Below are 115,343 nucleotides of genomic sequence, written 5' to 3'. Positions count from 1 at the left end.
CAGTAAAAATGTTACTGCAGAAGATTTCGAAAACCTCTCAACACATTTAGAAAGAATATACCCTATTACGTCAAACGGCGCTATTGACTCGGAAGATGCTTTTCTAAAACCTTTATTTAAAACGGTATTAGATAATACCAAAGAGATAGCTGTGGAAGAGGCAAAAGCAGAAATTAAAATTGTGGAATTTAGTAGTAAAACTGCAATTGAAAAGTCAAAAGAGATTCAAGCCAAATATGAAACATTACTTAAATTCTTCGATAGTGTGAAGGATTCTTTAAGTAAAGAAGAAAAGAAGGAGTACCTAGATAAGATATTTAACCAAAAAGAATAGATTTCGATATTAAAATGTATTTCAAACAACTTTTATGTTATAAGAACTTAAGTGAAAACAAGGATTTTTATTGAGCTTCTATTGAATCATTTTTCAGATTTTCCAAATTTAAAAGTAATGGAATACTGTTTTGTAAAACCCGCAGAGTGGGGGAGGTGAAAGCGTATGGAATGAAAAACTCGACAATTGTCCTTTTGATAAAATAAATTTCCATAACCGCTTCTTTGAGTTCCATAAAATGAAAAGCAGAACTTTTAATCCGCCAGTACCATAACGGTGCGTTTGGGCGGGTGGTGCTGGTCAAGTGGCTGAGAAATGGGGAATTAACCGGCTTTCTTCCGTTTTGGTATACTTTATAACTCTTCAAGAATGGATTTTCCGCTTGACCTATCTCCAGAAGTCCATTTCCAACGTTCATGAAGTCTTATTTTTCCGTTTTTGTTCAATTTAGGTGTCGAATGACAGATTCCAGTCATTAGTTCCCCCTTTAGGTTGACTTGGTGATAGCGCATATTGATAGATCCATTTTTGTCCACCAATCCGATTAAATGGCCTTTTACGATATTTCCACCCTTGTATTCAGATGTTACAATATTGCCACTTTGCTTATATGTAAATATGGTTTTTTCGGTCGTATCTGCATTTGCTGAGCTTTCCACTACTCTAAACCGTTTGTTGTGATAGTTCATTGATTTTGCTGATAATAATCCAAAACATGTTTAGGAATTTCCATTTGCTGGGGTAGACCCTTGTCAGCAATCGGGTATTCAGCTATTTGCTTTAAAGGTACCAAACCAGCCCAAACATCTAAATCGTAATCTGCTGGTTCGTCCGCAACACCAACATCCCTTATTTTTGCTGATGCCGTTTCAATAGTCATTTCTACCACTAAGGTTCTGTCCAATTCTTCTTGGTCCATTGGCCTAATGCCATCCCAACGTCCTTTCATCATTTGTTCCATTACACAGAACAGCGCTGCTTCCTTTTCCTTTGTATCTTCAAGTTTTCTTGTTGAACCAAATAGCGTTGCGGAACGATAATTTACGGAATGGTGCAACCCAGATCGTGCCAGAACCAAAGCATCTAAATGTGTAACCGTTAGGCTCATTTCTTTGGCCTCCAATAATGCCAGCAACATTCTGTTGGCTTGGGAACCGTGTAAATAAATTTTGTTGCCTTTTCTTCCATACCCCATGGGTAATGAAATTGCCTTGTTTTTGTACATGTAACTTACATAGCCTATAAAACCAGCATCCAAAATGGCGTTTATATTTTCAACATCATAAGTTGCTCTGTTATGACCGCGTTTTACCCTGTTTAATTTAGATTTTGGATATTCTTTCATGTTTATAACTCCTTTGACAAAACGGCATTTTCATAACCCTTACCGTTGACTAGATAATTTAATTCTCCAACGTTCTTAAATTCATTTCTATGATAGAATCTGATAGCCCTATTGTTTTTTATGTAAACCGAAAGCCACATCGTATCCAATTGCAGGGCTCTGGCTTTCTTTTCAATAAAATTTAGAAAGTGTTGTCCAATTTTTAAGGGGATGAAATCATTCAAAATATAGATTCTTTCCAATCGACAATTGTTTGGCGAGACCACATTTTTGTGAAATGCGTTTACTACCAATTTGGCATACCCAACGGGTAGATCATTAACATAAATGATATAGTATAGATTTTTCGGATTGTTGATTTCCTGTTTGGTTTTTTCGACTGAAAAAGCTTCATCGAGATAAGCCGACAAGTCGTTTTTATTATCAATAAAATGACCGTGTGATTCAGCGTATGTTACTCTTCCCAAAAGGGCCAATATGTCAAGATCTGCCTCGTTAGCTGTTTTTATGTTGATCATTGCTGTTTTTTTATTTGTAATCTTCTTAAGTGAAAGCCGTGCAAAAACACTGCTATGGTGCACCCTATAATTATTGGCGCGGCACTAATTAATAAACCATAAATTATGTAGCCTATGTTTGCTATCAGTGAAATCAAACGCAGCTTGTATTCGCCCTTTGTGGACATTGAATACAGATTAATTACCAACGCTACGTAACCAATGGTATCAATTATAATTGGACTCATCTTTTTTCTGGAGGAATGCTTTTATATTGCGCTATGGTCATCCTGACTTTTTCTAAATTCTTTGGTTTAAATATGGGTTTGGTTGAAGCAGGATATTTCTCAATTGCTTTTTGTGGCCTTATGGGGCGTGGAACAAAATTTCCCGAACAACTTGGACATACATTTTCAAATATTTCCATAGCACAGGTGTTACAATAGGTGCATTCAAAGGAGCAAATCATTGCCTCTGTTGAGGTGTTTGGTAACTCTTTGTTGCAGTGCTCGCAATTGGGTCTTATTTCTAACATGCTATATATTCATTAATGGTCGTGATCCATATTAATGGTCTCAAAAAGTATGTAAACATCAAAGTCGTCCGAAAGGTCATAGAAGTAATGGCCAACGCCTCGTTTCACCCACATAATGGAACCTGGCTTAACATCGATTACGGTATTGTTCATTTTAAATTTTGCGCTGCCATTTACTACATAATTGATTTCATCAAAACTGTGCGTAAGCGTGTTATCCCCATTTAGTGATTTTGGCAACATATAGAGACCTGCAACCATTGTTGAAGTTTCTATGAATGAATTCCATACATTTTCTGATGCATCCCTTTCAGCTTCAATTTCCGCTTTCGAAAATTTCCCTGTTTTGTTTTTATGATTTGTTTTGGTCGATTTACTTGTCCAGAGCATCATTTTTAGGTCCCCTGAAAATTCAATGGTATCATCAGCTTTTAAAAACACCACATCTCCTGCTTTTAAATCCATGGTTTTAGATTTTACCGTTGCTGTACCCATCCCCTCAACAATAAATAACATACGATCGTAGGTGGAGGCTTTTAGGGTAGAGGCACTTTTGGTGACGTATGTTTCACCACTTATGGTTGGCGTATCTACATAAACCCCTGTCTCATTTAATGAAAGCATATCCAATTCATAAATCTTCCACTTCTCCTCATTTTGTGAATAGGATGAAAATGCTGTTAAAAGAAGGCACAGCACATAAAATAGATGTTTTGATTCGTACTGATTGTTCATGATTTTTAAGGTCATATTTTAGTGTCTTTATGATATTATAGCTCGAAAGTACTATATTAGTGGACTGCCATAATCGTCCAGAATGGATATAACTAATAGTCCAGATGTTTCCATTTAAAACAAGTATTCAATTCGATAGAAAAAGCAATCAGGCACTGTACCTTCAATTGTCCAATCAAATTATTCAATTGATCAAAAGCCAAAAGTTGGCGCCCAATACCAAACTTCCTGGAAGCAGAACATTGGCAGAGCAGTTAAACGTGCACAGGAAAACAATAGTGGCTTGTTATGATGAGTTATTGCTTCAGGGTTGGATCGAGAGTATTCCCAAAAAAGGAACTTATGTACATCGTAATTTACCAGTGTTACATCAACAAAAATTAAATGATGATGAAGTATCTGGTGTAATTAATAATGCTGATTTTTCTTTTTATAAGAGTAGTATCCTACCAAAAATACCCACCGAAAAGCGGGATGACTTTATGTACTTGAATGATGGTATTTCGGATACCAGATTAACTCCCATTGATGAAATTGCACGGACGTACAGAAGTGTTTCATCCAAAAAAAGTATATACGAACATTTGTCCTATGGTTCTACCTATGGTAATGAGACCCTACGAAATGTGTTGATGGAATATTTGAATTCAACCAGGGGGCTGAACATTACCAAGGAAAATGTACTGATTACCCGTGGCAGCCAAATGGGCATTTGGTTGTCAGCGAAACTATTGCTTCAAAAAGAAGATGTTATAGTGGTCGGTAATACCAATTATGTTTCCGCTGATTTTACCTTTTTAAACCAGCAAGCAAAATTGGAACGCGTTTCGGTAGATAAAAATGGACTTGTAACCGACGACATTGAAAAACTATGTAAGCGACACCAAATTAAAGCGGTATATGTGACCTCCCATCATCACCATCCAACAACAGTAACGCTTTCTGCAAAAAGAAGAATCCACCTTTTAAACCTTGCACAGCACTATAATTTTGCGATTATTGAAGATGATTACGATTATGATTTTAATTACAATCATGCTCCAATTCTACCATTGGCAAGTCACGACACCAACGGAAACGTAATTTACATTGGTTCTGTTTGTAAAACGGTCGCTCCAGTGTTCAGGGTTGGGTATTTAATTGCTTCAAAAGAGTTTGTGGATGAAGCTGCAAAATTAAGAGGTTATGTGGACAGGCAGGGTGATGCACTTTTAGAATTGACCTTCGCGAGCTTTATAAAGTCTGGCGATTTGGACAGACACATTCGTAAAGTGATGAAAATTTACCAGCAACGACGTGATCTGTTCTGTAAACTTTTAAACGATGAATTCGATGGTATTTTTCAGTTTGAAACACCAAAAGGTGGAATGGCGGTTTGGATAAAGTTGCATCCGGATTACTCTTGGGATACCATTTCCGAAGCGGCAAGAAAACACAGGCTGGAAATTGGAGATTGGCGGCAGTATGATGCAGCCAAATTAGGGCACAATGCAATTAGAATTGGTTTTGCCACGTATAACGAGGAAGAAATTCATGAATTGATAAAGAGGTTAAAGCATGCAATTAAGAGTACGCTATAAAAAAGTAAAGAATCCCTTTAGGGTTCAAGGGCATCAATTTATAAACAAAAGTTATGCGAGTAAATACGGTTTCTGCCGAACCTAGCGAATCCTTCGAAGCTTGAAAAGCGAAGAAGGAGGGTAGGGAGGTGTTTTTATGGCTTCGCCAAACCTTTTAATTTTTCAAAAACAACCACCTTGTACATAGCGCTAACAGGAATCTTTTTATCCTCAAGCAATAAATGGGTTCGGGTAGCTTTTGTAATCCTTTCCAAATTGACAATATAGGATTTATGCGTACGATGAAAATTTTCTGGTAATAAGGTAGTGATGTTAATGAGTGTATCTGAGATAAGATACATTCTGGCATCCGTAAAAATTTTCAAATAATTCCCAAAACTTTGAATGTAGCGAATTGATTTCAACGGAAGGGCAATCGGTAAACCATCATGCTTTATCCGAAGTTCTTCTTGTTTCTTATTCGGTTTAGGTTCTGCTATGGTCGAAGTTGAAACTTTGTTTATGGCTTGTAAAAAGCGTTCAAGTTTTATAGGTTTCAATAAGTAATCGACCACCCCAAAGTCATAGCTTTCCAAGGCATACTCGGAATATGCCGTTGTTAAAATCACTTTAGGGGATTGTATCATGGAACGTAAAATTCCCATGCCATTGAGCTCCGGCATTTCAATATCCAAAAAAACCAGGTCGATTTTATGTTGCTGAATAAAATTCACGAACTCGATTGGGTTCCCGGTACTTAGGACCAACTCAAAGTTGTTTATTTTGGAACAATACTCTTCCAGCACTTCCCGTGCTAATTGTTCATCATCAACAATGGCAATTTTCATCATTCCTACTATTCGGTTATGTCAATGGTTAAATTTACATGATATGCCGCCTCCATATCACTGATCTTTAATTCATGGGCATTCGGATATAATAAATTCAGTCGCCGCTGCACATTTTCTAGTCCCGTTCCCATTCTTGTCGGTTGGGTTACTGCATTGTGTTTTGAATTTACAACATGAACATGAAGCCTGGAATTTTTAATGGAAACATTCACATCAATGGTACTCTGTGCATTGGTGGCTTGGGCCCCATGTTTAACCGCGTTTTCAACAAACGGTATGAGTAGCATGGGCGCTATTTTATAATTTGACGATTCCCCTTCAATCAAAAATTCAATGGCACACCGTTTGCTCAACCGTTTTTCCTCCAGCAATAAATAATTCTCTATAAACTCCAACTCTTCCTTCAGCGAAACAAAGTCCTTTTTAGCACTTTCCAATTGATATCTCATTAATTCCGAAAGTTGCATCACAACCTCGGGAGTTTCTGTGGATTGCTGCCTGGAAAGGGCATAAATGCTATTCAATGAATTGAATAAAAAGTGAGGGTTTACCTGTTCCTTTAGGTAGTTCAATTCCAGTTCTCTTTGCAACTTTTCTTTTTCTTCCTTTTGTCTTTGCATGAGTGCACTTCTCCTTAAAAAGAAAGCGGCCATACCAGTACCTGTGGTGTAAATAAGAAAAGAAGACATTTTAGTGATACCTATCCAGTTGAATTTTGGATATATTTTAATACTCACTCCAAGAAATATGGCTCCAATAAGTAGGAATCCGTATAAAACATATTTTTTCTTATCAAAAAGATATGGGATAAGGATAAAATGATTTATCCATATCACGGTCATAATACTTATAGTATAACTAAGTCCCCATAAATAAAAGGAATAAAGCGAGTCATATTTATCTATGAGCATCCATCCACCCAATAGCTCAAGGATGAGCACCAATACAAAGGCACCCAGGTTAATGAGGATGGTATTCTTCAAAGACTTTTGTAGCATGAACTCTTCCAGTTGAGGACAAAAGTACCACGTTCAAACACAAACCTTCATAATTTCTTGTAAAACGCATATATCAATGATGAAGTGATTTCATCATTTAATCGCTTGGCTTATCCTGTTTCCAATTTCCGGCAGGGTTTATACGGTAGTTTTATCGTTCAGAAATAACAAATAAAACAATGAAAAGCATAACCAAAGGGCTACTCGCACTTCTTCTTTTACTAACAAACCATGCGTTTACACAAGGAAATAGCGCAAAAGAAATCACAACCACCCTAACAGGGTCTTCGTTAGAATTACCCCAAGTTCGGGTAGTGCCTATTAAAGACACAAAAACAGAACGAAACTATGAACTTTATATAGAGGTACCAGAAGATTATGCTGAGAACCCTGGTAAAAAGTATCCTGTCCTGTATTATACAGATGCCGTGTGGCATCTCGAAATGCTGTCTGGTGCTACGGAATACATCTTGGAAGACATTATTTTGGTTGGAATTTCCTGGCAATTGGATATCAATGAAGACCTAATAAAGGAAAGGGGAGCCCATGTGAGCAGGTTTCGTGATTACTCCATGAGCAAACACAGCGATCCTGAAATTCAAAACAAATATCAATTTGGCCAAGCCAATGAGCATCTGGATTTTATTCGCAATGATGTCATTTCCTATGTTGATGAAACCTACCGCACCGACCCAAACAGCCGCACCTATTTTGGATACTCACTCAGTGGTGAGTTTGGAGCCTATATACTACTAAGTCAACCTGATACCTTCAACAATTACATTATCGGTAGCCCAACGGTAAGAGGTGAACTGGATTACTTAAAGGAACTCAACACCAAGTTTGGGCCCTATGAGTCATCCAATAAAAACTCGAGTCTGAATGCCAATGTTTTTATTGCATATGGCTCCTTAGAAGAAGAATCGGTGGTGGAACCTATCGATGCGTTCGTTAAGCTATTAAACGAAAGAAGGGATGGCGGTTTGTCCGTCTATAAAGAAGTAATTGATGGAGACCATGGTACAGCATTCCCTATGACGGCGGTTCGCAGTATTGCCTGGTTGTCATCTCCAATGAATCATATTTCAAGGGATAGCAAGGAGATTTCATTCTGGTCCATTCCGCACCTAAATAACCCCTATATCACCCAAGCTCCGGAAGATAGGGAAGATGGTATAGCGGTAGGGGAGTTGGACATTGCTGAAGCTGATAAAAATGCAATCCTAGAAGTATCCCAGGAGATTTTTAAGGGTACCTATGGGAATTACGATGCATTGCTTATTTCACACAAGAACAAACTGGTCTATGAATCCTATTACAAAAAGGGGCGGGTCAATTTGCCGCACGGGCAGGCCTCAGCGGTAAAAGGGTATACCAGTTTGGTGTTGGGAAGGGCCATTGAGCTGGGATATTTAAGCATGGATGATCTAGACAAACCTTTGATCCATTTCTTGAAAGACCTAGACCCTAAAAAATTCACAGCAGGAGCTGATAAAATCACCCTTCATAAAGCATTGACCATGCAGGGGGGATTGACCATCGACGAAGAGAAATGGAAAGAAGTTGAAAACGATTCCGTTCGTTTGAAAGGGCAGGGGCTGGTGCAGACACTTCTGGAACGTAGCGCGCCCATTACCAAGGAGACCCAGACCTATTTATATGGCAATTTTAACCCCATGATGGTCATGACCGTTATTGACGCTGTGGTGCCTGGAACAGCGGAGAACTTTATAAAGGAAGAATTTCTCGACAAACTCGGTATTACCAATTACCAATGGTCCAATCATGCCAGTGGTTTGCCACAAGCGGGATGGCAGGCCCGAATTATGCCTCGTGACATGCTCAAGTTTGGACAATTAGTGCAAAACAGGGGTAAATTGAATGGGGAGCAGTTTATTTCTGCAGCCTATCTAGAAAAAGCAACCAGTGGAATTGTAAGGCCAGCCATAGATTGGATGCCCAAGAATTACCGTTATGGATATTTTTGGTACTATACCCCAGTACAGGTTGGGAACAAAAGCTATGACATGACCTTGGCTTGGGGAGGTGGTGGACAGCGTGTTATCGTGGTAGAAGAATTGGATTTGACCATGGTCATTTCAGGTTTTGACAGGGATGATGACAAAATTATGAAGCCCATTTTTGAAACCGTTGTACCGGCATTTGCCAAAAATTAAACTGTTTTTTTAGGACCTAGAGCATAGCAAGATTTTAACGATCTCAGACCTGTTCTGAGGTTGTTTTTTTATTAGAGCTTTTCAACCAAAAGCAATTTACGCCCCCTGATTGCCCTTTTCGGAAGTTAAATACACCTTTGTTACTGCTTCTTTAAGCTCCATAAGCACATGGCAAACGTTTTGCCGCTCCAAATCTGAAAAAGTATCCATAGGAACAAAGTGCAACATAAAAATGGTCTTGCTCAAACTTTGGATCAGCGAAAGCAGATCGCCCTCATGGCAATCTACAAGGTAGGCGAGTAGGGGGGATAGGTCAAGTTTTTGGGAGCTCATGGTTTGTATTTTGGATTAAACCTAAAGAAGTTAGGGATTTAATAAAAACTTACGTATATATAAGTTAGGTAAAAATATATTTAAGTTAAACTTATGGTATTTGTGTTGAAAATGCAAGTTGTTCTTACTTAAATTGTAGGTATAGTTATATTTTAAGGGCTTGAAATTATATATTGTGTTTTCTAAGAAAGGTAATGGCAGATAGAATTAATAGAATAAAAGAAGTGTTGGTTATTCAAGGAAAGTCGCAAGTATGGCTTGCTGAACAATTGGGTAAAAGCACCACCGCTATCACGGCAATCTGTACCAACAGGTCCCAACCTCATCTCAAAGACCTAAAACGTATGGCCCAAATCCTCGATGTGGATATACGGGAGCTTTTGGTGTCGACGAAAGGGTAACGCCATTTTCATCGGCCTCAACGGAAAAGATAACACTTAAAGGGCAACCATTGTGGAAATTTTTAGCAACCTCAGAAAACACATCCCTTATTGGATTCTGGTGATGTCCAGCTATGGCATTTTCAGGTATTATGGTTTTGCTGACAGTCTTCAAATGCCAAAACCCAATGTATCAGAATTACCCCTTCCTTTTGCCCAAATTTTGGGGATTTTTGCACTGCTTGGATTTGGTTTGGGCGTTTTTTATGCCTGTGTCGATTTTTTCTTTGAAAAATATGTATCAAAAAGGTTGGGGATTGGAATCAGGCAGTTTTTAAGGGTTTTATCCTATTTCTTATCCACGGTGTTCATCATCTCCATGGTAACCTTTGTGGCTTCCAATATACTAGACCTTGGGATTGATATTTACTTTGGATGGTGGGTTCGGGAAAAGCAATTCTGGGCCATAATGTACTACATTGTTTTGTGTTCCTTCGTCCTCTATTTTATCAGCTCCACTACTGAGCGATTCGGAAAGGGAAAGTACTTAAAAATGCTCTTTGGCAGGTATCGGTTTCCTAAAGAGGAAAGGGTGATTTTCATGTTTTTGGATTTAAAGGATTCCACGACAATAGCAGAAAGCTTGGGTCATTACAAATACAGTGAACTATTGCAGGAATGTTTCTTTGATTTGAATGAGTTGGTTCTCCAGTACGATGCGCAGATCTATCAATATGTAGGTGACGAAGCGGTGGTGTATTGGTCCTATGAAAAGGGTTTGGAGAATAATAATTGTGTAAGCCTATTTTTTGCTTTTGAAAATTTGCGAAAAGAAAAAAAAGAAAGCTACCTGAAAAAATATGGAATTCACCCCGCATTTAAGGCGGGAATCCACGGGGGTAAATTAATAGCTGTAGAAGTTGGACACGTTAAGAGAGAACTTGCCTACCATGGTGATGTGATCAATACAACCGCACGGATTCAGGCCGAATGCAATAAACAAAATGAATCCCTGCTCATTTCTGAAGAGCTGCTAATGGCTATGCACAAGGAATTTAGACCCGAATCCAAGTTTGTTGGTAATATTCTTTTGAAAGGCAAGAAACAAGGAGTCAATATACACTCAATTGATGGTTAGTATTGATTGGAAAATCTGGAGTTGGAATGGATGCACGCGGCAATTAAACATAATGACTGATTATAGATACATTTAAAATCAAATAAAACGCCACCGCGCCATCCTTCTTGATTTTAGCCTTAGCCACTGGCTAAACCTAAAATACAAAATGTACTATAATTATGATTATGTAAAATGGGATTCAATGTAACTAACGTTCATATTGTATTTTCCCCTACCAGATTCTTTTATATAAAACTTTACATTTAATTATCTTAAATCAAAATAATGTAATTGTAAAGTGCACATACTTAGAATTAAACTTTCCTCAGGAAAATATAAACCAGTTCTTATTTCTGATGGAATTCCAATATACCTTTCTTTTAAGTATAGTGTCTTAAAATTAAAGACCAGATCATACAAAACTCAATACAATCATCTCCACTCAATTAAAATTGTATTTGAATATTATCATCAGCTAGAAGTTGATTTTCCAAAAGAAGTATTAGCTAATGATTTTAATAAAGTATGGGACAGCTTAGACAATCTTATAGATTGGGTCTATTACTATAAGTCCAGGAAGAAAAATAGCGAAAAACCAATTATTTCAAATTTAACTTTCAACTCTCACCTTTCAAGAATAAAAGAGTTCGTAACCTGGTGTTTTCTTAATTACTCCTTGGAAAACAAGAAAATAACGATAAGAAAGATAAATGGTTTATTCAACTCACATAAAATTAGAATTGGTCCCTCTAGTACTTATAAGAGTATTTCTAATAAAGATATATCATCGATACTGAACCTGATAGATTCCAATAATGAAACCAATCCCTTTATTAAAAGAAACAGAATAAGGAACTATGTGATTTTTTTAATAATGATGGACACAGGCTTAAGAATGAGCGAGTTACTTAAGTTAACAACCGATGATATTATAAGAGATGAACAAAAAACATATCTAAGAATTCTAAACCGTAATGACGATATAGAAGACTCAAGAATATCTCAGCCAAGACTTAAGAATCTACATAGTCAGAGGATCATTGGTATTGGTTCCAAAACCTATCAAATCCTTGACCAGTACATACTTTACACTAGAAAAAGGAGTCGAAGTCATCGATATCTTTTTACTTCTGACAGGAAGGGTTCTCCCCTTTCCAAAAGTACTGTCTCGTCCATATTCAGTGTCATCTCTCAAAAGACTGACATCCAGCTAACTCCACATATGTTACGACATAATTTTGCAGAGAGAATGCTAAAGTATCTTATTGAAACAAGAGGAATAGATATGGAAAGAGCTAAAGATGAACTCCAACTGATTTGTGGTTGGTCACTAAACTCAAGAATGCCCATCCTATATTCTAGAAACTACATTTCCAAACTCGCAAATAACCATAATATTGAACGGTTAAAAAATGAAGAATCAAACCAAAATCCCTGACAGAATTTCAATTACATCTGTAGCAGATAATTTGAGTTATGATGTGCTAACCGGAACTGACTCATGGGAGTTATTTTATGGTGGGAGTTCATACTTGTTACAATGGGAAAGCTATAATTTTCACGATGAACTGGAGAAAATTTTGAAATTATTCATAATTCACCGTATCTATAATAAGTCAATAATTACTGTTATAAATGGAGATTTTAGATTTATAAAACATCTTGATCAAGCTAATCTTACTTTTCCTTTCTTAGTAACTGAGATTTTTGGATTTTTTCAAAAGACAAATAGCCACGTTACAGTTTCTGTATTCAAAACCTTTTACAGCTGGTGTTGTGATAAGTCTTTTTCTGGTTTTATTAGAAGAATCTTGCTAGAAATCAAGGAATTCAAAAATAAACAAAGGGACCCCTACTCTAGCGTTTTTTTAAGTCAAGAATACATCAGTGAAACAGAAATGGCCACGATTTATGAAAGGATTATTGCTTTAAACCATTTCAACACTTATGAACAGCTCAGGAACAATATCATTTTGTCTTTAGCCTATGAATTGGGCCCTCGTAGATCTCAATTTTATCCGTTGAATGTTGGGGATTTCATAGTTCATAGTAGTGTCGCGGATAAGGTAAAATATTACTCTTTGAATTTACCTATGTCTAAAAAAAGAAAGTCCTTGACTATTGAGAAAAGACTGCGTTCTCTAAGTAAAAGCCTTGGACAGAAAATAGAAAGATTAATAAGTTTTCATAATGAATATATAGAATTCGGAGACCCATTATTTGTTGATACTTCTGGTGAGAGACTTAAGGCACAGATGTACACAGATATCGTCAAAAGAGAATTGAAAACCATAGGTATTCGCGCATCGTTAACCGATTTTAGGCATCATCTGGCCCAAACCCTTGCAAATCAAGGAGCTTCAGCAGAAGTAATAGCTGAAATCATTGGACATAATTCAACCATTCCAGCAAGAGCTTATATAACTGCTACGCCAAGAATAGCAGACATTAAGAGCGAAGCCTTGGGAAAAAGCAAAAGATACCAGGAAATAATGCAGATGATGAATACAGGGGAAATTGTTGATAAGAACACCATATCAAAAGAACGATGGGTAAAAGGCATTGTTGGGAATCAATATATTGGAGGAATTGGTTCATGTGGTCTTCCGTCAAATACAGTATGTCCCAAAAACCCTGTCTATGCCTGTTATACTTGCATCAAATTTCATCCATTTGTGGATGGTAGGCATGTAGAAGTTAAAGAAAGTCTTCAAAAACAAGTTCAATATCATATCGATGTATCAGAAGCGGGTAACGATATTGAGCACAACCGGCCAATTTTACAGCTGGAAAAGACAATAGGTGCTGTAAAAAAAGTAATAGAAAAAATAAAAGAGGAAAATGGATGTAAACCAACAACTTGAGACTTTCATCAATACCGAGAGAAAAATCTTTAATTCCTTAAATACTAAAATTGATTGGGATTCTGAAAGATGGGATGTCGAAGATTGGCTATTTCATCGTGGAAAAGATAAATATCTAGTGTTCAATGCTGCTCTGAGGATTAGTGGAAAGATACCTAACTCTCTAAACCTTCCAAAAAAGGGACAACTCCCCCACCCTTATATTGATTTTGTAAAGGCATTGGTAGTCTACTTTAGAAGAACCAAAGGAATTGGTTATATGGCACTAAGAAATTGTGTTATTGAATGTAGACGTCTGTATATCATCCTTTACAATAGAAAAGAACGGTCTCCAGCTCAATTGACTAGGTGGCACTTTGAAGAAACTATATTATTGCTTAAAGCAATTGGTTATAAAAACCTATTCGATGCCGCAACTTGCCTTAAAACAATTGCAGACCTTATCGATTTAAAAAAGTTTACCCCCTCACCTATTGATTTTAATCATGGTATTAAGTCAGGCAACAGATATTATCATTATGATTCAATAAAATCGACTGATATTAATGAGCGCACCGGTAACGATAAATTACCAAGCTTCGAGGCACTCAAGGCATATGCTGTCTGCACCAATAATCCTATTGACGACAACGAAGAAATTCTGTTGAGAACCATAGATTTATTAATTGCCATGGGGCTTAGGGGAAATGAAGTCACATTTATCCCTTATGATTGTTGGACCGAGGAACCTCTGATGGATAAAAAAGGTAAGAAAGTAAGAGATTTACATGGTAATCTTCTTGTCAATGTCGGGATTCGATACTATGCAGAGAAACAGTTCCAACCTAGAATTCATTGGCTGGCCAATCAAGACATTCCACTAGCAAAACGAGCCGTTAACAGACTAAAAGTATTAACTGCTGAAGCCAGGGAGGTTTTATTATGGCAAGAAGCTAATCCCTGTAAAATCTGGAAGTATGACAAACAGGAGTTAATTTCTGATGTCCAAATGAAGACCTTTTTAGGATTTAATCGAATTATTTACTTGCAAGGGTATCTTAGAAGGCATGGGGTCACACCAGTAAAAACAGATAAAAGTTACTTTGAATACCGTTCCGAAAAAAGTCGGGATGTATTTTACTCTAAAATATATCGAGCAGGTGATGTTGAAGACTTTCTTCTTAGTATAAAGCCCGATTCGATAAACCTAAAAAGTGAAGATGGGCATATAGTATTAAAAACTAGTGAAATACTGCCACTTCGTTTCCAAGGCTCATTTAGATTTAAGAGAAAAGCAAATACTTTCAAAGTCTTTGTTGAATCAATTCCTCTTCAAAAAATTAATGGTGCCTTAGGATCTATCCCTGGAGCTGAATCAATTTTTGAACGGCGCAATTTAACTGAAGCTGATGGGTCAAAAATCAAGATGACCAGTCACCAACCCAGACACTGGAGAAACACGCTTTATGAATTGGCTGGTATGAGCAATGTTCAACAGGCTTTAGCAATGGGCAGACAAAACCTGACTCAAAACAAGTCTTATCAACATACAACAACCAAGGAAAAAACAAAACTCCACCAAGACTTTCTAGGATTTGATTCGGTAAAGGATAAAGTAACTTTTTTGAGAGACGGTGTTCGAAATAAAAGTATTCTTGGGGAAATAACAGAAACATATCACCATTTAAAAGCTAAACATGGATTAGAAACCGCTGACACCTTTTTGAACACTCATGGATTGGCTATACATTTAACACCTTTTGGTGGCTGTACACACGATTTTAGCCAGTCTCCTTGTAAAAAACACCTCCAATGTTGGAACGGATGCGGTCATTTGCATAGAACCAACGCTCCAGGAGAGACAGAGCGTATAAAAGAGCAGCTTAGAAGTAGTGAATCTATTCTGAAGAAAATGAAATCTGATTCCACAAAACCTTATGGACAAGATGTTTGGGTCAAGGATTTGGAAATGAAAATTAAGAACCTCAAAAAGGCTTTAAAACTCAACCCCTCCTCCACTCCAATACAATTATTTCCTGATGGTAAAGAAATCACAAAACCAATATCTAAACGAAGAAATAGCTCAGTCTAATACAATGAAAAATCTAAGAGGTGAAGAACTGGATAAGCGCTTAAAAGAAGAGTTACAAAAAATGATTGAAACAGGATATGTCTTAGCCCCTATCTCGAGAGCAACTCTACAGCGCAGGTTAGGCCTAAAAAGTAGAGGAACATTGGCCTTAGGGCATCGGGCAGAAATGATTCAAGCTGCAAGAAGAAAACAGCTCAATAATGCTGGGGTTAGTGAAGAAACCAAAAAACGAAAAAGCCTTAGGGAACAAAATGAAGAATTGAAGGAAATTATCAAATCCTTAGAAAAGGAAAGAGATGGACTAATTGAAAAAATAGGTCAACTAATCAATGGTATACAGCTCAGAGGGTACGACATCGAAGATTTAATGGTCGAAATACTTGGATAATTAAATCATTGCGACTTTTTGTCCTACTTTTTTTGTTATATGCTTCGGATTTTTAGATAACAATTATTCAAATATTGAATTTAAAATCTCTCGATCATATGGACTTATTCCGAAATCACCTGAAACAATATCATCCCCATAACTATTCCAGATAGTTTCAAAACTTGTCCCAATTGAATTCTCAGTCCACTCTGCTTCTGTAAATTGCATCACGGGGCCGTCATGTATTTCACAGTGATTCGAAGAAACGATTAAACCATCTTCATCATATTGCTGCATTTCTTGAAATAATTGCTTGGTAAAGTCATGTGCGATTTTATCATTATCGAATACTTTTCCTAGTGGAACTTGACTCGCCCCAACTAAAAGCTTTGGAGTCAATCCATGAAAATATCTCGCAAATTTACCTTCGCGATAGGCTATTAGTATATCGACCCAATCGTTCATATCTGTATATTGTTGTTAATTTAATGTTCCCTATATGTTTATCTTAAGCCTACATAAGAAATTGAAACGGCTTATAGTCTACAATTTGGTATACGCAGGTTTCGCAATCATCGTTTTATTGAGCTTTACTAACGGTTGGAATATTAAAAGTGGGCAATGTCGAGGACATCTTTGTCTGGTTGAAATGTAAGTTGCAACAAGCTACTGTCTCCTATTTTACTGCTGGCAAGCCTATTTTAAATACGTTATTACCTACTGGATATTAAGCTAGATCAAATACTTCAAGTGCTGTATAACCATTACTAGGAACAGATTTCAGAGCATTATACCAAGGTACGGTGTCGGCATCAATTATACCTATACATCCTTTTGTCCCAATATAATCTCCACCATCAGGATGAATGCCTAGCTCCGTTCTATGAGTTGAAAATTGTGGAGTTATAAGTTGAAACCAACATCTAAACAAAGAATCACAAAAAGCTGAGTCGCCAGTACTTTTGTCTATCAAACCATTTCTTTTAACATGATAAAGCCCTGCCGGAAGTTCTTTATTACCATACGGCCCGGATATTGCTCCAGATCTCAGTTTTTTTTCATTCCATGATAGTGTTCCATACGCTTTGTTATCTTCTCTTCTCTCAATTACGAATTTAATTGCCATTTTATTTTATTGAATTATTTAAATGTTTAACTCCTTCATTAAATTTCTTTGATTCAGTTAAGAATAGTTTTTTTGGTTTCTTGTAAGGGAATAGCAAACCATTCAAACCGTTTTGCGGATAAGTATTTGAATTTAACCGAATTGTATACTTAGTTCCAGTGCTGTCTGTATTGTAAATCATTTTCAATATTGGTGTTTTTACCTCGGCTATTCCATGTAAAGCAGACCATTCAACAGGCCAAGACAAAATTTCAAACCAAGCATTATATAAATTAGTTGGTAGTTTATCCTTGGCAATGGTTTTTATATTGTGCGCTAATTCCAATGAATTTTCGCAAGACAATTTTGAAGGTTTGAATGGTAGAACTGATATGCCCAAATTGGTCCAAAAAGGATTTAATAAGTTGTTATTAATTTGAACTTCTTTTGAAATGGTATCATCTGTTTCTGAAAGCAAGTACATCCAAGTATAGTCAACTAATTTGCTCTCACTGTATTTCGAATAAACTTCAAACCCGTTGACTGAATTTTGCGTCAGCTTTAATGCATCTGGTAAATGTTCTTTGGATTTGATGAGTTCAATGACATTTCCCCTTTTTCCTATTATCACCACTCTTTTATCTGCCGAAAAATCCTTGCCGCATATAGCTTCTACAGTTGATGGTGAAGAATTTAGATGCTCGCAGAATAAGTCTAATTCCAAGATCTTTTTTTTAAACTCATATACGTTATTAATGTCAATATACCTGACCTGAACGGTTATTAGTTCAAATACCTCTTCACTTAAAAGAAGGTTCTCTATAGCAATTCGTAATTGACTTATAATGGGATGCCATAGCGTTTCCAATTCATTGCTGACCCAAGTAATCCTTTGAAATTCATGCAATTCATAATCTAGCTTATCGATAATCAATGTTCTAAATTTTCTATTATTTCATTTAATCGTTTGTTTTTACCCTCAGTCCAAAGCTTCAATAATTCCTTTTCAATATATTTCCTTTGGTTAGATAGTGAAAAAGGTGTTTTGCCTTCTTTAATTAATTCCATCTCAATTGTTTCGAATAGAGCTTTAAACAGTGCGCAGTTTTCACTTTTATTTCGCCAATCACCTTTTGAAGCTGTTCCAGGGCATTGACCTTTACAAAACATGAAAAACCTGCAATCTTTACATCCGCCATATTTGTCAGGGGTATAATAAAGAGAAATGTATCGTTCATATCCTACTTGATCTGGTTTTTGAAAATTTATTCCTTCTTTATCAGTGTTTCCGCAGTTGTTAAAACGACCTTGTCCATCAATTCCAGTTACGGCCTCAGTTGTATATGGATCACAAGCACTCCATACACAATCTGAATTCTCATCATTTCCTAATAGTAATTCACGTATATTATCAAAAAAATCAAATCTTAAATTTGTCAATGTTCTTTCAAACATCCTGTATTCAATAAATGCATTAATGTTTTCTTGACTATTAAATGCATGATGATATAAGGGGGCACTGTAGTCGACTTCAAGAACATGAATTCTTGCTGATTGAAGACCTAATTCATCTAATGATCTTAACCAATTAAACATTTTCGGTAGTCGATTTTTGGTACTATTGCACTTAGTAATCTGAAAATTAAGAGATGTTGGTACTTTATGAATAAGCAGCTTTTTTAAATTTTCAGTTGATTTTTTAGTGCTTTCCCTAGTTTTAGAAAGTGTTCTGTTCCATCTAACATCATTCAATTCTTCAGGGCCATCTACTGAAACAGTTACATGAACATTATACCTTTTAAAAAGCTCAATGTGATTATCATTGCACAAGGATCCATTTGTCAGAATTTGATTTTTTCCATATTTATCATAACCAAATTTGAATAGCTCTTCTAAATCTTCTGTTTTTATTAATAAGGGTTCACCTCCCCACAAAATAAATGGTTCATCTAAAGCATCTATTCTCTGTATGGTTTCTTGAAGGTTATAATTGGAACTGCCATTACCACTATCCCTTAAAGGGTTTTGATAACAATATTGACAGGCGATGTTACACTTTGTTCCTAATAATCTTAATTCAATCATTTTTTACCACTTGACATAAGGACTCTTGATGTATGGGCTTTTGATATATGGGCTTTTGATGTATGGGCCTTTGATGTATGGAAAACGAATATCAATGTCCGGAGTTTTAAAGCCTATTTTTTTCAGTATTTCCTTCGCTACATTCTCAGGAACTTTAAGTACATTTACTAAAACATCACCAACTTTGCCAGCCTCATAGCCTATATTTTTAAGTGTATTTGAAATTATTTCACTCGAATAAGAAAGTCCAGATAAAACTTCTCCAATTATCTCTGCCGAGCTTCCTAGGACATTTTTCAGAACCTTAGCAATTTCTTCTACTGATGCCTCCATTTTTTTTAATACCTCAGCGATTTGTTTTTCGCTGTAATCATAAACCAACTTTAGAGTTCTAGCTATTTCCTCAACTGAACTACCAACACCCTTTAGTATTTCAGCAACAACTTGTCCAGATAATCCAAGAACATCTTTTAAAGCTTCCGCTATTTCCTCTGTTAAATATCCTGCCTGTTCTAAGGCTTTTGCCAGTTCTTCTTTAGATGCCTCGTAACCTTTATTTAATGCTTCTGCTACTTCTTTGGCTTGATACCCAACTTTACGCATTAACTCAGCACCTTTTTCCAGGGTTTCTTCAAATTCTTTATTTAAGGCCCTTCCAATTTCTTCTAATTTCTCTCCTACAAATTCAATAGCATCTTCAATTGTTGCAGTTAACCAAGCCAGAGCATTTTCTGCTAATTCTCTGATAACCTTCTCCTTGATGAAATGCTCAAGTTCCTGTACTATTTTATTGAGGTCTCTGATTGCTAAGGTTAAAGTGCCCAAGTCAAAATGGACACCAATAAAATCAAAAGATAGACTCATTGAACAACTGAGTTCTTCGTTGTTAAACTTTGCATTAAACGCTCCTTTTAATTTGCAGTTTAGCGTGATGTTACCCAAACTTCCAAGGGATATTTTCATTCCATCGATGCCAGCGTTAATAATTGTATCTGCCTCAAAAGATTGATTTTTATAGATAATCTTCAGTTCATTTTCCAGAATACCCGCTATGTCACTTTTTAATTGTGCCATAAATCCATTATTGTTTATTGAACCGTTGGCTTCTCCAGTTATTCCTAATACTTCAATTTTGGTAGAAAAGGAAAAATAATGTGGTATACCTGTTGAATAAAATGAAACCTCCATGCCTCCAGGCTGTATTGTAGTAGCTCCTTTATAAGTTTCGGGTGTTCCTTGTCCATTCCCTGTAATTTTCAGTAAGCCATTGCCGATGTCGATTGGGTCGGCTACAAATTTTCCTGTACTCTTTCCGTCACCGGTGAATTTAAGTTCTGTAAATGTCTTATGGCCTAATATCTTTGTAATCGATGATAGTCCAAAAACTGGATATGCGATAGTACCGTCAGGTTTTTTTTCACCCAAAGGATTTTCGCACCAATGGAACATGACTTGTTCCATTGATATCTCATTTAAAAATTTAGGTAAGGCAACATCCTGATTAGTCATCGCCTCGATAATGAGTTCAAGATTTATCTCATCCAGATATAAATACGCAAATGTCGGGGTGATTTTACCTGGTAGAGCAGTATAAATAATTTTAAACTCATTTGATTTTATTCCAAATGATTCATTGAGTTGGCCATCTTCAAGATTATGTGGTTTATTTGGTCCTATGTAGAATGTTCCTTCTGCTCCAACAAAAGGAGTACCCACTAATGTACCTGCACTTACGGTTAACGTATTTAAATTAACTCCGGGTACACCAAAAGGCACTGGCAATTCTTTTGCAATAGAATCAAGGTTAAAATTTCCTTGTATTTTATCTGCTCCATATAGAAATGCTCCTTCAATTTTTATTGAAGGAATTGCAGGCAATTCGATTTCAAACATACCGTCCAGTGAAAACTCAACGGGAGCAAGTGGGCGAATTTTTAATTTAGGTTCACTAATTTGAAATATATTGTCAACTTTTATGTCGCGGGGTATTAATAAATTAAAATCAATATCGATTCTATCTCTCAAATTCCAAGACATAAAGTAAGGCCCCGGGCCCATTATAGGTTCCAGCGGTTGAGAAATCAAATTAGCTATGTCACCAGAATTTTTCAAGTCAATAAATCCTGCCAAATTAATTCCAGGTAAAAAATTTACTGCCTCTGAACTGTAAATTGGAAATGATTTTGAATCAATCCTGGTTATTGCCTTTGACGTAATGATGAAGGCAAAATCTTCAATTTTTAATGAATCGAGAGGCTTTAAAAGGTCTCCTATTAAGTATGGAATTGAAGAAAATGTCAGAAAAGCTTTATTTGGTTTGCAAATTGCAAACAATTCAAGTTCTCCATTTTCATATGTTATTTCTATTTCATACTTGAAAGAATCGTCTCTTCGGTTTCGTCTTGTGAAAAAGAAGTTTTTTGAAGATGATAAAAATTTAATCCTATCAATTTCATCAGATAAGATTTGAATTTCACGAATCCTTATACTTGAGTTTCGAAAAAAATCGAGTCCATTTGATATTTCGTCCCCGAAATCTTTAAAAGACAGACTTAGGGATCCTGAATTAAGTTCAGCTCTTAATTCATTAAATTGTTCTTGAGTAATAGCCATAGTATTTTAAAATTTATAAAACTCATCTTCCAAGCTTTCAATCATTTTTTGGGGAAATTTATCCTCTAGCTCGTCAAGCATTAGACCTATTTCATAAGTGCTTTTATTATCCCTGTTCGCTTCAACTACTAATGAATATGGATAGCCATCATCGCTTCCTCTTTTTACTAATATTATTCTTTCATCATCAAATTCAGTGGTAATTACCATAAAGAAGGATTCTCTTTCGGACAAAAATCCTCCTCCATTATTTCCAAGACGACAGTCCCCATTGGTGTAACTGTTCGAAAGTATCTCTATGCAGTAATCCTTTATAAGGGCAGTTAACTCATTGAAACCGGGTATTTGTTCTCTAAGAATCATTCCTCTTCTTCATCTTCTAAATGGTTTTTTCCGTATTTATCCATCTCGGTTTTATAAAGTTGCTCACTCTCATCCTTGAATCTATTCCTATTCTCAAATAGTTCAGAAAACTTGTCATAGAGATTTCTATAAATTATTTGGTGCGCTTTGTTCTGTAGATTTTTTGCATTGAACTCATCCATCTCAAAATCAGAATCTATTGCATTATCAAGTAGAATCATCAAATCCTCCTTGTTTATGGAGTCTATTGCTTGCCAATCTTCATCTCCCTTATGATAGAAGGCCTTATTATCTTCAATTTTTAAGTATTTCATAGGACTTTCCTCTTTGAGTATATGCCAGATCACCAGCTTCTAAACAATTCAACATTATATCGTAGTTACTTATTTCTTCTCCATCTACAGTTTTAAGTTTTGTGTCCGAAGGAAACCCGGAGAATATTTTGAAACTTGCCTTCTTATCTACAACCTCCTTTTTTGTATATAGCACATAATCCGGTTTGATAGACGCTCCTACAGTATTATTATGGGTGACTATTATTACAGGAACTGATTTTGCAATGGATTTTATCTGCTCATTGACTTCATTTTTTAGAAATAAATTATCAAAAGAAGATTCTGGTTCATCAATTAGCAATAAATCATAATGATGGGCATTCTGTATTTTCTCTAGTAGGTTAAATTCTGATCTTTCACCACCTGAAACTTCAATTCCATGTTCGTTCAGAATTTTGTATTCTACATCAACAAAATATTTATAATATTCGGTTTCTGGCAGGACTGAAATTTTGCGCAACTCATCCAGATATTCGATAGGCGAATCATAGACTTCAAAAGCATCTTTAAATATTGTTTTCCGCCCACTTTTATTGAGAAGTTCTTGAGCGCCATTAAATCTTTTTGTAGAAGCAACTATTTTAAATCTTCGAACATCACTTTGCTCAATAACCCTTTCTGTTTTAACAAATCCCACTAGTTTTTGAAACTTGTCTAATCTTTTCAAATCCAACAAGGTTTTATAGAAATCTATGTCCTCAATAGAAATGGACGCGGTATTGGACTTTAATTCACTCTTGATATTGGATAGAATTGAGTTTATCCAAAGCTTCTTTTGATTTAATTCTTCCTCTTGATTATATTTCTGGATTAGTTCTAAAAGCAAACTCACCAACAACTCTTTCGTAATGTGCTTATCAATGATTGCTCTATATTCAATATTCTCAATCAGTAATTTTGTAGAACTAATAAGCTGTTTGAGTATATCATTATCAGTTTCCAAATATTTGCTTTCATTGAATAATGAGCATTTGGAATAGATGTCTTTCTTTTCTTCCTCAGAGGCAACTCTAAGCAATGTATCTAAATAGTTTTCTACACTTTTTTCATTTTCAATCCTGTCAATTTTCAGAATCTCATCTAAAACTGATTTAAATTCCTTCAAGTAAAGTTCGGAGACACTACTTTTTTTAATGGTTAGTAGATCGTTAAATCTTTTTTTATCTTTTTCTTCATCCGTTTCTAAGAGCTCAAATTGTTTGATATATTTAACATTTTCATAATCATTGAATATTCGTTTTAAAGTAAATGATTTACCCGATGACCGTTCTCCCAATACTACATTTAGACCGGTTGAGAGCTTTTGTCCATTTTCAAAAACCTGAAAAAAAGTATGGCCATCTTCCCTAACAAGAAAAACTTTCTCTTTGTCTAACAAACAAGTTTTTATAGCTTTTAGTGAAGTATCATCAATATCTATATAAGTTTGACGAGGAGAAAATTCAGTCATATCTTCTTTAAATCTCAAATCACTGAATAAGACTGGGGTCAAACTCTCGGCATCGTTGATACAATATTTGAATTTTTTTGCACTCGTAACTTCACCAGAACTAATGAAATCTTTTAATTCTTCAATTATTTCTGGTCTAATTATTGGTTTCTTATCATAATGAGGAATTAGAAGATATCGATTTAAATCAACAAAAACTTCTTTCAAATTTTGGACTGAAATAAAATCATGTTGATTGGAAATCGACAATGCTACCTTATTACACTTACTTTCAAAATCTTCCAGTTCTGAATCCTCTGAAATAAGAAGTAAGTGACCCTTTTCTAAGTTAATTTCAATTCCTGGAAGAACTTTAATACTTAGTTCCTCCTTGATTGAATTAAACTGTTCAAGATCAAATAGATTGTGATTGGTTATGGCAATACAATCTATTGCTAAACTGTTTACATATTCTTTTAGTTTCGATAGACTAAAAACAAAATCAGAATCACTCAAAGAAGGCTTTGTGTGAAGATGTAAATCAATTTTCTTCATGTTTATTCAACCTTTTACTATTCAGCAACTACTTCTAGCAAACCTCTTAATTTTGATAGTAATTCGTCAAATGTTATGATGTCAACATTCTTCTGATTAGTTCGTAGTAGCTCAAAACATTTACTCTGATGCTCCGTAAGATTCTTTTTTAGCCCGATTACTAAAATTGCTTTTGGATCTAATATCCTCTCTTTGTTTCCAAATTCTTTTAAGAAAACTTCCTTTTGGTCAAGACATTGGCTTATACCGCCTGATAAATCATCTGAGTAGGAGAAAACATCGGGCTTTCTATAAGGACTTTTTTTAAGCAGCTCTTTTTTGTGGGTTTTAATTTCAAGTAATGCGAAATTGTCTTGAAATCCATTCTCAAACAAAAAATCAACAACTCTCCCATCTTCGTTTTCCAATGTCTTACCGCCTACATAAGCTTCTTGCTTTCTTAAAATAACCTCAAAAGGGAAAAGATGATTTAGTATCCATGAATTCTTACCAAAAAAAGTCTGCCACTGTTTTTCATTGTCATTTTTGGCGGACATCAACCTTTCGAAGTTCTTGATGATATCCTCTATGAACACCTTGTTTATTTTATCGCGTGTTTTGATAAAGTTGGATGTTACAGAAATTTTGCTGGGTGGCGCAGTCTCCATAACTGTCGATAGGGATTCAATATCAGCCTTACTGACCTTTTCGAAAGAATCGAACTTTTTTAAAAAAGCATCTAGTTGGCCCGCATTGAGATACACTTTTTGTCTATCAAGTTTTGTGGTTATATCTGCTATTTCATTGTTTATCATCAATTTTCTGGTTCTATCGTACCACCTTTTTTCATTTCCGATTTTTTGGAGAATTGGGAGTAAATCCCCCCAGTTCAATGAGATTGTTTTATTTGAAAATCTATTGTTAATATTTATTCCAATGATAAGCTTATCAACTTCTTTGAATTTTGAGTAAAGAATCTGTGTAAATTGCCTAATTCTGTTGGAACGTAGGCCATACCTGCTAGTGACTTTGAAATCATTTGGAATATCAGATTGCTTCGGCCATCCTTTGAGCTCAATTGTCTTGATTTTCTTTGATTTTACAGTGCCATCTGTGGGATTGACTGAATATGGGAAATAGACAAACTTATCCTCCTTTTTATAGGTTTCTTTTGCCTTATGAATAGGCTTTCCCTTTTCATTACAGTATGAAAAGACCGTTTTTATATTATTATCTACGGTTACGTTTTCCTGGTTTGGGTTGTATTTTGGCATTTTCAAATAGTAATGAGATTATTGGGTTATTTATTATGAATGCAAAAAAATCTCACCATGCTCATTGCGGAGCATAGAAGAGATATTTAAGAATTGAAATTTAATTTGGGGAAGTGCTCTAAATTTAGGTTTTTGAATTTGAAATCGATTACATAAAAACCTTAATTTTTCTGGGGTTTTTCTGCAAAAAACTACTGGAATAGATTCCAAAACATAAACACTATTTTTGAGTAATGGATTTAATACCGCCTGAAAAATTTGATAAAATTCTCTTTGTCTGTTCGGTAAATAAACAAAGGTCCAAGACCGCTGAAGACTATTTTTCGAAAGAGCATAGTAATCTAGAATTCAAATCAGCTGGTACAAACATCAAAGTGTGCAGAAAAGAAGGAACCAATCCATTGACTGAGGAATTGATGGAGTGGGCTACTTTAGTATTTGTAATGGAAACCAAACACCAGAAGCTAATACAAAAACACACGGGAACCACTTACAATTCCAAAATTAGAGTTCTAAATATTCCGGATAGATATAAGTACTATGACAAAGAGTTGATTGAAATATTAGACTCTAAGATTAAATTTCAGTGAAAAAAAGAAATGATTTGTTGTTCATCAAAAAAATCTGCCCATGAACATTTCTCATGAACACTTTTTTACAGCATGAGCTTGAATAGCTTGATTTATAAGCCTGTTTTAGAGTTTATGAACAAATGACATTGGATACTTGTAAAATAGAATATTTCAAAGCCTGAGAATACCCTAATTACTATCCCCCAGTTCCATTCTATTGAATATTTGATAAAATTTTCCTTTTAAGGCTTTTTATCAACCGCATGCTCCTCAATATATGTAGATAACTTAGAGGGTTCCGGGCCTATATAATGGAAACGTTCGGCCCATTCCAGTCCATAAGGCTTTCCAATTTCCTTATCTGAAGGAACGCCGCGCATACGTTGCGAATCTATATCCAGCACAAAATGCTTAATGTAATTCGCGTTGGCCGTTTTATCATCATCACCCAAAATGGGTAGCCGTTTTCCTTTCTCGGAAAGACTTTTCTTTAGCCGTGCCCCGGCTTCACCACCTGGACCTTGGGTAGTTATCACCGCATTGGCATGCACTTTTTTATCAATGCTCTGGGTGGTTTCCACAATCCTGTTGACCAACTGAGGCCCTCTTGCAAAATAGTACCGTTCAGCAGCTGCATGGGGTTTTAAGCCGGTTTCAAAATGCTCTGGATAATCCAACCTCCCGGCAGACATCCATCTGGCCGATTCTACCGCCATGGCGGTAATGTAATGATCAGGGTTCTCCTCATAATGTCCCCAGGGATCATAGGTAATTATGGTATCCACTTTCAGCAGCCGAAACAGAAAAATAAGCCTCCCCCTTAACTCTTGGATGCTGATATTATCCATTCTATGGTTTCTATACCCCAAATCGTAAACTTTGGACAGTCCCAAGGCTTTGGCCACCCGTTCGTTGTCTTTTTCATTGTTATGGATCACTTCTCCTACCGTGGCTCCCCTCCCGGCATGGTCGTCGTTACTCGTGCGAATTAGATATCCCGTATACCCTTCCTTAATGAGTTTGGCCACGGTTCCCCCAGCAAACAGGGCAATGTCATCATTATGGGGCTGGATGGCAGCCAAAACCTTGCCCTTGTGCGGTTGGCCCGACACATGTTTTTCTACAGTGATCTTGTCTGTATTGTTGATTATTTGGGAATGTTCAAAAGATTTGGGGAATGAAGGTAGGAGTCCCATGGCTACACTTTTGCCTATAAATGATCTTCGTTCCATAATTGTTGGGTTGTGGTTCTCTCAAAGATACACCATTATCCCGCTGTAAGAGAGCATCTTTCAGAACCGATTATACCCATTGGGAATAGAGATTCTGCAATCCGAAGTACTAAAAAGGATATAATTATCCTAAATCTGATAATTGTCATATTATTTGGAACTGCACCCCTCTAATTTTGTGCACATGAAAAGCTTTGTGACTCTTTTCGTTGCTTTATCCATGATGGTACAACCGCTTTGGCCCGTTGTGGAATACGTGGCCAATTACGATTACATAGTTACGGTGCTGTGCGAAAACAAGGAGAAACCACAGCTTCAATGTAATGGTAAATGTTATCTGGCCAAGCAACTGGAGAAAAGCGCAGAGCAAGACGAACAAAATCCATTTGGGGAACATAATCCAAACACAGAAATCCAACATCCCGTCTTTTTTCAGACTTTATTGGCTACTGGACTTGGAACCCAGTTCTCCAATACTTCCAAAGCTAAATTTACTGGAACTCCCCTACTGATTTCCAAGCTTTTTGTAGTGGAGATAAGCCAACCTCCAGAACTCGCCTGATGTTATTTGTTGTAGTTGTTTGATTGCAGGGGGCGCTCCCCTACTGGCACAACTACCCTTTCCTAAGAACTCTTTTAATAACAATCAGGATGAAATTCATTAGTAATCTTGGGCAATGTTCCTTGGAAGGAATTATGCCCAACAGAAAAACTTTACTACGCTACCTACTTTGTCTGTTACCATGTTTTGGACAATTGAATGGGCAGGAGCTCCAACAGGATAGTTTTACCCCATCTATTTTGCCAGTAAGTCTGGAAGAGGTGATACTTATTTCTTCGTACAAAAAATACCTGGAACACGAATCGCATCACAAACCACTCTCCACCTTGGACGAGTATTTGGAATCTTCCAAAAAAGTAAACTTGGTCAAACGGGGTGCCTATGCCTGGGAGCCCATTTTAAATGACATGGGCACCGAACGTTTGGCAGTGACCATTGATGGGATGCGCATTTTTGGAGCCTGCACGGACCGTATGGACCCGATAACCTCCTACGTGGATGTTTCCAATCTGTCCGATGTTCATGTGACCGGCGGACAGCAGGGAGCTAAACAGGGCGCAACCATTGGAGGCGCCATAGACCTACGTCTGGAGAAGAGCAATTTTAGACCTCTGGATTGGACCGCATCCATTGAAACAGGGTTTGAAAGCAACAATATGGCCCAAATTGTGGGTGGGGAACTCAACTATTCCAATGAACAGTTTTATCTGGATACGGATATTATTTATCGAAAGGCAGATAATTATGTGGATGGTAACGGTGAGGAAATAGCCTATTCCCAATTTGAAAAGTATAATCTCTCTGCAAATGCAGGATATAAGGTAGCCGAAGGAAAACAGCTTTTGGCCAGTTTTATATTTGATGAGGCTCGTGATGTTGGGTATCCAGCCCTGCCCATGGATGTTTCTCTGGCCCGTGCTTTCATTGGCTCTGTCAGCTGGGAGCAATCCAATTTTATTGGGGATTTTGAGCAATGGGAAACCAAGCTCTATGCCAATTCCATTACCCACGTGATGGATGATAGCCAGCGTCCGGATGTTCCCATTCGGATGGATATGCCTGGATGGAGCGATACCTATGGATTTTTCTCCCAGGCGCAATTAAAATTGGACGAGCACACGCTTTTGCTCAAAGTGGATGGGTTTTACAACCGTTCTTTAGCCGAGATGACCATGTATCCCAACGATCCCAATCAGCAAGAAATGTTTATGCTGACTTGGCCCGATGTAAGAACCTTGAATACCGGTTTATACGGAGAGGATAAAATTGAGATCGGTTCAGGAACCTTAAAGTTATCTGCAAGAGCAACCGTACAAGGTTTCAACATTGCAGATTCCTTTGGGCTTAACAGCCTACGCATTTTTTATCCTGAAATGGAACAGCGTCAAACCCGCTTTTTAAAAAGTGTGGCTGCGCAGTATCACAAGAAGTTTAAGACGGTTCACTTCACTGGTGGATTATCTTATGGTGACAGGGCTCCCACCGTGTCCGAAGGTTTTGGATTTTATCTGTTCAACAGTTTTGACAACCATGACTACATCGGGAATCCAGACTTAAAGAACGAGAAGGCCCTTGAAGCCAAACTGAAGCTATCCGTGCCTTTGGAAAAACTCAGTCTGGGATTGGATGCCAATTACTTCCATACCATGGATTATATCATTGGGGAGGTAAGCCCCAACCTAGATGTTATGACCATTGGTGCGGAAGGCGTTAAGGTCTACAACAACCTGGATTATGCCACGCTTTATAATCTCGGTTTGGATGCTAGCTATGAGTTTAGCCCAGACCTTGACCTTAGCGGTATGGTTACCTACCATCGAGGTAAGGATCAAGATAACAGGAACCTCCCCTTTATTAGCCCGCTTTCATATTCAGCCCAATTGCAATATGGAAAAGGAAGTTTTTCAGGTTCGGTTGGTATGAAGGGTGCGGCCGATCAAGTAAACTTCAATCCAGAGTTTGGGGAAGACCGAACAACTGCCTATACGGTGTTTTCTGCATCAGTGGGAAAGACCTTTTCAATTCAAAAAGACAAAATGCTTGTAAAAGCCGGAGTTGAGAATGTGTTTGACACCTTCTACTCCACCTATACCGATTGGAACAATATTCCAAGAATGGGGCGGAATTTTTATATGACCGTTTCCTACGCCATTAATTAAATCATTAAAAACAGAAATACATCAACTATGAAAACAATAAGACCTTTTTTAATAGCACTAACACTGATATTGGGATTTTCATCCTGTTCTGACAGTGAAGACGACCCTATAATAATTGATGATAACCCCCTATCGGATTATGTAATGCTGACCGCTATTGAATCCAATACCCATAGCGTGGAGATTTATTCAGAAGCTCAGCAAGCGTTTACTGTGGGTTACAATGAACTCTTTCTTCGAATTAAAGATGAGTCAAGCGATACCTACATCTCCAATGCCGAGATTTCCTGGAAACCGATGATGCACATGACAGAAATGATGCATTCCTGTCCAAAATCCAGTATTACCGTGACCGAGAACACCTCGGTCTATAAGGGTTATGCCGTATTCCAAATGCCTGGGAATTCTGAGGAATATTGGGAAATGGAAGTGGAATATACCGTGGATGGGGAAACCTTTACGGTTTCCAAACAAATTGAGGTCATTGCCCCTGCGGATGGAAATCAGAAAGTATCGGTATTCATGGGAGCTGACGAAACGCGTTATGTCCTCGCCATGATGCCACTGGAGCCCGAAGTTGCGGTAAACGACATTTCAGCTATGCTGTTTAAGATGGAGAACATGATGTCCTTCCCATTGGTTGAAAATTACAAGGTAAATATAGATCCCCGAATGCCAGGTATGGGCAACCATAGTTCACCCAACAATGAACCCCTTATTTACGATGCCGAATCCAAAAGCTATCAAGGTAAGTTGTCCCTGACCATGACAGGCTATTGGAAAATCAATATGGTGTTGGAAAATAATAACAGTGAAGTAATTAAGGGAGAGGAAGTTACAGACGACAACGAAAGTAGTAGTTTATATTTTGAATTGGAGTTTTAAGCGAATTCTTTAGGAACGAAAAAGACCACCTTTAAAAGGTGGTCTTTTTTATGATGTAACTATTTAGTTTTAAAGTTTGATATCCTGAACCGTACCATCGGGATAGGTTAGCGTCGCGTCATCATCGCACTCCCCTTCCCCAAAATCAACTAAGATGGTCAGTCCATTTTTGGCAACGTTCATGCTTCCACTGGTCAAGTATTCGCAACCTAAGGCGCCCTGAAGGTCACTTACCGTGGAAACGGAATAGGTATCGCCATCGGCCTCCACCTGCCAGGTTCCTGATAAGCTGAACGTGCTGTTTTCCAAAGAATCGCCAAAGGTGAAACTAAAAGTTTTGGTCCCGTTTTCAGAAATAATGCTTCCATCCTCCATTTCAATGGTCATATCACTCTCTACTGTAAATGATATGGCATTCTGCTCCGAGTTGGCAGAAAGAGCATAAGCTCTGGTACCATTGATTTTGATATCACCTACATAAAAATCTTCGTACACCGCTGTAAAGGCTGCAGTTTCATTTCCAACTTCATAGGTAACCGTCAAGGTACCGTTAACATTATCAGTGCCATTCAGGACACAGTTATTAAAAGTGGCCACGAATCCGGTATCTGTGTACTCGGCAGAATAACAGTCATTGCTTCCCTTGGCCGACTTAGCCGCAGCGCTGTTGGCAAACAATTCAGCAAGCGCGTTATCCGCAGTGCCTGCTATGTCATCCGTGCTCAGAATAGTTTGAAGGTTAGCTTCCGTCAGTGTTTGATCGCCAGTGGCAACGGCATCCTCACTACAAGATTGGAAAACGGCAATTATCAATGAAAATAGGGCTATAGTTTTCCAAGTGCTATTAAGTCTGTTCATGTTACGATAGTTTATGGGTTGTTGCACTAACGTAACAGGAATGGGCTTTAGTGTCATCCAAGGGAACAAATCGATAAAATGCGCGCTTCATTCCCAATATCAGTAAAAATCCAAGGATTTGTCTTATTTTACAGTATGCTATTACTTGTTTACAAAGAATTTATTGGATCACAGAACTTGAAAAAGGCTTTGACCATAGTGTTTTGCCTTGTGGTAAGTCACCTATCTGCCCAAGTAGGACCTGTAAAGGTTACAGAAACCAAAAGCAAGAACCGAATTGCCTTTTTCGCTGAAAATAGGACATTTACAGACTATGACGTATTGTTCGAAGTCAAAGGAAGTAATTTTAGACAAAGTGCGGCCAAGCCAAGATGGATTAGGGTTCCTGCGGCTTCGAGGGTTCATTTGAAGACCATTATTTTGATGCGGGACAAGCAGCCGGTGTATACCAAAACTTTAAAGACGAACGATAGTCTTTCCAAGCGGGCGTTGAAAAAGGAATTTGAGGTGTTGGACATTCCACCACCCAAAATCAAGCCTAAAAAGCAAATAACCATTTACACCTCTTCCGGCTGCGCAAGCTGTGATAGTATTGTTAGTCAACTTAGTTCCAAAAATTACATTTTCAGGAGTGTTTCGTTGGATGAAAAACCTGAGGTAAAGGAACAATTGGGCAAGTTCTTGGCAAAGTCCACCCAAGAAATGGATTCATTGTCCAGTCCCATTATAAGTTTGGATGGAAGATTGTACAGTTGGATTACTTCTTTTGACCAGATGATGGAGGAAGTAGAAAAGGATTAAGGCTGTTTTTGGGCTATGATGACCCACATTTGTTTACTTTCATCACGTTCCCAATCTCCATGATCTTCGATTTCGGAAATTATTGTAAAACCAGCTTGACGTAATTCCCTTCGTACGTATTTTGGCCCCAAGGAATGGGCATTTACCTGATCTCTTCTGGATTTACCCCTGACCCTATCCTTCAATTTTTCCATTAGCATCACCTTCCCTCCCACTTTTAATGCATCCTTGACGTGTCTTAGGATTTTCTCATGGGAATCCATTTCATGATAGGTATCGATAATGAATATGGCATCGAGTTCATCCTCCGGAAGTTTTGGGTCGTCATAATCCCCTCTAATGGTAATGATGTTTTTAAGGTTACGGTCCGAGGCATTTTCCCTTAAGGTTTCCAATCGGTCCGAACGGACGTCTACCGCATATACCCTACCCTCGTTCTTAACCAGACGCGCCAACCGAATGGACAAATATCCTTCATGGCATCCTATATCCGCTACCTTATCACCGCTTTCGATCCCCGAAAGTTGCAATAGGTATTCGGTCTTCATCCATAAATCACGCTCTGGCCAATCTTCCTCGGTGTACTGTGCCTCACAGACAACCATACCCAGAAAGAAAAGCCAAAGCGTGGAATGGTATTTTATCATTTTTGGAATCAATCCTCAATTAGGCCTTGCCCTTCAATCCATGGGGCGCCGGCAGCTTTCAGCTCTGCCTCAATGGACGGAATGGTACTTTTTATAAGGGCATTAAGCTCCTTTTTAACATCGCTTAATTGCTTGCTGGCCCTTTGTAAGGCAGCTTTGTGGTTACCGGTAGGCCCATACGTATTACCCAATGCTACCTGCCCAATAAATGCTCCATCTCCAGGTGAAGGCGGGTTCTTCTCTCCTACCTCATTTCTGGATGGGCTTCCCGTCATTGTCTTTTTGATGGCCTGCAATTGAGATCTAACATCATAAATTTTAGAGGACAATGCCGCGGTTGGGTTTGAAGCTTGATCAAAGGCGCGCTTCATAGCATCTACCTTGGCAATGCTTCTATCCAAATTGGTGTTCGTTGCGGTCATATTCTGCTGAAAAGCTTGGAACTGCTTCCTAAAGGCATCAATCTCGCTGGTAGGTTTGGCAGGCAGCGCACCTTTTCTAAGCGGTTTCACCTCAAAGTTTTGAGATTCCGAAAGTTCTTTTAACTCGCCATTGACTCGCTGGTATAGCGTAACCGAATAATTCCCAGGGGTTGCCGTATACGGCGAACCTAAAAAGTCGTCATCACCTCCTTTGGGTTTTTCAAGTTTGATGCCGGTTCTATCTGCATATTTTAAATCCCAGGATACTCTGTTGAATCCTTTTTTATTGGTTCCCTTTACAGAATTGACCACATTTCCTGCAGCATCCCTTACCAAAAGCACCAACTCAGGTTTTTCCTGATTGTTTTCTTTATCCAAGGCCTCCCAACCAGGGAAAGCAATACTTGACTTCTGCTTGTTCAATGTTTTCTCACGCTTGGCTCTTTCCTCCTTCAGAGTTTTCAGTTTTTCCGGAAGGAAATAAGTAAAGACCGCTCCGTAAGGTGGATTTTTTGCCACATATTTCGTATTGCCCTGACCGTAAACCCCGTCTTTTTCGATGTACCAATAAGCCGGTTTTACTTTGTAAAGGGTAGCCTCTCCCATTTTGGAAGTGTCAAAATCCCTTAGGGCAGAGATATCATCCAATACATAGAATCCACGTCCAAACGAAGCGCAAACCAAGTCATCTTCCCTTCTTTGAATGGTTAAATCCCTAAAGGAAATGGTTGGTAATCCACCGTCCAACTGCATCCAGCTGGAACCACCGTTGTTGGTGAAATAAATTCCGAATTCGGTTGCTGCAAACAGGAGGCCTTTTTTCTTATGGTCCTGTACAATCCTCCAGGTAATCAATCGCTTTGGAAGGTTTCCATTGATGAAGGTCCAGCTGTTTCCTTTGTCTGTACTTTTTAGGATGTAAGGTTTGAAATCACCTTCCTTGTGATTATCCAATACCAAATACACCGTATTGGCATCATAAAGGTCAGCCCTAACATCGTTTACAAAAGCTCTGGAAGGCACTCCTTTAATGGTGCCTAGGTTAATCCTTCTCCAGCTAGTGCCCCCATTCTCCGTAACCTGAAGAATTCCATCATCCGTTCCAGCATAGATCAAACCCTCTTGAACCGGTGACTCAGCCAGGGAAGTTATTGTATTGTAATTGGACATGGCCAACACATCCCACGAGTTGTCCCAGCTTTGCTGACGTCCCATGATGGGTAAGTTCAAGCGCTCCTCATTTCTTGTCAAATCGCCTGAAATCGCAGTCCATTCATCTCCCCTATTCTCGGATTTCCAAACGCGGTAGGACGCAAAATACAAGCGAGTTGGTTTGTGTGGACTAACCAAAATAGGCGCATCCCAATTGAATCTTTCATGTGGTTCCCCAGCTGCAGGTTGCGGTTGAATGAATACCGTTTCTCCTGTAGTTTGATCTATTCGCCATAGCCAACCCTGCTGGAATTCACCGTAAGTGATATCTGGATTTCCAGGTTCAGTAGCAGACTGGTGTCCGTCAGCACCCAACGTAATCCACCAGTCGGAATTTAAGATTCCCTCACTGCTTGCGGTTCTAGACGGTCCTCCATGGGAGCCGTTGTCCTGTGTTCCGCCATAAATATTGTAAAAGGGAGCAGAATCATCCACCGCTACCTTATAATACTGGGTCAAGGGAAGATTTCCAAAATACCTCCAGGTTTTTGTCAAGTCGTAGGATTCATATAATCCACCATCTGTTCCAAAGAGAACATAGTTTGGATCAGATTTCTTAAAGGCCATGGCATGACTGTCCACGTGCTTTTTCTCCTCGTTCATGGATGTAAAGGTCTTTCCATGATCATCAGATACTTGTACCACGTTGTTCATGAGAAACAATTTCCCCTCATGATGGGGTGACGCATACAATTCTTGATAGTAGTGTGGCCCTGTGGCTCCAGATACCGCATCCGATTGCTTTGTCCAAGAAGCTCCTCCATTTTTGGAAATGTAAACCCCACCTTTTCTTCTATCCAATTCAATGGCAGCATATAGGGTTTCATTATTGAAGGGTGATAGCGCAAGACCAATTTTACCCATATTGGATTTGGGAAGTCCGTTACTCAATTTGGTCCAAGTCTCACCTCCGTCCGTGCTTTTATGAAGTCCGGAACCAGGTCCACCGCCCATAAGCGCAGCAACCGTTCTGTGTCTGTCCCAAGTGGCTGCATAGATTACATCTGGGTTGGTAGGGTCCATGGCAATATCCGTAACACCGGTCCATTCATTGTTGCCCAATGTTTTACGCCACGTCTTTCCACCATCCGCGGACTTATAGAATCCACGTTGACCACCTTTGCTCCAAAGTGGCCCCTGGGATGCCACCATAATAACATTCGAGTTTTCTGGATGGACAATGATTTTTGAAAGATGCTCGGAAGATTTCAGGCCCATGTTTTTCCATGTCTTTCCTTCGTCATGACTCACATAAATACCGTCTCCAAAACCAACATGTCTACCTCCAACATTTTCTCCTGTACCTACCCAAATGGTGCTTGGGTTATTTGGATCAATGGTAACACAGCCAATGGAATAGCTGGCCTGTTTGTCAAAAATTGGTTTCCATGTAGTTCCATTATTGATGGTTTTCCAGACTCCACCAGAACCAACGGCCACATACCAAACACTTTCATTTTTTGGATGGATGGCAATGTCTGCAATTCGACCCGAAGTAAGAGCTGGGCCCAGACTTCTGAATTCGAGTCCTTTAAAGGTTGTTGAATCTGGTTTTTGGGCGGTTAAGTGAAGGGAAAAAACAAAAAGAGATAGGATTGCTGAATAAATTCTCAAGCGGTGTTTCATTTTAAAAAATTAGATTGAATTAGTCGCTGAAAGATAAGTAAATACATCAGCCTTAAATCTAAAAAAAATGTGAAAAAATGAGTTTATCTATCCTTTATTCGATAAACAAATTTTAAGCCGCTCCAATCCTCGTCCACAGCCGCTACTTTGGTGTCCACCAAACCTATAGCCAAAAGATGTTCCCTTATCGGGTCTCGTTTAAGATCTGTTGTTATTTTGGAACTTCCCTTGGGCCAACTCACCCATAACAAGCCAGTTTTTTTTAGAGCAGGTTTGTAGATTTCAACAGCTTCTGCAAGTTCAGATCTGGTAGTGCAGAATAAATGAATGAAATCAACAGATTCTGACGGGGCCTGTTCTTTAAAAGAAATTCCAGATGGTAGATCAGAAAATAAATCCAAATAATGTTTAGGTTGGTTCACGACCAAGATGCTAAACCCTTCCTTTATCCCCAATTTCTTAGCCAGAGGAGTTCCTGAATACCCTGAAGTTGTTTTCAAAATGTTCGTTTTACACCAAATTAAAACAAATTGGTCAATCTTTTGCCTTCATAAAGTGATATAGGTTGTCAATTGCTCCCCTAGCACTTTTTTCAACTGCCTTTTTGCCTAGAAAGAATCCTAAAATTCTTTTTATCAGGGACTTTGATTCCCAATAGAACTCAACTTTTAAGTGGCTGGATCCATCCGGGTTTGGTGAAAAAATATAGAATTGATAAAAGTCATCAAACAGAGGATGGTTATGGGTCAGTTCGCCATAAATCAAATTTCCGGGATCGGTCTCCTTGGAAATGGTTATAAAATCCAGATGTTTACCGTTGATCACACAGGTATGTTCACTTCCTAGTCTGGTAACCTCATGTTCGTTGTATTCCAATTTATCCACTCCTTGCTGCCAATTGTGCCGAAGCGCATAATTCGTAATGTTTTCCATAACTTCCTGTGCCGGAGCTGGGAAATCCTGTTCCACTACAACTTGGGGAGGTTCATCAAATTTTAGCAATTTGGGTTGGACAAAACTTCGGAGTTTCAACTCCTTGGGATCGATCAACGAATAGATGTATTCCACTTCTTTCTCATCATAGATGTCCGAGCCTTGCCTAAACCTGAACATCTTGCTGGAATAATATGGGGATAACATAATGTCCAATGCCAATTTCCGACTTATCAGCGTATAGTTATCGCTGGCCACGGAATTTTTTAGTAATCTATGGGCTTCTATCACTTGTTCTCCAAAGGGTTTTCGGGTGCCCTGCACTTCAATATGCTGTAGATGTCCACTGTGGGCAATGATCTTGAGCTGTAGGTTGGGAGCTGTGGCGCAAGCATTGCAAGGGCAAACCCTATTTTTCTCCAACATCTTTAGGTGGCTATAAAAAGCCGTGAACATGGACTCTATTTGTGCTAGCAGATTTTCTTGGGAAGGCACTTCATTCTCTTTGTAAAAGAAAAGGGCATCACCCTCAATTTCCGCCAGTTTTAAATCTTGGGTGTTGGCATTCACCAACACTTCCAATAATTCTGATATTACATGTTGGCTATGTTCTATCTCGGTAGTCTGGATAAACTTGGTATATCCAGAGATATCTGGAATGAACAAAAGGGATTTGGACATGTTTTTGATTGAATGTTACACTAAATAGTCTGGTCTGGAAAAAGAAACTTACGTCAAACGGTTTACTCCTCCAACTTCGTCAATAGTTGCTTGAAGCCAAGCGCCACTCCATTGGTCCAGCCAAAGCCATCTTGAGTCTCATACTCCCCTCCCCCTGATAACAGGCTTAAATCCTCAACATTGTACTTTTCCATCATTTTACCGGTATTCTTGTAAACCTTTTCATTTAAGGCCAACCAGCGATGCATGATTTCGATAGCTTCTTCTTTGAAACCGTAATTCAAGAGGCCTTTAACGGCAATCCACTGCAGCGGCGCCCAGCCATTGGGGGCGTCCCATTGTTGTCCGGAATGCTCCAAGGTAGTTAACAAACCACCATCCTTTAAAAATTGGGTCATGATAACTTCCTTTACCATGTTTGCCTGTTCTTGGGTAGCTATTTCAAAATAAAGTGGAAACATGGCTGCCAAAGTTGGATTGGGTGTACTGCCTTCCTTTTCAAAATTGTAGTCCAGATAGAATCCTTCTTCTTGATTCCAAAGGTATTCCTGAATCAATGCGCTTCTTTTTTTGGCAAGCTGACCGTATTTTTCTGCTTGTTCGAGCTTACCGTCCAGATTTGCTCCAGTTGCAATAAGTTGCTCCAAATAATACAACAAGCAATTCAGGTCAATAGGTAAGATGGCGGTGGTTTCGGTGGTTTCAAATTTCCCTTTTTCACCGTACCAACGAGAACTAAAGTCCCATCCAGAAGCTGCCGCCGACCTTAAGTTCTTGTATAGAGACAGTTTGGATGAATCTGTAGGCAGTTCACTGGCCAAATGCAGGTCTTCCTTGTAAGCTTCCGGCCTAGGGCTTGTTCCCTTGTCCCAGTAGCGATTCAAAAAGTTGGATTGCCCCATGGGAACCACATGTTCGATAGGGTCCTCACTTATGTCATCAGCGGATCCGTTCATCCAAAACTCATATTCTTTAATTAGCTGGGGCAAGTACTTTACAGTTATCTCATGATCCTTTCGAGCTATAGCTCCCACCATTAGTGCGTAGAATGGAGGCTGCGACCTTGTTCTGTAATAATTGCGTGTACCGTTTGGTATAAAACCAACGGAATCAATCAAAAAACTAAAGTTGTCCACCATATTGGCGGCCAAATCATCCCTGCCAGCCACTAAAAGCCCTTCCAACGTAAAATAACTATCCCAATAATAGATTTCCTGAAATCTTCCTCCTGGTACAACGTATTTATAGGGTAGTGATATCCTTGAACCATGGGGCACAACAGCATCTGGTCCTCGCGTTAGTTTATCCCACATCAATGCAATGTGTTCATACATGGTTTTGGTGGTATCTGTCTCAAATTCCAATGCTTTCATGGATTGGTCCTCAAAGTGATTTTCAACAAAAGCAGACAAGTCAAAGCCCTCCTCCTGTTTGGCAAGAAGGTACTCCGTTTCCAGTTCTAAAAAGTGCTTTTTTGGAACAAGGTCCACAAAGGTTTTGGAATCCTTGAACAAACCGGAAAGCTGGACATCCTTGAACAGTTCTGTTTGATATAAACTTTCGGGTTTAACCGAATCTTGTTGCTTACAGCAAATGATAAGCAAACAAAGAAGCACTAATGGGATAAAACGTAGTTTCATTGGAAAGGGAATTGTATTGAAAAACAAAAAGGTTCAGAAAATTAGGGAATTAATCCCATTTTCTGAACCCCGTGGTGTGATTCTTCATTCAAGACAACTACGGTTCCGAGGAGAGAGACATTGGAATGCGGGTGTGGTAGTTACTGAATCAATTTTTGACCCCACTAGAATTTTGAACCGCGCTTAAACTGTCCGTGACCATCTGTGTCCGAGCTTCCTCCTCATCCCTAGGAGGTTCGTAATCATCTGATTTGCTACTACTGCAGGCCATCAAAAGCATCACTCCAAACAGCATTAAAAAGAGCGCGTATTTGATTGCATTTTTCATGACTAATCATTTTCATTTTTACCTAATGTAGCATTTTTAAAGCTGCTGACGCATGTTTATGTGTAAATCGTATACGATTCTGTATAATTCGCTGTATACAACCTAAGAAGACTTAAAATACCCGATTTAACCCCACTTGTTAAGCCAAGTCTAGAATGAAGAACTTTAAGTGAGAAAAACATAATCCTGGATTTTTGCCTCTATCTTAATCCATCGTGGAGGTACACTAATCCATTGAAATTGTTTCCTCAATAATATGCCCTTCCAAGGAGAACCCCCGTATCAGAAACATTGGATTGGGCAAAGAGATGTTGGAAATTTTGAACGTTACCCTGCCCTTCTCGCCTGAAACAAGTTTAGGCTTCCAATCTATTTCCTTAATGGGTAAGGGCTGCCTGTTGAATTCATACAATGGGGTATAGTACTTTATAGATTTGTCATACCCTTTTTTAACAACATGCCCTTGAAACAATTCTTCGATTCCCTTTTTATAGTTGTCCGTAGTGAAAACTTGGTAGGATCTATGTCCTCTAACGGATGTCACGAACACATTTTCAACATCGGTCATACGCAAATTCAGATGGCGCAGGTCATCAGATCCGGCCCGTTTTCCATCAACAACCAATTGAGCCTCCTTGCTGCCAGCAGTTAAATACCATTCCTCACCATTCCAAGTGTTCAACACCACTCCGTCCCTATTTAAGAATTGAAATATGTTATCGTTTTTGGAACGATACGTATCTGAAATGTCCATATTGTAGTACAACCCAATATTTGAGACCAGGGGTTTGTATTTTTTAATTAATCGTTTGCGCTCCAGACGTCTTTTGCTCAATTGTTTGGTGCTCACCTCGACTTCATCCAAACGAGTTATGTTGTCATTGTCCAATTCGTCAAAAAAATCAGAAAAATCCTTGCTCTCCAAAGCATGTACATGCGGTTTTCGTAATGCATCCCATCTTAGCGGAAGTGAGATGCGGGTGATGGTATCCACAACCAAAGTTTGTGGCTTAATGGCCTCCGAACCATTTTCCAAGAATGCTATTTTAATACTGTCCCCTTTATAAATGAGTAGTTTTTTAAAGTCAAACTCCTTTTTTCCTTGAAGCGATATTTTATCAATAATCTCATCTTTATTGGACAACAATACCAGACTGTCCGATGCTATTGGACCTACTTTTCCTTTTAAATGAAAACCAAGTTCAAAGTTGTTTGTGACCTTCGGGTGAAGTTCTTGGATTATCTGTTGATGCTGCACCCAGCCTTGGGTCAAAAGTAGAAGGTCTAAGTGCTCCAATCTTTTCTTGTTGCTTTCGTTGAAATAATAGAATGGTTTATCAACATGTCCGCGGATGTAGGGTAACAATAAATATGCCCCAACCATACTTGCCCTATTGACGTATGTGTAGTCATCGTTAACGGAAAGTACAGAAACGCTAAGATTGGTGCGTATGGGATGTTTTGTAACCCTATCCAAGGTAGTCAGTTGGTACAAAATGGAATCTTGCTCCCTTTTTATAGGTTGAAGCCCAATATTGGACCTAGGACTATCAGGTCTTTCAATAAAGAACTTTCTTCCTAGAACGGGCGTGTCCCCTTTAAAAATGGTAACCGAATTGACACCATTGTGAAAGAGCTTTTTTTCGGCTATAATTTCAATCTTGTTTGATTTAATTGAATCAATTGATAAATAATCTATCAGCTGGTTTTTTTGATATAACAAAAGGGAGTAGTTTCCTTCAAAAGACCTAATGGTATTTTCATTGGTCTGCAGCTGAATCATGACGCTATCCTGGGTTCTATTTGAGATAGATAGGGCAAATCCTGTTCTTTTAGCCTTTGGCAGTGGTTTTCGTATAATGGTATCGCTAATTTGAACAACGGCTTCATAATGTTCACCTTCCGCATAACCAAAACTGCATTTGGCCATTCCCAAATGTTCTTCAGAAAAACTGACAATTTTCTCTCTCTTGGAATTGACCACATATCCTTCAAAGCCAGTATGCTCACCGTCCACCAAAGCCTTAATCCCCATGGTGTTTTCAACTCCCTCTAGAAAATTCCCACCTTCTGGAAAAAATTGAATGTCATAAAGCGTGTTTGACAAACCTTCCCTTCTATTGGCATTATCCAGCAAATCAAGCCGGTGATGATACACATTTTCCTCACCAAAATTCTTCATGTAGTTGGTATACGCCTGGAGGTATACATTTTTTCCTAGCAAGTCTTCGCTTAAAAAAAACTGTCCAATGCCGACACCTTTATTGATCAAAACATTGTTTGTCTCAATTAAATTGCCATCCGAATCAAATAAATCTACGTAAACCAACGTAGTGGTCAAGGCGGGCATGTTGGTTTTGGTTGCCACATATACCTTAAACCAGACTACATCTGTTTTGGAATAGATTTCCTTATTGGTATGGATAAAGATTTTTTCAAAATAGGGTTGCTGATTTTTTAAAGGGGTAAGGATATTGGTCTCAAAAGTACTTTGAGCCATTAAGACTGTTGGAAGCGCAATTATACATACTAGGGAAAAAAGGAGTTTCATCAAGACTTCCGTATATAGAGCTCAAATTAAATAAAATTGTCAGAAAAGTAAACAAGAGTTGCTTTGCACCTTTAAACATTCCAAATAAAACCTTACTGATGCTAAGTAGCATTCAAGAAAGGTGTTTTTTACTAACGGATTGGTCCCTTGCCCTTGTTTTATTGTGCTTTACCGATGTTTGGATAAAAATCGTATACGATTCTTTATATTTAGCCGTATGCAACCTCAGATACTTAGAAACCAGGTAAAATCCCATCTGCTCAATCAAATCCAAAACGGAAAACTCCAAGTAGGTAGAACCATTAATCTTGCCCTATTATCGCGTCAATTAGGAGTAAGTGTAACTCCAATTCGCGAAGCATTAAGCCAACTGGAGCAATCCAGGGTCATTTGTGCGGTACCCAATAGGGGTTTTGTGGTGACCCAACTTAGTAGGCAGGAGGCAAAGAATATCTATGAGACGGTTGCACAATTGGAAATTATGGCTGTAGAGGGGTCACAATATACCGATTCGGATATTGAGGCATTGAGAAGGCAGCAAATCAGGCTACAGCAATCCCATACCCCCTTTAAAAGATTGGAGGCCAGGTTTGATTTCCATCATATTTTGGTGAGAAACTGTACGAACACTGTATTGCTGCAAATTCTTGAGGATTTGAAAACCCGCTTGCTATTTTACGAGCAAGGATATGGTAATGATGCCAGTTTTTATGAAAATGTGGACAATCAAAATGAAGCAATTATTCATGCCATTGCGGAGAATAACGTTCCAACGGCAGCCTTGATCCTTAAAATGAACTGGATGGTGGTGCTGGAATATGTGGAGAAACAGTTGAGTGCTTGACCTTTAAATACTAAAAGTAGTGAGGCAGCGTTAATCCATAAAGGTCTCACCTATGCAATTCTTAAATAAGGAAATTGAATCCCTGGTCAAACGTAAGACGGCCAATTCATTGATTAAAAAGCAGATTTCTTGTGGCATTTTCCAAGATTTGGGAAAACAAGAATTGGAAAGTGAACAAACCCAGAAATCCAAGTAGATTTAATCCTCGAACAAGGAAGTATCCACCCCTGGAATCAACTTCACCGCATTTTTATAGTACACCTTTTTCAAGACTTCGTTTGGTAAGTCCAAGCCGTACATAGCCCAGAATGCATGGTATTTTTTATAGTAGGGAAAGTACTCATCCGCCGTTTCCAAAACCCTAAAGTACGTTGGGAACTCCTCCGGTTTCCAGCTATCCTTTCCAAATAAGATCCTGTCTTGATATTTAATGAAAAACTGTTTGGCCTGCCTGGGTTGACGTCCGAGTTCAGCAATGATAGCGCCAATACCCACATACATATTGGGCATTTCATCCATCAACTCCCCTAACCTACCCAAATTATTGGCATACCATCCCATGTGGGCATTGATGAATTTGGTTTTGGGGTGTTTTTTAAACATCCTATGCTGCTCATCAATAATTTGTTGCCAAGGTGCGGGATTGGTCGCAGAACGCTTTCTTCTAGGTCTGGTTTTCAGTTCCAACCATCTCTCGTTACTGCTATCCATAGGATCCCAGAACGATTTTGGGTCTGCGGCATGAATCAAAACAGGGATTCCCAATTCGGCACACTTCTCCCAAACGGGATCCAGTCTTGGGTCATCTATGGCCACCCGATTGCCCTCGTTATCCTTGTATCTCAGCCCTAGACTTTTATAGATTTTAAGCCCTTTGGCACCACTTTCAACATCCAACTCCAATTGGGCCGCCGCCAATTCGCCCCAGTTGGCGGTACCTACGCCACTAAAATCTACATTTGCAAAGACAACAAATCGGTTGGGAAAGTTATCATTCACGTTTTTAAGCTTTGCCCTTAGCCCAGCTCCCGAGCCGCCACTCAGGTTCACCATCACCCCCATGTTCATCTGATCCATATCCCTGATCAACTCTGACAAATCCTGGGATTCCATATTAAACTGATGGCTATGTACGTCAATAAAAGTGAATTTTGCCCTCTTCACAGGATTTTCCGGTACAACCAAGGTTGATTTTGGGTTGTATTCCTCAAAACCCATTTCTTGACCTGCAACAGTTCCAAATAAGACAAAAAAGATTAAAGTAAAACTATATATTTTCATTATTAACCTTTTGTTTTTCAGTGATATAATTATAATCATTAATGGTATCAACATCAAGAGCTTTATCCATAGAAGGAATGGATATACAATCATTTTTGTATTTGGAAATCAGCTTCCTAGCTCCAAATTTTTGATTTAATCCAAACAGCTCTTCAAATAGGGAATGATGAAAAATGGCAGGAACCCCAAGTCCGTTTTCATATTCGGTGGCAACAATTTTACTAGAACTGCCTAAAAAATTCGTTTTTAGCTCGGTCAAAAAAGAAGAATCTATTAATGGCTGGTCTGCAAGCATAATCAAAACTCCCTGTGGGATTACATTGGATTTTATAACCTCATTTATACCAAAAGCAATAGAGCTTCCCATTCCTGTTTTCCAATCAGGGTTATGGACAACATGTGCCTTTATCTCCATAGATTCTGATATATGCTTGGCGTTCGCCCCCAAAACCACATAAACCTGTGAAGAAACTGGCTTGGCCTGTTCAATGGCATTCCCCAACAAGGTGGTCTTCCCCCAAGCTAAGAGCTGTTTAACAGTTCCTTGCATACGAGTAGATGCCCCAGCAGCCAAAATAATCGTTGAAATTTCTTTGGTCATGACCTAAGTGTGAATCCGACCCATTTTATGCTTCAATAATGTAGGTTCCTTCCCCCTTACCACGGTGAGAATCTCCGAAACCACCGAAACGGCTATTTCCTGCGGGGTTTCCGCACCAATATCAATTCCAGCTGGACCATGGACACTTTCCAAAAATTCCTCAGAAACATCTGGACAACGCTCCATAAGCTCATCAAAGAGTTTTTCCCTTCTTCTAAGTGGCCCCAAAAGACCGATGTATATTCCCTTTTGCTCCCTTAGTGCCATCAAGAACTGTAAATCCTTAACATAGCTATGGGTCATAACAACCACAGCGGTTTGATTGTCCAAAGTAGGTTGGTAGAATTCTGGTTCCACGCTTATCAATTGTTGAATCCCTGGAAAATCCCTTTCGGATTTTTCTTCCCTGGGGTTAGCCACAACCGTAACCTCCCAGCCTGTGGCGGTGGCATATTTACACAATTGTACGGCATCATGTTCGGCTCCAATAATCACCAGTTGAAAACACGGATGCATCTCCTGTTCAAATTGCAGTAGACCTTTACTATCTGAAACTTCCGAATTATTTATTGGATTTGTATCATTCTGGAAGTGAAACAACGTACCGTAATCTGGATTTTCGCCTGGCTCTTTTTCAAAATACGAACTGATGGAAAAGCTTTGGCGTGTTTTGATGGTGTCCCAAAACTGGTCAAGGAACGCAGCGTCAGGGTTAAACTCTTCCAAAAGGATATAAAGAATGCCTTCGCAACCCAACCTATACCTTCCATCGTAAACCATGACTTTGCCATCGGCGGTGGCAAATACCGATTCCGCCTGTCTCAAAACTTCTTTTTCCACACATCCGCCGCTTACGGCCCCTACCATATCTCCATTATCAAAAATCAGCATTCTCACCCCTGGTCTGCGGTACGATGAACCGTCCAATGCTACAACGGTGGCCAAAACCGACTTTCTTCCCAGTTTCTTTTTTTCTTCGAATTCTTGTACGATGTGCTTTAGCTCGTGCGTCATGAAACCATGTTTCTTGCTGGAATAAACGGAACCAATTGCTCTTCTTCTACCTTTTCTTGTGGCTTTAGGCTAATAAATCCATCAGCTTTAGAAAGCGCCATCAAATCTCCAGAACCTGTGGTGGAGATTCTTGTGGCCATAAGTTTTCCGTTGACCCAATCTACCCTGACTCCAATAAAAAGGGTAAGATCCGTGGTGTTTTCCGTTGGTTCTTTTAAAAATACATCAAATTGCGGGGAAGCCATTCCCAAAGTTTTGTTAAGCCAAGGTTTAAAATACACATGATAGCTTACAAAGGTGGAAACAGGGTTTCCAGGAAAGGAAAAAATGGTCGTGTTGGACTTTTTATGTTGTCCAAACCAAAAAGGTTTACCTGGGCGCTGACGAACCTTGTGAAATACTTTTTCCACTCCCAAAGCATCAAAGGTTTGGGGCAAAAAGTCAAATTTGCCCTTGGACACTCCTCCACTCAACAACATCACGTCATAATTTTTTAAGATTTCGCCCAATTTATCTTTTAAGATTGATGGATTATCAATGAAGTGGAAGCAATCTGATGGAATTTGTAACCTTTTAAGCAAAGCTTGAAGGGTATGCACGTTTGATTTTCGGATTTGATGCGGTTCAGGCTTCTCCTCCACATCAACCAACTCATTTCCAGTAGAAATAACGGCAATTTTGGGTAGTTTTTTAACCTTGATTTTGGACTTTCCCACCGATGCTAAAACACCTATCTCCGCTTCGTTTATCAGGATTCCTTCCGAAAGCAGCACCTCTCCTTGGGCCACATCGCTCGCCTTATAATGAATGTTCTGTCCTTTTTTGACCGATTCACGAAGTGAAAAACCGTTATCCTCCTCTTCAAGGTGTTCGTACATGATTACGGTATCCGCATTTTTGGGAACCATGGCCCCAGTCATAACCTCAATACAATGTGAAGCGTCCAAAAGTTGTTGTTGGGGACTACCCGCTTGCGCCATTCCAGATATCGGGAAGTTTTGGTTGGCTGACTGAATTCCAGTAAAATTTATGGCAATACCATCCTTGGTTGCTCTATCAAACGGAGGGAAATCCCTATCTGCATGGATTGGCTCTGCCAAAATTCTACCAAGGCAATCTGAAAGGTGAACCTCCTCGGCACCAAAATTCGAGGAAAGATTCAGTACCTCTTGTAACGCGTTTTCGTGTGAAATCATTATGAATTATGGCTTAGTGCCATCATTTGGTTCATCCCGCCTAAAATAGAATAAAATTGGATGTTGGGATAATTGGATTGTAGTTGTTTTACGGCTTGGGCGCTTCGTTTTCCAGACTGACAAATGACATAGATTGTATCATTAACAGTGAAATCAAACTGCTTTGAATCCAGTTGGTTCAATGGGATATTTATGGCTTTGGACAAGTGGTTGGTTTCAAACTCGGCAACAGTTCTAACATCAATCAGTACATGTTCTGTTTTCAAGCCTTGGAGCTGCCGATACGCATCCGCTGAGATTTCTGGAATTACTTCACAATCAGGTGTCTCATAAAACTCTTGGAGCGCTTTGATTTCTTGGTGGACGGGATTCGCCTTAAAGTTGAATTTGCTCATTTGTTGGCTTAGGCCATCGTAAATCAGCAACTTTCCTGACAATACTTCTCCTATACCTGCAACCAGCTTAACTGCTTCCAAAGCCTGGAGCGTTCCTATTACTCCCGGAATCACCCCTAAAACTCCATTGTCATTGCAATCAGGAACTTCTTCCGAAGTGGGCATATTGGGATATAAGCAGCGGTACGTAGGACCTCCTTTATAATTGAGCACGCTCACATGTCCTTCAAAACCATGTAAAGCCCCATAAACAAAAGGCTTGTTCAAAATAACACAGGCATCATTGATAAGGTAGCGGGTTGGGAAGTTATCCGTAGCGTCTATTACCACATCGTATTCCGATATAATCCCAAGCGCATTTTCCTTCGTCAAAAACGTATCGTAAAGCTCGAAAATGGTTTGCGAATTCTGTGCTTGCAATTTCTCATGGGCCACCTCCAATTTGGATTGTCCCAAATCTTTTTCTGTATATAATACTTGCCTTTGAAGATTATGCAGTTCTACCACGTCTTGATCCATAAGGCCCAGGGTTCCTACTCCCATTGCATTTAGATATTGTACCACCGGTAGCCCCAATCCACCCAAACCAACGACCAAAACCTTGGCCTTGGTAAGTTTGTCCTGGCCATCAGGGCCAAAACCTTTTAAACGGGTCTGTCTGTCGTACCTAAAATCCATGCTATCCCAATTTGGATTTGGCAAATTCGTAATCCGATAACGAATTGGCATTGTACAATACTTCATCCTGAATGGGATGAACCAACTGGATATCTGAATTGATCAAAAATTTTCTGGGACAGGTGCTATCCGTACTCTCCAAATGCTCAATGGACTTTTTAAGCGCCGCAGGCTCCCAAATGGTGACCAAGGGTTCCGGAAGACCACTTTCATGAGTAGCATATGAGGTGGCCAACATATCTGGATTTCGCTTCGCGGCCAAATCTTTTATGGATTCCAAATCCAAAAGAGGAAGGTCGCACGCCAAGACCATCCAGGCTACATTGGGATGTGCTTTATGGGCACTTAAAATTCCATTAAAGGGCCCACGATAGTCATTTTGATCCACTATAACATTAAACTCATTTGAAACGGACGCTCGTTGTTCATCCCTCACACTCAAATAAACTTCAGCACAAACTTGTTCCAAAAGATGGTATAGATATTCCTGCTGTGGACGACCATGGTAATTTAAAAGACCTTTATCAGAGCCCATACGAGTACTCTTACCTCCGGCAAGCACCAAACCATATAATTGTGGAATTTCCTTTGACATAAATTGAATTGGACTTTTGAATTAACCGCCAATGGAGGTCATGGAATTATCAAATACGGTTCGGGAATGTTCTTCTTGTGCCTCAAATCCCGTTTTGGCCCTTGACCCCACGGCTTTTAGAATGGCGTTTTCAACTCCTTTCTTAGCAGCTTCTCCTCGGATAATATCCCTGATATTCGCTTTAGGTTTCCCATAGAGACAAGTAATCACATCTCCCGTGGCCGTAATTCTCAATCGATTACAGCTCCCACAGAATGTACGGCTAAAAGAAGGGATGATTCCAAAAGTTCCAGCGTGCCCTTGGATTTTGTAATTCACCGAAGTAGACGTTTTGGGGGATTCCAACTTCTCAAAATTTGGATAGCTATGGCCCACATGTTCCAAAATGGCTTTATGATTCCATTTAATACCATCAAAGTTTTTAGAGCCACCATTAAAAGGCATTTCCTCCAAAAACCTAACCGAAACCTTGTGATGTTTCATAACCTCCAAAATGGGGATAATATCTTGTTCGTTCTGCCCCTCCAACACAATAAAATTGATTCTCACGTTGAATCCTTCGGTGATCAAACGTATTAAGTTATTGTGCACCGTATCAAACTGGTTCCTACGCGTAATCCGTTCAAAAGTTTCCCTGTTGATGGAATCCAGACTCACGTTGATGTTTTTAATCCCGAGTTCCTTTAACTCATCAATATGAGGGCCTATTACCGTGGCGTTGGTCGTTACCGAAATATCATTTAGTCCGGACATTTTGGTCAAAGCCCTTAATAAGCGCATCAAATCTTTGCGTACAAAAGGTTCACCGCCCGTAATCCGAATTTTATCTATCCCCTGCCCTACAAGAACCTCGCTCACTTGGATGAGTTCATCAATTGTGAGGAGCTTATTGTTTTCTGCAAAATCAATTCCTTCTGACGGCATGCAATAGTTACATCGGAGATTGCACCGATCTGTAACCGCAAGTCTTAAATAATTGATTTGTCTGTTATGATTGTCTATCAGCATAGTTCAGCTTCTCTACCTAAGTGCAAGATACTACTTTGCCCACAGTTAACCTCCGCTAACTGGCGGGATAAGTGCAATTTCGTCATAAGCGTCTATGGATGTTTCATCTTGCGCGTAAGCATTGTTTACAGCAACAGCCAAGGAAGAAAGCTTATTGAGTTCCGGATAGGTTTCCCCTAAGAACTCTTTAAGCTCTTTGACTGTTTTTGGAATTTTTCTGCCTGTAGCGCTAGCTGTGGGAACGGACAAGGTGGAGCTGCCCACTATGTCCTTGGTTATCCCGAACAACAGTATTGTCATAAAATCAACCTATTACTTCCTTTTCAGGTACTTTTAAAAGTTCTGGATTTTTGCTGAATGGTTGTTGATATAGCCTATTGCCCGTAGCTGCCTTGAATGCGTTGGCAATGGCCCCTCCAGCTGGTGGCAAAGTTGGTTCACCCAAACCTGTTGGAGAAAGCTCATTCTTGATGAAATGGGTTTCCACTTCGGGAACCTCGCGCATTCTGATGAGTCTGTATTTATCAAAATTCTGGGCATGTCCTTTTCCACCATCAAAGGTAAAATCACCGTACATGGAATGTCCTACCCCATCAATTACACCGCCTTCTGCCTGATTGGCTGCTCCCGTTGGGTTCACCACAATTCCGCAATCAACTACACAAGTTATTTTCTTGACCACGGGTTCACCATTTTCAATCTCTACATCGGCCACCTCCGCTACATGGGAGTTATGGCAATAGTAATTCACAAATCCTTGGTAAACATGGCTGGGTTTGGTACCCCAACCTGATTTTTCAACGGCAACCTTGATCACCTCTTTCATACGTTCTGGAGAGTATTCGATGCGTTCATCCGCTTCAGCATCTACTTTGTCCAACAAATCCAAACGCATTTGAATCTTATCCACTTCCATTAGCTCTGCTAGCTCATCAAAAAAACTTTGCTCTGCCGATGCCAAGAAATTGGTATAAGGCGCTCTCCATGCTCCTGTGGTTATGTTACTGTCGTATGACGCGGAATCCACTTGGTAATTTTCAATGGCACCTGCCGGAAAGAAATTTGGAATCAATCCGTACATACCATCATTGATAGCAGCTTCCTTTAAGTGATAAGCTGTTATTTTCCCATCTTTGATGCCCGCCTTGATTCGGTATTTGATCGCAGGTCTGTAGACTCCTATTCCCATATCATCTTCCCGGGTGAAAACCACTTTTACCGGTTTTCTTATGGCATCGGCTACTTCAGCAGCCTCAATAACAAAATCCCCAAACAAACGTCTACCAAATCCGCCACCCATACGGGTCATTTCCAGAAGGATGTCTTTTTCTTCCCTTCCCAACATTTTGGCAACCAAACCGGCTTTCCAAGCTGGGGTTTGAATAGGCCCTACCAGATGCACTTTTTCATCGGTTACATCTGCATAGAAATTCATGGGTTCTAGACAATTGTGTGGTAAAAATGGCGATTCATAGGTTCGTTCCAGAATCTCATCCGCTTCTGCAAAAGCCTTTTTCACATCCCCATCGGAACGCATGGTATTGAACTCGTTTCCATCGAGGAGAGCGGTAAGTTTTTTATCGTGATCCTCCGTGCTTTCAACCGTAGTATCATCTTCCCAAACCGCCTCAATAGCTTCTTTGGCCTTAAAGGCTTGCCAAGTTGTTTCTGCTATCACCGCTATTTTATCGCTTGAGGAAATCTTGCTTCCAAAACCTGGATCTTCGGCCAACAGGTTTCTCACTTTTTCACCAATTTTGACCACATCAAGCACTCCAGGCATGCTTTTCGCCTTGCTATCGTCATAGGAAACCAACTTTTTTCCAAAGGCAGGAGGTCTAACCAAAGCGGCATACACCATACCCTCAGCTTTATAGTCCAATCCAAACAGCGGTTTGCCTGTTGTAATCTTATCTATATCCACATTGGTGGCACTTTTCCCCATGATTTTATAATCCTTAGGATCTTTTAAGGCCACTTCTTCCGGGACTTCCAGCAATGCAGCCTCATTGACCACATCCCCGTATCCCAAAGTTTCTCCAGCCGCGTTGGTAATAACACCTTCGCTTACGGTGCACTCGGCGGCATCCACGCCCCATCGAGCGGCTGCGGCATTGACTAACATTTGTTTTGCAGTTGCCCCGGTTTGCCTAAGTGCATCCCAACCAAAACGAATGGATTGGCTACCACCCGCTACTTGTCGCTGGTAATTTTCTGTATCCAATATGCCCTGTTCCACGTAGACGTCCTTCCAGGCCACATCCAGCTCTTCGGCTATGATCATGGGCATGGACGTCTTTACGCCTTGTCCAATTTCAGGATTTGGAGAATATATGGTTACCGCGCCATTATCTGCAATCTTGATAAAGGCATTAAAGTCGTTGTAATTCAGAAGTGAAAGATCCACAGGCGGTTCGGCCTTGGGTTTACACGCCTGAAAAAGATTAAAGCCAATGAGCATTCCGCCTCCAGCCAAGGAGGAAGTACGCATAAAGGCCCTTCTACTAAATGTTATTGTTGAATTTGATGACATTTTGATGTTTTTAGAGGTGGTTTACGTTGTGTTGGAATCAGCCCATATTCTCGGCAGCAGTCAAAACCGCTTTCTTGATTCGGGTGTAAGAAGCACATCTACAAATGTTTCCGTGCATGGCATTTTTAACTTCCTCCTCCGTTGGATTTGGGTTGTTTTCCAAAAAGGCTGTAGCGGTCATAATCTGACCTGCTTGACAATAGCCACATTGTGGTACATCCACTTCCTTCCAGGCTTGCTGTACAGGATGCGATCCATCTTCGGATAGTCCTTCGATAGTTGTAATGGACTTTCCGTCCACTTGGGCAAGGGTCAAAGAACAACTTCGCATGGCGGTTCCATCTACATGTACTGTACAAGCACCGCACTGCCCTATTCCACAACCATATTTTGTGCCCACTAGATCGAGATGATCCCTGAGCACCCACAATACTGGAGTGTCCTCGGCTACATCCACTGTTTTGGACTCCCCGTTTACTTTAATTTGATACGTTGGCATAGTTTAATTGTATTGATTGATATTAGAAAGATTCAGTTGAAGTTACCAAAAATTGACTGGACTGGTTTTTTTTTAACAGGAGCGCACTTTTTTTAACTTTTCTTTAATGGTTATGAGCAATTTGAAAATAATTTTCAAGCTATTTGTGCGTTAAGCAATCAGAACCTCAAACTTTTGAAAATGAAAATTCCTTTCAAGATTTTTCCTGTTTACCTTTTTGTTTTGTTGATCTCATCTTGCGGAAATGCAGATGACGACGTCAGTTTTGACATCAACCATCAAGAATTGGGGCTTGGCCAGGAGCCTGACAACTGCTTGGGTTTTGAAGACAACGAACTATTGTTGTCCATCCAGGATCAATTTACCACCTTACCTGGTAAGGTCTCTATATTATTTAGGGTATCCGATGTGCTTGGAAATCCCATTTCGGGATTGGAAGCCAATCAGTTTACCATCTATGAACAAGGGCGGAACGATGATTGTTTCAACACGATTTCATCTTCGGAGTCCTTGGCGCGGATCTCTCCAAATTCCCAAGTATTCAGCAACAACACCTTATTGATTTTGGATTTGAGCAACAGTGTTCTTGAAAACAGTCTTGAGGAGCTTAAATCGGCATCAACGAGCTTTATAAACAATGTGATGCCAAACCCTGAAACGGAATCTTTTAAAATGGGAATTTATTGGTTTGACGGGGAGGATGAATTGCATTTGCTAAACGATCTAACCTCTTCATCCACGGAGTTGGTGAATGCCATTTCAGGCATTACCACTGATATCAGCAATGACCCTTCTACAGATTTATATGGAGCGGTGATAAAAGCTACTGACAAAGCGGAAGAATTGATTCAAGCCAACAACCAACAAAGTGTAATTGGAGCTGCGTCTGTAGTCATTTTTACGGATGGAACGGATCAGGCGTCTCGCTATACGGAGCAAGCAGCTTTAAAGGCAGTAACTGATGCCGATCGGAACATTTCTTTCTTTACCATTGGTCTTGGTGCTGAAATTGACACGGAAGTTTTAACGGATATTGGACGTACAGCAAGTGTATTTGCAGGAAACAAGGAAGAACTGGAGGCCACTTTCACCCAAATTTCGCAACGAGTATCAGAACAAGCCAATAGTTTTTATTTGTTTGAATATTGCACCCCTAAACGAGATGGAAGTGGAGACAACAACTTGGTGATTCAATTAACACATTCCGGGCTTCAAGGTGCCGTGCAAACCAAGTTCAGCGCCACTGGCTTTACCGGAGGGTGCGAATAGTTTTTTGAACGACATCACACTTACAGATTCTGATTTATCTGTATCTTTCGCTTCACTAAAATTTTGTATCATGATTTCTATCTCTAAAAGATGGGCTGTCCTAAGTTTAGCCCTACTGCTCTCATCACTAACATTCGCCCAAAAAGCAAACCCCTTGGAAGGAAGATGGGATTTGGAAGTGGAGTTCAACGGCAAAACCGTTCCTTCTTGGTTGGAGATAAGAAAGTCTGGGGTGGCTACTTTGATAGGCAGGTATGTGTCCTACAATGGAAGTGCTAGACCCATCGCCAAAGTGGAAGCCAAAGATGACGGATTTTCATTCGTGATTCCCCGTCAATGGGAACCTGAGGGGCAAGACATGAAGATTGAAGGGAAATTGGATGGAAACGCTTTAAGCGGCACTATGACCTATACGGATGGCTCTGTGCATTCATGGAAGGGAGTTAAATCTCCAAAACTACCCCATAACGCCAATCCTGAATGGGATGAACCCATAGCGTTGTTTAATGGTGAAAACTTGGATGGATGGCATACTGATGGTGAAAACCAATGGGTAATCAAAAATGGAATTCTTACCAGTCCACAAGCAGGCGCCAATTTGATAAGCAACCAGAAATTCGGCGATTTTAAATTACATGCTGAATTCCGTTTCCCTGAAGGAAGTAACAGTGGAATCTACCTTCGAGGCAGATACGAAGTACAAATTGCCGACAATGCTGGATTGGAGCCCTCCGATATCTATTTTGGAGGAATCTATGGATTTTTGGAACCCAACGAAAATGCGGCCAAACCTGCCAATGAATGGCAGACCTATGATATCACCTTAATTGGAAGACGGGTGACCATTGTGGCCAATGGCAAGACTATTATCAGTGACCAAACAATTCCCGGTATCACTGGTGGAGCCCTGGATAGTCGGGAATGGGAACCCGGGCCAATCATGATACAGGGAGATCATGGCCCGGTTGAATTCCGCAGTTTTAAGGTGACCCCTGTTAAGACTTCAAATTATTAATTCTGAAGTTTTATTTTAATGCCTTAAGCTTAATATTTCTCCACTTAACTTTAATGCCCCCTCCGTCATGGATTTGAAGGGCAATGGCTCCTTCGCCTTGTCCAATTTTTTCGTCGGAAAGGTGAACCATTTCCACTCCGTTGAGCCAGGAAGTAATGCTTGGGCCTTTGGCAACTATTTTTAAGGTATTCCATTCCCCCATTTTCAAGGCCTTTTCCTTTTCTGCATCCGGCTTGATCAACCAACCACGACCATAGGATTCATAAATACCTCCTGTATGCTTGTTTGGTGGCGCTACTTCTACCTGCCAACCAGAAACCTTGGTTCCTTCAAACGTAGAACGAATAAAAACACCGCTGTTACCATCACTTTCTTGCTTGAACTCCAGGGTAAGCTCAAAATTCTTATAGTTTTTCTCCGTACTCAGATACCCATATTCAGCTTTTGGCCCACTTTCGCATACCAACAATCCATTTTCAACATACCATTTTTCGGATCCATGATTGACCCATCCATCGAGGTTTTCCCCATTGAAAAGGTCAATGGTTTGCTGCTGGGAATTTCCAATAAAGCAGGCAAACAGTAGGGCAAATAACAAAGTGTAATTTCTCATGATTTTGAATTCAGTTTATAGCATTGAAGGCTTGAAGGTAGGAATTTAGGCAAGCAATACGCTTTTGAGGGTAGGGTTTTTAGACCAACAGTTGTTCTAATTATACAGACAACAACTAATTGCATCCCAATAACTAAGAAGAAGTTTAACTCAAACAAAATGTCATGGATGTAGTAAAAGAAATAATCAGAAATAGCGCTATTGGCCCATTTTCCAAAAGATTTCAGGGAATGGTGCTCTCCTTGTTCGCTTCCATTGTTTGTACCCTGTTCATCATGCTTGTACTGCTATTGAGATACGGATCGGAAACCAATATCCAGTTTGGATACTAACGATACATTAAACCGTTTCCAAAATTCTGATGCTCCAAATCTTGGGATAAATCCAGCAGGAATCCATTGATCACGGCATGTGTGATGACACCTTCCTTTTCCAAGAAGAACGTCGGGTTTTGTCCCACCGCCAATTTAAAACTGGGTAATTGATATCCCAATTGGATTTGGTTGATAGGGTCACTTGTAAACTCATTGGAACTTATTTTTTTGGACGACAGGTATCCTATCCCCTGCTTTAAAGTGCCCAAGATGCCCCCAAGATTTTTTGTTTCACCCTGAAAAACATTGGGTGGTACTATGGTATACCCTGATGCATCAAAAGTTTCGTACCCATAATAGGTGGACAGATCCCCTTGATCTACAATCATGCTTTTGTAATAAAAGTCTTGATGTCCTTCCAAGTCCACTTCCCTGCGATGAATACCTAAATCCAAAATATAATCGTTGCCCAGAAGTTTGTAGGTCACATTTTCCAGCTTTAAGTCAAACAGTTTACGGTCATTTCTTGGAATCTTTTCGTAATCTTCAATGGGGATGTCCAAATAACTTTCCTTGGCTATAGTGTACAAAGCAGATAAAATGGAAACATAATTTAGTTTTCGGATTTCCTGTTTTTCCACATCATTCCGATAACCTCCCGATTCAATCAAAATTAAGCTGGTGCCCCATTTAGCAATATTGTCCCCAAATGCCCGTGGCTCAAAATCGTCACTATAACGCCCAACTTGCCCTGGAGCATAATTTTGGATGATGTTGTTCATATACACAATGACCTTCATGGCATTGGAACGAACGTCATTGATATCCTTTTCATAATTATAAGCTGTGGCCAAATAGGAAATGGTAGCAGGCTTATCCGTAAGCTCTGCATTATAATAGGTACTTTGATCATGCAAATTGAAGCCAAATTTGGCATCCAAGCTATCCCTGATCCGTTTTAAGGTTCGTCCTTCGGGAGATTGCAAACGCAATGCATCCCTATTGATATCGATTCCCAACGCATTGCGTCTTTGGTACACCTCCGCTCCATCCGGATTAAGCATGGGCAGAAAGTGAAGTTTCAATTTCGATAAAATCTCTTGCTTTTCATCTTTAAAATCAGGAGCATCCAGAAAATTCAGGATATCAAAAATGGACTGGGTGGCCGTGGGCTCATCACCGTGCATTTGGGACCATAAAAAGATGTTTTGATCCCCGCTTCCAATACTAATTAGGTGCAAATCCCGCCCTTCAATGGACTCCCCTACTTTTTGAACCTTAAATTTTGGATTGGCATCAAACCTTTGAATCAGTGGCTGTAACTGATTATACTTAATTCGCCTCTTGTTAAGCGTGGGCTCTTTGTACGTCTCGTAGGTTTCGTAAAGTTTGGAGGTGATAGCTTCTTGGGCCTGGCAATTGATACCTAGAAACCAAATAAACACAACTGCAATTATTCGTGACATATTATTGTTTTGTTGGAACCGGTTTAAAATTTAATCTTTTTGTGCCCTTTCGGACCTTTTCCATGAATTCAGTTCCTGGATCTGTTTTTTCGGTACGATAACCGTCATCAACTTCCAACCATAAGGGATGATTTTCAAAAAGGGTGTATTCATAGTGACCAATGAGGTAATCAATGTTGTATTTACCTGCCAAATACTCAACCAAATAAATATTGGACTTCAACTGTGCCTTGGTCAAAGGAGTTTCTGCCGTACCCCCTACATTTTCCACGCCAATGGCACAATGGTTAAGTCCGATGACATGCCTGGCCATGGTGGTTTCATCCATTAACCTGTAAATGGTTCCATCCCTATCAATCAAAAACTGGGTGGAGACATTCAAACCGCTTACGCCTTTAATATCGGGTCTCCAGTTAGGCAAGGTTGGATTTTCAAATGCCTCAAAAGAGCCCTGTAAAGTTGGGATAGCCGTCCAGTGGAGCACAATCATTTTTGGAACAATTTCCGGGATGTCCTGCTCCAAATTATAGCGCTGTTTCAAATATTCTTTGGTGAGGGCTATCCGCTCCTCATTAAAAACAATCGGTTTATCCTTAATTTCCTTGGTAGCAGAGCAGGCATTTAGTAGCACTGCCAAAATCAATAGTCCAATTTTTTTACCCATTTGGTTGAATTTTAATTTTGATTGGATGAATCTGCACTAATGGCGTAGCATATGTTCAGGCGTTGTTTTCCCCATTCCCTTGCTTTTCCAATGTCGTTTCCCATGTAAATATCAATCCTGTTCTTCCACCTTCGGTGCATTTTATCTTTTACATAAAATGTGTCCGGAAAAGTATCTATCAACACCATAGTGTTGTGTTTTAATCCGATTTTAAGCAAATCCCTTGAAACCGCAATGCACTTCATACCCGGTTTTAAGGTGTCTCCCCAAGCTGCAATATTGGGATTGCCTTCGGTTTGCCAGGAAACGGAATTATACGCTGAAACAACCACTTCATGACCATACCATAGATAGCTATCGACGACCGCTTCCTCCTTTACGGGTTGGGCACATCCATAGCATCCAACGACCACTAAAATACCTAATATGTATTGGAACTTATTCAATCAATTTGTTTTCTAGAACAAGCAGGTCAACGTTATCTTCCTCCCACAGCTTGGACAATGTTTCCGGAACCGGGGTGAAAACATAGGTAAAGCTGCTCAAAACAATATCCTCATCTCCATCTTGATCCGCATCCAAGGCATCCATCAAGAACCAGCGACCTACGTTTGGTTCTTCAAGGGTTTTAGTGGAAAAATCAAAAGTAGCTGCATCCAGGTTATCCAGATAAACAAAAGACAGTTCCGGCGCATTTTCATAATCCGGGAAGCTGCTGATCAACCCAAAATCCAAATCCCCGTCCCGATCAAAGTCCCTGGCCAACACCCTGGTAGCGCCATATAAAGGATAAAAATAGGCTTCAGAAAATGAGTTTGCCCCATCATTTAGGTGGATTCGCATACCGTGATAGGGCTTGTGAACATAGGACTTGTCCGCATTGTCTCCATTAACGGTGATAATATCGTCATAGCCGTCCTTATTGTAGTCAACCAGCTCAAACCAACTGCTTCCATATACTGGACTGAACTCAAGTACCTTTTCTGCCCTAAACTTCAGATTTTCCGTTTGATACAGTATGGTAATACTCTCGTTTCCCTGGGAAGTAAGGGTTATTAGGTCCAATTTTCCATCCTTATCCATATCTTGGCAGAGGGTGCGGATACAACCTGGTTGGTTGAGCAAGGTCCGTTTTTTGTATTTGCCCGATTCCTCTTGAATTAAGATGGACAGCTGTCCAGTTTCATCACCAAATTCACTGACCACTATCTCAACTTTGCCATCACCGTCCAAATCTTCCATTAGGGTATGCACAGGTCTATGCAACACATGATTGATGGGTTTTACCTCTCCATTTTTTTTGGAAATGAGCTTGCCATGTTCCTGCTCAGAGGGGTCAAGTATCCCCACTTCAGTAATGATTGCCAGGGAATCGCTCTGGTTATACCAGGTTATGGGCGTACTTCCATTAAATAAAGTGTCAATATTTTGACTTTGAAAGTCATACGCATTTAAGTGCCCTTGGATATCTCCATAAAAAATCTGATTTCCATTCCCAGAAGCCTGCAAATAAGAAATCAATGCCCCATTTTGTTCATCTAGGGCAAGCGTTCTTGGTTCGAACGAATCCAGAAATTCAGAAGTTGGAATTTTAGTGGGTTCCAGCTCTTCGGGTGCCATTTCAACAATATATTTTTCCAATGAAATCCAATCCGCCAATTTGATTTTTGGCCGGAATCCTGACTGCACTTGGTTGGGACCTCGATGCATCTCTTCAATTTCCATTCTCGCAAGCATATCAGGGAGGACGCCGTTTTTCCAAATGGCTTTGGGCAGATGCTCAATTTTGGGCAATATATGGCAACTGGCGCAATACTGTTGGTACAACACCTCCTCTCTTTTGGGTTTTTCAGGGGCGCAGGAATGAAAAACAAAACAAGCTAAAAACAAAATTAGTGTGAACTGAAGCGCTATTCGAATTCTGGTCATTTACTATGCTTGATTTGCAATTTAGAACCCGTGTTTGGGTAAGGGTACATAGGTATTATCATTGGACATCATGGGAAAGGTTCTATTGGCCCAAGCTGTTCTTGCGGCATTGATTTTCTCCTTACTGGAGGAAACAAAATTCCAGTAGATATGTCTTTCTTCAGGAAAAGCTTGCCCACCAAACAACAACAAATGTGAATTGGGAGCTACGACAATATTACAGGTATCTTCTACCTTACTCACCAGAATGTTTCCTTTCCCAATCTGTTCTCCGCAGGCTTTGATGCTACCCTTATCAATGCAAATTCCTATTTCTCCCTTAAGCTTTCCATTTACATTCAATTCAAATGCTTCTTTGGTCTTTATTTCCACCATAAACAAAGGGGAATAGGTCGGCACTGGAGACTTTCTATTGTAACCCTCTCCAGCAACCAAAGTAAATTCCGCGGAACCCTCTGTCCATTTGGGAAGTTCGTTATTGGGAATATGGTGAAAAGCAGGATCCATATCCTCTAAATGTTGGGGCAAAGCCACCCAAATCTGATATCCTTGGGCCAAAAAAGTCTTTCCATTTCTAAGATGCGAAGGAGTACGTTCGGTGTGCGATACCCCACTCCCTGCAGTCATCCAATTTACCGAACCTGGTTGGATCAGCTGTTCTGTACCCATACTATCCCTATGCATGACTTCCCCATCAAAAAGATAGGTCAAGGTAGAAAGCCCAATATGTGGATGCTGGTCCACGTCCATATATTTGGTTGGTCCAAGCGTTGTGGCCCCCATATGATCAATAAAAATAAAGGGACCAATCATTCTTTTCTTGCGGAACGGGATTAATCTTCCCACCAAAAAGTCGCCAATATCCCGACTTCTTTCTTCTATGATCATCCCAAGGTTGGACATGTAGTAAATGTTTATATTTAGTTCCAGAAATTTACGATAAATCTTAATCATGAAACTACTTAAGCGCATTTTGATACTGCTACTCCTAGTGATTGGTGTAGTTGTGTACCTTAATTATCCCAAATTGAACATTATCTCTGGTTATGCATCCAAGAATATGGCATCCAGTGTGTTTGTGGCCGAAAGGTCTGCTGCCTCCATTACTCAAAACGACAACAATGTACCCCTGATCAAACTGGCCAATACGGAGGTGGACGCACAGGAAAAATCTGCCAGTTCTTCGGTATATGGGCTAATGGAGCGCAAATCGGTGTTCAGGGAAGGCTTGGGCACCGTTTTGGTAAATGATGACTATGACCCGAACGCCTCCAACTTCAAACCCACCAGAACGCAACCACAGGATACCATTCCTTATCCTTATGGGCACGCAGCTCCGTTAGATTCAGTTTTTGCTGAAATTAACCAAGACCAGCTCAACCAGGCAATTGCCATGGCCTTTGGTAATCCCGAGGTTCAAAAGACAAGAACGTTGCTGATTCTCTACAAAGGGCATTTGATTGCCGAAAAGTATGTGGAGGGTTTTACCGAGGACACCCCTATTTTGGGATGGTCTATGACCAAGAGCGTGCTGGCTACTTGCTACGGAGTTTTGGAGCATCAGGGGAGGTTAGAAATGAGTTGGCCCGCTCCCATTACCGAATGGGAAAAGGACGACCGCAAAGAAATTACCTTGAACCATCTGATGAGGATGCAAAGTGGATTGGAATGGGATGAGGACTACTCCAAAATTTCTGATGTAACCAAAATGTTGTTCTTGGAAAGCGACATGACCTTGTCCCAAAGAGAAAAACCTTTGGTCGCTACGCCTACGGAGGTTTGGAATTATTCTTCAGGGACTTCCAACCTGCTCTCCGGGATTTTGCGCCAACAATTTAGAAGCCATCAAGAATACCTGGATTTTCCCTACGAAGCCTTTATAGACAAAATTGGGATGCATTCCATGGTCTTGGAAGCTGATATTGCCGGGAACTACGTCGGTTCTTCCTATTCCTGGGCCAATACCAGGGACTGGGGTCGGTTTGGCCAATTGTATTTGGACAGGGGGCATTGGAATGGGGAACAAATTTTTGATGAAGGATGGGTGGATTACATCACCAAACCCACTGTACATTCCGAAGATCAGTATGGAGCGCATTTTTGGTTGAATGCCGGAGGCAAGTATCCAGATGTACCCAAGGACTTATTTTCTTGTAACGGATATCAAGGACAATATGTATTTATGATTCCATCCAAAGACCTTGTTGTTGTTCGCACTGGCCTGGCAGAAGAGCCAGAGTTTGATGTTAATGGTTTTCTTTCCGCTGTCGTAAAAAGCGTGCAGTAAATCGAGGAAATATGCTAAAAAGACAGGCTAACCACAACAAAAGGGCACTTCACAACAATAATTTCCTTTACGGGAACACTGGTGGTACATTTACCATGTAATAATTACGTAAGTAAATTTTTTCATTTTCATATAGTGTTCTCGTAAAAGAGTCTTGACCCAAGTGGCAAGGCTCTTTTTAGTTTTATACACTACCTCCCTACACAACAGAATTTGCCTTACTCATAAGTTTTGCAAGCAGAACCATTGGATCTTTAAGGAAGTACCGAATGGGCGTATGGTTCCAGATGTGTCTAAATGCCAAAACGGTCAACGGCTTTTTCCTCATTTTGAACTTAAATCCCCGAAGATTATAGTAATTCATTTCGCTATACTGCTTTTCTCCAAGGTCATTGCCCAATGCCGACTGAATCGCGAGGTTTGGAAAATTGACACCAGCGCGCAAAGACGCCAATAAAGTTGACCAATAGCGCCCATTGACCTCAATGACCAAGATTCTGTCGTTTGAAGTGTCGTATCTCAAGTCTATTTGGGCAACCCCATTCCAATCCAATGATTTCATTAAACCTGAAACCACTGATAAAACTTCTGGGTCATGCATTATTTGTATCCCATTGGGCGGTGCAAAATTGCGCTTGTCCCCCAGAATATCTTTTTGAATGGTATGCGCTATTATTTCGCCCTCCTTGCATAGCACCCCACAGCCAATGTCATATCCAGCTATGTACTCCTGAAACAAAAATCCCCCACTATCATTGGTTTCTTCTTTACATAGCTTTTGCAACGCTTCCTTTTCCTTTAAAAGCACAATCCCCTTCCCCATCCCGGTTTCTGTTACCTCATGTGGCTTAAACAAGAGTGGAAAACGCAAATTTTCATGATCAGGTAATTTACAATCTGAGGTTACATAGGAAAGAGGTGCAGGTATATTATTGTCCTCCAAATGCTTGGCAAAGGCAATTTTATTGGTGACCGTACTTATGGAGTTTGCCAGGGGTAAATCAACAATTTTTACATTCTTGGGCAAATGCTGTCCATTCGAAGATAAGAAATGAATTAAACCTTCCTGAATGGGAAGAATGATATCAATTCCCAGCTTTTCACAAAGGTCAATTATTTTTTGCCATAGCTCTTCCTTCGTTGTTTCTGATGGACATATGGTTACGCTCTTGATGAAACGGGAATGCTTATAAAACTGTTTTTTTTCATGTACAATAACATGGATTTCAATACCCTTGGATTGAGCTAGGCAATACAAGATTCTATCAAAGACCCCTGCTTCGGCATCAGGAATTAAAACCGTTGTCTTTTTCTTCATAAAGATTTTTGGGTAGTAGGTCTAAGGAATCCAATTATTCTTACCAAAATTGGGCTTTCGTTTTTCCAAAAACGCGTTTCTACCCTCTTTGGCCTCTTCTGTCATATAGGCCAAACGAGTGGCTTCCCCGGCAAATACTTGCTGACCAACCATGCCGTCATCCGTTAGGTTCATGGCAAATTTGAGCATTTTAATGGACGTTGGGGACTTGGCCAAAACCTCCTGGGCCCACACATAGGCAGTGGATTCCAATTCGTCATGCGGAACAACTGCATTTACCATTCCCATTTCATAAGCTTCCTGTGCAGAGTAGTTTCTACCTAAAAAGAATATCTCCCTGGCCTTTTTCTGACCTACCATTTTGGCCAAATAAGCGGAACCATAGCCTCCGTCAAAACTGGTCACATCAGCATCGGTTTGTTTGAAAATGGCATGTTCCTTACTGGCCAAGCTCATATCACAGACCACATGAAGGCTGTGTCCCCCGCCAACGGCCCAACCAGGTACCACTGCGATTACCACCTTGGGCATAAAACGGATAAGCCGTTGTACTTCCAAAATGTTTAATCTGTGATAACCATCTTCTCCCACATATCCTTGGTGCCCTCGTGCCTTTTGATCTCCACCGCTGCAAAATGCCCATTTTCCATCCTTGGTTGAAGGCCCTTCCGCAGAAAGCAACACAACGCCAATGGAGGTATCTTCTTGAGCGTCATAAAATGCTTGGTACAGCTCACTTGTAGTCTTGGGTCTAAAGGCATTTCTAACATTGGGGCGGTTAAAGGCGATACGGGCCACGCCATCGCACTTTTTATAGGTTATATCTTCAAATTCAATGGCAGTCTGCCAATCAGGTGTATTCGTCATTCAATAAAGATTTGTCCAAAGATAAATAGATTGAGCATATTGATAGTGCTCGTCGCATTTCATCGAGATCTTATGCTTCTTTAAAATATGAGTTGATAGAATCCGTTGCTATAGGTAAAGGAACACTTATGAACACCCCAAAATCTTATTTCGCGTTTACCCTTTTCTTAATGCTTTCCATTCTTGTTATTTCCTGCAGTACCGAGGAAGTGATACCAGATACCGAATCAGAAAATGAAATGACGGACACCACTGGTGAGGACAATGAAAATACGGACGACCCAGATGATTCGGATAATCCAGAAGAACCTGAGGCTCCATCTACCCTGACCTTGGAAGATGGATTTACCATTGATGAAGCCTACCAATTCACCAATTTGATTCTTTCCGAAAGTGAATACAATAAATTTCTGGTGGATGAAGGTGATATGCGGATGGTGACCAACAAGGTCTATGAATATTTCAATGATGATTTTGATTTTATCATTGTCCTCAATGTAGAGGACTCACAGCCCAGTAATCTGTACTATGGACTGTCAACACCTGCGCAAAGCGATATTGAGGGCCTAGGTAGGAACATTTGGGATAACACTGCTGCCTTTGGGTCTTCGGGAAAATTAAAGACCGTTATCCATATGCCACGTGCGGAGTATATCAGAAATGGCCCATTCTTGCATGAAATTCAACATTATTGGACCAACCACGGCATCATCCCTACTACTGCAGGAGGGCATTGGGGATACTCCAATGTGGGAGGCCAATTGGGAGGTTTTGAAGAAATTGAGGACTTGGGCAGTGGCAGATATCGCGGAAGTGTGGGAGGCGAAGTAGGCTTTGGCACAGTGGCCAACGGTGGAAATTCCGTACCCTATGCCAATTTGGAACTATATGCCATGGGGCTCATTGGTCCTGACGAATTGGAGTCCGTTATAGTAGCCGAAAATCCAGCTTCAACTGGGGAATTTGGGGTTTTTACTGCAGATGCCCTAACCACCTATACGGCCGCCAACATCATAGCTGAACATGGAGATCGTGTACCTTCCTACGGTAGTGCCCAAACCGAGTTTAGAGCGCTTGTGGTTGTACTGTCCACTGGAGCAGTGCCACAAGACACCTGGGATACCTTGAATTCCAATTTGGAGAATTTTGCCAAGCAAGGGGAACCGGATTCTTCATGGGGGAACCTTTATAATTTTTGGACCGCCACTGGAGGTAGGGCTTCCTTTAGTTTTGAGATAGTTGGTGGGAATGTGAAATAATTAGGATTAAAACACTTTTAGATTGTTTTTGGTTTTTGGATTGGTGTAAAATTTCTGACCTTAGTACACCGTGAAAGCTATTGTTCAAACTTCTTATGGTCACCCAGAAAGAGTACTCCAACTACAGGAAGTGCAGACCCCGCTACCCAAAGCAAATGAGGTTCAAATCAACGTAAAAACCACCACTATCAATGATTATGATTGGGCCGTGACCACGGGCAAACCTTATTTGTATCGTTTGATGTTTGGCCTCCTCAAACCCAAAAAGAGCATTCCGGGAATGGAATTGGCGGGTGTGGTTTCCAAAGTTGGAGAGCAAGTAAAAGACTTTAAGATTGGGGACAAGGTCTTTGGGGATATTTCCGAACATAATTTTGGGAGTTTTGCTGAATACATCTGCCTTTCTCCTGATGCAATCAGGAAAATGCCAATCAATATGGATTTTGGGCAAGCTTCTGCCCTCCCCCATGCCTCCTTGTTGGCCTTACAGGCCTTTGACAAGGTAAAGCTAAAGGAAGGACAGAAAGTCTTGATCAATGGCGGTGGCGGTGGGGTTGGCACCCTTGGACTTCAATTGGCCAAACTTAAAAACTGCGAAGTTACGGGGGTAGATTCCAACGATAAATCGGAAACTATGAGACAACTAGGGTTTGATCATGTCCTGGATTACCATAAAGAAAACTTTACCAAAACAGGAAGCCGCTACGATGTTATTCTAGACTGTAAAACACATCAGTCTGCATTCGCCTATGGAAGGGCGCTGAACCCCAGCGGGAAATACATTTCCATTGGTGGTAAATTAAGCCGTTTAATACTACTATTGATTTTTGGAGGGATTTTATCCAAAATGGGTCAAAGAAAATATAAGATATTGGCCCTTAAAGCCAATTTGGGATTGGAACGCATTGGAGAACTATATGTTCAAAACAAACTAAAACCAACCATTGATGGCCCCTATTCCCTGGAGGAGGTCCCAAGGTTGGTCCAATATTTTGGCGAGGGAAAACATAAGGGGAAAATTGTAATCGATTTAAATGATTCCCGACCATCTTGATACATTGTTGTCATAATTGAATTCAATGACTGAATTGACCATTACTACATACGAAGAACAGGATTATACAGCTTGGAAGGATATGGCCCTGAAGCTCTTTAAAGATTATCCAGCAGAAGAGATTGAAAGAGGATTGAAATCCATCCTTAAAAAATCGAATCAGCAAACTTTTATGGCGAAGGATGCTGGCACTGCCGTAGGCTTTGTGAGCACCTCCATACGTGTAGACTATGTTGAGGGTTCCACCACTTCTCCTGTGGGTTATGTGGACATGGTTTATGTAAAGGAAGGATATAGAAAGCATGGTTTGGCCAGACAACTCTTTGAACAGGCCGAAGCTTGGGTCAGAACTAAAGGTTGCACTGAAATGGGCTCCGATACATGGCTATGGAACACAGATGCCCAGCAATTTCATGAGAAAATCGGATTCCGTAAGGAAGAAGTGCTCGTGCATTATATCAAAACCATCAAGGAATAGGTATTTCTGTTTTTTTCTTTTTCCATTTCATGCCAAACAGTACACGTGTTAACAAGGTATTTCTAATGATATAGTGGTACAACACCCAGATGGTCCCCAAGCAAATCACGATCAACAGCAATAATTTGATTACTATGGGCAGTTCCCATTGCAGTATATAATACCCGCTGGCAACAATCACGGCTTGATGCATGATATAAAACGGATAGACCGCAGTGTTCAAATAGCTCAAATACTTGTTTTCGAAATTCAGGTATTTCATGGTATAACCAATGGAAGCCAAAATTATGTTCCAGATATGAAAACCATTCATCAACCCAAATGCATAAATCTGTTCTTGCTCTTGAGGTTTATTGTACTCCCAGTTCCAAAAATATTTCCACATTAGAACTAGTGCCAATACCAAGGCGATTCGCGCAAAAAACTTACGGTACTTTAGGCAGGTCTGCCAGAAGGTTTCCAAATTCCCCAAGACATAACCAAACAGGTAAAAGGTGATGGATGAAACAAACACATACCAATCGTTAATGAGACTACCCTGCTCTGGCCAATCTATATACAACAGAAAAAAATACTGAACAAAAGGCAGCGCTAGTGCCAAATGCGCAATAGGGCTTCTAAAAAGTGCATTGAAAAAAGGTTTCAGGCGATCGAACCATTTCACCTTGGACATGGAAAAGATAGGAAGCAATAGTATAGTAAAGACAAACAGATAGGCCACAAACCACATATGACTCCAGGTAAAAGCCCCATCTGGATAGGGAACTATATCATAGACGGTGGGGTAGAAAATCGAAAAACCCTCCTGAATCCGCCCCTTTTGCAACCACTCAAAATAAACTTGAAAAGGAGTGATAAAAAAAATGGCAAAGGCCAAAGGAATGAACAATCGAACAAAACGTTCTCCGATAAAAGCAGGAATTGACCTCTTCCTTAAAGAGAACCGCACGCCCACCCCAGCTATAAAAAACAACAAAGGCAAACGCCATTGATGCAACCACCAAATAACGCGGGTAATCCATGGGGAAGTCTCTTTGTTATTGATTTCCCAGGTATAATGTTCCACAAAGGGTACGGCACAATGAAAAAGGATCAGTGTACCAAATGCCATGACCCGTAGCCAGTCTATGTAGTGCAGTCTTTTGACCATGTTGATTGGAATTGGTTCTATCTTGAAGACTGAAAAATCCGAGCTAAGGTTGCCTGAAGACATTAATATGGGGATAGATATAGGCTTCCAATAAATTCAATTAGATTTGAATATGGGAAAACTCAAAGTCACCACCCACCCTGATTTTGAAAACAGAATCCAGGATTATCCTTCGGAGATAAAGGAAAAAATGCAAGGGTTAAGAACCCTGGTAGTGGAAGCCGCCAGCGAGGTGGAAGGGATAACCCATTTGGAAGAAACCTTGAAGTGGGGCGAACCCAGTTTTGTAACCAAGCAAGGTAGTACCCTTCGAATGGATTGGAAACCCAAGACCCCAAATCAATATGCGCTTTACTTTCAATGCACCAGCAAATTGGTACATACCTTCAGATTGGTTTTTGCCAATGACTTCGCATTTGAGGGGAATCGGGCTATTTTGTTGCCCATTGATGCCGCGCTACCTACCGAAGAATTAAAGGCTTGCATACAGGCTACACTTAACTATCATAAAGTAAAGCATTTACCAACTCTAGGCCTTTAATCCCCCAACTTAACTGGCTAAATATTAGTGTTTTGTCTGCAAAATTTAGTATCTTAGTAAGCAATCCCTTACAGTTCCCCTAGTTTATAAATGTTTGGTTCGAAAACCAGGCTTGTCGCTTCTTCAGAGCACTAAAAAGGATGTCATGAGAACGTTATTAAATGGCATGGGAACCCACAGGGTACTTTCATTATTGTTGGTGTCCCTAACCCTCTTTTGTCTGTCTTGCAAACCCGAGAAGAAAGCATCTGCTGATTCAACAGAGATGGGAAAGGTGGTAGAGGTCATTACGGAGAACATGGACTTTCAAATGGCTGATACCATAAGCTCAGGTTGGAACACTTTTCGGTACAAAAATCTATCCACCGAGACGCATTTTATCCTTGTGGACAAATACCCTCCAGGTAAAACTTCCGAGGACGCTGAAAATGTTATAGGCCCCATATTTGATGCTGGGATGAAGCTCATCAACGAAGGCAAAACAGATGAAGCCATGGAAGTCTTTGGCCAACTGCCGGAGTGGTTCAGCGAAGTACAATTTCTTGGGGGCACGGGATTACTGTCCCCTGGTGAAACTGCAGAGACTACGCTATATCTAGAGCCTGGCAATTACATTTTGGAATGCTATGTAAAAATGGGCAACGGCATTTTCCACACGTCCATGGGCATGACCAAGGATTTGGTGGTCTCCGAGCAAAAATCGGGAAACCAGGAACTAAAGGCCAATATCAACTTGAGTGTCTCCAGTGCCACCGGTATTTTTACCAAGGATTCCATTGTGGGCGGGCTCCAAACCTTTTCGGTACATTTTGTGGATCAGATTGTACATGAAAATTTTGTGGGTCATGACATTAATCTGGTTAAGCTTGGTGAAGATGCCGACATGGAAGAGCTGGAAAACTGGATGAACTGGGCCACTCCTACCGGGCTCATGGAGCCAGCGCCCAAGGGGCTAACTTTTCTGGGCGGGGTAAATGATATGCCCGCGGGACGCACGGGCTATTTTACCGTTCAGTTAGATCCAGGCAGCTACGTACTTATTTCCGAAGTTCCCAATCCCACCTCCAAGGGTTTGTTGCGAACTTTTTCCATCAAGTGAAGGAAATCTTAGCACAAAACAAGCAAGAATTATTCTGGTTGTAGGTTTTGCTTTCTTCAAAATATGGACTAATATCACGCCCATGAAAATGAAGTTACTTCTCTTGGTATTCTTGGCAGGTTTCATTTGCTCTTGTTCCCAAAAAGAAAACATCCCCACCCCACCCAACATTGTATTGATCAATATTGACGATATGGGATGGAAGGATGTGGGTTTTATGGGCTCGGCATATTACGAGACTCCCAATCTGGATGCTTTGGCCCAACAGGGCATGGTTTTTACCAATGGGTATGCAGCTGCAGCTAACTGTGCACCCAGCCGCGCCTGTTTAATGACGGGGCAATGGACTCCCAGACATGGTGTTTATACGGTAGCCAGTTCAGAAAGGGGAAACACCAAGCATAGAAAACTTATTCCGACCAAAAACACGACTACCTTAGCGAACAATCACACCGTTTTTCCACAGATTTTGCAACAAAACGGGTATACCACCTGCCATGCAGGCAAATGGCACTTAAGTGATGACCCAATGGATTTTGGTTTCGACAAAAATATTGGTGGTGGGCACAATGGGCATCCCAGCAGTTATTATCCGCCCTACAAAAATGTTAAAATTGAAGCTGGGAAAAGTGAGCATCTAACGGACTTGGTCATGGAACAAACGGTAGCGTTTGTGGATTCAGTAGGTGGACCTTTCTTTTTATACTATTCCCCATATGCGGTTCATACACCTATCCAGCCAATAACAGCATTATTGGAAAAGTATCAAAACAAATCTGGAACGCAGGGACAAGACAATGCAGCCTATGCCACCATGGTGGAAAACTTGGATAGGAACATAGGATTACTCATTTCAAAGCTTAAGGAAAAGGGTCATTTTGAAAATACGCTTATAGTTTTTACCTCAGATAATGGAGGATTGTATGGAATTACCCAACAAAAACCATTACGCGCAGGTAAAGGGAGTTACTATGAAGGAGGTATCCGGGAACCTTTCTTTTTTGTTTGGAATGATAAGATTCAACCCAGTACTAAAAATGATGTGCCCATCACTAATTTGGACCTGTTCCCTACTCTTCTGGAGGCTGCAGGTATCAATTTCCAGGAGGAATCCCTTGACGGAACCAATCTATTGCCCATTTTAAACGGTTCCGAAAGGCAAGTGGTAAGGGAGTTGTACTGGCACTTCCCCATTTATTTACAGGCGTATGATGTGGACAATAATGAGAATCGGGATCCTCTGTTTCGAACACGTCCAGGTTCGGTGGTCCGCGATGGGAATTGGAAGCTGCATTACTACTTTGAAAACAAGGAAATGGAACTCTACAACCTAAAAGAGGATATTGGAGAACAGCATAATCTTGTATTGGAGAACCCTGAAAAAGCCGAAGAACTTCTGGAGCAACTTAAACTATGGTGGGCAAACACCGAAGCACCAATTCCTTCAACCTTAAATCCCGATTATGAAGAATAGTACACTCTTTTCTTGTTGGATTCTGATATTGGTGACACTATTGAGTTCTTGTGAAACCCAAAAAACCAATCCCAACAGGGAAACCATTGAAGAATTCTACCATGTGTTCAACAAGCGCCAAGATTTTGAACGTTTTTTGAACTTTTATGATGACACTGCGGTTTTGGAAGATATCATTAATGGCGACCGAATTGAGGGCAAAAAGGCTCTAAGGGATTTCTTTGATTGGACCAATCCAGACTTTGAACTCTTGGAAGAAAATAGTTTGGTGGTTAAGGAGATAACGGCGGATGACAACAGAGTTGCCATTAGTGGTTACTTTACCCCATTTAAATGGGGCGATACAGAATTTGAAGCCATGCATTTTACCACGCTGCTTACCTTAAACGCGTCAGGTAAAATCATAAAGCAGGTGGATTGGATCAATTATCCATCAAATCTGGTCAATTACAATACCCGTAAAAATTCCAATACGTGGTTAAAGTAGAACTTTATCCCTACTTCTTGTTTTTCTCCTCTATCCACTTCCCCATATACTTGGTAGCGGCCAAGCCTTGCTGTTGAAGTATTCTACCTATGAGGTTGTCGCTACGGCGCTGTTTCAGGTGCTCCTGTACCTCTTCTAAATCCTTCTTTAGCGAACTTTGAATTTTGGATTTTGGAAATTGATTTTTGAGGATTTCCAATCCTTGGTTTTGAGCATCTTGCCATTTAGATGTGTCTGTATATAGCTCAATGGCCGATTGGGCAAAACTTTTCCAATCTGTACAAATGGCCCCAGCCCACGGAAAATCCCCATGCATCCCCTCCGCTCCTATAGGTGTGGTGATGGAAGGCGTGCCATTTAACATGGCATCTACCAATTTTCCTTTAATGCCTGCTCCAAATTGAATGGGCGCCAAGAGCACCCGAGAACTCTGGAGTACTGCATTTAAATCTTCTACCCAACCCTTCACAACAAAACCTTCTTTGGGATTATGCATTTCCAATACCTGCTGTGGCAAATAGGCACCATAAATACAAAGTTTAGCTTTAGGCAAACGCTGTCGGATAATATGCCAAATGGTTTTTTTCAAAGTCCCTATAGCTTCCACATTGGGAGGGTGTTTTCCGTTGCCCACACATACAAAATCCCTTCTCTGGTCAAAGTTCGGCCAACAAGCCAGTTGTTCCTCCCTGGGCGCATTCAACATAAAAGGGAGATACTTTAAGAGACTTTCAGGTACATTGGCCTCGTGGGTCAATAGTTGCATTTCAAAGGAGGAAATCATCAGCGTGAGGTCAGAGCGATAAATGCTTGACACCTCTCTTAAAGTTATGGGATGGTTTTTCCAGTGCCCCTCCTTTAATTCCTCCCCTTTTTTAAAGCATTCTTCGCGGGATTTACGTAATGAGTGAAGGTCTTCGGTGTTCAGAATCCTTACCGATTCAGGAGCGAACTCTGCCACCCGCCATCCAAATTGTTCCTCGGTCATGAAGCGGTCAAAAACCACAAAGTTGGGTTGTAAATCCTGGATAAAATCATCAAAACTGGCATGGTTCAGTTGTAATGCGACCTGTTTCACTCCCATTTTTTCCAAATCCAAGCTATGTTCTGTCCTAGCAGCTACACAGCCAAAAGTCACATCATATCCAAACTCCAAAAACGCGTTGATCAATTGCATCATTCGCTTCCCAGCCGCCGTTGTGGAAGGCTCTGGCCATACATGTCCTATGATGAGGATTTTGTTCACTTCGTTCAGTAACAATGATCAATTAACAATTGGCAATGTACAATAAGCAAAGTTTAAAATTGAAAATGAGTTTCACTGCTCGCAGTGGGATGAACAATTATCCATTAGCAATGTACAGTCAACAATTATCCGAGCTACAGCAATCTAAAAATCCAAGAATCCAACCGTCCATCTGTCTACATAAGTGCCGCAAATTTCTTGGAAATGCTGGAACGGAGTTTTCGTTCATAATCTTCTTCCAACCACTCTTTGTAGTTCTTGGTGTTGTTCATGATGCAGTATGAATATTGTCGTACCCTATAGGCAATTTCCTCCTTAAGCTCCTTGGCCAAGATTCGGGCATCAAAGACGTCCTCACTGTTTTCCACGCAGATATTGGCATGCTGCTCAATGCTCATTTCCAATACTTCCTTGGATTTTTTCCCTTGGGCAAAGACCTTTTTGTATTCTTCCTTAATGTTGAAGGTGATATTCTCGGATTTACTGAATTTGGCCTTTAGCTCCTCAGGCATTTCATATACAAATTCCCGTTCAATGTCCTCATCATTCTTGATGTTCTCCAGATAGAAATCAGGAAAGTGGAAAATTTCCTGCCAATCCACAGGAGCATCCCATGGCCCGAAGCGGGCAATATTGTTCCCCAAATCAATCACAGAAAACTCCTCTTTATTTTCCAAGATTCGCGACCCCCTACCGATCATTTGAAAATACAAGGTCAATGATCGGGTTGCCCTGTTCAGGATGATGGATTGCACCGAAGGTTCATCAAAGCCAGTGGTCAAGATACTTACCGAAGTTAAAATGGCTTCCGGGGTATTGGCAAACCAATCCAAGATTTCGCGCCTTTCGTTGGCTGTATTCTTGTTATCGAGATGTCGGATGTTGTACCCCGCCTTTTTAAAGGTTTCGTACACATAAAGAGAGGTGCTGATACCGTTATTAAAAATCAGGGTCTTGGTTCCTTTGGCCACATCCTCGTAAGCTGTCAGCAACTTGCCAAGCATGCTATGGTTGCCATAAAACTCATCGGAGGATTTTACGGTATAGTCCCCGTTGATACCCAGCTTTAGTGTACGAAGGCTAACATCGTAATTATAGAGATTGGCCTTGGCCAAAAACCTCTTTTCTATCAAGGATTTTATGGACTCCCCAATGATCAGATGTTTGTAGTTGTCCTTCATGGGAAGTTTGATATTGGAACTTAAAGGCGTGGCCGTTACCCCCAGAATAGTGGACTCTTCAAAATACTTAAAAAGCTTTCTGAAGGAGTTGTAGTGCGCCTCGTCTATAATAACCAAACCAATATTGTTCAGCTTTACCTTCTCTTCCTGAAGTCGATTGTTGAGCGTTTCCACCATGGCCACAAAGCACATGTACTCATCTTGATCATAGAGCTCCTTTACTTCGCTGTTGATAATTTTATTGGCCACGCCAAAACCGTGCAGCATTTTGGAAGTCTGTCCGCTCAACTCGATTCTATGGGTGAGTACAATGACCTTTTTACCTGTTTCTTGGGTGTATTTTCGGGTAATTTCGGAAAAGACTACGGTCTTCCCACCTCCCGTAGGTAATTGATACAGGATATTGGTGCCTTGAGGCAGCTCATTGATGTGTTTGAAAATCTTTTTTAGATCTTCTTGTTGGTAATCGTATAAGTTTTTTTTGCTAACGGCTTTTTCTATCTCCAACGGAAAATATGGATTAAAGGTTCCAAAATATCAAACCTTACAAAATTAGCGGTTTTTTACACTCGAGTTGAACAATGTTGTCGCATTTCTTTTAAAATACTATCAACAATTGCCTAGACCGCTGATAATGAACTACTTTCCTGTTTGCTAATAACATTTTAATAACAATAACATTTGGCACTTGGAAAATTGTGTTATAAAGTGTATTATGAATGCTTAAATTCACTTCAATCCTAAACACACCAATGAGGCAGTTAAAAATCATAAAACAAGTAACCAATCGTGAATCAAAATCCCTTGATAAATATCTACAGGACATCAGTAAGATTGAACTGATTACTGCCCAAGAAGAAGTGGAGTTGGCGCAAAGGATTCGTGAGGGTGATCAAGCTGCCTTGGAGAAGTTGACCAATGCCAATCTCCGGTTTGTGGTTTCTGTTGCCAAACAATATCAAAATCAGGGGTTGACCCTGCCCGATTTGATCAATGAAGGGAATTTGGGATTGGTGAAGGCTGCACAACGGTTTGATGAGACCCGTGGATTCAAGTTTATCTCTTATGCCGTATGGTGGATCCGGCAGTCCATTCTTCAGGCCCTGGCCGAACAATCCCGTGTGGTAAGACTTCCATTGAACAAGATTGGATCTATCAACAAAATAAAAAAGACATTTTCTTATTTGGAACAAGCGCATGAAAGACCACCTTCTGCTGAAGAAATTGCCAAGGAACTGGACATGACCGTGTCTGAGGTGAAACAATCCTTGAAGAATACCGGGAGGCATGTGTCCATGGATGCTCCCTTGAAAGAAGGGGAAACTTCAAGCCTTTACGACGTTCTAAATTCATCCGAATCTCCAAAACCGGACAAGGATTTAATGCACCAGTCCCTCTACACTGAAATCAATAGGGCGCTTGAGACTTTATCCCCACGCGAAGCGGATGTTGTTCGGCTGTACTACGGTATTGGAGATCAGCAGTCCATGACCTTGGAGGAAATAGGCAGTACATTTGATTTGACCAGGGAGCGCGTGCGTCAAATCAGGGAAAAGGCCATTCGGAAATTAAGACACACTTCCAAGAGCAAGATTTTGAAGTCTTATCTTGGTTGAGAACCAATGCTAGACCTAAAACGAAAAAGGGCTGCCGTATGGCAACCCTTTTTTAATGCTTTATACCCCAGGTCCAACTTATGGACGGCTTAATTGACTGATATTAAAATCTGTCAGCATTTGATTTAAATCTTGGATAAAACTCAAATAAGCGGTGTTTTCCTGGTTTTGATTTTTCATGAACTAAGGTTTTGGGGTGTTTGTTCTATAAATAATCCAACTCTGCGAGTTCGTTTAAGCTCAGTATTTCATTTAATTCTTGAAGAAATGCCAAATATTCTTCACCGTAGGTATCGTATAACATAATTATTAAGTGGTTTTTTGTTTGGGGTTATACTTATAACGTGAACTTAAGACAAAGATTATGAAAGGGCAATAATTTGTGGTAAAACAAGTGAATTTAGTGGTGAAGCCTGTTAATGGGATTTCTGGATTATTGGATTATTGGACCTAAGTGGAAGGAAATCAGTGAGAAAACAAGAGTAATGGGACTTAACTAGGGTAATCCATATTCCAAACTACTCGGAATCAAGGATATCCAAAGGAACACCAAAGTCCATATCAAGGTCTGGATCCACGTCAGAGGGCTCTATATTGAACTCATCATAGATAAAGCACAAGTCCATGGGCAAACGCGTTTTTTCTGATGGATCGGCAATGCCCAATTTTTCCAGGAGCGCACACCTAATTTCAAAAGCTTTGCTACTGATCTTATGATTTTCGTGGGTTTCCAGTTCTTCCAGTAAGGCCAAATCCTTTTTATCCCCTATCTCCAGCATTTGGTCAATGAGCATCAGCTTACAGTCCACATCCGTGGCATGTTCCAATAAAGGAAAGAAGACACTTTGGTGATATTCCGGAAGGTTTTTGACCATGTTGGTGTTTACATATTTCTGAGCACATCAATTTCAAAATCGACCAACTCTTCAACTTTTGGGTACTCTACCAAGAACTGTTGGTATAGGAAATTTAAGTATTTTATATCATTATCTGTCTTGCAAACCGTACTCATTTGTTCGGTAATCTCCAGTAAACTAACAGTTTTCATCATTTTAAGACAGGCCTGAATCTTTTGACAGGCGAAATCCACACCTCGGAAATTTTCAGTTTGAAGATGTACTTTGATCTTACCAATAAACTCCAGGACATTCTGCTTATAAATTCGAACAAGCTCCTCCAAAAGCTCCATTTGGCCCATGCATTCCTCCAAGACCGGTTTTAGATTGACCTTTGACGTGGTCATAAAGGATTCGAGGTTTTTCTCAATCAGTTGTTGATTATCCTTCACTGAGATATTGGATTGATCCAACTCATCAGTTTTTAAACGTTCTCCAACTTTTTGCAATGCCCTTACTATCTCTCTTTGCCGTTGGTCCAAATTGGTCTTGTCCAAAAGTGCTAGCAAGGTCAACAACTGAGTTACTGAATTGGCTTTAGTGAAGCCTTCGTCATTAAGTGAAGAAGACGAAGGTTGGATCCCCACTTGCTCGTAGATTACGTCCAACTGTTTCATTTCTGGAATGCCAAAGACTTTGTCTTCCAGTCCTGTTCTAAAAATATCGAAAGAGCGCTTGAGTTTTCCAGCCTCTTCTGTTCCCAGTTCCTCGTAAGAGAAGCTGCTTAATCCAATTTCCAACTTTTCCAAATACGTCAATAACTCCCTAGTTCCCAAACTATGCTAATTAATGGTTCTTATTAGCATGAATATGTTTATTCCTCTGGGGAGGGGCAACTAAATGTTCTGTACCATTCACATTTTGTTGTCAAACTGCATTATTTGTAGGTGTAAATTCCAGACATTGACAGGTTTTCAAGTTTTGCTGAATTTTACGCGTTTTCCAAAGCTTCTTTGTCTTTTTTGGCCAACCGGTCCTTAACGTACTCAATCTTGGTTTTACCATGAGGCGTAGGATTTCCATTGGTATCAAGGTTTACCATAATTATGTTGTCCACGGTAACGATGCTTTCATGGGTCATTTTGTTCCGTACCTCACAGTTCAATGAAATTGAAGTATGTCCAAATTTCGTGACTTCCATACCTATCTCAACAATATCACCTTCAACCGCCGTACTCATAAAATTGATTTCCGATATATATTTGGTCACCACCTTTTTACTTTCCAGTTGTATAATGCTATACAGTGCCGCTTCCTCATCTATCCAAGCAAGTACTTTACCTCCGAACAGTGTTCCATTTGCATTAAGATCTTCCGGTTTTACCCATTTTCTGGTGTGAAATCTCATACTAAAAGGGATTTATTTGACTTGTTTTATAACAAAATTAGGTCAAAAAAGAGGTGTGCAATCCCAAAAGATTCCTAATGGCTATCGAATTATGAAATCAGAATATCTGAGGGGTATAGATTTAGGAATTGGCAATTTTGACTTCCCATAATTGCCAAATAAAAACACGCTTTTTAGTCTTGAAACTAACCAAAAAGGCCTTTGTCCCTACTGATCAAAGTCTGGGGAATGGTCAAATTGGAATCCAGGTGGGCATTGAGTTTTTCAATAAAATGTGCTGACAGCAAGGGAGATTCCCTTTCCAAGTTTTGGTGTACGAAAAAATGGATGTTGGTCAAACCTTTGTTTTCCCATTGTCCCAATCGCTGCACCCAATCCTCAAGCCTCAAGTAGTCCGATTCATGATTGGCCCCAACATATCTTATAAATGCTTCATTGTTGCTTAAGCGCATATGCATCATGTCCCTACGGCCGGCAGTATCCACCAAAACATTGGCAATATTATTCTCTTTTAGTAGATGGTAAAGCTCCTGTGCTACCTTTTCATCCGTAAACCAATCAGTGTGTCTAAACTCCATGGCCAGCGGAAATTCTTTGGGCCAATACTCCACAAATTGCTGTACCCTATCCCAATTTTTGGGGCCAAAATTATTGTGCATCTGCAGAAAAATGGTTCCCAGTTTTTCCTTTAATTGGGATGTTACTGCCAAATACCTGTCAGCAATCTCATATACCTTATCATTGAGTCTTCTTAAATGGCTCACCTCATTGGTCATTTTAGGAAAGAATTTGAATCCTTCCGGAGTTTTGTCGTACCATTTTTGATATTGCTCTTCTGGGAAAATTCTATAGAAAGTTGCGTTCAGTTCTATGCTATTGAATTGGGAAGCATAGTAAACCAATTCGTCCTTGGTTCCCCTTGGATAGAAATTCTTAAGGTCTTGCCTATTCCATTTGGCACAACCCACATATATTTTAGGAGTACCGTTACTCGGTATATTGGATAATACTACTTCGGTATCTGGATGGTCTTCAGGGATAGTGAAATCAACTAGTTCTGGATGGTCTACTTTACCAAATTTCATGCTTATATGGATTACGGTGAAACGAAGTTATGAATAAAAAGATCCTGTTCATAACATCGTTAAAAACTATTGAGGCCACTAAAAATGCGAGGTTCCCGATTATGTAATTTTAATAAAACTTTCAACCATGGATTCAAGATCCGAACAACTTCTGGACATGCGTCCAGAGATTGGGCAAGGTACCTTCCACAGTGATATGGGTTCCGATGAACGTTTTCAAAACCAAACTTTGCGCCCAATTATCAAGCTTCAAAACCACTTGATCATCGAAGTTTTTAAGAACTATATTAGAAAGCACAAAGGTGCTTTTTACGAGTTAACGCTGGAAAAAAGAATGGAATTTATTGAAAATTCCATCCAAAAGGATATCAAATTCCGCAACTCGCTTAAGGGCATGATCATTGGTCATTTTACGGTTGATGAATATCAGAATTACATTCTAAACTCCTCTGCCTTGAACAAGCGCATGATGAATATGGTCATCAACAGATTGAAAGACCAAATGCAATTGTTGGAAAACCATGTCTTAGTCTAACAGGGATTCACCGTTAAGATTAGTGGTAAGAATATCACTCATTAAATCAAAATAAGGCCGTATCGACTTAAAGGATTCATTCACCTCGTTGATGAAATTTTGGGATAATACCTCTTTATCCGAAAAATTCCGTACAAAAATGAACTGTTTCTTCTTAATCAGGTCAATATCTGGATGCTCCTTGTCAAACCCTTTAGGCGCAGTTTTAACTCCATCTCCTTGTAGTTCACCCCAAACCGATTTAAAGTTTTTCCCATTGATTACTTTTCGGAAATCCGAGGCATCCATTTCCAATTCCTTTCGGATCCTGAAGAGGTCTTCTTTATTGGGAGCCCAAAATCCAGTAGCTACAAAGCTTCCCCCTGGTTTAATATGAAGGTAATATCCCCCTCTTAACCTTGCTCCCAAACGGGAAAAAGAACCTGCAAAATGGGTTTTGTATGGAGTTTTATCCTTGGAAAAGCGCACATCCCGATAAATCCGGAACATTTTCATTTTTTCTATTTCATCATGGGTATCCAGCAATTCCTGAAGATGCTGATAAAAAGATTTCACATCAGCCTCATGTTTCTTGAAGGTTGATTTGTGCTCCGCAAACCACTCTTTGTTATTGTTTTGGGCCAGGTCTTCTAGAAAATTAAATGCTTCTTTGGTAATTAAGGAATTATTCACAGTAGTGGTATCAGATGTTATTTTTAAGCTAAAGTTAGCCATTTCTGTTACGCGTGGTAATCATTTGGCTATTTTTAAACTTTATTTAAAAGCATGGACAAGCAAAAAATCATTGAAGAATTGAATAGGCATAAGAAATTACCCTATTTAGACTATAGACTTAAAGAAGAAACCGAGAGTTTTACCAACCTTCTTTTTCATACGCTATTCGATGTAAATACCCCTGTTGCTGAAAATTTAGAGGTGCTGGAAAAGCAATTCAGCAGACTTGTGGATTTAGCTTGTTGGGACTTGGAGCGACCATGCGTTAAAGTCTGGGACAATTATGTGCAGACCCTGCCCAATATTTTGGAAAAGCTGAATTTGGATGCCGAAGCCATTGTTAACGGGGATCCCGCTTCCTTATCGCTTCAAGAGGTGTATATGGCCTATCCCGGATTTTATGCCATAGCCATCTATCGTTTGGCGCATGAACTTTACGAGCAAGGCTTTCCTTTGGTTCCCAGATTGATGACAGAATACGCCCACCGACAAACCGGTGTGGATATCAACCCCGGTGCCCAAATTGGCAAATCGTTCTTTATTGATCACGCCACAGGAGTGGTCATTGGTGAAACTGCCATCATTCATGATAATGTAAAAGTCTATCAAGGTGTGACCTTGGGAGCGCTTTATGTGGCCAAGAATCTTCAGAAAACAAAAAGACATCCCACAATCATGTCCAATGTGACTATATATGCTAATGCCACTATCCTTGGAGGTAATACGGTAATTGGTGAAAACTCTGTGATTGGTGGAAACGCTTGGTTAACGGCTTCTGTACCTCCAAATTCCACAGTTTTCCATACTTCGGAAGTTAAAATAAAGACGGTTACGGATGTCTAACAGTATTTTAGACCTGATTGGGAACACCCCTTTGGTGGAATCCAAAGTACTGAACACCAACCCGAATGTCAAACTCCTATTTAAATTGGAAGGTCAAAACCCGGGTGGAAGTGTAAAAGACAGACCGGCCCTTAATATGATCAGGAGTGGTATGGAGCGGGGTGAGATTACCCATACGACCAAACTCATTGAGGCCACCAGTGGTAACACAGGTATTGCACTTGCTATGATTGCTGGAATATTTGGCTTGGATATTGAATTGGTAATGCCCGAAAATTCAACTAAAGAACGGGTACAAACCATGAGAGCTTATGGAGCTAAGGTTACTTTGACACCTTCGGACATTGGTATTGAAGGCGCAAGGGATTACGCGGAAGCCAAGGTGCACAATGATGGCTATAAAATGCTCAACCAGTTTGCCAACAACGACAACTGGATGGCTCATTACAAAACCACAGGGCCTGAAATTTGGAGGGACACCCAAGAAAGGATAACGCATTTTGTATCCAGTATGGGTACCACCGGGACCATCATGGGAACCTCTACCTTTCTTAAGGAGCAGAATCCTAAAATCCAGATTGTGGGGGTTCAACCTACGGATGAATCAAGAATTCCGGGCATCCGAAAATGGCCGGAGGAATACCTTCCCAAAATCTTCAATCCCAAAAAAGTGGATACGATAATGGAGGTCAGTCAAGAAGAAGCAGAGTCCATGGCCAAATTATTGGCCAAGGAAGAGGGGATATTTGCAGGAGTCAGTAGTGGCGGTGCGGCGGCAGTGGCACTTCGTCTGGCCAATACTCTGGAAACTGGCACCATAGTGTCCATTGTTTGTGACAGGGGGGATAGATATCTGTCTTCAGAATTGTTTGATTAGTCCGTTAATTCCAATTTTAGGCCGTTTTTATAGATTTGAAATCCTTCCAAGTCGTTGTGCCGCCCTCCCGGAATGGTATACATCTTCTTATCCAAGTTTGAAATGGAATTAAATAACTTCTTTCCCGATTCATAAGGCACTACCCTATCCTCAGTGCCGTGAAAAATACGGATGGGAGCTTCAACCGACTTTAAAAATTCAAAAGAGGGCAGTTTATATCGCATTATTTGACCAACGGGTAATATGGGAAACCTACCTTTGGCCACATCTACTAGACTGTAATATGGAGTTTCCAAAATCAACTTTTTGGGGCTATTGTTGGACGCAAGATGAGACGCAATACCAGTCCCTAGCGATCTTCCATACAGTATGATTTGGCTTTCATCATAAATTCCTCTTACGTGGTCGTAAAACAGTTGGGCATCCGCATACAGCAACTCTTCACTGCGTTCCCCAGAACTTTTCCCGTAACCTCGGTAATCCATTACCACTACCTCATATCCTAGTTCAGTAAAAGCAGTTCCAATATTTCCCCATCTGGATAAATCGCCGGCATTTCCATGAAAATATAGCACAAGTCCTTTGGGATTGTCCACCGTAAAATGAAGGGCATTCAATTGGGCACCATCAGAAGTGTCCAAAAAAAGTTCCTCAAAAGGCTGGTTAAAGGAATATTCATAATCATTGGGCAATTGGGTGGGTAAAAAAATCAGCTTTTCCTGAAATGTATAGAACATAATCGTGATTAAAATAAGCAGGGATAAAAGAACGAGAAGAACACGCTTAAGCTTTTGCATTGGCTTTTTTTGACGCATGTTTGACGTGAAAACTGGAACCCTCCAAGTCCACTTTTTTGGGTTTCTGAGTTAAAATCTCGGTGAGCATCTTATGATACGACTCAAAATTGTTCAAATTTTTATGTCCTCCCCCTATTACTGTATAAAGTTTGGTCAACTTTGGTTTGATTTTAGATAGTTTGACCCCAGTTTTATAGGGAATAAGCTTATCATCCGTTCCGTGAATGATATGAATAGGGCAATTTACGTACCGTAGCCATTTATAGGTGGGCATAGGAAACTTGATTAAAATGGAGAGGGGCATAAAGGGAATGTACTTTTTGGCCACCTTGCTCAGACTGTAATAGGGTGCATCCAAAATCAACATTCTTGGATTGTTCATGGAAGCCAATTTTGCTGCAAAACCGGAGCCCATGGAACGCCCATAAAGGATTATATACTTTTCCGGCACCTTATCCTTGATTTTATTGTAGATGACCTGCATGTCCCTTTTTACAGCTTTTTGGGTGCGTCTGCCTGTACTTTTCCCAAATCCTCTGTAATCAACCATGATAACATCATAACCATGGCGCGTAAAATCCACTGCGAACTTGCCCCATCCCTTGATACTTTTAGAGTTGCCTTTGAGGTAAAAAACAACCCCTTTGGGGTTCTCGGTCTTAAAGCGAAGGCCATTGATGACAGCACCATCCCGAGTTTCAATATTGTATTCGTCCGTTTCTTGGTTATTGTAGTAAAATTGAAAATCCTCGGGTAGTTTTTCGGGCTTAAATAGAAAATAGTCCTGTAGAAAATAGAGCAACACACTGATCAGTGCGTATACCCCAAGGACTATGCATAAAATTAAAACCCAGTTTTGCATGAATCAAAGCCTTTGATCCAAAATACAAAAAAAAGCTTTGGTACTACCCTAGCAATTTATAAATCAAATATTTAACTTCAAGTGTAACATTTCGGGAAATTTGCAGTCCAATCAACATCATCAATCATCCAAACATCATGAAAACTAACTCCAATACCCTTTCCCAAGAACGCATTCATATTGTGGATGCCCTTAGGGGATTTGCCCTTGCAGGCATTGTAATCGTCCATATGGTAGAAAACTATATAGGCGCGCCTTCCCCCACCAGTTTTAATGAGGCGGTACATCAAGGCCCAATGGACTATGTAGTTGACGGATTTATTGGGCTATTGCTACGCGGAAAATTCTTTGCCCTGTTCTCCTTTCTCTTCGGCCTTAGCTTTTTTATCCAAATGGATAAAGCACATCAAAAAGGTGAGAACTTTGCTGGGCGATTTCTCTGGCGCCTGCTACTTTTATTAGGCATTGGCTATGTCCATAGCTTGTTTTATGCGGGGGATATCCTTACCATCTATGCCTTACTTGGAATTTTTCTGATTCCTTTTTATAAAATCAAGAATAATTGGATTCTGGGCTTCGTGGCCCTTCTCTTTCTTGGATTGGGCAGGTATATTGTGTTTTTCTATACCCAAGGACAAAATATGTTTGGAACCATGGAAATGTCACCGGAAAGTGCTTCGGTACTTGAGTACTATACTATTTTGAAGGAAGGAAGTTTAAGCGATGTTTTTTCAGCAAACGCATTCAATAGCCATCTAAACAAAATGGACTTCCAATTTGGCATATTTGGTCGTGGATACGCAACCTTTGGTTATTTTCTTTTGGGACTCTATATCGGTAGGACAGGTTTCTTCAAAAAATACAGAGAACAGAAAAAATTGGTTAAGCGAACCTGGATTTGGTCATTGGTTCTTTTTTTGGTGTCCGGGGGACTCATGGCAGTGACTTTTGGCAGTATGGGAGGAAATGTAACCTTTGACAATTGGACAGCCATGTTGGGCTTAACTGCAATGGACCTGAACAATGTTGCAGTTACTTTTATACTCATCAGTGTTTTTGTTATTCTTTATAAATTGACGAAACCCCAAAAGTTCTTGGAAAAATTTATTCCTTACGGAAAAATGGCCTTGACCAATTACTGTGGGCAAAGTGTTATTGGGACATTTCTACTGTTCGGTTGGGGGTTAGGCTATATTGGAGAGCTGAGGAATCTCTATACCTTCGGAATTGCACTCTTGGTCATCGCTCTTCAAATGGTTTTGAGCAAATGGTGGCTGTCCAAGTTCAAATACGGGCCCTTGGAGTGGCTTTGGAGAAGTGCCACCTTCTTTAAGTTTTTCCCGATAAAAAGGTAGCCTGTAAGGTCTATTCACAACATATTTACCGACTTACCCAACATTGCAGGCGGTTCATCGATTTGTTGGAAATAAAACGATTCGTTATCCCGTTCTTTGAGAGAAGAATTGAGGATCCCAAATCTCAAAACATTATGAATCTACTAGATAACATCCTTACGTGGCGTAGAACCAACATTCTGATTTTCATTGTCTTGGTAATTCTGGCAGTGTCCAATTTTTATGGACTGTATACCAATAAGTTCTACTTTTTTAAGCTGGACAATTACATATTTCCATTACTTTCCATAGTACATTTTTTATACCTCTATGTACTTTGGTTTAAGATTACCGAAGATGAATTGCCCGATCCAAAAATGAGAAATCTGGAATATATACTTTATGCCATCATGATTGTATATGCATTCAAGATTTATGATACTGCAGATATTCTAACTTCCTATTCAGAATTGCAGAGTTATGTAGTGCCATCCACCTTTAAGCCAATAGGCATCACCACCTTGGTTTTGTATTGCATATTACCTTTGCTAACGTTGTTTTCTTTCTGGCAACGAAAAAGGCATGTTGGCAGTTATAATTTCGAAAATTATAACGACAATTTGAACATCTGGATGTAATCCGTTACAATCCGCGGATATAACTTCCGTACAAGTCCTTAAATTGATAACCTTGGGTAAAGCGGTGTTTGCTCAGCTTTTTGTGAGCTACCAATCCCCATAGTAACAATTCCTTCAAAAAATAGGAATCTTCCTTGGCCAAAGAGGGATGATATTCTTCCAGAAGTTCATTAAGAGGAGAAATCGAGTCCAATTTATTCCGATATTCCTGGTCGTTGTCCTCATCCAGCAAATCAAAACCTTCCCCTTCGAAGAACCAATGAATCAGTTCATCATAGACCGACTCCGCATCCTTGCGCTCCAACTTGGCAATTTTGGGGAAATACGCGGGGAATAGGGATTTGATGGCATCTTCAATTAGTGACTCCGCCACAGAACCAGCTCCCTCCTGCTCGCCTTCGTAAACCAGTTCTATCTTTCCGGTTATGGACGGGATTATCCCCATAAAATCCATGAGCCTCACCGTTGTCTTTTCTTCTTTAGATCGGGCAATTCTGCGTTCAGCGGCACTCAACAAATTCTCAAATGCCGTGATGCTCATTCGTGCGCTTACCCCACTTTTGGCATCCACATATTCACTTTTTCGAGCTTCAAAACTGATTTGTTCCAGCACATCCAAAGCCAATTCAGGCACATGGATAATCTCCTTTTGCCGCTGATCCAATTGGGCTTCCTGAAGCGTAATTTTCTTGGCTATTTCCAAGTTTTCTGGATAGTGTGTTAGGATTTGCGACCCAATTCTGTCCTTCAGAGGGGTGACTATGCTACCTCTATTGGTATAGTCCTCTGGATTAGCCGTAAAAACAAATTGAAGATCCAATGATAAACGAAGTTTAAATCCTCGAATTTGAATATCGCCTTCCTGCAAAATGTTGAACAACGCTACCTGAATCCTGGCTTGCAGATCGGGCAATTCGTTTATGACAAAAATACTTCGATTGGCACGGGGTATCATCCCAAAATGGATAACCCGATCATCTGCATAGGACAATTTGAGATTGGCAGCCTTAATAGGGTCAATATCCCCAATTAAATCGGCTACAGTAACATCTGGGGTGGCCAGTTTTTCATAAAATCGCTCATCCCGATGAATCCAGGCAATTGGGGTTTTATCCCCTTTTTCCTTGATCAACTCCAAAGCGTATCGTGAGATGGGCTCAAATGGATCGTCATTGATTTCGGAACCTTCCACTACTGGGATCCACTCGTCCAACAATTGAACCATCAAACGCGCCAAGCGGGTTTTGGCTTGTCCCCTAAGTCCTAATAAATTGATATTATGTCGGGATAAAATGGCACGTTCAAGCTCTGGAATCACTGAATTTTCATAACCCCAAACCCCATGGAAAGTTTCTTCGCCATTACTTATCTTTTCCAGGAGATTATCCCGTAATTCATCTTTAATGCCCTTATAAGAGTACCCTGCGGTCTTTAGTTCGCCAAGGGTCTTGATGTTCTCATGTTTTAATTTTGACATGGTATCTTGCTATCCTTTTATTCTTTTTCTTCTATTTTGTTCGTAATCCTCAAATATCATTTCACCCAACCCTTTTAAGCCTGTATAGAAGGCTTTGCCCTTGTTTGCCTTAGTAAACTCCCTAACAAATTGCATCAAATAGGGGTCTTCGGCAATCATGAAAGTTGTAATGGGTATATGGAGCTTACGTGCTTGTTGGGCCATATTGTAGCATTTCTCAACAATATAATCATCAAGTCCCACACTGTTTTTGTAATAATCCCCATTGGGCAGTCTTAAACAAGATGGTTTCCCATCCGTAATCATAAAGATTTGCTTATTGGTATTCCGTTTTCTGCGGAGCATGTCCATGGCCAACTGTAAACCCGCTACGGTGTTTGTGTGGTAAGGACCAACCTTCAGGTACGGGAGTTCTTTTATGGCAATGGGCCAGGCATCATTTCCAAAAACAAGGATGTCCAAGGTATCCTTGGGGTATCTGGTGGTAATCAACTCTGCTAATGCCATGGCCACCTTTTTGGCCGGGGTAATACGGTCCTCGCCGTACAATATCATACTGTGGCTGATGTCTATCATCAACACCGTACTCATTTGGGCTTTATACTGGGTATCCTCCACCACCAAATCTTCCTCGTTCAACAAAAAGTTGTCCAATCCGTGGTTGATTTGGGCATTTTTTAGACTCTCCGTCATGGAAATATGTTCCAAGGCATCTCCAAAACGATACTCCCTGAATTCCCCAGTATGCTCATCTCCCCTACCGGATTTCCCAGTTTTATGATTCCCGCTTCCGCTGCGTTTCAGCTTTCCGAAAATTTGATCCAAGGCCCTCTGCCGAAGCATACGCTCCAATTTGGCGGTAATGGAGAGGCTTCCTCCACCCTCTCCTTCTTCCCCATCACCTTGCTCGCCATTGTCTTCGAATTCCTCACGGATAAAGCCCTTGGCTTTCAAGTCTTCAATAAAGTCATCTATGGTATAATCGTCGTCGGTAAGCTCATATTCCTTGTCCAATTCCCTCAGCCAATCCAACGCCTCCTCCACATCACCCGAAGTATGCGTGATGAGTTCTTGAAAAATCTCAAAAAGTTTTTCAAATGGAGTTTGATGGGGCGCTTCGTAGGTAGTAAACCGAAATCCCTTTCTAGTATTCATAGCCATTACATAAAAATAAGGTATTTCCATGTAATCCCTATGGCTTTAGAGAAACCTTAACGCATTTGTTTATCTCTATTTATGGCGTTTCTGAAGGGTGCGCGCAATATCACTTAGATGATAACCTTTGGCTTGAAGGAGTATCAAATAATGAAACAAGAGGTCGGCGCTTTCGTTCAAGAATAAATCGTCATCATTATCCTTTGCCTCAATAACGGTTTCCACTGCTTCCTCCCCAACCTTTTGTGCTATTTTATTGATTCCTTTTCGGAACAAGGAGGACACGTAGCTATCCGGATTTTCCTTGTCATCCATTCGGGAAGCAATAATCTCCTCCAACTGTGAAAGAAAACCGTAGTTCTGCTCATTTTCCTCGCCCCAACATGTGCCTGTTCCCTTGTGACAGGTGGGGCCAACAGGGTTGACCTGCACCAATAGGGTATCACGATCACAATCCAGATTCATCTTAACCAGTTCCAAGTAATTCCCGCTTTCCTCTCCTTTGGTCCAAAGCCGCTGTTTGGTTCGACTAAAAAATGTGACTTTACTGGTCTTTTGGGTCTTCTCTAGAGCCTCTTGGTTCATATACCCCAACATCAGCACGTTTTTGGTCTGGGCATCCTGGATGATGGCTGGTATTAATCCATCTGGGTTTTTATTGAAATCTACTTCCATTTCTAAGCGATTGATACGGTTATAATCGAACGGGAATACCTTCTTCCCTAAGCTCTGATTTTAATTCTTTAATACTAATTTCCTTAAAGTGAAAGATGCTGGCTGCCAAAGCCGCATCCGCTTTTCCCACTGTAAATGTGTCCGTAAAATGGGAAATACTACCTGCACCTCCCGAGGCTATAACTGGGATGTTAACCAATGTTGACAGTTGTGCCAAGGCCTCATTGGCAAATCCATTCTTGGTGCCATCATGATCCATGGAGGTGAACAGGATTTCCCCTGCGCCGCGCTGCTCCACTTCTTTTGCCCATTGGAACAGATCTATTTCCGTGGCTACCTTACCTCCCACCAAGTGTACCTTCCACTGATCATCAATTCGTTTAGCATCTATGGCCACCACAATACATTGGGATCCAAATTTACTTACCAATTCATTGATCAACTCTGGCCTTTTGACCGCGGAAGAATTTATGGAAACCTTGTCCGCTCCATTTTTGAGCAGTATGTCCACATCCTCCACAGAGGAAATTCCACCTCCTACAGTGAACGGTATATTAACTTTTTCACCCACATGATACACCAATTCGGCTAGCGTCTTTCTTTTCTCCTCCGTTGCGGAAATATCCAGAAAAACCAGCTCGTCAGCGCCTTCTTGGGCATAAATGGCGGCCAATTCAACAGGATCTCCAGCGTCTCTAAGGTCTACAAAATTTACACCTTTCACGGTGCGTCCGTCTTTTATATCCAGGCAGGGAATGATTCGTTTTGTAAGCATATTTTTTCGTCACCTTGAACTTGTTTCAGGGTCTCACTTTAGTAATCCAAAGTCTTTAGCTTCGGATTTGTTTTTTTTATCAGGTTAATCTTCCATTCGTAATGCCAATTTTTCAATTGCTTCTCACGTGCTATCGCTTGTTCAATATCTGAGTAAGTTTCATAATAAATAAGTTCAACCAGATTATATTTTTTGGTGAATTTTGAACCAATACCCATCTGATGTTCCACAACTCTTTTGGACAAATTAGAGGTGACACCGATATAAAATGTGGTTCTGTACTTATTTGTCATGATATACACATAGCCGTTCTTCATTTTATGCGACCCTGAAACAAGTTCAGGGTGACGTACATTTTTATTTTATCCAATTAGCTGTCCTCATTCTTCACATTCAAATCCACCCCATCATAGAATCCTAAATCTGTATTGTTCAGGATCTTGGTCCATAACGCAATCTGTCCAGTATGGTACGAAAAGTGCTCCACCACATGAATGATATTTCCAACTCCTGAGAATTCAAATCCCTGAACGGATCGCTTTCGTATCAACTCTCCCAAGGGTGCTTCCATAAAAGCCTTTTTGGCCTGTTCAACTGTATCCAAAAGCTTTTTGTACAGTTCGGTTTTGCTGTATCCCTCAAAAGCAGAGAATTCCGCATCCCGATCTCTATTGTCGTCCAAACCTCTCAACGACGCAATACCGTATTGCGTGATGTTTCCGCATAAATGCAGAATCAAATTACCAATGCTATTGGTTGATGAATTGGGCTTTTTCCAAATCATCTCTTCTGAAAGCTTGTCCAAACATATTTTGATCATGCGCAAGCTTTCATCCATCCGGTACATCGCATTTTGAATCACTTCATTTTGCAATTGATTAGTTGACTCCATGTTCCAAAATGTATTTTTCCAGTTGTTTTAAACTGATTTTGTTTTCATATATCGCCTTGCCGATAATGGTTCCCTCACAGCCAATAGCCGCTAATTTTGGAAGCTCTTCATAAGCCGAAATACCCCCGCTCGCAATCAGATGAATTCCTGGAATCTCAATATCCTCTACCCCACTACCACTGATTTTGGTCTCCACCTTTTTGGTTTTATCCAAAATCTCACCGTACAAATCAAAAGCGGGGCCTTCCAACATGCCATCCTTGCTAATATCGGTACAGATGACGTATGCAATTCCCTTTTTCTGATAAGATTGGATAAACGGTATCAAGGATTGGTCAGATTCTTCCTGCCAACCGGATACGGCCACCTTCTCATCCTTGGCATCGGCACCCAAAATAATTTTGTCCGACCCGTACTGCTGCAACCAAGCTGTAAAGACTTCCTTGTCTTTAACCGCAATACTTCCTCCTGTAACCTGATTTGCTCCAGATTCAAAGGCAATATGTAAATCCTCGTCAGACTTTAACCCTCCTCCAAAATCAATCTTTAAGCTGGTTTTTGAAGCAATGCTTTCCAAAACTTTATGATTGACAATGTGCTTGGATTTGGCGCCATCCAAGTCCACCAAATGCAAATATTGGATTCCGTGATCTTCAAAAGCCTTGGCAACTTCCAAAGGATGTTCGTTATACACCTTTTTGGTATCATAATTGCCTTTGGAGAGTCTCACACACTTTCCGTCAATGATATCTATAGCGGGAATAAGTCTCATTTTCAATTGTATTTTGCCTTGTCCATAGCCATCCACATATCCGAATTCCCTACTTTCTGAAATCCAAAGGCATCATAGAGCTTGTGGGCATCCTTTGTCTTTAATGCTACGGTATGAACCTTGTTAATTTCGGGCTGATCCAGAATATGCTGAATCAATTTTTTACCCAATCCCTTACCTTGATATGGCTCAAATATGATCACATCCATGATATAAGCAAAAACCACATGGTCGGTCAACACCCTTGCAAAACCAAGCTGTCCCTCCTTTTCGGAATACACTCCAAAGCACATGGATTGTTCTATGGTAGTCTTGGTCATTTCCATGGACCGATAACTTCCCCAATAGGACGCCTTAATGGCCTGGTGCACTTTATCAATGTCCAATTGTTGCTTATCCGATGATATATAATAGGTCATATCAGATGGTTTCTAAAAAATTTTCCAAGATCAAACTTCCAACATTACTACTCTTTTCTGGGTGAAATTGCACTCCATAAAAATTATCCTTTTGCAGGGCGGCACTGTAGTTCAAAGCATATTCGCTGGTCGCAATGGTGTCAGTTCCCAGAGGGGCATAAAAACTATGCACTAAATAAATATGTGACTTATCAGGGATTCCCTTAAACAAGTCAGACCTTAAACCTTCAATCTGATTCCATCCTATTTGTGGAACCTTAACCGAGTTTGGGAATCGAACCACTTCCAGATCAAAAATGCCCAATCCGTCGGTGTTGCCTTCCTCTGAAGAATTACACATCAATTGCATGCCCAGACAAATTCCAAGAACGGGTTGTTTCAGCTTTGGAATGATTTTGTCCAATTCACTGGAACGCAATTTTTCCATAGCCGAACTGGCTTCTCCCACCCCAGGGAAAATGACCTTGTCCGCAGCTAGGATTTCATCTACCTTGTCCGTTAAAATGGCTTCATAGCCAAGGCGTCTGATGGCAAATTTTATGCTTTGGATATTTCCTGCTCCGTAATCAAGTATGACCAATTTCATTTTTTTTCTCTCAACTTCTTAATGGTTTGACACTAATCTTGCGAATGGGTCGAATGGACTATCCCCTCAAACCCAACCAGAATCAGTTCTAAAGCATTCCCTTGGTTGAAGGGAGCACCATTTTTTCGACATCTCTTTTCACTGCCATTTTTATAGCCTTGGCAAACGCTTTATAAATAGCCTCAATCTTATGGTGTTCGTTGGTTCCTTCCGCCATAATATTTAGATTGGCCTTGGCACCGTCCGTAAACGATTTAAAAAAGTGATGAAACATTTCTGTGGGCATATCTCCTACCATTTCGCGTTTAAACTCCGCGTCCCATACCAACCAATTTCGTCCTCCAAAATCAATGGCTACTTGGGCCAGGCAATCATCCATGGGTAAGCAAAAACCGTAGCGTTCTATACCCAGTTTGTTACCCAAGGCATCGTAAAATACTTCCCCCAGTGCAATTCCAGTATCTTCGATGGTGTGGTGCTCATCCACATGCAGATCACCATCAACTTTGATATCCAAGTCCATTTGACCATGACGTGCCAATTGATCCAACATATGGTCAAAAAAGGAAAGGCCGGTGCTGATGTTACTTTTCCCAGTTCCGTCCAAATTTAGTTTTATCCAAATGTCCGTTTCATTGGTCTTACGGGATATTTCAGCTGTTCGATTGCTCAGTTTCAAGAACTCATAAATCTTCTCCCAATCATTGGTTTCCAAAGCAATAAAATCCTCAAGCTCTTCTTGTTTTACCGTAATTTCCGAAGTGCCCAACTGGGTGTTGTCATTGATGAAAATTCCTCTGGCACCCAGATTTTTGGCCAGCTCCACATCGGTCAAACGATCTCCAATGACAAAGGAGTTTTCCAAGTCATAATCTTTGGTAAAATACTGGGTCAACATCGCCGTTCCTGGCTTTCTGGTATCGGCATTATCCTGGGGAAAAGTGCGATCGATAAAAATTTCGTCAAAGACCACGCCTTCATTTTCGAAAGACTTCAGGATAAAATTATGCACTGGCCAAAAGGTTTCCTCTGGAAACACTTCTGTCCCCAACCCATCCTGATTGGTTATCATCACCAATTCATAGTCCAGTTCCTTGGCAATTTTACCCAAAAAAGTAAACGCCTTGGGGTAGAATATCATTTTCTCAAAGGCATCAATCTGTTCATCCACAGTCTCTTTGATGATGGTTCCGTCCCGATCTATAAATAGCACTTTCTTTCCCATTATTGTAACTGTTTTAAGGTGGCTATCAACTTTATATTTTCCTCCGGAGTACCTACGGTCAACCGAAGTGTATTATTGCACAAGGGTTGATTGCTCCTATTGCGAACCACTACCCTATTTTGAATAAGTTCATCATATCTTTTGTTGGCATCATCCACTTTTATCAATAAAAAGTTGGCATCCGATGGGTATATCTTTTGTACAAAGTCCAATTCCCCCAATGCCTTTTCCAGTGCATCCCGTTCTGTAAGAATTTGATCTACCTCATTCGCAACAACGGAGGTGTCCGAAACCCTGGCAAAGGCCTTTTCCTGGGTCAATTGATTGACATTGTAGGGAGGTTTGATTTTGTTCAGAATGGCAATAATTTCTTCCGAAGCGTAGCAGACCCCAAGTCTAATACCCGCCATACCATATGCCTTGGACAAGGTCTGCGTCACAATTAAATTGGGATACTTCTGAAGTTGCCCCAACCAACTTTTAATTTTTGAAAAATCGATATAGGCTTCATCGATAACCACAATTCCCTTAAAACTGTCAAGCAGTTCTAGAATTGCTCCCGAATCAAATACATTTCCAGTTGGGTTGTTGGGAGAACAAATAAATATCAACTTGGTGCTATCGTCCACCGTTCCCAATATTTGGTCAACAGCTGGTTGAAAATCAGAGGTCAGAAGTACTTCCCTATTTTCCACAGCGTTGATACCCGCCAAGACCTTATACATTCCATAGGTAGGCGGTAGAGTGATGATGTTATCTTGATTGGGTTCACAAAAGGCCCTAAAAACCAAATCCAGGACTTCGTCACTACCATTCCCCAATAAGATACCGTGTTCTGAAATTCCTTTTTGATTGGACAACAAGGTTTTTAGACTTCTTTGCTGTGGATCTGGATATCTGTTGACCCCATTTTCGAACGGGTTTTCATTGGCATCCAGAAACACCATGGCACTGCCGTCAGAAACATATTCATCTCGAGCGGAAGAATACGGTTTGAGACCTTTTACGGATTCCCTTACCAAGTTTTCTATGTTGAAGGTTTTAAGCATATTATTAAGGTCTCGACTGCCTGCCTGTCGGCAGACATGGCGTTCGACCTGACATTAGATTTTCTTTAAACTGTTTAGTCTAAATGTTACTGCATTTTTGTGTGCCTGAAGCCCTTCCGCTTCCGCCATTAATTCAATTGCGCCACCAATCCGTTGGATTCCCTCAGCCGAGATTTTTTGAAACGTCATACTTTTCATAAAGCTGTCCAAATTTACTCCGCTATACTGCTTGGCGTAGCCATTGGTAGGTAGCGTGTGATTGGTGCCTGAAGCATAATCGCCAGCACTTTCCGGGGTGTAATTTCCGATAAAAACGGAGCCGGCATTGGAAACATTTTTAGTATAAAACTCCTCATTTTCTGTACAAACAATAAAATGTTCGGGGCCGTATTCATCAATAAGTTCCAAGGCCTGTGCATCACTGTTCAATAAAATCAGTTTACTATTGGCGATTGATTTCTCGGCAATGTCTTTTCTGGGTAATGCTCCCAATTGGTCCATGATTTCTGAAGCAACCTCAGTCAAGAGTTTGTCTGAAGTGGACACCAAAATTACTTGGCTATCCACACCATGCTCCGCCTGGCTCAACAAATCAGACGCTACAAAAGCTGCATTTGCCGAATCATCAGCAACCACCAAAAGCTCACTGGGACCAGCAGGCATATCAATGGCCACCCCAAATTTGGTAGCCAATTGTTTGGCCACAGTCACATATTGGTTTCCAGGGCCAAATATTTTGTAGACTTTGGGGATAGATGTTGTTCCAAAGGTCATTCCGGCAATAGCCTGGATACCTCCCGCCTTGAAAATCTTCGTGACCCCACACAATTGGGCTGAATACAGGATAGCAGGATTTACTTTTCCTTGCTTATCTGGCGGGGTACAAAGCACAATTTCTTTGCATCCTGCCAGCTGCGCCGGAACGGCCAACATCAATATGGTAGAAAAAAGCGGAGCAGTTCCACCAGGAATGTAAAGTCCAACTTTTTGAATAGGCCTTTTTTCTTGCCAACATTGCACTCCTGGCATAGTTTCCAAGCTAACCCTTTCCGTTTTTTGGGCGGCGTGAAATCTTTCAACATTGTTCTTTGCCAAGGAAATGGCATCTTGTAGCTGTTTCGGAACTTCTTTTATGGCTTTCTGGATTTCGTCCTGGGATACCAAAATGGACTCCAATTCCACTTGGTCAAACTTTTTGGTGTACCCTGCAATAGCTTCATCCCCACCATTTCTGACTTCATCAAAAACGGTATCCACCACAGCCTCAATATCGCTCACGGACTGGGTAGGTCGTTTCAATATGGCCTTCCAACTTTCCTTGTTCGGGTAATCGATACGTTCCATTAGATGACCATTTTTTCAATTGGGCAAACCAAAATGCCTTCCGCTCCAGCCAGTTTTAGCTCATCAATAACTTCCCAAAAAGTGTCCCTGTTGATTACTGTGTGTACCGAACTCCAGCCTTCTTCTGCCAAGGGCAAAACGGTGGGGCTTCGCATCCCTGGTAAAATGGAAATAATCTCGTCCAACTTATCATTGGGGGCATTTAGCAGGACATATTTGTTCTGACGGGCCTGTAACACGGATTTAATCCGAAACTGTAGCCTTTCCAGTATCTCTTTCCGCTCTTCTGAAATCTCAGGTGAAACCGCAAGAACCGCTTCGCTCTTCAAAATAATTTCCACCTCTTTAAGATTGTTTTTGAACAGTGTGCTACCACTGGAAACAATATCACAAATGCCATCAGCCAATCCAATATTGGGGGCAATTTCAACAGAACCATTGATGATGTGCAAATCAGCGGAAACTCCTTTGGACTCCAGGTATTTTTTAACCGTGTTTGGATAGGAAGTAGCAATTCGTTTCCCTTCAAAATCCTTGATCGTATTATACTCCATCCGTTTTGGAACTGCCAAGGACACCCTGCATTTGGAAAAATTTAGTTTTTCCACCACGATAATGTCCTCTCCTTTTTCAATAAGTACATTTTCCCCGATGATTGCAATATCAACAACCCCATCCCTAAGGTATTGGGGTATATCCCCATTGCGGAGATAAAACACCTCCAAAGGGAAATTTCTGGCTGTGGCTTTTAGCTGATCCTTGCCGTTGTCAATGGCAATACCGCAATCTTTTAAAATCTTGAGGGAGTCGTCATTCAACCTTCCACTCTTTTGTACTGCAATTCGAATCTTTGTCATTCTTGCTTTCGTTTTGTTTGGAACCAAACAGGCTTAAAAACAAAACCCGTTTGATTTCTCAAACGGGTTAGAATATATTTTAAAAACAACAATACATCTCTATCTCGCTTGAGGGCAAGTATAAAAATGATGATGTGTGTTTCTGTTTCTCATTATGCGTTCAAAAGTAGTATATATTTTTTTATCAAAAAAGGATGATTTAGTTATTTCCCAAAATCAAAGGTAAACCATCCCCGCTAGATCCGACCACTACTACTTTGGAGTTTGGGGATTCTGATAGTTTCAAAGTTGCCTCAATTCCTTTGTCCTGCAAGATCTTGTCCGTAAGGGAGGCACTTAAAATCTTATTGGCATCTGCCTTACCTTGAGCTTCTATACGCTGGCGCTCCGCTTCCTTCTGTGCAGTGACCAGTCTAAATTCGTATTCCAAGGATTCTTGTTCTTGTTTCAGTTTTCGCTCAATAGCCTCTTTAATTGTAGGTGGCAAAGTAACATCACGAACCAAAATTTCATCCAAAACAATGTACTGGTCGTCAACTATCTTTTTGGTTTCCTCAAATATCTCTTGCTGTATTGCATCCCTTTTACTGGAGTATAATTGTTCAGGGGTATATCTACCCACTACACTACGGGCCGCAGATCTAATGGTTGGCAAGATGATTCGTTGCAGGTAATTTTCGCCAATCTCCTGGTGCAATTTCCCCAATTCGTTGTAGTTGGGCTGGTACCAAGCGGAGGCATCCAATTGAATATCCAAACCATTGGAGGACAGTACTTTCATTTTCTCGAAAATCTCCTGTCTTCGTACTTCATAGATATAAACCTTGTTCCAAGGCGCCACAAGGTGAAACCCTTCACCCAAAGGCGGTTTGTCCGTTACAACACCATCACCAAAGGTTTTGTACAATACTCCTGCCTCACCGGAACCAATGGTCACGGCCGACTTGGATATCACAATGATGACAAAAATGATGACTGCAACAGCTGGCAGGGCAATCTTTGGTAATCTTTCCATTTCTAGTATGTATTTAAATTAATCCGTTGTATTTTCTGATGAACCATTCCAAAGCCAGTGTCATGGCCAAGATGCCCAAAAGCACTTTAAAATCTATTAAAGATACGACATTTTGAGTGCTCTTTTGGACAGGTGTGTATCGTTGGGAATTGGAAAGTTCTTCGGCCAACTCATCCATTTGACCAGGCAGATAAGCCTTTCCATTATTATTTTCAGCTAAGCGTTGAAGCTTGTTGAAATTTGAAGAGTATGTTTGCTTTTCAGGGTTAAAATCCAGGATTTTGAAACTCCCCGACCTTTTCAGGTTTTCACTTTCTACTGTTATCGTAAAATTATATTCACCCGCTTGAAGATCACTTAGGTCCGTTTCGTAATACGAGCCTTTAAGCAATAGCGGTGCTTCACGTGAAAAACCATTTTCCTTGGCTTTTATGCTAATTTTTAAACTGGCCGCAGCATCAAACGCATAGCTCTCATCATAGTAGGAGGCCCTAACCTTTGCCAGACTCGCATCATCAAAAACCCTGTCATAATCCAACTCCAATCTGTTTCTTCCACTGTTACTGGATAAATACACCATGAGCTTACTTATCAAAGCATCGAAATCCTCAAAATTTTGGTTGTCCCTATAGTTTTGTGCCCTCCATCTCCAGAGGTTTTCCCCAAACAAAATAGCTTCCCGCTGAGTCCCTTCTGTAAGAATCGAAAATAAGGGAACATCCAAATTGACTCCGCGGATGCGTTGAAACAAAAGAGTCTCGGATTCTTTTTTGAGTTCTATATCCCCTAACTGCCCCTCTAATGGAGGATATCCTTGGACGGAAAAATTGCCCAATCCAAATACGCCAAAGCCATTGTTCAATACTGGGATTATCTCTTCGGTTTGATTCAGTCTTTCCTTAAAAAAACTATTTTGGATTTGATTTAGAAAAAGCCAATCCGTTTTGGTGCCGGCAATGGTAAATTTGTTGGCTCCAAGTTGCTCTATACGGTCGTAAACGTTTTTGAACCTTCGGGTGGGTTGATACAAAATAAAAAGTCCCACATCATCGAATTTTTCAGCGCTATCAGTAGGTTTTAACAACACCACCGTTCGCTGCTCGTTGGTTTCAATTGACTTTTTGAGCGCACCAATGTCCGGGTGCATTAGGTCCGAAACTATGGCAATTTTAGTTTTTTCATCAATAACTTCAATGGCGGTCTCGCGTATATTGTTGAAGGTGTTTCGTTCATTTTCCAATGACCCCACTCGTACTTGCAACGGTTTCACTCCTACACTTTGTGCCTCAATCAAGGTATTGAGGGTATGACTTCGCTTTGAGCTTGAAAATTGCATATTCTCCCGATGTACTATTTTCCCATCCATTAGAACGGAAACAGATTTGGTAACCTCCCTGTTTCCTCTATATACCAACTGTGCTTCCAAAGGAAACTTGTTTTTCAAAAAAGCGTAGGTGTTGGTATTGATCAACCTGACGGACAAATCCTCGTACTGGGTCGTATCTCCAATTACTACTGGGTGAACCGTACTATTGTTGTTAAGATTTAAGTATTCATAATCCCTGCCCAGAGTTTGATTGCCATCAGTAAATAACAATATGGACTTGGGATTGTTCCCAAAAATTTCATTTACATCGGTAAGAGCCTTGTATATATCCGTGTTGTTCCGAGTAAATTGTATGGAGTCCAATGGATTCACCCCATTTCCAAAACCATATTCGTGAATCTCAAATCGGGCTTGCACCGCTTCCTTCCCCGTCCAGGCATTCAAATATTCCTGAATACCAACTTCATCTGTGTGTGTATCCATGGATAATGATTCATCCACCAATAACACCAGTTTGGTTTTTTCTACAAAAAAATCGCGCTTAACAAATTGCGGGTTGATCAATAATAATAGGGCGCAAAAAAGAGTCAAAAATCGCAAGGAGGCCAAAATAATTCTTTGGGTTCCTTTCCTGGGATTTTTATGGAAGTATTGATAAAATACAACGGCAAGTGCGACAATGGCCGCTAAAACTATCAGTAGTACCGTTTGTATTTCCATTCAATTTAGGTTAGCATGCCCCCATCCACATTGAGTACTTGCCCAGTAACATACGCTGATAAATCCGAAGCCAAAAACAAGCAAGCGTTGGCAACATCTTCTGGATTACCACCACGTTTTAAAGGGATGGCGTCTCTCCACTCCTGCACCATTTTATCATCCAACTTGTCCGTCATTTCAGTTTCAATAAAACCTGGGGCTATAGCATTGCAGCGGATATTTCGTGACCCAAGCTCCAAGGCAACGGATTTTGTAAAACCAATCATTCCTGCTTTTGAAGCGGCATAATTGGCTTGGCCCGCGTTACCCTTCACCCCAACAACGCTACTCATATTGATAATAGAGCCTTGACGCTGCTTGAGCATTGTGCGTTGCACCGCCTTGGTCATATTATAAACTGATTTCAAATTGATCTCTATCACCGTATCAAAATCCTCCTCGCCCATTCGCATTAAAAGCTTATCCTTGGTGATTCCAGCATTATTGATAAGCACATCGATTCCACCAAAATCTTCCAAGACCTTGGCCACCAATTCTTGGGACTCCTCAAAACTTGCTGCATTACTTTTATAGGCCTTGGCCTTAACACCCAATGCAGATAATTCCTTTTCCAATTCCAACGCGGGAGCTTCACTGGAGCTATACGTAAAAGCCACATTGGCACCAGCTTTGCCAAATACCTCTGCTATTCCTTTACCTATTCCTCTACTTGCTCCAGTAATGATGACATTCTTGCCTTCCAATAGTTTCATAATATTCCAAGTTAGTTTGAATGGTTGATATTCAAATATAGTTTTTGTTTTAGGTTTTAGCGAAAAAAAATCCCGTTAGAAACGGGATTTACAATAGTTTTAACGGTTGGATTATCCAACTACTTCCTTGACCTTTACGCCAATCTCTGCAGGAGAGTCCACAACGTGGATACCACATTCCCGCATTATTCTCTTCTTGGCTTGCGCAGTATCATCACTACCCCCAACTATGGCTCCAGCATGACCCATGGTTCTACCGGCAGGAGCAGTTTCACCAGCAATGAATCCAACTATGGGCTTCGAACTTCCACTTTCCTTATACCATTTGGCGGCATCAGCTTCCAGCTGACCACCAATCTCCCCAATCATCACCACACATTCTGTTTCTGGATCGTTGATCAAAAGCTCAACCGCTTCCTTGGTTGTAGTCCCAATAATAGGGTCACCTCCAATACCAATGGCAGTTGTGATACCCAATCCCTGACGTACCACCTGATCAGCAGCTTCATAGGTTAACGTACCAGACTTGGAAACAATTCCAACATTTCCTTTTTTGAACACAAATCCTGGCATGATACCAACTTTGGCTTCTTCAGGAGTAATAACTCCCGGGCAATTGGGACCCACTAAAGTGCAATCCAAATCTTTGATATAATCATTGGCTTTTACCATATCCGCAACCGGGATTCCTTCCGTGATGGTAATAATCACTTTTATACCAGCACTGGCAGCTTCCATAATTGCATCAGCAGCAAAGGCTGGCGGTACAAATATGATACTTGTGTCCGCTCCTACCTTGGTAACCGCATCTTCAACGGTATTAAAAACAGGCTTGCCCAAGTGTTCCTGACCACCTTTTCCAGGGGTAACCCCTCCCACTACATTGGTTCCATACTCAATCATCTGACCTGCATGGAAAGTTCCTTCACTTCCCGTGAAGCCTTGAACAATAATTTTTGAATCTTTATTTACTAGGACACTCATATGTTGTATTTGTTAGCCTCGACAAAAGTATGTCATTGGTGCTAAAAGTTAAAGTATTTTATTAGCTATTTCCCGTTATCTTTTTTAGCAGCGATGGAAGGTTTTTTAAGGTGTTGATTTCTCTCATTTTAGTACGGGCTTCTTCAGCCGGACTACCAAAATAGGCTTTGCCTCCCTCCAAGCTCTTGGCCACTCCGGATTGCGCATAGACCACAGCTCCTTTTCCAATGGTAATGGCACTGATAACCCCTACCTGTCCCCAAAGAACCACTTCATCCTCTATCACCACACAGCCTGCAATTCCTGTATGCGAAGCAATTTGACACTTTCTTCCTATTACGGTATCATGCCCTATTTGAATTTGATTGTCCAACTTGGTCCATTCCTTAATGGTGGTATCCCCGGTCACTCCTCTGTCAATGGTGCAAGAAGCGCCAATATCCACATTATCTTCCACTACTACCCTGCCGCTGGACAACAATCGCTCAAACCCTTCCTCTCTTTTCTTGTAATAAAACGCATCTGAACCCAAGACCGAACCACTGTGTATGATTACATTATCTCCAATCAGGCAATTGTCGTAGATGGAAACATTGGCGTGTATCAAACAATTTTTACCAATTTTTACATTGTTCCCTATAAATACGTTGGGTTGAATAACAGTGCCTTCCCCTATTTCGGAAGAATCGGCTATAGCAGAACTTGCGTTTTTAAAAGGTGAAAAATGATGGGTAAGTTTGTTAAAATCACTGAATGGGTTATCCGAAATTAAGAGGGCTTTGCCCTCTGGGCATTCCACTTCCTTATTAATCAAGACTACGGACGCTTTGCAGGCCAGTGCCTTATCGTAGTATTTTGGATGATCCACAAACACAATATCACCTTCCTCCACCACGTGAATTTCATTCATGCCCAAAACTGGAAAGTCCTCACTTCCCACAAATTTGGCATGAATTAATTCTGATATTTCCTTTAGGGTATAGGTTCTAGGAAATTTCATTCCGCATTACTCTTTTACCCGCTCTTGGTAGTTGCCTTTATCCGTATCCACCTTTATTTTATCCCCTTCGTTGATAAACAAAGGAACATTGATACGTGCTCCAGTTTCAACAGTAGCAGGTTTGGTGGCATTTGTGGCGGTATTACCTTTCACTCCCGGTTCTGTGTGGGTGACTTCCAAAATGACACTGGCAGGCATTTCCACAGAAAGTGGCATACTGTCCTCGGTGTTGAACAAAATGGTCACCACTTCGCCTTCTTTCAACAAATCCGGAGCATCCAGGGAACTTTTCTCCAATGAAATCTGGTTGTAATCATCGGTATTCATAAAATGAAAAGTATCTCCCTCAGCATAAAGGTATTGGTACGAACGGGTTTCCACTCGTACATCATCTATCTTATGTCCTGCAGAAAACGTATTGTCAATCACTTTACCAGTTGTAACACTTTTGAGTTTTGTTCTCACGAAAGCGGGTCCCTTTCCAGGTTTTACATGAAGAAACTCAACAATCTTATAGATATCATGATTGTATTTGATGCACAGTCCTTTTCGTATATCGGATGTATTTGCCATAATCTTAATTTGAACTAAAGTATCCTTTCATAATTCCTCGCTGGGAATCTCTTATAAATTGAAGTATTTCATCCCGCTCCGGCGTGGCTACCATCTCGGCTTCAATAATTGAAGCGGCTTGGGTGTTGTTGTAATTTTGTTGATATAGAATCCTATATACATTCTGGATTTCCCTGATCTTGTCCGATGTAAATCCGCGTCTACGCAGCCCAATGGAATTTATTCCCACATAAGACAAGGGCTCCCTGGCAGCCTTTACATAGGGAGGAACATCCTTTCTAACCAAGGAACCTCCAGTTACGAAGGCGTGATTTCCTATGGAAACAAATTGATGTACGGCCACCATTCCCGCCAAAACCACATTGGTGCCTATGGTCACATGACCCGCCAAAGTGGAATTGTTGCTGAAGATACAGTTGTCGCCAATGAAGCAGTCATGAGCGATATGGCAATACGCCATAATCAGGCAATTGTTACCAATGACCGTTTTCATTCGGTCTGCAGTACCCTTATTGATGGTAGCACATTCCCTAATGGTCGTATTATCGCCAATATGGACTGTGGTTTCCTCGCCTTGATATTTTAAATCCTGGGGGGTGGCAGAGATAACAGCGCCTGGAAATATGTTACAGTTTTTTCCAATTCGGGCGCCTTCCATAATGGTCACATTGGAACCAATCCATGTTCCTTCGCCAATAGTTACGTTGTTATGTATGGTGGTGAAGGGTTCAATCACCACATTCTTGGCAATTTTTGCCCCTGGGTGGACGTAAGCCAGCGGTTGATTCATATTATTCTCCCTTTACTTTAGTGATTTGAGCCATGATCTCGGCTTCGGAAACCAACCTTCCGTTGGCATAAGCCCTACCTACCATCTGGCAGATACCCCTTCGAATTGGAGACAAAAGGTCCAACTTAAAGATAAGGGTATCCCCTGGCACAACTTGATGTTTGTATCGAACGTTATCGATTTTCAAGAGATAAGTAAGATAATTTTCTGGATCAGGTACGGTACTCAACACCAAAATACCCCCAGTTTGGGCCATGGCCTCAATCTGCAAAACTCCTGGCATTACAGGTGCTCCTGGAAAGTGCCCAACAAAAAAGGGCTCGTTCATGGTAACGTTCTTTAGCCCAATCACATGTTCCTCGGATAATTCCAAAATCTTGTCGACCAGTAAAAACGGAGGTCTATGCGGAAGCATATCCATTATCTGGTTCACATCTTTGACAGGTGGAGCATTCAAATCCACATCCGGAACATAGTTACGACGCTCTTGCTTTATTATTTTTTGAAGTTTTTTGGCAAACTGGGTATTTACAAAATGACCCGGTTTGTTTGCGATAACCTTACCCCTAATTCGCGTTCCGGCCAAAGCCAAATCCCCAACAACATCCAACAGTTTATGTCTTGCTGCTTCATTTGGATGATGTAAGGTTAAGTTATCCAGTATTCCGTTGGGTTTAACCGAAAGCTTTTCCTTTTTGAACGCCTTTTCCAATTTTTTCATGGTGGATTCAGAAATCTCCTTATCCACATAAACAATTGCATTGTTCAAATCTCCACCCTTGATCAAACCATGTTCCAAGAGCATTTCAAGTTCATGAAGAAAGCTAAAGGTACGGGCATCCGCAATTTCTTCCTTAAAATCACAAATGTGTTGCAAGGTGGCATTTTGGGTTCCCAATACTTTGGTGCCAAAGTCTACCATCGTGGTTATTTTGTATTCCTCTGCTGGGATCACAGTTATCTCGCTTCCAGTGGCCTCGTCCTTATAGGAAATGACATCTTTTACAATGTACTCCTCACGATCGTGCTCCTGCTCTACAATTCCAGCTTCTTCCAAGGCTTCAACAAAGAATTTGGAAGAACCATCCATGATTGGGGGTTCCGGTGCATCCAGTTCTATAAGGACGTTGTCAATGTCCAAACCTACCAAGGCGGCAAGAACATGTTCAGAGGTTTGGATTTTGACCCCATTTTTTTCCAAATTGGTTCCTCGTTGGGTGTTTACCACATAGTTGGCATCGGCCTCAATGATAGGCTCGCCTTCCAGGTCAACACGTTTAAAGGCAAATCCATGGTTTTCCTTGGCGGGAACGAAGGTCATCGTAACATCTTCCCCGGTATGCAAGCCTACACCTTTTAGGGTAACCTTGTCTTTTATAGTGCGCTGCTTTACGCTAGTCTTGCTCACTGTCAATTCTTTTTTCTAAGTTGGAGATTTGATTTACCAGTTTCGGTAAATTCTTAAAGTGTACATAAGATTTATTGTAATCGCCATAGTTCAAGGCAGGGGATCCTTGTAGAACCTCGTCATCCTTTACGTTACGCCCAATCCCGGATTGCGCTTGAATCTTTACGCGATCACCTATGGTGATATGGCCCACAATTCCCACCTGCCCTCCAATGAGGCAGTTCTTTCCAATTTTGGTGGAACCGGCAACCCCTGTTTGGGCAGCAATTGCGGTATTCTCACCTATTTCAACATTGTGTGCTATTTGTATTTGATTATCCAATTTTACTCCTTTACGAAGTATGGTTGAACCCAAAGTGGCTCGATCTATGGTAGTTCCGGCACCCACATCCACGTTATCTTCCAGAATAACATTTCCAGTCTGGGGAACCTTGCTATATTCGCCATTGGAGTTAGGTGTAAACCCAAACCCATCGGCACCGATTATGGCCCCACTGTGAATTACACAATTGTTTCCGATAATGGACTCAGAATAAATCTTCGCCCCAGCAAAAACAAATACGTTGTCTCCCATGGTTACATTATCGCCAATGTATACGTTAGGATATATTTTTACATCCTTTCCAATTTTTACATTGTTGCCCAAATAGGAAAAGGCCCCTAAATAAAAACCTTCCCCATAAGAGGCAGATTCTGAAATGAAACAGGGATTTTCAATCCCCACCTTGTTGTTCTTTACCTGATTATAGTATTCCAACAGCTTCGAAAAGGATTTATAGGCATCATCCACCTTGATCAAAGTGGTCGACAAATCCTGTTCAGGGATAAAATCCTTATTTACAATGGTAATGGAAGCTTTGGTAGAGTATATATAAGAGGTGTACTTTGGATTGGCCAAGAAGGTCAAAGAACCCTTTTCCCCCTCTTCTATTTTGGATAATTTGTGGACAGCAATTTGAGGATTACCCTCAACTTCTCCCTCTAAAATTCCGGCAATTTGGGTGGCTGTAAATTTCATTTCTGCAAAAGTAACAAAATTTGTTAAACGGCTTGTTTAGGATAGCAGCAGTAATATTTGGTCACTGTCTTGGACAGGGCCTTTAAGCTAAGTTGATCCGATTCCTTTAATACATCTGTGACCTTGCCGTTCTTCTTTAAGATGCTAATGGCTTGGTGATTGCCACTATATGCTTTGTTTGATATCTCACCTGTGAACACAAAACAGGATGCATCCGATGTTGACAAACCCCACTCGGTTTGTATTTGTTCCAATTTATCTTCCATCTTCTCCAAAGTAATGGGTCGATTCTTGATTTTCACATGCAACAGATTTCTATTCAATACCATTTGGCAAAGTTTGGATAGCACAACATCCGAATGTTTTTGCCACGATTTTATGGCCGATAGCACATCCACATCATCTAGCTGGGCAAACAGGTCTAAAGTGGAAGTTGGGATTGACGTTCCTGATATGCCTTTTAAGAAAAATAGAAAAGCTTCGCTTCCCTCCAAGGTATCGCCTTCATTGACCAACTTCCTGGCCCTTTGCATAATCCGAATCAACATCTGTTCTGCACACAGTCCTGTTTTATGCAGGTACACCTGCCAATACATGAATCTTCGGGCCATAAGAAACTTCTCCACCGCATAGATTCCCTTTTCTTCAACCACCAAATGTCCATCCACCACGTTCAACATGGAGATCAAACGCTCGGAATTGATGTTACCTTCTGTAACCCCGGAATAGAAACTGTCGCGTTTCAAATAGTCCAAGCGATCCATATCTAATTGACTGGACACCAACTGATTCAAAAATGGCCTGGGATATTCCCCTTTGAATATGGAGATGCCCGTATCCAATTGTCCATCAAATTCCTTGTTCAAAGCAGTCATGAATTCCAGGGAAAGTTGTTCATGATGGAAGCCGGGAATAACGAAACCTTCCAAAGCATGCGAAAAAGGGCCATGTCCTATATCGTGCAGCAAAATAGCACAGAGCAAACCCGTTTCCTCTTCCTCACTAATTTCAATATTTTTCCAACGCAGGGTCTGGATGGCCTTGGTCATCAAATGCATACTTCCCAAAGCATGGTGAAATCGGGTATGGTGCGCACCTGGATAAACCAGATAGGACATTCCCATTTGGGAAATTCTACGCAATCGCTGAAAATATGGGTGGGCGATCAGCTTAAAAATAAGTTCATTGGGAGTTCCAATAAAACCGTAAATTGGATCGTTAAATACTTTGAGCTTATTGGTCTGTGCCAAGGGCTTTGTGTTTAATTCCGCAAAGATAACCACTATATGAACAAGATCACAATTCTGTGGGTCGATGATGAAATTGACCTATTAAAACCCCATATCCTTTTTCTTGAAAACAAAGGCTACAAAGTAGTGACCAGCCAAAGCGGACAAGATGCGCTGGAAGAGATAAGAAGTACCTTTTTTGACATTGTTTTTCTGGACGAGAACATGCCGGGCATTTCTGGTCTGGAAACCCTGAACGAAATTAAAAAATATGACGCCTCCATCCCCGTGGTCATGATTACCAAGAGCGAGGAGGAATATATTATGGACGAGGCTATTGGATCAAAAATTGCAGATTACTTGATCAAGCCCGTTAATCCCAATCAAATTTTACTTTCGCTCAAAAAGAGCTTGGACAACTCCAGATTGGTTTCTGAAAAGACGACAGCAAATTACCAGCAAGAATTTCGGAAAATTGCGATGGACTTGTCCATGGTGAACAGCTATGACGAATGGGTAGAGCTCTACAAAAAGCTTATTTACTGGGAGCTTCAGTTGGAGGAAATTGAAGATTCCGGGATGTTCGAGATTTTGGAATCCCAGAAAGTGGAGGCCAATGCCCAGTTCAGTAAGTTCGTGGATAAAAACTACCAGGATTGGTTTAAGGATGGAGATGGGCCAACCATGTCGCACACGCTGTTCCGAAAAAAGATTCAACCTGAGGTTGAAAATCAGAAAACCTTATTGGTTGTTATTGACAACCTTAGATATGATCAATGGTTGGCCTTTGAGGAGACCTTGGCCGTTCATTATAAGAAAAAGCTTGAGAGTTCCTATTACAGCATCCTGCCCACCGCCACCCAATATGCCAGAAACGCCATCTTTTCGGGCTTGATGCCCTTGGATATGGAAAAAAGACATCCGGATTGGTGGAAAAATGATACGGATGAAGGAGGCAAAAATTTGTTTGAAGCCGAATTTTTGGGTGCCCAACTTAAAAGGTTGGGCATGGACATTAAATGGGAGTACCATAAGATCAGCAACCTGAGACAAGGGAAGCAGTTGGCCCAGAATTTTAAATCCCAAAAGGATAATGACCTCACGGTGTTGGTTTACAATTTTGTTGACATGCTCTCCCATTCCAAAACAGAAATGGAGGTAATCAAGGAACTTGCTGCGAACGACAAAGCCTACCGTTCGTTGACCTTGAGTTGGTTTAAAAATTCACCCTTGTTGGAAATTGTGCAACAAGCCCAATCCCTGGGCATGAAATTAATCCTGACCACCGATCACGGAACCATTAATGTAAAACAACCTTCCAAAGTTATTGGGGACAAAGCCACGAGTTTAAACCTTAGGTATAAAACCGGGAGAAGTCTTACCTATAATAATAAGGAAGTGCTGGCTTCAAGAAATCCGCAGGACATACATCTCCCCAATATAAACTTGAGCAGCTGTTTCATTTTTGCCAAAAACGATATGTTCTTTGCATATCCCAATAACTACAACCATTACGTAAGTTATTACCGGAACACGTATCAACATGGAGGAGTTTCGTTAGAGGAAATGATTGTTCCTTTTGTAGTTTTGGATCCAAAATAGCGTAGTTTGAAACGTACCTTTCAATTATCGGAAATTGATCAAGTGGCCCAAAACATACTGGACACCGTTCCACACAAGACACTTCTTTTTTATGGTGATATGGGAGCAGGTAAAACTACATTGATCAGGGCCTTAGTCAAAAATTTGGATGGAGTTGATGAGGCCAGTAGTCCAACTTTTGGTTTGGTAAATGAATATCATGATCGGCAGGGTCAACTATTGGGATACCATTTTGATTTTTATCGAATTGAAAATGAGGCCGAGGCTTTGGACTTGGGGCTGGAAGACTATCTATCCACAGAAGCTTGGCTCTTTATGGAATGGCCAGAAAAGGTAAGTTCTTTGTTACCTACCCAAGCTGTATCCATTTACTTACACTTCATCGATGAAAACACTCGTTCAATCGAGTTTAGTCTAGAGTAATAATTAATTCGTCTACCTTATTTGAACATTTCGATTAACGGTATCGAATTCGGTAAAAAGTTCCCTTTTTTGGATTAAATGCAATTTTTATCGATGAAATGCATTGTAGGTAAGTAAATTTTCCTACATTTGTTATTGAAATGAATTCATTTATTAACCAAAAACTCTTTTACGATGAACACTAAAAGATTATTTTTTGGATTACTTGCTATTGGATTTTTGGCGATGACGGCGGTTTCTACTGACGTTATTACTGTAGACCAAGATCAAACTGCAAGTATTGAAAAGAGCAAAATTAAAAGACCTCGATAGGTTTATTTAGTTTTATTCGAATCGAAAAGCCCTTCTTTGAAGGGTTTTTTTATTACAATAAAATCATGTATTTGCAGTTATGCATATACAATGATAGAAAGAAAGCGCATAAAAAGTAAGCTATTTTTTGAGGGAATACTGGCATTGATCATTGCACTCACGCCCATTATATTCTATTCATACAAGTATGTTCCAATTGGGCAGCAGGAAATCTCCAGTGCTATTTTTACATTATCATCAAATGGCTTTGAGGATGTTGGAACAGCGTTATACTTTTACTTGACAAAGTTGGTTCCGTTACTACTATTGATTTTTTGGTTCGTGACTTGTAAAAACTGGTGGTATCATGCTATTTTAATACCTATTTCCATGTATGCCTTCCAATTGTATTCTACCTTTACATCAGACTCTAATCGAGTTGACGAAAACGAGGTTTTATACGTTATGGCCGTCACCATGGTTATAGTACCGATCGTTTACTTCATAAGGATCAAGCTATTTGACAAACACGTCCATGGAATTGATCTGGATTCTATGGATACCGAACTTCGCATTCTTAAAGAAAAGGAAGAACTCCGTAAAGAACGTGAGAAACTGGAACAGCGGCAGCACACCCTTTCAAAAAAAATGTAAATTTGTTTTAAACCCGCTGCGGTTCTTTCAGATTTGCAATGTATGGACCAACCTTCCTCCCCTTTTAGTAAACAACAACTGTTACCCCAGGAAGAAACCCTTGAGATTCTCAAACAAAAAGGTGAGCTCTTTATTGGCATTCCCAAGGAAAACCAATATCAGGAAAAACGTATTTGTCTTACCCCGGATGCGGTCAACGCCATTTCGGCACATGGACATCGGGTACTTATTGAATCGGGAGCTGGCGAGGGTGCCAACTTTACGGATGCAGATTACACCGAAGCCGGGGCGGAAATAAGCCGGGATACCAAAAAGGTTTTTTCCTGTCCCATTATTCTAAAGGTGGAACCCCCTACCCTTTCAGAAATTGATTTGATCAATCCACAGACCATTGTCATCTCTGCCTTACAAATTAAGACCCAGTCCAAGGAATATTTTGAAACCTTGGCCAAGAAACGATTAACCGCCATTGCTTTTGAATACATCCGGGATGAGGACGGGAAATACCCAGCTGTTAGATCACTTAGTGAGATTGCGGGCATCTCCTCGATTCTTATAGCATCTGAGTTAATGGCCACCACCAACAAAGGCAATGGACTCATGTTTGGAAATATTAGTGGCGTACCACCCGTGGAAGTAGTCATTATTGGAGCTGGAACTGTGGGTGAATTTGCTGCGCGGTCGGCCTTGGGTCTAGGAGCCAACATCAAGGTGTTTGACAATTCCATTACCAAACTAAGAAACATACAGACCAATCTTAATCAAACGGTTTATACATCTACCATTCAGCCCAAGAATTTATTGAAGGCATTGAAACGTTGTGATGTGGCCATCGGGGCAGCCCGCGGGAAGGACCGTTCCCCAATTGTAGTTTCAAGTTCCATGGTAGAGAACATGAAAAAAGGAGCGGTGATTATTGATGTCAGCATTGACATGGGTGGCTGTTTTGAAACTTCGGAAGTAACCAGCCATGACAAACCCACTATAGAAAAGTTCGATGTAATCCATTACGGGGTTCCCAACATCCCTTCACGTTACCCAAGGACCTCCAGTATTTCCATAAGTAATATCTTTACGCCCTATTTACTGAAGATTGGTGAAGATGGCGGTTTGGAACACTCGCTGCGTTTTGACAAAGGTCTACGAAATGGGCTGTACATGTACCATGGCATTCTGACCAATAAATCTGTGGGAGACTGGTTTGGCCTCACCTATAATGATATTAACTTTCTAATTTTTTAATACGGAATGGCATTTTTAAGGCGCTTGGGATGGTATCTGGTAGGACTGTCCATAGGGATTGTATTTCTTGTTTTCTTTCTTAAGAAAAAATCTGGGGAGAACGGAATTGATTTCTGCTATTTTCCCAACTGTAGAGTGCTCAAGGACATGCGCTCCAAGCCATTGTCTTTTGGCGATCAAGTTCCAGAGCAATTCCGAGACACGCTATTAATTCAATCCTTTTTACAGGATGGGGATATCGATTTTGGGAACAGCGATACCAAATCCGAGCCTTGCAAAACCTATACGGTCTTGCTTTCAGAAGGGAATCAACAAAAGGAGCTGATCGCTAAAAATTGCCCGGAACAAGTTTCAGTAGAGTCCATCATGATCAGTCAGCGTTAACCTCTTATCTGAATCCCAGAAAGCATGTTCAAACTTCCCTACATTTTCCTTTGTCTTCTACTGGGTTTTGTAAATTTTTACGGACAAGATTCTGCTGAAATATCTTTGAAAGACCTTGATTTCGATGAAATAAAAAGGATATGGATTGAAGAGCCAGATTCTTATCGAGATACTTATTTTGATCATCATGTAGCCAAGGCAAAGGAGCTAAAGGATACACTGCAATGGGCCCATGCTTATAGATATCTCTCCAGGGAAGTGGATATGGAGCAAGGAATCAAATATCTTGATTCTTCCATGACAATAGCACAAAACATAAAACTCATCAGTCAACAAGAACTGGAGAAATTCATGGCTTTAGCACATTTTTCCAAAGCTGCTATTTATTATTTAAATTATGTTGATGATAAAGCAGTCGTGTCTTTTATAGAGAGTTATCATTGGGCAAGGAAAGCAAAGGACATTTATTTTCAATCGGTGGTTTTATCCGAGATTGCCAACGCCAAAGCGGAATTTGGTCAAGAGAGCGAAGCCATCTTACTTATTCGAAAAAATTTGGAGTTTCTTAAACAGAATCAGGGCAAAATGGAACGATGGGACGAATCTTATCTTCTCAATCTCCATAACATGTCAAGATGCCTGACCTTCGCAAAGAAAACAGATTCAGCAAAAGTATATATTAAACGCGCTATACAATTTGCTAACCGGAAGGGAAATTATGAATTCTATCAGGAATTGATCATACTCGATGCCCAGATAGAATACTACAAAGGAAACTGGGAAAGAGCTAGGGATACCATCCTGAAATATGCAGAATCTTCCATCGGAAGTTCCAAGGCCGATAAATTGTTTTACTTGGGTGAAATCGAGGGGGAAATGGGTAATTTCGATTTAAAAAGAAGCCATTTTATAAAATTCGACAGTATAATGGCTTCCTTGAAGTATCCGCTGTTTGATAACGCCAACGAAGTATATCAAAGTCTACTGAAAGATGCTATCAAAAGAGATGACAAAGAAGGACAGCAATATTATTTAGACAGATTGATTTACTATGACAGCCTCTTGATAAAAACGCAAAATCATTTGCAAGAAATCACCTTAAAAGAATTTGACCTTCCCTTGGAAGCTGAGGAAAAGTCGTTATCAGACCAACTGATTGCCCAAAAAAGCAAACTATTGTTGGGATTTTATGTTCTCTGTGCAGTTCTGTTCTTAGGACTGGCCAGTGTTTACTTTCGTTATCGAAAAACGAAATCACGACTGGCCAAGGTAATGTCCCAGCCCGTTCAGGTTGAAAAAGGCCAAGCTAAAGGCATCCAAAATACCGATGACAAGCTGGACACACAAATGTTGTCAACTGTCTTGGACAGCTTAAACCTATGGGAAAAGGAACTTGGTTTTTTGGACGGGTCGGTTACCCAGCACGATTTGGCCAAGATGATAAAGACCAATAGTACTTATTTGTCCCAAACCATAAACCATTACAAAGGACAGAACTTTTCCAGCTACCTAAAGGATATACGAATAACCTATGCTATAAATCATTTGAAAGAAAATCCCGGAATGGCCAAAACCATGTCCATGATCCAAATTGCAGAGCACTATGGCTTTAACTCCCTCCCAGTATTCTCAAAAACCCTGAAGCGAAAAATTGGTGTAACACCCGGAGTATTTATCAAGCAGTTGGTCAAAGAAAAAGATATTTCCTAGAATTTTGCTTGACCCTATTTTCTGGCAGCAATCAATTCCTTTAGATACCACCGTAGGTTTTCTATGTCGTACTCTAACT

118 protein-coding genes (2 of these 118 running past the window's edge) are annotated in these 115,343 nt (G+C 40.5%); 39 read left to right on the top strand and 79 right to left on the bottom strand.

Translation table 11 applies throughout. The annotated features are described in order from the left end of the window. Positions 1-334, top strand: partial view of a hypothetical protein gene (locus ACOOE0_RS14595; protein ID WP_420399638.1) — the 3' end only. The gene continues 479 nt to the left of window position 1, outside the view; 334 of the gene's 813 nt are visible here — the last part of the coding sequence; its start codon lies off the left edge, out of view; the stop codon is at positions 332-334. 67 nt (positions 335-401) lie between these two features. Here ACOOE0_RS14595 and ACOOE0_RS14590 read toward each other — a convergent pair whose 3' ends face one another. The 6 genes from ACOOE0_RS14590 to ACOOE0_RS14565 form a co-directional block, all read right to left on the bottom strand. Continuing rightward, the gene (locus tag ACOOE0_RS14590) at positions 402-752 is read right to left on the bottom strand and encodes a hypothetical protein (protein WP_420399637.1); all 351 of its coding nucleotides are present in this window, start codon (positions 750-752) and stop codon (positions 402-404) included. Further along, positions 688-1,023 carry a n-acetylglutamate synthase gene (locus ACOOE0_RS14585; RefSeq protein ID WP_420399636.1) on the bottom strand — a complete coding sequence of 112 codons (336 nt, stop codon included), beginning with the start codon at positions 1,021-1,023 and terminating at the stop codon, positions 688-690. Before ACOOE0_RS14585 ends, ACOOE0_RS14590 begins: the two co-directional genes overlap by 65 nt. After that, positions 1,020-1,679 carry a pyridoxamine 5'-phosphate oxidase family protein gene (locus ACOOE0_RS14580; RefSeq protein WP_420399635.1) on the bottom strand — a complete coding sequence of 220 codons (660 nt, stop codon included), beginning with the start codon at positions 1,677-1,679 and terminating at the stop codon, positions 1,020-1,022. The genes ACOOE0_RS14585 and ACOOE0_RS14580 overlap by 4 nt, the downstream gene beginning before the upstream one ends. 2 nt (positions 1,680-1,681) lie before the next feature. Then, complete coding sequence (locus tag ACOOE0_RS14575; RefSeq protein WP_420399634.1) at positions 1,682-2,197, bottom strand: GNAT family N-acetyltransferase; 516 nt, start codon at positions 2,195-2,197, stop codon at positions 1,682-1,684. 223 nt (positions 2,198-2,420) lie between these two features. Next, on the bottom strand, positions 2,421-2,711 hold the full coding sequence (locus tag ACOOE0_RS14570) for a DUF1272 domain-containing protein (RefSeq protein WP_420399633.1): 291 nt from the start codon (positions 2,709-2,711) through the stop codon (positions 2,421-2,423). A gap of 12 nt (positions 2,712-2,723) precedes the next feature. Further along, a complete protein-coding gene (locus tag ACOOE0_RS14565; RefSeq protein ID WP_420399632.1) occupies positions 2,724-3,446 on the bottom strand; it encodes an AraC family ligand binding domain-containing protein in 723 nt (240 codons plus the stop codon). A 104-nt stretch (positions 3,447-3,550) separates the two neighbouring features. Between ACOOE0_RS14565 and ACOOE0_RS14560 the strand changes: the two genes are divergently transcribed. Further along, a complete protein-coding gene (locus ACOOE0_RS14560) occupies positions 3,551-5,026 on the top strand; it encodes a PLP-dependent aminotransferase family protein (RefSeq protein WP_420399631.1) in 1,476 nt (491 codons plus the stop codon). 134 nt (positions 5,027-5,160) lie between these two features. On the opposite strand, the gene ACOOE0_RS14555 is transcribed toward ACOOE0_RS14560, so the two are convergent. Then, positions 5,161-5,856: a LytR/AlgR family response regulator transcription factor gene (locus ACOOE0_RS14555; protein WP_420399630.1), complete on the bottom strand. Its 696-nt coding sequence runs from the start codon at positions 5,854-5,856 to the stop codon at positions 5,161-5,163. Positions 5,857-5,861: 5 nt separating this feature from the next. Beyond that, a complete protein-coding gene (locus ACOOE0_RS14550; RefSeq protein ID WP_420399629.1) occupies positions 5,862-6,854 on the bottom strand; it encodes a sensor histidine kinase in 993 nt (330 codons plus the stop codon). Positions 6,855-7,033: 179 nt separating this feature from the next. On the opposite strand from ACOOE0_RS14550, the gene ACOOE0_RS14545 reads away from it, so the two are divergent. After that, on the top strand, positions 7,034-9,031 hold the full coding sequence (locus ACOOE0_RS14545; protein WP_420399628.1) for a serine hydrolase: 1,998 nt from the start codon (positions 7,034-7,036) through the stop codon (positions 9,029-9,031). Positions 9,032-9,127: 96 nt separating this feature from the next. Here the strand turns inward: ACOOE0_RS14545 and ACOOE0_RS14540 are convergent, their stop codons facing one another. Beyond that, positions 9,128-9,364, bottom strand: coding sequence for a hypothetical protein (locus ACOOE0_RS14540; protein ID WP_420399627.1), 237 nt, complete (start codon positions 9,362-9,364; stop codon positions 9,128-9,130). 194 nt (positions 9,365-9,558) lie between these two features. Between ACOOE0_RS14540 and ACOOE0_RS14535 the strand changes: the two genes are divergently transcribed. From ACOOE0_RS14535 to ACOOE0_RS14510, 6 genes are all read left to right on the top strand, one after another. Continuing rightward, entirely contained in the window at positions 9,559-9,765 is a 207-nt protein-coding gene (locus ACOOE0_RS14535; RefSeq protein ID WP_420399626.1) for a helix-turn-helix transcriptional regulator, read from the top strand. Between the two features lie 52 nt (positions 9,766-9,817). Further along, positions 9,818-10,882, top strand: a complete 1,065-nt coding sequence (locus tag ACOOE0_RS14530; RefSeq protein ID WP_420399625.1) for an adenylate/guanylate cyclase domain-containing protein — start codon at positions 9,818-9,820, stop codon at positions 10,880-10,882. A gap of 280 nt (positions 10,883-11,162) precedes the next feature. Continuing rightward, a complete protein-coding gene (locus ACOOE0_RS14525; RefSeq protein ID WP_420399624.1) occupies positions 11,163-12,302 on the top strand; it encodes a tyrosine-type recombinase/integrase in 1,140 nt (379 codons plus the stop codon). After that, positions 12,277-13,728 (top strand): tyrosine-type recombinase/integrase, encoded by a 1,452-nt coding sequence (locus tag ACOOE0_RS14520; protein WP_420399623.1) that lies wholly within the window; start codon positions 12,277-12,279, stop codon positions 13,726-13,728. The genes ACOOE0_RS14525 and ACOOE0_RS14520 overlap by 26 nt, the downstream gene beginning before the upstream one ends. After that, entirely contained in the window at positions 13,706-15,799 is a 2,094-nt protein-coding gene (locus tag ACOOE0_RS14515) for a hypothetical protein (RefSeq protein WP_420399622.1), read from the top strand. The genes ACOOE0_RS14520 and ACOOE0_RS14515 overlap by 23 nt, the downstream gene beginning before the upstream one ends. Positions 15,800-15,803: 4 nt before the next feature. Further along, the gene (locus ACOOE0_RS14510; RefSeq protein ID WP_420399621.1) at positions 15,804-16,187 is read left to right on the top strand and encodes a hypothetical protein; all 384 of its coding nucleotides are present in this window, start codon (positions 15,804-15,806) and stop codon (positions 16,185-16,187) included. A 63-nt stretch (positions 16,188-16,250) separates the two neighbouring features. Here ACOOE0_RS14510 and ACOOE0_RS14505 read toward each other — a convergent pair whose 3' ends face one another. From ACOOE0_RS14505 to ACOOE0_RS14460, 10 genes are all read right to left on the bottom strand, one after another. Continuing rightward, positions 16,251-16,634: a hypothetical protein gene (locus ACOOE0_RS14505; RefSeq protein ID WP_420399620.1), complete on the bottom strand. Its 384-nt coding sequence runs from the start codon at positions 16,632-16,634 to the stop codon at positions 16,251-16,253. A 262-nt stretch (positions 16,635-16,896) separates the two neighbouring features. Next, positions 16,897-17,295: a hypothetical protein gene (locus ACOOE0_RS14500; protein WP_420399619.1), complete on the bottom strand. Its 399-nt coding sequence runs from the start codon at positions 17,293-17,295 to the stop codon at positions 16,897-16,899. A gap of 1 nt (position 17,296) precedes the next feature. Beyond that, positions 17,297-18,208, bottom strand: a complete 912-nt coding sequence (locus ACOOE0_RS14495; protein ID WP_420399618.1) for a hypothetical protein — start codon at positions 18,206-18,208, stop codon at positions 17,297-17,299. Continuing rightward, the gene (locus tag ACOOE0_RS14490) at positions 18,205-19,359 is read right to left on the bottom strand and encodes a radical SAM protein (RefSeq protein WP_420399617.1); all 1,155 of its coding nucleotides are present in this window, start codon (positions 19,357-19,359) and stop codon (positions 18,205-18,207) included. Before ACOOE0_RS14490 ends, ACOOE0_RS14495 begins: the two co-directional genes overlap by 4 nt. A gap of 3 nt (positions 19,360-19,362) precedes the next feature. Then, entirely contained in the window at positions 19,363-21,972 is a 2,610-nt protein-coding gene (locus ACOOE0_RS14485) for a hypothetical protein (protein ID WP_420399616.1), read from the bottom strand. Positions 21,973-21,978: 6 nt separating this feature from the next. Further along, complete coding sequence (locus tag ACOOE0_RS14480) at positions 21,979-22,335, bottom strand: hypothetical protein (RefSeq protein WP_420399615.1); 357 nt, start codon at positions 22,333-22,335, stop codon at positions 21,979-21,981. Then, positions 22,332-22,649 carry a hypothetical protein gene (locus ACOOE0_RS14475; protein ID WP_420399614.1) on the bottom strand — a complete coding sequence of 106 codons (318 nt, stop codon included), beginning with the start codon at positions 22,647-22,649 and terminating at the stop codon, positions 22,332-22,334. The genes ACOOE0_RS14480 and ACOOE0_RS14475 overlap by 4 nt, the downstream gene beginning before the upstream one ends. Continuing rightward, on the bottom strand, positions 22,630-24,654 hold the full coding sequence (locus ACOOE0_RS14470; RefSeq protein ID WP_420399613.1) for a PHP domain-containing protein: 2,025 nt from the start codon (positions 24,652-24,654) through the stop codon (positions 22,630-22,632). Before ACOOE0_RS14470 ends, ACOOE0_RS14475 begins: the two co-directional genes overlap by 20 nt. A gap of 17 nt (positions 24,655-24,671) precedes the next feature. Beyond that, on the bottom strand, positions 24,672-25,907 hold the full coding sequence (locus ACOOE0_RS14465; protein WP_420399612.1) for a Shedu immune nuclease family protein: 1,236 nt from the start codon (positions 25,905-25,907) through the stop codon (positions 24,672-24,674). Positions 25,908-26,721: 814 nt separating this feature from the next. Beyond that, positions 26,722-27,711 carry a PIG-L deacetylase family protein gene (locus tag ACOOE0_RS14460; protein ID WP_420399611.1) on the bottom strand — a complete coding sequence of 330 codons (990 nt, stop codon included), beginning with the start codon at positions 27,709-27,711 and terminating at the stop codon, positions 26,722-26,724. A 184-nt stretch (positions 27,712-27,895) separates the two neighbouring features. Between ACOOE0_RS14460 and ACOOE0_RS14455 the strand changes: the two genes are divergently transcribed. The 3 genes from ACOOE0_RS14455 to ACOOE0_RS14445 all read left to right on the top strand — a co-directional run bounded on the left by ACOOE0_RS14455 (position 27,896) and on the right by ACOOE0_RS14445 (position 31,317). Then, a complete protein-coding gene (locus ACOOE0_RS14455) occupies positions 27,896-28,273 on the top strand; it encodes a hypothetical protein (protein WP_420399610.1) in 378 nt (125 codons plus the stop codon). Positions 28,274-28,362: 89 nt separating this feature from the next. Further along, on the top strand, positions 28,363-30,432 hold the full coding sequence (locus ACOOE0_RS14450; RefSeq protein WP_420399609.1) for a TonB-dependent receptor: 2,070 nt from the start codon (positions 28,363-28,365) through the stop codon (positions 30,430-30,432). Between the two features lie 27 nt (positions 30,433-30,459). Beyond that, positions 30,460-31,317 carry a hypothetical protein gene (locus tag ACOOE0_RS14445; protein ID WP_420399608.1) on the top strand — a complete coding sequence of 286 codons (858 nt, stop codon included), beginning with the start codon at positions 30,460-30,462 and terminating at the stop codon, positions 31,315-31,317. Positions 31,318-31,386: 69 nt separating this feature from the next. Here ACOOE0_RS14445 and ACOOE0_RS14440 read toward each other — a convergent pair whose 3' ends face one another. Next, positions 31,387-32,175 carry a hypothetical protein gene (locus tag ACOOE0_RS14440; protein ID WP_420399607.1) on the bottom strand — a complete coding sequence of 263 codons (789 nt, stop codon included), beginning with the start codon at positions 32,173-32,175 and terminating at the stop codon, positions 31,387-31,389. A 135-nt stretch (positions 32,176-32,310) separates the two neighbouring features. Between ACOOE0_RS14440 and ACOOE0_RS14435 the strand changes: the two genes are divergently transcribed. Further along, on the top strand, positions 32,311-32,976 hold the full coding sequence (locus ACOOE0_RS14435; protein WP_420399606.1) for a glutaredoxin domain-containing protein: 666 nt from the start codon (positions 32,311-32,313) through the stop codon (positions 32,974-32,976). On the opposite strand, the gene ACOOE0_RS14430 is transcribed toward ACOOE0_RS14435, so the two are convergent. The 7 genes from ACOOE0_RS14430 to ACOOE0_RS14400 form a co-directional block, all read right to left on the bottom strand. Beyond that, positions 32,973-33,623, bottom strand: coding sequence for a class I SAM-dependent methyltransferase (locus ACOOE0_RS14430; protein WP_420399605.1), 651 nt, complete (start codon positions 33,621-33,623; stop codon positions 32,973-32,975). The genes ACOOE0_RS14435 and ACOOE0_RS14430 overlap by 4 nt on opposite strands. Positions 33,624-33,631: 8 nt before the next feature. Beyond that, positions 33,632-36,883 (bottom strand): WD40/YVTN/BNR-like repeat-containing protein, encoded by a 3,252-nt coding sequence (locus ACOOE0_RS14425; RefSeq protein ID WP_420399604.1) that lies wholly within the window; start codon positions 36,881-36,883, stop codon positions 33,632-33,634. 83 nt (positions 36,884-36,966) lie between these two features. Continuing rightward, positions 36,967-37,383, bottom strand: a complete 417-nt coding sequence (locus tag ACOOE0_RS14420; RefSeq protein WP_420399603.1) for a DUF3052 domain-containing protein — start codon at positions 37,381-37,383, stop codon at positions 36,967-36,969. A gap of 34 nt (positions 37,384-37,417) precedes the next feature. Next, complete coding sequence (locus tag ACOOE0_RS14415) at positions 37,418-38,497, bottom strand: DUF2652 domain-containing protein (RefSeq protein ID WP_420399602.1); 1,080 nt, start codon at positions 38,495-38,497, stop codon at positions 37,418-37,420. A gap of 62 nt (positions 38,498-38,559) precedes the next feature. Continuing rightward, positions 38,560-40,137, bottom strand: a complete 1,578-nt coding sequence (gene treF, locus ACOOE0_RS14410) for an alpha,alpha-trehalase TreF (RefSeq protein WP_420399601.1) — start codon at positions 40,135-40,137, stop codon at positions 38,560-38,562. A gap of 148 nt (positions 40,138-40,285) precedes the next feature. After that, positions 40,286-40,465 carry a hypothetical protein gene (locus tag ACOOE0_RS14405; RefSeq protein WP_420399600.1) on the bottom strand — a complete coding sequence of 60 codons (180 nt, stop codon included), beginning with the start codon at positions 40,463-40,465 and terminating at the stop codon, positions 40,286-40,288. Positions 40,466-40,691: 226 nt separating this feature from the next. Further along, positions 40,692-42,965 carry a hypothetical protein gene (locus ACOOE0_RS14400; RefSeq protein ID WP_420399599.1) on the bottom strand — a complete coding sequence of 758 codons (2,274 nt, stop codon included), beginning with the start codon at positions 42,963-42,965 and terminating at the stop codon, positions 40,692-40,694. Positions 42,966-43,233: 268 nt separating this feature from the next. Between ACOOE0_RS14400 and ACOOE0_RS14395 the strand changes: the two genes are divergently transcribed. Next, on the top strand, positions 43,234-43,860 hold the full coding sequence (locus ACOOE0_RS14395) for a GntR family transcriptional regulator (RefSeq protein ID WP_420399598.1): 627 nt from the start codon (positions 43,234-43,236) through the stop codon (positions 43,858-43,860). A gap of 52 nt (positions 43,861-43,912) precedes the next feature. Then, positions 43,913-44,056, top strand: coding sequence for a hypothetical protein (locus ACOOE0_RS14390; protein ID WP_420399597.1), 144 nt, complete (start codon positions 43,913-43,915; stop codon positions 44,054-44,056). Between the two features lie 2 nt (positions 44,057-44,058). Here ACOOE0_RS14390 and ACOOE0_RS14385 read toward each other — a convergent pair whose 3' ends face one another. From ACOOE0_RS14385 to ACOOE0_RS14340, 10 genes are read right to left on the bottom strand one after another with little or no spacing between them, the layout of a single operon-like run. Then, positions 44,059-45,141, bottom strand: a complete 1,083-nt coding sequence (locus ACOOE0_RS14385; RefSeq protein ID WP_420399596.1) for an amidohydrolase family protein — start codon at positions 45,139-45,141, stop codon at positions 44,059-44,061. Beyond that, positions 45,128-45,742: a nucleotidyltransferase family protein gene (locus ACOOE0_RS14380; protein WP_420399595.1), complete on the bottom strand. Its 615-nt coding sequence runs from the start codon at positions 45,740-45,742 to the stop codon at positions 45,128-45,130. Before ACOOE0_RS14380 ends, ACOOE0_RS14385 begins: the two co-directional genes overlap by 14 nt. A gap of 3 nt (positions 45,743-45,745) precedes the next feature. Further along, positions 45,746-46,756 (bottom strand): XdhC family protein, encoded by a 1,011-nt coding sequence (locus tag ACOOE0_RS14375; RefSeq protein ID WP_420399594.1) that lies wholly within the window; start codon positions 46,754-46,756, stop codon positions 45,746-45,748. Beyond that, positions 46,753-47,952: a molybdopterin molybdotransferase MoeA gene (locus tag ACOOE0_RS14370; RefSeq protein ID WP_420399593.1), complete on the bottom strand. Its 1,200-nt coding sequence runs from the start codon at positions 47,950-47,952 to the stop codon at positions 46,753-46,755. Before ACOOE0_RS14370 ends, ACOOE0_RS14375 begins: the two co-directional genes overlap by 4 nt. Continuing rightward, positions 47,952-49,025, bottom strand: a complete 1,074-nt coding sequence (locus tag ACOOE0_RS14365; RefSeq protein WP_420399592.1) for a ThiF family adenylyltransferase — start codon at positions 49,023-49,025, stop codon at positions 47,952-47,954. Before ACOOE0_RS14365 ends, ACOOE0_RS14370 begins: the two co-directional genes overlap by 1 nt. A 1-nt stretch (position 49,026) precedes the next feature. Continuing rightward, entirely contained in the window at positions 49,027-49,620 is a 594-nt protein-coding gene (locus ACOOE0_RS14360; protein ID WP_420399591.1) for an NTP transferase domain-containing protein, read from the bottom strand. A gap of 21 nt (positions 49,621-49,641) precedes the next feature. Further along, the gene (gene moaA / locus ACOOE0_RS14355) at positions 49,642-50,628 is read right to left on the bottom strand and encodes a GTP 3',8-cyclase MoaA (RefSeq protein ID WP_420399590.1); all 987 of its coding nucleotides are present in this window, start codon (positions 50,626-50,628) and stop codon (positions 49,642-49,644) included. A 45-nt stretch (positions 50,629-50,673) separates the two neighbouring features. After that, positions 50,674-50,928 carry a MoaD/ThiS family protein gene (locus ACOOE0_RS14350; protein ID WP_138832906.1) on the bottom strand — a complete coding sequence of 85 codons (255 nt, stop codon included), beginning with the start codon at positions 50,926-50,928 and terminating at the stop codon, positions 50,674-50,676. A 4-nt stretch (positions 50,929-50,932) separates the two neighbouring features. Then, on the bottom strand, positions 50,933-53,161 hold the full coding sequence (locus ACOOE0_RS14345) for a molybdopterin cofactor-binding domain-containing protein (protein WP_420399589.1): 2,229 nt from the start codon (positions 53,159-53,161) through the stop codon (positions 50,933-50,935). Positions 53,162-53,198: 37 nt separating this feature from the next. Beyond that, a complete protein-coding gene (locus ACOOE0_RS14340) occupies positions 53,199-53,660 on the bottom strand; it encodes a (2Fe-2S)-binding protein (RefSeq protein WP_420399588.1) in 462 nt (153 codons plus the stop codon). A 180-nt stretch (positions 53,661-53,840) separates the two neighbouring features. Between ACOOE0_RS14340 and ACOOE0_RS14335 the strand changes: the two genes are divergently transcribed. Both ACOOE0_RS14335 and ACOOE0_RS14330 read left to right on the top strand, forming a co-directional pair. Next, on the top strand, positions 53,841-54,929 hold the full coding sequence (locus ACOOE0_RS14335) for a vWA domain-containing protein (protein ID WP_420399587.1): 1,089 nt from the start codon (positions 53,841-53,843) through the stop codon (positions 54,927-54,929). Between the two features lie 70 nt (positions 54,930-54,999). Continuing rightward, positions 55,000-55,944, top strand: a complete 945-nt coding sequence (locus ACOOE0_RS14330) for a 3-keto-disaccharide hydrolase (protein WP_420399586.1) — start codon at positions 55,000-55,002, stop codon at positions 55,942-55,944. Positions 55,945-55,954: 10 nt separating this feature from the next. Here ACOOE0_RS14330 and ACOOE0_RS14325 read toward each other — a convergent pair whose 3' ends face one another. Then, positions 55,955-56,557: a 3-keto-disaccharide hydrolase gene (locus tag ACOOE0_RS14325; RefSeq protein ID WP_420399585.1), complete on the bottom strand. Its 603-nt coding sequence runs from the start codon at positions 56,555-56,557 to the stop codon at positions 55,955-55,957. A 164-nt stretch (positions 56,558-56,721) separates the two neighbouring features. Here ACOOE0_RS14325 and ACOOE0_RS14320 point away from each other — a divergent pair, with 164 nt between their 5' ends. After that, on the top strand, positions 56,722-56,889 hold the full coding sequence (locus ACOOE0_RS14320; protein WP_161991901.1) for a hypothetical protein: 168 nt from the start codon (positions 56,722-56,724) through the stop codon (positions 56,887-56,889). Here ACOOE0_RS14320 and ACOOE0_RS14315 read toward each other — a convergent pair. From ACOOE0_RS14315 to ACOOE0_RS14295, 5 genes are read right to left on the bottom strand one after another with little or no spacing between them, the layout of a single operon-like run. After that, complete coding sequence (locus ACOOE0_RS14315; protein WP_420399584.1) at positions 56,886-58,337, bottom strand: M14 family zinc carboxypeptidase; 1,452 nt, start codon at positions 58,335-58,337, stop codon at positions 56,886-56,888. The genes ACOOE0_RS14320 and ACOOE0_RS14315 overlap by 4 nt on opposite strands. A gap of 1 nt (position 58,338) precedes the next feature. After that, a complete protein-coding gene (locus tag ACOOE0_RS14310) occupies positions 58,339-59,001 on the bottom strand; it encodes a peptidoglycan recognition family protein (protein WP_420399583.1) in 663 nt (220 codons plus the stop codon). A gap of 11 nt (positions 59,002-59,012) precedes the next feature. Continuing rightward, a complete protein-coding gene (locus ACOOE0_RS14305; protein ID WP_420399582.1) occupies positions 59,013-59,447 on the bottom strand; it encodes a 3D domain-containing protein in 435 nt (144 codons plus the stop codon). Beyond that, positions 59,440-60,930 (bottom strand): FG-GAP repeat domain-containing protein, encoded by a 1,491-nt coding sequence (locus tag ACOOE0_RS14300; protein WP_420399581.1) that lies wholly within the window; start codon positions 60,928-60,930, stop codon positions 59,440-59,442. Before ACOOE0_RS14300 ends, ACOOE0_RS14305 begins: the two co-directional genes overlap by 8 nt. 21 nt (positions 60,931-60,951) lie before the next feature. Beyond that, positions 60,952-61,833 (bottom strand): pirin family protein, encoded by an 882-nt coding sequence (locus ACOOE0_RS14295; protein ID WP_420399580.1) that lies wholly within the window; start codon positions 61,831-61,833, stop codon positions 60,952-60,954. Positions 61,834-61,882: 49 nt separating this feature from the next. On the opposite strand from ACOOE0_RS14295, the gene ACOOE0_RS14290 reads away from it, so the two are divergent. Then, positions 61,883-63,217, top strand: coding sequence for a serine hydrolase domain-containing protein (locus tag ACOOE0_RS14290; protein WP_420399579.1), 1,335 nt, complete (start codon positions 61,883-61,885; stop codon positions 63,215-63,217). 199 nt (positions 63,218-63,416) lie between these two features. On the opposite strand, the gene ACOOE0_RS14285 is transcribed toward ACOOE0_RS14290, so the two are convergent. Together ACOOE0_RS14285 and ACOOE0_RS14280 are read right to left on the bottom strand one after the other, a co-directional pair. Next, positions 63,417-64,535, bottom strand: coding sequence for an ATP-grasp domain-containing protein (locus tag ACOOE0_RS14285; protein ID WP_420399578.1), 1,119 nt, complete (start codon positions 64,533-64,535; stop codon positions 63,417-63,419). A gap of 21 nt (positions 64,536-64,556) precedes the next feature. Further along, the gene (locus ACOOE0_RS14280) at positions 64,557-65,402 is read right to left on the bottom strand and encodes a 1,4-dihydroxy-2-naphthoyl-CoA synthase (RefSeq protein ID WP_420399577.1); all 846 of its coding nucleotides are present in this window, start codon (positions 65,400-65,402) and stop codon (positions 64,557-64,559) included. Between the two features lie 128 nt (positions 65,403-65,530). Here ACOOE0_RS14280 and ACOOE0_RS14275 point away from each other — a divergent pair, with 128 nt between their 5' ends. The 3 genes from ACOOE0_RS14275 (at position 65,531) to aac(6') (ending at position 68,193) form a co-directional block, all read left to right on the top strand. After that, entirely contained in the window at positions 65,531-66,661 is a 1,131-nt protein-coding gene (locus ACOOE0_RS14275; RefSeq protein WP_420399576.1) for a hypothetical protein, read from the top strand. 70 nt (positions 66,662-66,731) lie between these two features. Next, entirely contained in the window at positions 66,732-67,715 is a 984-nt protein-coding gene (locus ACOOE0_RS14270; RefSeq protein ID WP_420399575.1) for an NAD(P)-dependent alcohol dehydrogenase, read from the top strand. Positions 67,716-67,740: 25 nt separating this feature from the next. Next, the gene (gene aac(6'), locus ACOOE0_RS14265; RefSeq protein WP_420399574.1) at positions 67,741-68,193 is read left to right on the top strand and encodes an aminoglycoside 6'-N-acetyltransferase; all 453 of its coding nucleotides are present in this window, start codon (positions 67,741-67,743) and stop codon (positions 68,191-68,193) included. On the opposite strand, the gene ACOOE0_RS14260 is transcribed toward aac(6'), so the two are convergent. Continuing rightward, the gene (locus tag ACOOE0_RS14260; RefSeq protein ID WP_420399573.1) at positions 68,183-69,406 is read right to left on the bottom strand and encodes an acyltransferase family protein; all 1,224 of its coding nucleotides are present in this window, start codon (positions 69,404-69,406) and stop codon (positions 68,183-68,185) included. The genes aac(6') and ACOOE0_RS14260 overlap by 11 nt on opposite strands. A 49-nt stretch (positions 69,407-69,455) precedes the next feature. On the opposite strand from ACOOE0_RS14260, the gene ACOOE0_RS14255 reads away from it, so the two are divergent. The 4 genes from ACOOE0_RS14255 (at position 69,456) to ACOOE0_RS14240 (ending at position 72,944) form a co-directional block, all read left to right on the top strand. Then, positions 69,456-69,884: a DUF1801 domain-containing protein gene (locus ACOOE0_RS14255; protein WP_420399572.1), complete on the top strand. Its 429-nt coding sequence runs from the start codon at positions 69,456-69,458 to the stop codon at positions 69,882-69,884. A 145-nt stretch (positions 69,885-70,029) separates the two neighbouring features. After that, positions 70,030-70,983, top strand: coding sequence for a hypothetical protein (locus ACOOE0_RS14250; protein WP_420399571.1), 954 nt, complete (start codon positions 70,030-70,032; stop codon positions 70,981-70,983). A gap of 82 nt (positions 70,984-71,065) precedes the next feature. Continuing rightward, positions 71,066-72,457: a sulfatase gene (locus tag ACOOE0_RS14245; protein ID WP_420399570.1), complete on the top strand. Its 1,392-nt coding sequence runs from the start codon at positions 71,066-71,068 to the stop codon at positions 72,455-72,457. After that, positions 72,447-72,944: a nuclear transport factor 2 family protein gene (locus tag ACOOE0_RS14240; RefSeq protein ID WP_420399569.1), complete on the top strand. Its 498-nt coding sequence runs from the start codon at positions 72,447-72,449 to the stop codon at positions 72,942-72,944. Before ACOOE0_RS14245 ends, ACOOE0_RS14240 begins: the two co-directional genes overlap by 11 nt. Before the next feature lie 10 nt (positions 72,945-72,954). Here ACOOE0_RS14240 and ACOOE0_RS14235 read toward each other — a convergent pair whose 3' ends face one another. Further along, entirely contained in the window at positions 72,955-74,205 is a 1,251-nt protein-coding gene (locus tag ACOOE0_RS14235; protein ID WP_420399568.1) for a glycosyltransferase, read from the bottom strand. Between the two features lie 161 nt (positions 74,206-74,366). Beyond that, a complete protein-coding gene (locus tag ACOOE0_RS14230) occupies positions 74,367-75,878 on the bottom strand; it encodes a DEAD/DEAH box helicase (protein ID WP_420399567.1) in 1,512 nt (503 codons plus the stop codon). 245 nt (positions 75,879-76,123) lie between these two features. Here ACOOE0_RS14230 and ACOOE0_RS14225 point away from each other — a divergent pair, with 245 nt between their 5' ends. Beyond that, the gene (locus ACOOE0_RS14225; protein WP_138832867.1) at positions 76,124-76,987 is read left to right on the top strand and encodes a sigma-70 family RNA polymerase sigma factor; all 864 of its coding nucleotides are present in this window, start codon (positions 76,124-76,126) and stop codon (positions 76,985-76,987) included. Between the two features lie 518 nt (positions 76,988-77,505). Here ACOOE0_RS14225 and ACOOE0_RS14220 read toward each other — a convergent pair. The 4 genes from ACOOE0_RS14220 to ACOOE0_RS14205 form a co-directional block, all read right to left on the bottom strand. Then, positions 77,506-77,862 carry a hypothetical protein gene (locus tag ACOOE0_RS14220; RefSeq protein ID WP_420399566.1) on the bottom strand — a complete coding sequence of 119 codons (357 nt, stop codon included), beginning with the start codon at positions 77,860-77,862 and terminating at the stop codon, positions 77,506-77,508. 8 nt (positions 77,863-77,870) lie between these two features. Beyond that, positions 77,871-78,659 carry a hypothetical protein gene (locus ACOOE0_RS14215; RefSeq protein ID WP_420399565.1) on the bottom strand — a complete coding sequence of 263 codons (789 nt, stop codon included), beginning with the start codon at positions 78,657-78,659 and terminating at the stop codon, positions 77,871-77,873. A 155-nt stretch (positions 78,660-78,814) separates the two neighbouring features. Further along, the gene (locus ACOOE0_RS14210; protein ID WP_420399564.1) at positions 78,815-79,231 is read right to left on the bottom strand and encodes an acyl-CoA thioesterase; all 417 of its coding nucleotides are present in this window, start codon (positions 79,229-79,231) and stop codon (positions 78,815-78,817) included. Positions 79,232-79,416: 185 nt separating this feature from the next. After that, a complete protein-coding gene (locus tag ACOOE0_RS14205; protein WP_420399563.1) occupies positions 79,417-80,316 on the bottom strand; it encodes a DUF72 domain-containing protein in 900 nt (299 codons plus the stop codon). Between the two features lie 127 nt (positions 80,317-80,443). Here ACOOE0_RS14205 and ACOOE0_RS14200 point away from each other — a divergent pair, with 127 nt between their 5' ends. Next, the gene (locus tag ACOOE0_RS14200) at positions 80,444-80,851 is read left to right on the top strand and encodes a glyoxalase (protein ID WP_420399562.1); all 408 of its coding nucleotides are present in this window, start codon (positions 80,444-80,446) and stop codon (positions 80,849-80,851) included. Here the strand turns inward: ACOOE0_RS14200 and ACOOE0_RS14195 are convergent. Continuing rightward, positions 80,843-81,523: a DUF2461 domain-containing protein gene (locus ACOOE0_RS14195; RefSeq protein WP_420399561.1), complete on the bottom strand. Its 681-nt coding sequence runs from the start codon at positions 81,521-81,523 to the stop codon at positions 80,843-80,845. The genes ACOOE0_RS14200 and ACOOE0_RS14195 overlap by 9 nt on opposite strands. A 93-nt stretch (positions 81,524-81,616) precedes the next feature. Here ACOOE0_RS14195 and epsC point away from each other — a divergent pair, with 93 nt between their 5' ends. Together epsC and cysM are read left to right on the top strand one after the other, a co-directional pair. After that, on the top strand, positions 81,617-82,408 hold the full coding sequence (epsC, locus tag ACOOE0_RS14190; protein WP_420399560.1) for a serine O-acetyltransferase EpsC: 792 nt from the start codon (positions 81,617-81,619) through the stop codon (positions 82,406-82,408). Then, positions 82,401-83,285: a cysteine synthase CysM gene (cysM, locus tag ACOOE0_RS14185; RefSeq protein WP_420399559.1), complete on the top strand. Its 885-nt coding sequence runs from the start codon at positions 82,401-82,403 to the stop codon at positions 83,283-83,285. The genes epsC and cysM overlap by 8 nt, the downstream gene beginning before the upstream one ends. On the opposite strand, the gene ACOOE0_RS14180 is transcribed toward cysM, so the two are convergent. Beyond that, positions 83,282-84,082, bottom strand: coding sequence for an alpha/beta hydrolase (locus ACOOE0_RS14180; protein WP_420399558.1), 801 nt, complete (start codon positions 84,080-84,082; stop codon positions 83,282-83,284). The two genes, cysM and ACOOE0_RS14180, sit on opposite strands and share 4 nt — an antisense overlap. Continuing rightward, on the bottom strand, positions 84,069-84,944 hold the full coding sequence (locus tag ACOOE0_RS14175; RefSeq protein ID WP_420399557.1) for an alpha/beta hydrolase: 876 nt from the start codon (positions 84,942-84,944) through the stop codon (positions 84,069-84,071). The genes ACOOE0_RS14180 and ACOOE0_RS14175 overlap by 14 nt, the downstream gene beginning before the upstream one ends. A gap of 137 nt (positions 84,945-85,081) precedes the next feature. Between ACOOE0_RS14175 and ACOOE0_RS14170 the strand changes: the two genes are divergently transcribed. Beyond that, positions 85,082-86,299, top strand: a complete 1,218-nt coding sequence (locus tag ACOOE0_RS14170) for a DUF418 domain-containing protein (RefSeq protein ID WP_420399556.1) — start codon at positions 85,082-85,084, stop codon at positions 86,297-86,299. A 134-nt stretch (positions 86,300-86,433) separates the two neighbouring features. After that, complete coding sequence (locus ACOOE0_RS14165) at positions 86,434-86,916, top strand: hypothetical protein (RefSeq protein WP_420399555.1); 483 nt, start codon at positions 86,434-86,436, stop codon at positions 86,914-86,916. Between the two features lie 4 nt (positions 86,917-86,920). On the opposite strand, the gene ACOOE0_RS14160 is transcribed toward ACOOE0_RS14165, so the two are convergent. The 23 genes from ACOOE0_RS14160 to ACOOE0_RS14050 form a co-directional block, all read right to left on the bottom strand. Continuing rightward, positions 86,921-88,393, bottom strand: coding sequence for a magnesium chelatase (locus ACOOE0_RS14160; protein WP_420399554.1), 1,473 nt, complete (start codon positions 88,391-88,393; stop codon positions 86,921-86,923). 9 nt (positions 88,394-88,402) lie between these two features. Next, entirely contained in the window at positions 88,403-89,554 is a 1,152-nt protein-coding gene (locus tag ACOOE0_RS14155) for a vWA domain-containing protein (protein ID WP_420402231.1), read from the bottom strand. Positions 89,555-89,623: 69 nt separating this feature from the next. Further along, positions 89,624-90,223 (bottom strand): bifunctional phosphoribosyl-AMP cyclohydrolase/phosphoribosyl-ATP diphosphatase HisIE, encoded by a 600-nt coding sequence (gene hisIE, locus ACOOE0_RS14150; protein WP_420399553.1) that lies wholly within the window; start codon positions 90,221-90,223, stop codon positions 89,624-89,626. Between the two features lie 19 nt (positions 90,224-90,242). After that, positions 90,243-90,998 carry an imidazole glycerol phosphate synthase subunit HisF gene (gene hisF / locus ACOOE0_RS14145; protein ID WP_420399552.1) on the bottom strand — a complete coding sequence of 252 codons (756 nt, stop codon included), beginning with the start codon at positions 90,996-90,998 and terminating at the stop codon, positions 90,243-90,245. A gap of 38 nt (positions 90,999-91,036) precedes the next feature. After that, on the bottom strand, positions 91,037-91,291 hold the full coding sequence (locus ACOOE0_RS14140) for a GIY-YIG nuclease family protein (RefSeq protein WP_420399551.1): 255 nt from the start codon (positions 91,289-91,291) through the stop codon (positions 91,037-91,039). Between the two features lie 77 nt (positions 91,292-91,368). Then, positions 91,369-91,890 carry a DinB family protein gene (locus tag ACOOE0_RS14135; RefSeq protein ID WP_420399550.1) on the bottom strand — a complete coding sequence of 174 codons (522 nt, stop codon included), beginning with the start codon at positions 91,888-91,890 and terminating at the stop codon, positions 91,369-91,371. Continuing rightward, positions 91,877-92,662 (bottom strand): HisA/HisF-related TIM barrel protein, encoded by a 786-nt coding sequence (locus tag ACOOE0_RS14130; protein WP_420399549.1) that lies wholly within the window; start codon positions 92,660-92,662, stop codon positions 91,877-91,879. Before ACOOE0_RS14130 ends, ACOOE0_RS14135 begins: the two co-directional genes overlap by 14 nt. A 2-nt stretch (positions 92,663-92,664) precedes the next feature. Beyond that, positions 92,665-93,081 (bottom strand): GNAT family N-acetyltransferase, encoded by a 417-nt coding sequence (locus ACOOE0_RS14125; protein ID WP_420399548.1) that lies wholly within the window; start codon positions 93,079-93,081, stop codon positions 92,665-92,667. Between the two features lies 1 nt (position 93,082). Further along, positions 93,083-93,667: an imidazole glycerol phosphate synthase subunit HisH gene (gene hisH, locus ACOOE0_RS14120; RefSeq protein WP_420399547.1), complete on the bottom strand. Its 585-nt coding sequence runs from the start codon at positions 93,665-93,667 to the stop codon at positions 93,083-93,085. 88 nt (positions 93,668-93,755) lie between these two features. Next, entirely contained in the window at positions 93,756-94,892 is a 1,137-nt protein-coding gene (hisB, locus tag ACOOE0_RS14115; RefSeq protein WP_420399546.1) for a bifunctional histidinol-phosphatase/imidazoleglycerol-phosphate dehydratase HisB, read from the bottom strand. Then, a complete protein-coding gene (gene hisC / locus ACOOE0_RS14110) occupies positions 94,892-95,941 on the bottom strand; it encodes a histidinol-phosphate transaminase (RefSeq protein WP_420399545.1) in 1,050 nt (349 codons plus the stop codon). Before hisC ends, hisB begins: the two co-directional genes overlap by 1 nt. 54 nt (positions 95,942-95,995) lie before the next feature. After that, positions 95,996-97,285 (bottom strand): histidinol dehydrogenase, encoded by a 1,290-nt coding sequence (gene hisD, locus ACOOE0_RS14105; RefSeq protein WP_420399544.1) that lies wholly within the window; start codon positions 97,283-97,285, stop codon positions 95,996-95,998. Next, the gene (hisG, locus tag ACOOE0_RS14100) at positions 97,285-98,142 is read right to left on the bottom strand and encodes an ATP phosphoribosyltransferase (protein ID WP_420399543.1); all 858 of its coding nucleotides are present in this window, start codon (positions 98,140-98,142) and stop codon (positions 97,285-97,287) included. The genes hisD and hisG overlap by 1 nt, the downstream gene beginning before the upstream one ends. Before the next feature lie 199 nt (positions 98,143-98,341). Next, complete coding sequence (locus ACOOE0_RS14095; RefSeq protein WP_420399542.1) at positions 98,342-99,157, bottom strand: prohibitin family protein; 816 nt, start codon at positions 99,155-99,157, stop codon at positions 98,342-98,344. A gap of 13 nt (positions 99,158-99,170) precedes the next feature. Further along, the gene (locus tag ACOOE0_RS14090) at positions 99,171-101,204 is read right to left on the bottom strand and encodes a VWA domain-containing protein (protein WP_420399541.1); all 2,034 of its coding nucleotides are present in this window, start codon (positions 101,202-101,204) and stop codon (positions 99,171-99,173) included. A 5-nt stretch (positions 101,205-101,209) separates the two neighbouring features. Further along, on the bottom strand, positions 101,210-101,956 hold the full coding sequence (gene fabG / locus ACOOE0_RS14085; RefSeq protein ID WP_420399540.1) for a 3-oxoacyl-[acyl-carrier-protein] reductase: 747 nt from the start codon (positions 101,954-101,956) through the stop codon (positions 101,210-101,212). Between the two features lie 111 nt (positions 101,957-102,067). Further along, on the bottom strand, positions 102,068-102,940 hold the full coding sequence (sucD, locus tag ACOOE0_RS14080) for a succinate--CoA ligase subunit alpha (RefSeq protein ID WP_420399539.1): 873 nt from the start codon (positions 102,938-102,940) through the stop codon (positions 102,068-102,070). Between the two features lie 61 nt (positions 102,941-103,001). Then, on the bottom strand, positions 103,002-103,940 hold the full coding sequence (locus ACOOE0_RS14075; RefSeq protein WP_420399538.1) for a UDP-3-O-(3-hydroxymyristoyl)glucosamine N-acyltransferase: 939 nt from the start codon (positions 103,938-103,940) through the stop codon (positions 103,002-103,004). A gap of 6 nt (positions 103,941-103,946) precedes the next feature. Continuing rightward, on the bottom strand, positions 103,947-104,513 hold the full coding sequence (efp, locus tag ACOOE0_RS14070; RefSeq protein ID WP_420399537.1) for an elongation factor P: 567 nt from the start codon (positions 104,511-104,513) through the stop codon (positions 103,947-103,949). A gap of 4 nt (positions 104,514-104,517) precedes the next feature. Further along, the gene (gene lpxA, locus ACOOE0_RS14065; RefSeq protein ID WP_138832804.1) at positions 104,518-105,303 is read right to left on the bottom strand and encodes an acyl-ACP--UDP-N-acetylglucosamine O-acyltransferase; all 786 of its coding nucleotides are present in this window, start codon (positions 105,301-105,303) and stop codon (positions 104,518-104,520) included. A 1-nt stretch (position 105,304) separates the two neighbouring features. After that, positions 105,305-106,711 (bottom strand): bifunctional UDP-3-O-[3-hydroxymyristoyl] N-acetylglucosamine deacetylase/3-hydroxyacyl-ACP dehydratase, encoded by a 1,407-nt coding sequence (locus tag ACOOE0_RS14060; RefSeq protein WP_420399536.1) that lies wholly within the window; start codon positions 106,709-106,711, stop codon positions 105,305-105,307. Continuing rightward, positions 106,698-107,729, bottom strand: coding sequence for a UDP-3-O-(3-hydroxymyristoyl)glucosamine N-acyltransferase (gene lpxD / locus ACOOE0_RS14055; RefSeq protein ID WP_420399535.1), 1,032 nt, complete (start codon positions 107,727-107,729; stop codon positions 106,698-106,700). Before lpxD ends, ACOOE0_RS14060 begins: the two co-directional genes overlap by 14 nt. 23 nt (positions 107,730-107,752) lie before the next feature. After that, positions 107,753-108,979, bottom strand: a complete 1,227-nt coding sequence (locus ACOOE0_RS14050; RefSeq protein WP_420399534.1) for an HD domain-containing protein — start codon at positions 108,977-108,979, stop codon at positions 107,753-107,755. Between the two features lie 36 nt (positions 108,980-109,015). Here ACOOE0_RS14050 and ACOOE0_RS14045 point away from each other — a divergent pair, with 36 nt between their 5' ends. From ACOOE0_RS14045 to ACOOE0_RS14015, 7 genes are all read left to right on the top strand, one after another. Continuing rightward, on the top strand, positions 109,016-110,560 hold the full coding sequence (locus ACOOE0_RS14045) for a PglZ domain-containing protein (RefSeq protein WP_420399533.1): 1,545 nt from the start codon (positions 109,016-109,018) through the stop codon (positions 110,558-110,560). A 6-nt stretch (positions 110,561-110,566) separates the two neighbouring features. After that, positions 110,567-110,983 (top strand): tRNA (adenosine(37)-N6)-threonylcarbamoyltransferase complex ATPase subunit type 1 TsaE, encoded by a 417-nt coding sequence (tsaE, locus tag ACOOE0_RS14040; RefSeq protein WP_420399532.1) that lies wholly within the window; start codon positions 110,567-110,569, stop codon positions 110,981-110,983. Positions 110,984-111,157: 174 nt separating this feature from the next. Beyond that, on the top strand, positions 111,158-111,295 hold the full coding sequence (locus ACOOE0_RS14035) for a hypothetical protein (protein ID WP_420399531.1): 138 nt from the start codon (positions 111,158-111,160) through the stop codon (positions 111,293-111,295). 90 nt (positions 111,296-111,385) lie between these two features. After that, a complete protein-coding gene (locus tag ACOOE0_RS14030) occupies positions 111,386-111,928 on the top strand; it encodes a hypothetical protein (RefSeq protein ID WP_420399530.1) in 543 nt (180 codons plus the stop codon). A 42-nt stretch (positions 111,929-111,970) separates the two neighbouring features. After that, complete coding sequence (locus ACOOE0_RS14025) at positions 111,971-113,170, top strand: alanine dehydrogenase (RefSeq protein WP_420399529.1); 1,200 nt, start codon at positions 111,971-111,973, stop codon at positions 113,168-113,170. Positions 113,171-113,176: 6 nt separating this feature from the next. Continuing rightward, entirely contained in the window at positions 113,177-113,554 is a 378-nt protein-coding gene (locus ACOOE0_RS14020) for a DUF4258 domain-containing protein (protein ID WP_420399528.1), read from the top strand. Between the two features lie 24 nt (positions 113,555-113,578). Then, positions 113,579-115,264, top strand: a complete 1,686-nt coding sequence (locus ACOOE0_RS14015; protein ID WP_420399527.1) for a helix-turn-helix domain-containing protein — start codon at positions 113,579-113,581, stop codon at positions 115,262-115,264. Between the two features lie 14 nt (positions 115,265-115,278). Here the strand turns inward: ACOOE0_RS14015 and ACOOE0_RS14010 are convergent, their stop codons facing one another. Then, positions 115,279-115,343: the 3' end of a glutaredoxin family protein gene (locus ACOOE0_RS14010; RefSeq protein ID WP_420399526.1), read on the bottom strand. The gene runs 370 nt beyond the window's last position; only the last 65 of its 435 coding nucleotides appear in the window; the start codon falls outside the window, past its right edge — the gene reads right to left on this strand; it ends in the stop codon at positions 115,279-115,281.

It is taken from the genome of Flagellimonas sp. (genome assembly GCF_965215805.1).
Classification (GTDB): domain Bacteria; phylum Bacteroidota; class Bacteroidia; order Flavobacteriales; family Flavobacteriaceae; genus Flagellimonas.
The sequence above is the reverse complement of the archived record's forward strand: the minus strand, read 5'-3'. Positions and strand labels throughout refer to the sequence as shown.

Bases quoted from the DNA above. Each gene is read 5' to 3' on its own strand.
- ACOOE0_RS14445 (WP_420399608.1), top strand. From the start codon at position 30,460: ATGAAAACAATAAGACCTTTTTTAATAGCACTAACACTGATATTGGGA.
- ACOOE0_RS14470 (WP_420399613.1), bottom strand. From the start codon at position 24,654: ATGAAGAAAATTGATTTACATCTTCACACAAAGCCTTCTTTGAGTGAT.
- ACOOE0_RS14175 (WP_420399557.1), bottom strand. From the start codon at position 84,944: ATGCAAAACTGGGTTTTAATTTTATGCATAGTCCTTGGGGTATACGCA.
- ACOOE0_RS14300 (WP_420399581.1), bottom strand. From the start codon at position 60,930: ATGACCAGAATTCGAATAGCGCTTCAGTTCACACTAATTTTGTTTTTA.
- ACOOE0_RS14015 (WP_420399527.1), top strand. From the start codon at position 113,579: ATGTTCAAACTTCCCTACATTTTCCTTTGTCTTCTACTGGGTTTTGTA.
- ACOOE0_RS14245 (WP_420399570.1), top strand. From the start codon at position 71,066: ATGAAAATGAAGTTACTTCTCTTGGTATTCTTGGCAGGTTTCATTTGC.
- ACOOE0_RS14450 (WP_420399609.1), top strand. From the start codon at position 28,363: ATGAAATTCATTAGTAATCTTGGGCAATGTTCCTTGGAAGGAATTATG.
- ACOOE0_RS14240 (WP_420399569.1), top strand. From the start codon at position 72,447: ATGAAGAATAGTACACTCTTTTCTTGTTGGATTCTGATATTGGTGACA.
- ACOOE0_RS14550 (WP_420399629.1), bottom strand. From the start codon at position 6,854: ATGCTACAAAAGTCTTTGAAGAATACCATCCTCATTAACCTGGGTGCC.
- ACOOE0_RS14585 (WP_420399636.1), bottom strand. From the start codon at position 1,023: ATGAACTATCACAACAAACGGTTTAGAGTAGTGGAAAGCTCAGCAAAT.
- epsC (WP_420399560.1), top strand. From the start codon at position 81,617: ATGGACAAGCAAAAAATCATTGAAGAATTGAATAGGCATAAGAAATTA.
- ACOOE0_RS14415 (WP_420399602.1), bottom strand. From the start codon at position 38,497: ATGTCCAAATCCCTTTTGTTCATTCCAGATATCTCTGGATATACCAAG.
- ACOOE0_RS14480 (WP_420399615.1), bottom strand. From the start codon at position 22,335: ATGATTCTTAGAGAACAAATACCCGGTTTCAATGAGTTAACTGCCCTT.
- moaA (WP_420399590.1), bottom strand. From the start codon at position 50,628: ATGCTGATAGACAATCATAACAGACAAATCAATTATTTAAGACTTGCG.
- ACOOE0_RS14205 (WP_420399563.1), bottom strand. From the start codon at position 80,316: ATGAAATTTGGTAAAGTAGACCATCCAGAACTAGTTGATTTCACTATC.
- ACOOE0_RS14535 (WP_420399626.1), top strand. From the start codon at position 9,559: ATGGCAGATAGAATTAATAGAATAAAAGAAGTGTTGGTTATTCAAGGA.
- ACOOE0_RS14170 (WP_420399556.1), top strand. From the start codon at position 85,082: ATGAAAACTAACTCCAATACCCTTTCCCAAGAACGCATTCATATTGTG.
- ACOOE0_RS14440 (WP_420399607.1), bottom strand. From the start codon at position 32,175: ATGAACAGACTTAATAGCACTTGGAAAACTATAGCCCTATTTTCATTG.
- ACOOE0_RS14350 (WP_138832906.1), bottom strand. From the start codon at position 50,928: ATGACAATACTGTTGTTCGGGATAACCAAGGACATAGTGGGCAGCTCC.
- ACOOE0_RS14020 (WP_420399528.1), top strand. From the start codon at position 113,177: ATGGCATTTTTAAGGCGCTTGGGATGGTATCTGGTAGGACTGTCCATA.
- ACOOE0_RS14280 (WP_420399577.1), bottom strand. From the start codon at position 65,402: ATGACGAATACACCTGATTGGCAGACTGCCATTGAATTTGAAGATATA.
- ACOOE0_RS14500 (WP_420399619.1), bottom strand. From the start codon at position 17,295: ATGGCAATTAAATTCGTAATTGAGAGAAGAGAAGATAACAAAGCGTAT.
- hisC (WP_420399545.1), bottom strand. From the start codon at position 95,941: ATGCTTAAAACCTTCAACATAGAAAACTTGGTAAGGGAATCCGTAAAA.
- ACOOE0_RS14130 (WP_420399549.1), bottom strand. From the start codon at position 92,662: ATGAGACTTATTCCCGCTATAGATATCATTGACGGAAAGTGTGTGAGA.
- hisB (WP_420399546.1), bottom strand. From the start codon at position 94,892: ATGGGAAAGAAAGTGCTATTTATAGATCGGGACGGAACCATCATCAAA.
- ACOOE0_RS14555 (WP_420399630.1), bottom strand. From the start codon at position 5,856: ATGATGAAAATTGCCATTGTTGATGATGAACAATTAGCACGGGAAGTG.
- ACOOE0_RS14090 (WP_420399541.1), bottom strand. From the start codon at position 101,204: ATGGAAATACAAACGGTACTACTGATAGTTTTAGCGGCCATTGTCGCA.
- cysM (WP_420399559.1), top strand. From the start codon at position 82,401: ATGTCTAACAGTATTTTAGACCTGATTGGGAACACCCCTTTGGTGGAA.
- hisH (WP_420399547.1), bottom strand. From the start codon at position 93,667: ATGAAATTGGTCATACTTGATTACGGAGCAGGAAATATCCAAAGCATA.
- ACOOE0_RS14400 (WP_420399599.1), bottom strand. From the start codon at position 42,965: ATGGCTCAAAGTACTTTTGAGACCAATATCCTTACCCCTTTAAAAAAT.
- ACOOE0_RS14335 (WP_420399587.1), top strand. From the start codon at position 53,841: ATGAAAATTCCTTTCAAGATTTTTCCTGTTTACCTTTTTGTTTTGTTG.
- ACOOE0_RS14475 (WP_420399614.1), bottom strand. From the start codon at position 22,649: ATGAAATACTTAAAAATTGAAGATAATAAGGCCTTCTATCATAAGGGA.
- hisG (WP_420399543.1), bottom strand. From the start codon at position 98,142: ATGACAAAGATTCGAATTGCAGTACAAAAGAGTGGAAGGTTGAATGAC.
- fabG (WP_420399540.1), bottom strand. From the start codon at position 101,956: ATGAAACTATTGGAAGGCAAGAATGTCATCATTACTGGAGCAAGTAGA.
- ACOOE0_RS14590 (WP_420399637.1), bottom strand. From the start codon at position 752: ATGAACGTTGGAAATGGACTTCTGGAGATAGGTCAAGCGGAAAATCCA.
- ACOOE0_RS14315 (WP_420399584.1), bottom strand. From the start codon at position 58,337: ATGTCACGAATAATTGCAGTTGTGTTTATTTGGTTTCTAGGTATCAAT.
- ACOOE0_RS14275 (WP_420399576.1), top strand. From the start codon at position 65,531: ATGAACACCCCAAAATCTTATTTCGCGTTTACCCTTTTCTTAATGCTT.
- ACOOE0_RS14505 (WP_420399620.1), bottom strand. From the start codon at position 16,634: ATGAACGATTGGGTCGATATACTAATAGCCTATCGCGAAGGTAAATTT.
- ACOOE0_RS14490 (WP_420399617.1), bottom strand. From the start codon at position 19,359: ATGATTGAATTAAGATTATTAGGAACAAAGTGTAACATCGCCTGTCAA.
- efp (WP_420399537.1), bottom strand. From the start codon at position 104,513: ATGGCAAATACATCCGATATACGAAAAGGACTGTGCATCAAATACAAT.
- ACOOE0_RS14295 (WP_420399580.1), bottom strand. From the start codon at position 61,833: ATGTCCAACCTTGGGATGATCATAGAAGAAAGAAGTCGGGATATTGGC.
- ACOOE0_RS14510 (WP_420399621.1), top strand. From the start codon at position 15,804: ATGAAAAATCTAAGAGGTGAAGAACTGGATAAGCGCTTAAAAGAAGAG.
- ACOOE0_RS14180 (WP_420399558.1), bottom strand. From the start codon at position 84,082: ATGCAAAAGCTTAAGCGTGTTCTTCTCGTTCTTTTATCCCTGCTTATT.
- ACOOE0_RS14225 (WP_138832867.1), top strand. From the start codon at position 76,124: ATGAGGCAGTTAAAAATCATAAAACAAGTAACCAATCGTGAATCAAAA.
- ACOOE0_RS14540 (WP_420399627.1), bottom strand. From the start codon at position 9,364: ATGAGCTCCCAAAAACTTGACCTATCCCCCCTACTCGCCTACCTTGTA.
- ACOOE0_RS14580 (WP_420399635.1), bottom strand. From the start codon at position 1,679: ATGAAAGAATATCCAAAATCTAAATTAAACAGGGTAAAACGCGGTCAT.
- ACOOE0_RS14465 (WP_420399612.1), bottom strand. From the start codon at position 25,907: ATGCCAAAATACAACCCAAACCAGGAAAACGTAACCGTAGATAATAAT.
- ACOOE0_RS14340 (WP_420399588.1), bottom strand. From the start codon at position 53,660: ATGCCAACGTATCAAATTAAAGTAAACGGGGAGTCCAAAACAGTGGAT.
- ACOOE0_RS14220 (WP_420399566.1), bottom strand. From the start codon at position 77,862: ATGGTCAAAAACCTTCCGGAATATCACCAAAGTGTCTTCTTTCCTTTA.
- lpxD (WP_420399535.1), bottom strand. From the start codon at position 107,729: ATGAAATTTACAGCCACCCAAATTGCCGGAATTTTAGAGGGAGAAGTT.
- ACOOE0_RS14345 (WP_420399589.1), bottom strand. From the start codon at position 53,161: ATGTCATCAAATTCAACAATAACATTTAGTAGAAGGGCCTTTATGCGT.
- ACOOE0_RS14290 (WP_420399579.1), top strand. From the start codon at position 61,883: ATGAAACTACTTAAGCGCATTTTGATACTGCTACTCCTAGTGATTGGT.
- ACOOE0_RS14310 (WP_420399583.1), bottom strand. From the start codon at position 59,001: ATGGGTAAAAAAATTGGACTATTGATTTTGGCAGTGCTACTAAATGCC.
- ACOOE0_RS14165 (WP_420399555.1), top strand. From the start codon at position 86,434: ATGAATCTACTAGATAACATCCTTACGTGGCGTAGAACCAACATTCTG.
- ACOOE0_RS14045 (WP_420399533.1), top strand. From the start codon at position 109,016: ATGAACAAGATCACAATTCTGTGGGTCGATGATGAAATTGACCTATTA.
- ACOOE0_RS14485 (WP_420399616.1), bottom strand. From the start codon at position 21,972: ATGGCTATTACTCAAGAACAATTTAATGAATTAAGAGCTGAACTTAAT.
- ACOOE0_RS14385 (WP_420399596.1), bottom strand. From the start codon at position 45,141: ATGAAAATATATAGTTTTACTTTAATCTTTTTTGTCTTATTTGGAACT.
- ACOOE0_RS14435 (WP_420399606.1), top strand. From the start codon at position 32,311: ATGCTATTACTTGTTTACAAAGAATTTATTGGATCACAGAACTTGAAA.
- ACOOE0_RS14395 (WP_420399598.1), top strand. From the start codon at position 43,234: ATGCAACCTCAGATACTTAGAAACCAGGTAAAATCCCATCTGCTCAAT.
- ACOOE0_RS14025 (WP_420399529.1), top strand. From the start codon at position 111,971: ATGGACCAACCTTCCTCCCCTTTTAGTAAACAACAACTGTTACCCCAG.
- ACOOE0_RS14210 (WP_420399564.1), bottom strand. From the start codon at position 79,231: ATGAGATTTCACACCAGAAAATGGGTAAAACCGGAAGATCTTAATGCA.
- ACOOE0_RS14320 (WP_161991901.1), top strand. From the start codon at position 56,722: ATGGATGTAGTAAAAGAAATAATCAGAAATAGCGCTATTGGCCCATTT.
- ACOOE0_RS14075 (WP_420399538.1), bottom strand. From the start codon at position 103,940: ATGAAATTTCCTAGAACCTATACCCTAAAGGAAATATCAGAATTAATT.
- ACOOE0_RS14325 (WP_420399585.1), bottom strand. From the start codon at position 56,557: ATGAGAAATTACACTTTGTTATTTGCCCTACTGTTTGCCTGCTTTATT.
- hisD (WP_420399544.1), bottom strand. From the start codon at position 97,285: ATGGAACGTATCGATTACCCGAACAAGGAAAGTTGGAAGGCCATATTG.
- ACOOE0_RS14520 (WP_420399623.1), top strand. From the start codon at position 12,277: ATGAAGAATCAAACCAAAATCCCTGACAGAATTTCAATTACATCTGTA.
- ACOOE0_RS14565 (WP_420399632.1), bottom strand. From the start codon at position 3,446: ATGAACAATCAGTACGAATCAAAACATCTATTTTATGTGCTGTGCCTT.
- ACOOE0_RS14255 (WP_420399572.1), top strand. From the start codon at position 69,456: ATGGGAAAACTCAAAGTCACCACCCACCCTGATTTTGAAAACAGAATC.
- ACOOE0_RS14360 (WP_420399591.1), bottom strand. From the start codon at position 49,620: ATGTCAAAGGAAATTCCACAATTATATGGTTTGGTGCTTGCCGGAGGT.
- ACOOE0_RS14560 (WP_420399631.1), top strand. From the start codon at position 3,551: ATGTTTCCATTTAAAACAAGTATTCAATTCGATAGAAAAAGCAATCAG.
- ACOOE0_RS14155 (WP_420402231.1), bottom strand. From the start codon at position 89,554: ATGGCTATGAATACTAGAAAGGGATTTCGGTTTACTACCTACGAAGCG.
- ACOOE0_RS14250 (WP_420399571.1), top strand. From the start codon at position 70,030: ATGAGAACGTTATTAAATGGCATGGGAACCCACAGGGTACTTTCATTA.
- ACOOE0_RS14200 (WP_420399562.1), top strand. From the start codon at position 80,444: ATGGATTCAAGATCCGAACAACTTCTGGACATGCGTCCAGAGATTGGG.
- ACOOE0_RS14405 (WP_420399600.1), bottom strand. From the start codon at position 40,465: ATGAAAAATGCAATCAAATACGCGCTCTTTTTAATGCTGTTTGGAGTG.
- ACOOE0_RS14035 (WP_420399531.1), top strand. From the start codon at position 111,158: ATGAACACTAAAAGATTATTTTTTGGATTACTTGCTATTGGATTTTTG.
- ACOOE0_RS14430 (WP_420399605.1), bottom strand. From the start codon at position 33,623: ATGATAAAATACCATTCCACGCTTTGGCTTTTCTTTCTGGGTATGGTT.
- hisF (WP_420399552.1), bottom strand. From the start codon at position 90,998: ATGCTTACAAAACGAATCATTCCCTGCCTGGATATAAAAGACGGACGC.
- ACOOE0_RS14030 (WP_420399530.1), top strand. From the start codon at position 111,386: ATGATAGAAAGAAAGCGCATAAAAAGTAAGCTATTTTTTGAGGGAATA.
- ACOOE0_RS14545 (WP_420399628.1), top strand. From the start codon at position 7,034: ATGAAAAGCATAACCAAAGGGCTACTCGCACTTCTTCTTTTACTAACA.
- ACOOE0_RS14135 (WP_420399550.1), bottom strand. From the start codon at position 91,890: ATGGAGTCAACTAATCAATTGCAAAATGAAGTGATTCAAAATGCGATG.
- ACOOE0_RS14365 (WP_420399592.1), bottom strand. From the start codon at position 49,025: ATGGATTTTAGGTACGACAGACAGACCCGTTTAAAAGGTTTTGGCCCT.
- ACOOE0_RS14570 (WP_420399633.1), bottom strand. From the start codon at position 2,711: ATGTTAGAAATAAGACCCAATTGCGAGCACTGCAACAAAGAGTTACCA.
- hisIE (WP_420399553.1), bottom strand. From the start codon at position 90,223: ATGGAAGTAGATTTCAATAAAAACCCAGATGGATTAATACCAGCCATC.
- ACOOE0_RS14370 (WP_420399593.1), bottom strand. From the start codon at position 47,952: ATGATTTCACACGAAAACGCGTTACAAGAGGTACTGAATCTTTCCTCG.
- ACOOE0_RS14380 (WP_420399595.1), bottom strand. From the start codon at position 45,742: ATGACCAAAGAAATTTCAACGATTATTTTGGCTGCTGGGGCATCTACT.
- ACOOE0_RS14425 (WP_420399604.1), bottom strand. From the start codon at position 36,883: ATGAAACACCGCTTGAGAATTTATTCAGCAATCCTATCTCTTTTTGTT.
- sucD (WP_420399539.1), bottom strand. From the start codon at position 102,940: ATGAGTGTCCTAGTAAATAAAGATTCAAAAATTATTGTTCAAGGCTTC.
- ACOOE0_RS14515 (WP_420399622.1), top strand. From the start codon at position 13,706: ATGGATGTAAACCAACAACTTGAGACTTTCATCAATACCGAGAGAAAA.
- lpxA (WP_138832804.1), bottom strand. From the start codon at position 105,303: ATGAATCAACCGCTGGCTTACGTCCACCCAGGGGCAAAAATTGCCAAG.
- ACOOE0_RS14260 (WP_420399573.1), bottom strand. From the start codon at position 69,406: ATGTCTTCAGGCAACCTTAGCTCGGATTTTTCAGTCTTCAAGATAGAA.
- ACOOE0_RS14375 (WP_420399594.1), bottom strand. From the start codon at position 46,756: ATGACGCACGAGCTAAAGCACATCGTACAAGAATTCGAAGAAAAAAAG.
- ACOOE0_RS14140 (WP_420399551.1), bottom strand. From the start codon at position 91,291: ATGACAAATAAGTACAGAACCACATTTTATATCGGTGTCACCTCTAAT.
- ACOOE0_RS14160 (WP_420399554.1), bottom strand. From the start codon at position 88,393: ATGTCAAAATTAAAACATGAGAACATCAAGACCCTTGGCGAACTAAAG.
- ACOOE0_RS14390 (WP_420399597.1), top strand. From the start codon at position 43,913: ATGCAATTCTTAAATAAGGAAATTGAATCCCTGGTCAAACGTAAGACG.
- ACOOE0_RS14330 (WP_420399586.1), top strand. From the start codon at position 55,000: ATGATTTCTATCTCTAAAAGATGGGCTGTCCTAAGTTTAGCCCTACTG.
- ACOOE0_RS14455 (WP_420399610.1), top strand. From the start codon at position 27,896: ATGAAAAGCTTTGTGACTCTTTTCGTTGCTTTATCCATGATGGTACAA.
- ACOOE0_RS14125 (WP_420399548.1), bottom strand. From the start codon at position 93,081: ATGACCTATTATATATCATCGGATAAGCAACAATTGGACATTGATAAA.
- treF (WP_420399601.1), bottom strand. From the start codon at position 40,137: ATGAAACTACGTTTTATCCCATTAGTGCTTCTTTGTTTGCTTATCATT.
- ACOOE0_RS14460 (WP_420399611.1), bottom strand. From the start codon at position 27,711: ATGGAACGAAGATCATTTATAGGCAAAAGTGTAGCCATGGGACTCCTA.
- ACOOE0_RS14095 (WP_420399542.1), bottom strand. From the start codon at position 99,157: ATGGAAAGATTACCAAAGATTGCCCTGCCAGCTGTTGCAGTCATCATT.
- ACOOE0_RS14575 (WP_420399634.1), bottom strand. From the start codon at position 2,197: ATGATCAACATAAAAACAGCTAACGAGGCAGATCTTGACATATTGGCC.
- ACOOE0_RS14285 (WP_420399578.1), bottom strand. From the start codon at position 64,535: ATGAAGAAAAAGACAACGGTTTTAATTCCTGATGCCGAAGCAGGGGTC.